Origin of the sequence: Streptomyces xanthochromogenes (assembly GCF_014650455.1) — a bacterium.
Classification (GTDB): domain Bacteria; phylum Actinomycetota; class Actinomycetes; order Streptomycetales; family Streptomycetaceae; genus Streptomyces; species Streptomyces xanthochromogenes.
This window is the reverse complement of sequence record NZ_BMUZ01000010.1, coordinates 1-114,177: the sequence shown is the minus strand read 5'-3', so window position 1 is coordinate 114,177 and position 114,177 is coordinate 1. Positions and strand designations below refer to the sequence as shown.

104 protein-coding genes, 3 tRNA genes and 1 pseudogene (1 of these 108 only partly in view) are annotated in these 114,177 nt (G+C 71.2%); 54 read left to right on the top strand and 54 right to left on the bottom strand.

All coding sequences use genetic code 11. The features are described from left to right. From gyrB to IE267_RS25305, 4 genes are all read left to right on the top strand, one after another. Positions 1-1,888, top strand: partial view of a DNA topoisomerase (ATP-hydrolyzing) subunit B gene (gene gyrB, locus IE267_RS25320; RefSeq protein WP_167158469.1) — the 3' portion only. 176 nt of this gene lie to the left of the window's left edge; 1,888 of the gene's 2,064 nt are visible here — the last part of the coding sequence; its start codon lies off the left edge, out of view; the stop codon is at positions 1,886-1,888. Between the two features lie 44 nt (positions 1,889-1,932). After that, positions 1,933-4,548, top strand: a complete 2,616-nt coding sequence (gene gyrA / locus IE267_RS25315) for a DNA gyrase subunit A (protein WP_161246373.1) — start codon at positions 1,933-1,935, stop codon at positions 4,546-4,548. 87 nt (positions 4,549-4,635) lie between these two features. Beyond that, entirely contained in the window at positions 4,636-5,187 is a 552-nt protein-coding gene (locus tag IE267_RS25310; RefSeq protein ID WP_229861410.1) for a DUF3566 domain-containing protein, read from the top strand. Between the two features lie 97 nt (positions 5,188-5,284). Further along, positions 5,285-5,361: transfer RNA gene (locus tag IE267_RS25305), tRNA-Ile, on the top strand. Between the two features lie 55 nt (positions 5,362-5,416). Here the strand turns inward: IE267_RS25305 and IE267_RS25300 are convergent. The 5 genes from IE267_RS25300 to IE267_RS25275 all read right to left on the bottom strand — a co-directional run bounded on the left by IE267_RS25300 (position 5,417) and on the right by IE267_RS25275 (position 9,058). Next, positions 5,417-6,571: a tyrosine-type recombinase/integrase gene (locus IE267_RS25300; protein ID WP_189764820.1), complete on the bottom strand. Its 1,155-nt coding sequence runs from the start codon at positions 6,569-6,571 to the stop codon at positions 5,417-5,419. Beyond that, positions 6,571-6,756 carry a helix-turn-helix domain-containing protein gene (locus IE267_RS25295; RefSeq protein ID WP_189764819.1) on the bottom strand — a complete coding sequence of 62 codons (186 nt, stop codon included), beginning with the start codon at positions 6,754-6,756 and terminating at the stop codon, positions 6,571-6,573. Before IE267_RS25295 ends, IE267_RS25300 begins: the two co-directional genes overlap by 1 nt. After that, positions 6,753-8,150, bottom strand: a complete 1,398-nt coding sequence (repSA, locus tag IE267_RS25290; RefSeq protein ID WP_373304593.1) for a replication initiator protein RepSA — start codon at positions 8,148-8,150, stop codon at positions 6,753-6,755. The genes IE267_RS25295 and repSA overlap by 4 nt, the downstream gene beginning before the upstream one ends. A gap of 26 nt (positions 8,151-8,176) precedes the next feature. Further along, a complete protein-coding gene (locus IE267_RS25285) occupies positions 8,177-8,389 on the bottom strand; it encodes a hypothetical protein (protein WP_100575607.1) in 213 nt (70 codons plus the stop codon). A 429-nt stretch (positions 8,390-8,818) separates the two neighbouring features. Further along, entirely contained in the window at positions 8,819-9,058 is a 240-nt protein-coding gene (locus IE267_RS25275; protein WP_189764817.1) for a hypothetical protein, read from the bottom strand. A gap of 183 nt (positions 9,059-9,241) precedes the next feature. Between IE267_RS25275 and IE267_RS25270 the strand changes: the two genes are divergently transcribed. The 3 genes from IE267_RS25270 (at position 9,242) to IE267_RS25260 (ending at position 11,759) form a co-directional block, all read left to right on the top strand. Beyond that, the gene (locus IE267_RS25270) at positions 9,242-10,108 is read left to right on the top strand and encodes a GntR family transcriptional regulator (protein ID WP_100575605.1); all 867 of its coding nucleotides are present in this window, start codon (positions 9,242-9,244) and stop codon (positions 10,106-10,108) included. Beyond that, entirely contained in the window at positions 10,098-10,796 is a 699-nt protein-coding gene (locus tag IE267_RS25265) for an HAD family hydrolase (protein WP_189764816.1), read from the top strand. The genes IE267_RS25270 and IE267_RS25265 overlap by 11 nt, the downstream gene beginning before the upstream one ends. A 507-nt stretch (positions 10,797-11,303) precedes the next feature. Further along, positions 11,304-11,759 (top strand): hypothetical protein, encoded by a 456-nt coding sequence (locus tag IE267_RS25260; protein ID WP_189764815.1) that lies wholly within the window; start codon positions 11,304-11,306, stop codon positions 11,757-11,759. A gap of 682 nt (positions 11,760-12,441) precedes the next feature. On the opposite strand, the gene IE267_RS25255 is transcribed toward IE267_RS25260, so the two are convergent. Then, a complete protein-coding gene (locus IE267_RS25255; RefSeq protein WP_189764814.1) occupies positions 12,442-12,807 on the bottom strand; it encodes a DUF6344 domain-containing protein in 366 nt (121 codons plus the stop codon). Between the two features lie 222 nt (positions 12,808-13,029). Between IE267_RS25255 and IE267_RS39735 the strand changes: the two genes are divergently transcribed. Together IE267_RS39735 and IE267_RS25245 are read left to right on the top strand one after the other, a co-directional pair. Continuing rightward, complete coding sequence (locus tag IE267_RS39735; RefSeq protein WP_003958712.1) at positions 13,030-13,164, top strand: DLW-39 family protein; 135 nt, start codon at positions 13,030-13,032, stop codon at positions 13,162-13,164. Between the two features lie 137 nt (positions 13,165-13,301). Next, positions 13,302-14,615 (top strand): hypothetical protein, encoded by a 1,314-nt coding sequence (locus IE267_RS25245; protein WP_189764813.1) that lies wholly within the window; start codon positions 13,302-13,304, stop codon positions 14,613-14,615. 42 nt (positions 14,616-14,657) lie between these two features. Here IE267_RS25245 and IE267_RS25240 read toward each other — a convergent pair whose 3' ends face one another. Continuing rightward, the gene (locus IE267_RS25240; protein WP_189764812.1) at positions 14,658-16,034 is read right to left on the bottom strand and encodes a serine/threonine-protein kinase; all 1,377 of its coding nucleotides are present in this window, start codon (positions 16,032-16,034) and stop codon (positions 14,658-14,660) included. 31 nt (positions 16,035-16,065) lie between these two features. Continuing rightward, the gene (locus IE267_RS25235) at positions 16,066-16,614 is read right to left on the bottom strand and encodes a helix-turn-helix domain-containing protein (protein WP_161246378.1); all 549 of its coding nucleotides are present in this window, start codon (positions 16,612-16,614) and stop codon (positions 16,066-16,068) included. Positions 16,615-16,766: 152 nt separating this feature from the next. Between IE267_RS25235 and IE267_RS25230 the strand changes: the two genes are divergently transcribed. Beyond that, positions 16,767-16,839, top strand: a tRNA-Ala gene (locus IE267_RS25230). Between the two features lie 262 nt (positions 16,840-17,101). Here IE267_RS25230 and IE267_RS25225 read toward each other — a convergent pair. Then, the gene (locus tag IE267_RS25225) at positions 17,102-17,812 is read right to left on the bottom strand and encodes a DUF5324 family protein (RefSeq protein ID WP_373300234.1); all 711 of its coding nucleotides are present in this window, start codon (positions 17,810-17,812) and stop codon (positions 17,102-17,104) included. Between the two features lie 309 nt (positions 17,813-18,121). Between IE267_RS25225 and IE267_RS25220 the strand changes: the two genes are divergently transcribed. Together IE267_RS25220 and IE267_RS25215 are read left to right on the top strand one after the other, a co-directional pair. After that, on the top strand, positions 18,122-18,655 hold the full coding sequence (locus tag IE267_RS25220) for a peptidylprolyl isomerase (protein WP_161246382.1): 534 nt from the start codon (positions 18,122-18,124) through the stop codon (positions 18,653-18,655). Positions 18,656-18,740: 85 nt separating this feature from the next. Further along, positions 18,741-19,628 carry a rhomboid family intramembrane serine protease gene (locus IE267_RS25215; protein WP_167158475.1) on the top strand — a complete coding sequence of 296 codons (888 nt, stop codon included), beginning with the start codon at positions 18,741-18,743 and terminating at the stop codon, positions 19,626-19,628. Between the two features lie 341 nt (positions 19,629-19,969). Here the strand turns inward: IE267_RS25215 and crgA are convergent, their stop codons facing one another. Next, positions 19,970-20,224 carry a cell division protein CrgA gene (gene crgA, locus IE267_RS25210; RefSeq protein ID WP_100575579.1) on the bottom strand — a complete coding sequence of 85 codons (255 nt, stop codon included), beginning with the start codon at positions 20,222-20,224 and terminating at the stop codon, positions 19,970-19,972. Between the two features lie 137 nt (positions 20,225-20,361). On the opposite strand from crgA, the gene IE267_RS25205 reads away from it, so the two are divergent. The 6 genes from IE267_RS25205 (at position 20,362) to IE267_RS25180 (ending at position 24,677) form a co-directional block, all read left to right on the top strand. After that, positions 20,362-21,141 carry a DUF881 domain-containing protein gene (locus IE267_RS25205; protein ID WP_189764811.1) on the top strand — a complete coding sequence of 260 codons (780 nt, stop codon included), beginning with the start codon at positions 20,362-20,364 and terminating at the stop codon, positions 21,139-21,141. A 24-nt stretch (positions 21,142-21,165) separates the two neighbouring features. Continuing rightward, positions 21,166-21,852 (top strand): class E sortase, encoded by a 687-nt coding sequence (locus IE267_RS25200; protein WP_189764810.1) that lies wholly within the window; start codon positions 21,166-21,168, stop codon positions 21,850-21,852. Positions 21,853-21,920: 68 nt separating this feature from the next. Further along, positions 21,921-22,100 carry a hypothetical protein gene (locus IE267_RS25195; RefSeq protein ID WP_100575577.1) on the top strand — a complete coding sequence of 60 codons (180 nt, stop codon included), beginning with the start codon at positions 21,921-21,923 and terminating at the stop codon, positions 22,098-22,100. Then, a complete protein-coding gene (locus IE267_RS25190; protein WP_167158477.1) occupies positions 22,097-22,735 on the top strand; it encodes an aminodeoxychorismate/anthranilate synthase component II in 639 nt (212 codons plus the stop codon). Before IE267_RS25195 ends, IE267_RS25190 begins: the two co-directional genes overlap by 4 nt. Beyond that, complete coding sequence (locus IE267_RS25185; protein ID WP_189764809.1) at positions 22,666-23,913, top strand: class E sortase; 1,248 nt, start codon at positions 22,666-22,668, stop codon at positions 23,911-23,913. The genes IE267_RS25190 and IE267_RS25185 overlap by 70 nt, the downstream gene beginning before the upstream one ends. A 26-nt stretch (positions 23,914-23,939) precedes the next feature. Beyond that, a complete protein-coding gene (locus IE267_RS25180) occupies positions 23,940-24,677 on the top strand; it encodes a class E sortase (RefSeq protein ID WP_229861408.1) in 738 nt (245 codons plus the stop codon). A 90-nt stretch (positions 24,678-24,767) separates the two neighbouring features. On the opposite strand, the gene pknB is transcribed toward IE267_RS25180, so the two are convergent. The 6 genes from pknB to IE267_RS25150 all read right to left on the bottom strand — a co-directional run bounded on the left by pknB (position 24,768) and on the right by IE267_RS25150 (position 32,906). Beyond that, the gene (gene pknB / locus IE267_RS25175; RefSeq protein ID WP_189764808.1) at positions 24,768-26,798 is read right to left on the bottom strand and encodes a Stk1 family PASTA domain-containing Ser/Thr kinase; all 2,031 of its coding nucleotides are present in this window, start codon (positions 26,796-26,798) and stop codon (positions 24,768-24,770) included. 187 nt (positions 26,799-26,985) lie between these two features. After that, the gene (locus IE267_RS25170; protein ID WP_161253750.1) at positions 26,986-28,449 is read right to left on the bottom strand and encodes a penicillin-binding transpeptidase domain-containing protein; all 1,464 of its coding nucleotides are present in this window, start codon (positions 28,447-28,449) and stop codon (positions 26,986-26,988) included. After that, positions 28,446-29,861: an FtsW/RodA/SpoVE family cell cycle protein gene (locus IE267_RS25165; RefSeq protein WP_189764807.1), complete on the bottom strand. Its 1,416-nt coding sequence runs from the start codon at positions 29,859-29,861 to the stop codon at positions 28,446-28,448. The genes IE267_RS25170 and IE267_RS25165 overlap by 4 nt, the downstream gene beginning before the upstream one ends. A gap of 26 nt (positions 29,862-29,887) precedes the next feature. Beyond that, positions 29,888-31,366: a Stp1/IreP family PP2C-type Ser/Thr phosphatase gene (locus tag IE267_RS25160; RefSeq protein WP_167158485.1), complete on the bottom strand. Its 1,479-nt coding sequence runs from the start codon at positions 31,364-31,366 to the stop codon at positions 29,888-29,890. 129 nt (positions 31,367-31,495) lie between these two features. After that, positions 31,496-32,032 carry an FHA domain-containing protein FhaB/FipA gene (locus IE267_RS25155; RefSeq protein WP_161248201.1) on the bottom strand — a complete coding sequence of 179 codons (537 nt, stop codon included), beginning with the start codon at positions 32,030-32,032 and terminating at the stop codon, positions 31,496-31,498. Between the two features lie 10 nt (positions 32,033-32,042). Beyond that, positions 32,043-32,906, bottom strand: a complete 864-nt coding sequence (locus IE267_RS25150; protein ID WP_167158487.1) for an FHA domain-containing protein — start codon at positions 32,904-32,906, stop codon at positions 32,043-32,045. A 377-nt stretch (positions 32,907-33,283) separates the two neighbouring features. Here IE267_RS25150 and IE267_RS25145 point away from each other — a divergent pair. The 6 genes from IE267_RS25145 (at position 33,284) to IE267_RS25120 (ending at position 39,150) form a co-directional block, all read left to right on the top strand. Further along, positions 33,284-33,366: transfer RNA gene (locus IE267_RS25145), tRNA-Leu, on the top strand. Positions 33,367-33,549: 183 nt separating this feature from the next. Beyond that, a complete protein-coding gene (locus tag IE267_RS25140) occupies positions 33,550-35,244 on the top strand; it encodes a sensor histidine kinase (RefSeq protein WP_229861407.1) in 1,695 nt (564 codons plus the stop codon). 63 nt (positions 35,245-35,307) lie between these two features. Beyond that, the gene (locus IE267_RS25135) at positions 35,308-35,973 is read left to right on the top strand and encodes a response regulator transcription factor (RefSeq protein WP_189764806.1); all 666 of its coding nucleotides are present in this window, start codon (positions 35,308-35,310) and stop codon (positions 35,971-35,973) included. A gap of 329 nt (positions 35,974-36,302) precedes the next feature. After that, positions 36,303-37,769: a DUF2252 domain-containing protein gene (locus IE267_RS25130; protein WP_189764805.1), complete on the top strand. Its 1,467-nt coding sequence runs from the start codon at positions 36,303-36,305 to the stop codon at positions 37,767-37,769. 116 nt (positions 37,770-37,885) lie between these two features. Beyond that, positions 37,886-38,761, top strand: a complete 876-nt coding sequence (locus IE267_RS25125; protein WP_373304592.1) for a hypothetical protein — start codon at positions 37,886-37,888, stop codon at positions 38,759-38,761. Positions 38,762-38,805: 44 nt separating this feature from the next. Continuing rightward, entirely contained in the window at positions 38,806-39,150 is a 345-nt protein-coding gene (locus tag IE267_RS25120) for a rhodanese-like domain-containing protein (RefSeq protein ID WP_161253007.1), read from the top strand. Positions 39,151-39,175: 25 nt separating this feature from the next. On the opposite strand, the gene IE267_RS25115 is transcribed toward IE267_RS25120, so the two are convergent. The 6 genes from IE267_RS25115 to paaA all read right to left on the bottom strand — a co-directional run bounded on the left by IE267_RS25115 (position 39,176) and on the right by paaA (position 44,328). Next, complete coding sequence (locus tag IE267_RS25115) at positions 39,176-40,318, bottom strand: acyl-CoA dehydrogenase family protein (RefSeq protein WP_189764804.1); 1,143 nt, start codon at positions 40,316-40,318, stop codon at positions 39,176-39,178. Positions 40,319-40,710: 392 nt separating this feature from the next. Beyond that, complete coding sequence (locus tag IE267_RS25110) at positions 40,711-41,763, bottom strand: 2Fe-2S iron-sulfur cluster-binding protein (protein ID WP_189764803.1); 1,053 nt, start codon at positions 41,761-41,763, stop codon at positions 40,711-40,713. Beyond that, positions 41,764-42,267, bottom strand: coding sequence for a 1,2-phenylacetyl-CoA epoxidase subunit PaaD (paaD, locus tag IE267_RS25105; protein ID WP_229861406.1), 504 nt, complete (start codon positions 42,265-42,267; stop codon positions 41,764-41,766). Further along, positions 42,261-42,980 carry a 1,2-phenylacetyl-CoA epoxidase subunit PaaC gene (gene paaC, locus IE267_RS25100; protein WP_167158497.1) on the bottom strand — a complete coding sequence of 240 codons (720 nt, stop codon included), beginning with the start codon at positions 42,978-42,980 and terminating at the stop codon, positions 42,261-42,263. The genes paaD and paaC overlap by 7 nt, the downstream gene beginning before the upstream one ends. After that, positions 42,977-43,264, bottom strand: coding sequence for a 1,2-phenylacetyl-CoA epoxidase subunit PaaB (gene paaB / locus IE267_RS25095; RefSeq protein ID WP_120722474.1), 288 nt, complete (start codon positions 43,262-43,264; stop codon positions 42,977-42,979). Before paaB ends, paaC begins: the two co-directional genes overlap by 4 nt. Further along, complete coding sequence (gene paaA / locus IE267_RS25090; RefSeq protein WP_229861405.1) at positions 43,261-44,328, bottom strand: 1,2-phenylacetyl-CoA epoxidase subunit PaaA; 1,068 nt, start codon at positions 44,326-44,328, stop codon at positions 43,261-43,263. Before paaA ends, paaB begins: the two co-directional genes overlap by 4 nt. A gap of 135 nt (positions 44,329-44,463) precedes the next feature. Here paaA and IE267_RS25085 point away from each other — a divergent pair, with 135 nt between their 5' ends. From IE267_RS25085 to IE267_RS25075, 3 genes are read left to right on the top strand one after another with little or no spacing between them, the layout of a single operon-like run. Continuing rightward, entirely contained in the window at positions 44,464-45,693 is a 1,230-nt protein-coding gene (locus tag IE267_RS25085; RefSeq protein ID WP_308428841.1) for a DUF5819 family protein, read from the top strand. Next, the gene (locus IE267_RS25080) at positions 45,690-46,973 is read left to right on the top strand and encodes an HTTM domain-containing protein (protein ID WP_189764802.1); all 1,284 of its coding nucleotides are present in this window, start codon (positions 45,690-45,692) and stop codon (positions 46,971-46,973) included. The genes IE267_RS25085 and IE267_RS25080 overlap by 4 nt, the downstream gene beginning before the upstream one ends. Next, on the top strand, positions 46,970-47,656 hold the full coding sequence (locus IE267_RS25075; RefSeq protein WP_167158501.1) for a TrmH family RNA methyltransferase: 687 nt from the start codon (positions 46,970-46,972) through the stop codon (positions 47,654-47,656). Before IE267_RS25080 ends, IE267_RS25075 begins: the two co-directional genes overlap by 4 nt. A 27-nt stretch (positions 47,657-47,683) precedes the next feature. On the opposite strand, the gene paaN is transcribed toward IE267_RS25075, so the two are convergent. Next, on the bottom strand, positions 47,684-49,348 hold the full coding sequence (paaN, locus tag IE267_RS25070; protein WP_189764801.1) for a phenylacetic acid degradation protein PaaN: 1,665 nt from the start codon (positions 49,346-49,348) through the stop codon (positions 47,684-47,686). A gap of 197 nt (positions 49,349-49,545) precedes the next feature. Between paaN and IE267_RS25065 the strand changes: the two genes are divergently transcribed. The 3 genes from IE267_RS25065 to IE267_RS25055 are packed head-to-tail and all read left to right on the top strand — an operon-like array spanning position 49,546 to position 52,533. Then, positions 49,546-51,090 (top strand): 3-hydroxyacyl-CoA dehydrogenase, encoded by a 1,545-nt coding sequence (locus tag IE267_RS25065; protein ID WP_189764800.1) that lies wholly within the window; start codon positions 49,546-49,548, stop codon positions 51,088-51,090. Continuing rightward, positions 51,087-51,680, top strand: a complete 594-nt coding sequence (locus IE267_RS25060) for a TetR/AcrR family transcriptional regulator (RefSeq protein WP_161252981.1) — start codon at positions 51,087-51,089, stop codon at positions 51,678-51,680. The genes IE267_RS25065 and IE267_RS25060 overlap by 4 nt, the downstream gene beginning before the upstream one ends. Before the next feature lie 49 nt (positions 51,681-51,729). Further along, complete coding sequence (locus IE267_RS25055) at positions 51,730-52,533, top strand: alpha/beta hydrolase family protein (RefSeq protein WP_189764799.1); 804 nt, start codon at positions 51,730-51,732, stop codon at positions 52,531-52,533. Positions 52,534-52,614: 81 nt separating this feature from the next. Here the strand turns inward: IE267_RS25055 and IE267_RS25050 are convergent, their stop codons facing one another. Beyond that, a complete protein-coding gene (locus IE267_RS25050) occupies positions 52,615-53,103 on the bottom strand; it encodes an Lrp/AsnC family transcriptional regulator (protein ID WP_161252975.1) in 489 nt (162 codons plus the stop codon). A gap of 179 nt (positions 53,104-53,282) precedes the next feature. Here IE267_RS25050 and pdhA (IE267_RS25045) point away from each other — a divergent pair, with 179 nt between their 5' ends. The 7 genes from pdhA (IE267_RS25045) (at position 53,283) to IE267_RS25015 (ending at position 61,221) form a co-directional block, all read left to right on the top strand. Beyond that, on the top strand, positions 53,283-54,407 hold the full coding sequence (gene pdhA / locus IE267_RS25045) for a pyruvate dehydrogenase (acetyl-transferring) E1 component subunit alpha (RefSeq protein WP_167158509.1): 1,125 nt from the start codon (positions 53,283-53,285) through the stop codon (positions 54,405-54,407). Beyond that, the gene (locus tag IE267_RS25040; protein WP_167158511.1) at positions 54,407-55,414 is read left to right on the top strand and encodes an alpha-ketoacid dehydrogenase subunit beta; all 1,008 of its coding nucleotides are present in this window, start codon (positions 54,407-54,409) and stop codon (positions 55,412-55,414) included. The genes pdhA (IE267_RS25045) and IE267_RS25040 overlap by 1 nt, the downstream gene beginning before the upstream one ends. Next, positions 55,414-56,727: a dihydrolipoamide acetyltransferase family protein gene (locus IE267_RS25035; RefSeq protein WP_189764798.1), complete on the top strand. Its 1,314-nt coding sequence runs from the start codon at positions 55,414-55,416 to the stop codon at positions 56,725-56,727. Before IE267_RS25040 ends, IE267_RS25035 begins: the two co-directional genes overlap by 1 nt. Positions 56,728-56,796: 69 nt before the next feature. Further along, positions 56,797-57,675 carry an NTP transferase domain-containing protein gene (locus IE267_RS25030; protein ID WP_189764797.1) on the top strand — a complete coding sequence of 293 codons (879 nt, stop codon included), beginning with the start codon at positions 56,797-56,799 and terminating at the stop codon, positions 57,673-57,675. Next, positions 57,672-59,036 (top strand): molybdopterin molybdotransferase MoeA, encoded by a 1,365-nt coding sequence (locus IE267_RS25025; RefSeq protein ID WP_189764796.1) that lies wholly within the window; start codon positions 57,672-57,674, stop codon positions 59,034-59,036. The genes IE267_RS25030 and IE267_RS25025 overlap by 4 nt, the downstream gene beginning before the upstream one ends. Positions 59,037-59,153: 117 nt before the next feature. Further along, positions 59,154-60,233, top strand: coding sequence for a potassium channel family protein (locus IE267_RS25020; protein WP_229861404.1), 1,080 nt, complete (start codon positions 59,154-59,156; stop codon positions 60,231-60,233). A gap of 10 nt (positions 60,234-60,243) precedes the next feature. Then, positions 60,244-61,221, top strand: a complete 978-nt coding sequence (locus IE267_RS25015; RefSeq protein WP_167158519.1) for an NAD(P)H-quinone oxidoreductase — start codon at positions 60,244-60,246, stop codon at positions 61,219-61,221. Positions 61,222-61,296: 75 nt separating this feature from the next. Here IE267_RS25015 and IE267_RS25010 read toward each other — a convergent pair whose 3' ends face one another. The 3 genes from IE267_RS25010 to IE267_RS25000 all read right to left on the bottom strand — a co-directional run bounded on the left by IE267_RS25010 (position 61,297) and on the right by IE267_RS25000 (position 64,360). After that, entirely contained in the window at positions 61,297-61,836 is a 540-nt protein-coding gene (locus tag IE267_RS25010) for a bacterial proteasome activator family protein (RefSeq protein WP_161256862.1), read from the bottom strand. Positions 61,837-61,973: 137 nt separating this feature from the next. Then, positions 61,974-62,573 (bottom strand): hypothetical protein, encoded by a 600-nt coding sequence (locus IE267_RS25005; RefSeq protein WP_189764795.1) that lies wholly within the window; start codon positions 62,571-62,573, stop codon positions 61,974-61,976. A 185-nt stretch (positions 62,574-62,758) separates the two neighbouring features. Beyond that, positions 62,759-64,360 carry a protein kinase domain-containing protein gene (locus tag IE267_RS25000; RefSeq protein WP_161256857.1) on the bottom strand — a complete coding sequence of 534 codons (1,602 nt, stop codon included), beginning with the start codon at positions 64,358-64,360 and terminating at the stop codon, positions 62,759-62,761. A gap of 323 nt (positions 64,361-64,683) precedes the next feature. Between IE267_RS25000 and IE267_RS24995 the strand changes: the two genes are divergently transcribed. After that, a complete protein-coding gene (locus IE267_RS24995; RefSeq protein WP_189764794.1) occupies positions 64,684-66,396 on the top strand; it encodes a protein kinase domain-containing protein in 1,713 nt (570 codons plus the stop codon). Between the two features lie 14 nt (positions 66,397-66,410). On the opposite strand, the gene IE267_RS24990 is transcribed toward IE267_RS24995, so the two are convergent. The 3 genes from IE267_RS24990 to IE267_RS24980 form a co-directional block, all read right to left on the bottom strand. Then, positions 66,411-67,424, bottom strand: coding sequence for a phosphotransferase (locus IE267_RS24990; protein ID WP_167158529.1), 1,014 nt, complete (start codon positions 67,422-67,424; stop codon positions 66,411-66,413). Between the two features lie 15 nt (positions 67,425-67,439). Next, complete coding sequence (locus IE267_RS24985) at positions 67,440-67,856, bottom strand: pyridoxamine 5'-phosphate oxidase family protein (RefSeq protein WP_167158531.1); 417 nt, start codon at positions 67,854-67,856, stop codon at positions 67,440-67,442. A 107-nt stretch (positions 67,857-67,963) separates the two neighbouring features. Then, positions 67,964-68,626, bottom strand: a complete 663-nt coding sequence (locus IE267_RS24980) for a response regulator (RefSeq protein ID WP_100575501.1) — start codon at positions 68,624-68,626, stop codon at positions 67,964-67,966. Between the two features lie 385 nt (positions 68,627-69,011). On the opposite strand from IE267_RS24980, the gene pdhA (IE267_RS24975) reads away from it, so the two are divergent. The 6 genes from pdhA (IE267_RS24975) to IE267_RS24950 all read left to right on the top strand — a co-directional run bounded on the left by pdhA (IE267_RS24975) (position 69,012) and on the right by IE267_RS24950 (position 75,335). Further along, positions 69,012-70,166: a pyruvate dehydrogenase (acetyl-transferring) E1 component subunit alpha gene (gene pdhA, locus IE267_RS24975; RefSeq protein ID WP_167158533.1), complete on the top strand. Its 1,155-nt coding sequence runs from the start codon at positions 69,012-69,014 to the stop codon at positions 70,164-70,166. A 2-nt stretch (positions 70,167-70,168) separates the two neighbouring features. Continuing rightward, complete coding sequence (locus IE267_RS24970) at positions 70,169-71,149, top strand: alpha-ketoacid dehydrogenase subunit beta (protein ID WP_189764793.1); 981 nt, start codon at positions 70,169-70,171, stop codon at positions 71,147-71,149. Positions 71,150-71,159: 10 nt separating this feature from the next. Beyond that, on the top strand, positions 71,160-72,578 hold the full coding sequence (locus tag IE267_RS24965; RefSeq protein WP_189764792.1) for a dihydrolipoamide acetyltransferase family protein: 1,419 nt from the start codon (positions 71,160-71,162) through the stop codon (positions 72,576-72,578). A gap of 171 nt (positions 72,579-72,749) precedes the next feature. After that, positions 72,750-73,220 carry a hypothetical protein gene (locus IE267_RS24960; RefSeq protein ID WP_167158539.1) on the top strand — a complete coding sequence of 157 codons (471 nt, stop codon included), beginning with the start codon at positions 72,750-72,752 and terminating at the stop codon, positions 73,218-73,220. A 157-nt stretch (positions 73,221-73,377) separates the two neighbouring features. After that, positions 73,378-74,040, top strand: coding sequence for a GntR family transcriptional regulator (locus IE267_RS24955; RefSeq protein ID WP_167158542.1), 663 nt, complete (start codon positions 73,378-73,380; stop codon positions 74,038-74,040). Continuing rightward, positions 74,037-75,335: an MFS transporter gene (locus IE267_RS24950; protein WP_189764791.1), complete on the top strand. Its 1,299-nt coding sequence runs from the start codon at positions 74,037-74,039 to the stop codon at positions 75,333-75,335. The genes IE267_RS24955 and IE267_RS24950 overlap by 4 nt, the downstream gene beginning before the upstream one ends. Before the next feature lie 25 nt (positions 75,336-75,360). Here IE267_RS24950 and IE267_RS24945 read toward each other — a convergent pair whose 3' ends face one another. Beyond that, entirely contained in the window at positions 75,361-76,185 is an 825-nt protein-coding gene (locus IE267_RS24945; protein ID WP_167158546.1) for a maleylpyruvate isomerase family mycothiol-dependent enzyme, read from the bottom strand. A gap of 165 nt (positions 76,186-76,350) precedes the next feature. Here IE267_RS24945 and IE267_RS24940 point away from each other — a divergent pair, with 165 nt between their 5' ends. Continuing rightward, positions 76,351-77,169 (top strand): carbon-nitrogen family hydrolase, encoded by an 819-nt coding sequence (locus IE267_RS24940; RefSeq protein WP_167158548.1) that lies wholly within the window; start codon positions 76,351-76,353, stop codon positions 77,167-77,169. Between the two features lie 485 nt (positions 77,170-77,654). Here the strand turns inward: IE267_RS24940 and IE267_RS24935 are convergent, their stop codons facing one another. Next, positions 77,655-78,149 carry an LURP-one-related/scramblase family protein gene (locus IE267_RS24935; protein ID WP_167158550.1) on the bottom strand — a complete coding sequence of 165 codons (495 nt, stop codon included), beginning with the start codon at positions 78,147-78,149 and terminating at the stop codon, positions 77,655-77,657. 76 nt (positions 78,150-78,225) lie between these two features. Between IE267_RS24935 and IE267_RS24930 the strand changes: the two genes are divergently transcribed. Next, entirely contained in the window at positions 78,226-80,046 is a 1,821-nt protein-coding gene (locus IE267_RS24930) for an NHL domain-containing thioredoxin family protein (RefSeq protein ID WP_189764790.1), read from the top strand. Between the two features lie 49 nt (positions 80,047-80,095). Here IE267_RS24930 and IE267_RS24925 read toward each other — a convergent pair whose 3' ends face one another. The 7 genes from IE267_RS24925 to IE267_RS24895 all read right to left on the bottom strand — a co-directional run bounded on the left by IE267_RS24925 (position 80,096) and on the right by IE267_RS24895 (position 88,565). Continuing rightward, the gene (locus IE267_RS24925) at positions 80,096-80,905 is read right to left on the bottom strand and encodes a DUF4232 domain-containing protein (RefSeq protein WP_229861403.1); all 810 of its coding nucleotides are present in this window, start codon (positions 80,903-80,905) and stop codon (positions 80,096-80,098) included. A 165-nt stretch (positions 80,906-81,070) separates the two neighbouring features. Further along, a complete protein-coding gene (locus IE267_RS24920) occupies positions 81,071-83,755 on the bottom strand; it encodes an AfsR/SARP family transcriptional regulator (protein WP_189764788.1) in 2,685 nt (894 codons plus the stop codon). A gap of 162 nt (positions 83,756-83,917) precedes the next feature. After that, positions 83,918-84,133 carry a DUF6458 family protein gene (locus tag IE267_RS24915; RefSeq protein WP_189764787.1) on the bottom strand — a complete coding sequence of 72 codons (216 nt, stop codon included), beginning with the start codon at positions 84,131-84,133 and terminating at the stop codon, positions 83,918-83,920. Positions 84,134-84,251: 118 nt separating this feature from the next. Next, positions 84,252-85,547: a M18 family aminopeptidase gene (locus IE267_RS24910; protein ID WP_167158556.1), complete on the bottom strand. Its 1,296-nt coding sequence runs from the start codon at positions 85,545-85,547 to the stop codon at positions 84,252-84,254. A 184-nt stretch (positions 85,548-85,731) separates the two neighbouring features. Continuing rightward, positions 85,732-86,157 (bottom strand): SRPBCC family protein, encoded by a 426-nt coding sequence (locus IE267_RS24905; protein ID WP_189764786.1) that lies wholly within the window; start codon positions 86,155-86,157, stop codon positions 85,732-85,734. A gap of 244 nt (positions 86,158-86,401) precedes the next feature. Then, the gene (locus IE267_RS24900; protein ID WP_189764785.1) at positions 86,402-88,231 is read right to left on the bottom strand and encodes an acyl-CoA dehydrogenase; all 1,830 of its coding nucleotides are present in this window, start codon (positions 88,229-88,231) and stop codon (positions 86,402-86,404) included. A gap of 115 nt (positions 88,232-88,346) precedes the next feature. Continuing rightward, positions 88,347-88,565: a hypothetical protein gene (locus IE267_RS24895; RefSeq protein ID WP_167158558.1), complete on the bottom strand. Its 219-nt coding sequence runs from the start codon at positions 88,563-88,565 to the stop codon at positions 88,347-88,349. Between the two features lie 117 nt (positions 88,566-88,682). Between IE267_RS24895 and IE267_RS24890 the strand changes: the two genes are divergently transcribed. From IE267_RS24890 to IE267_RS24870, 5 genes and pseudogenes are all read left to right on the top strand, one after another. Further along, positions 88,683-89,534 (top strand): helix-turn-helix domain-containing protein, encoded by an 852-nt coding sequence (locus IE267_RS24890; RefSeq protein ID WP_189764784.1) that lies wholly within the window; start codon positions 88,683-88,685, stop codon positions 89,532-89,534. Beyond that, positions 89,515-89,730, top strand: a complete 216-nt coding sequence (locus IE267_RS24885; protein ID WP_189764783.1) for a DUF397 domain-containing protein — start codon at positions 89,515-89,517, stop codon at positions 89,728-89,730. The genes IE267_RS24890 and IE267_RS24885 overlap by 20 nt, the downstream gene beginning before the upstream one ends. Positions 89,731-89,773: 43 nt before the next feature. Next, the gene (locus tag IE267_RS24880; protein WP_100575483.1) at positions 89,774-90,235 is read left to right on the top strand and encodes an SseB family protein; all 462 of its coding nucleotides are present in this window, start codon (positions 89,774-89,776) and stop codon (positions 90,233-90,235) included. A gap of 166 nt (positions 90,236-90,401) precedes the next feature. Beyond that, a pseudogene (locus IE267_RS24875) lies at positions 90,402-91,200 on the top strand (pirin family protein). Between the two features lie 513 nt (positions 91,201-91,713). After that, positions 91,714-92,811, top strand: coding sequence for an AI-2E family transporter (locus tag IE267_RS24870; RefSeq protein WP_189764782.1), 1,098 nt, complete (start codon positions 91,714-91,716; stop codon positions 92,809-92,811). Here the strand turns inward: IE267_RS24870 and IE267_RS24865 are convergent. After that, the gene (locus tag IE267_RS24865; protein WP_161250635.1) at positions 92,748-94,931 is read right to left on the bottom strand and encodes an ATP-binding SpoIIE family protein phosphatase; all 2,184 of its coding nucleotides are present in this window, start codon (positions 94,929-94,931) and stop codon (positions 92,748-92,750) included. The genes IE267_RS24870 and IE267_RS24865 overlap by 64 nt on opposite strands. A gap of 211 nt (positions 94,932-95,142) precedes the next feature. On the opposite strand from IE267_RS24865, the gene aspS reads away from it, so the two are divergent. Beyond that, positions 95,143-96,909, top strand: coding sequence for an aspartate--tRNA ligase (gene aspS / locus IE267_RS24860; protein ID WP_189764781.1), 1,767 nt, complete (start codon positions 95,143-95,145; stop codon positions 96,907-96,909). 177 nt (positions 96,910-97,086) lie between these two features. Here aspS and IE267_RS24855 read toward each other — a convergent pair whose 3' ends face one another. The 8 genes from IE267_RS24855 to IE267_RS24820 are packed head-to-tail and all read right to left on the bottom strand — an operon-like array spanning position 97,087 to position 104,990. Then, positions 97,087-98,355 carry a zinc ribbon domain-containing protein gene (locus tag IE267_RS24855; protein WP_189764780.1) on the bottom strand — a complete coding sequence of 423 codons (1,269 nt, stop codon included), beginning with the start codon at positions 98,353-98,355 and terminating at the stop codon, positions 97,087-97,089. 6 nt (positions 98,356-98,361) lie between these two features. Then, a complete protein-coding gene (locus tag IE267_RS24850) occupies positions 98,362-98,931 on the bottom strand; it encodes a phage tail protein (RefSeq protein WP_161244248.1) in 570 nt (189 codons plus the stop codon). Then, complete coding sequence (locus tag IE267_RS24845) at positions 98,928-100,874, bottom strand: putative baseplate assembly protein (RefSeq protein WP_161244249.1); 1,947 nt, start codon at positions 100,872-100,874, stop codon at positions 98,928-98,930. The genes IE267_RS24850 and IE267_RS24845 overlap by 4 nt, the downstream gene beginning before the upstream one ends. Beyond that, positions 100,874-101,314, bottom strand: a complete 441-nt coding sequence (locus tag IE267_RS24840) for a GPW/gp25 family protein (RefSeq protein WP_100575471.1) — start codon at positions 101,312-101,314, stop codon at positions 100,874-100,876. The genes IE267_RS24845 and IE267_RS24840 overlap by 1 nt, the downstream gene beginning before the upstream one ends. 10 nt (positions 101,315-101,324) lie before the next feature. Further along, a complete protein-coding gene (locus IE267_RS24835; protein ID WP_189764779.1) occupies positions 101,325-103,250 on the bottom strand; it encodes a VgrG-related protein in 1,926 nt (641 codons plus the stop codon). After that, positions 103,247-103,969 (bottom strand): CIS tube protein, encoded by a 723-nt coding sequence (locus IE267_RS24830; protein ID WP_161244251.1) that lies wholly within the window; start codon positions 103,967-103,969, stop codon positions 103,247-103,249. Before IE267_RS24830 ends, IE267_RS24835 begins: the two co-directional genes overlap by 4 nt. Positions 103,970-103,971: 2 nt before the next feature. After that, positions 103,972-104,409: a phage tail protein gene (locus IE267_RS24825; protein ID WP_100575468.1), complete on the bottom strand. Its 438-nt coding sequence runs from the start codon at positions 104,407-104,409 to the stop codon at positions 103,972-103,974. Positions 104,410-104,456: 47 nt separating this feature from the next. Then, positions 104,457-104,990, bottom strand: a complete 534-nt coding sequence (locus IE267_RS24820) for a hypothetical protein (RefSeq protein WP_167158570.1) — start codon at positions 104,988-104,990, stop codon at positions 104,457-104,459. 37 nt (positions 104,991-105,027) lie between these two features. On the opposite strand from IE267_RS24820, the gene IE267_RS24815 reads away from it, so the two are divergent. Continuing rightward, positions 105,028-105,498, top strand: a complete 471-nt coding sequence (locus tag IE267_RS24815) for a hypothetical protein (protein WP_189764778.1) — start codon at positions 105,028-105,030, stop codon at positions 105,496-105,498. 2,618 nt (positions 105,499-108,116) lie between these two features. On the opposite strand, the gene IE267_RS24810 is transcribed toward IE267_RS24815, so the two are convergent. The 6 genes from IE267_RS24810 to IE267_RS24785 form a co-directional block, all read right to left on the bottom strand. Next, a complete protein-coding gene (locus IE267_RS24810; RefSeq protein WP_162952566.1) occupies positions 108,117-108,275 on the bottom strand; it encodes a DUF6760 family protein in 159 nt (52 codons plus the stop codon). Further along, on the bottom strand, positions 108,272-108,718 hold the full coding sequence (locus IE267_RS24805) for a hypothetical protein (RefSeq protein ID WP_189764777.1): 447 nt from the start codon (positions 108,716-108,718) through the stop codon (positions 108,272-108,274). Before IE267_RS24805 ends, IE267_RS24810 begins: the two co-directional genes overlap by 4 nt. Next, the gene (locus IE267_RS24800) at positions 108,718-109,161 is read right to left on the bottom strand and encodes a phage tail protein (RefSeq protein WP_100575464.1); all 444 of its coding nucleotides are present in this window, start codon (positions 109,159-109,161) and stop codon (positions 108,718-108,720) included. The genes IE267_RS24805 and IE267_RS24800 overlap by 1 nt, the downstream gene beginning before the upstream one ends. Positions 109,162-109,219: 58 nt before the next feature. After that, a complete protein-coding gene (locus IE267_RS24795; protein WP_161250713.1) occupies positions 109,220-110,815 on the bottom strand; it encodes a phage tail sheath family protein in 1,596 nt (531 codons plus the stop codon). Positions 110,816-111,170: 355 nt separating this feature from the next. Continuing rightward, positions 111,171-111,326: a hypothetical protein gene (locus tag IE267_RS24790; protein ID WP_161250711.1), complete on the bottom strand. Its 156-nt coding sequence runs from the start codon at positions 111,324-111,326 to the stop codon at positions 111,171-111,173. A 173-nt stretch (positions 111,327-111,499) separates the two neighbouring features. Beyond that, entirely contained in the window at positions 111,500-112,948 is a 1,449-nt protein-coding gene (locus IE267_RS24785) for a hypothetical protein (protein ID WP_189764776.1), read from the bottom strand. A 291-nt stretch (positions 112,949-113,239) separates the two neighbouring features. On the opposite strand from IE267_RS24785, the gene IE267_RS24780 reads away from it, so the two are divergent. Further along, on the top strand, positions 113,240-114,177 hold a 938-nt coding region (locus IE267_RS24780; RefSeq protein ID WP_229861402.1), incomplete at its 3' end, for an AfsR/SARP family transcriptional regulator.

The following is a 114,177-nucleotide window of genomic DNA, read 5'->3' as shown; positions in this document are numbered from 1 at the left end:
CGGTGAGCGTGGTCTTCATCACCTCGTGTACGAGGTGGTCGACAACTCCGTCGACGAGGCTCTGGCCGGACACGCGGACACGATCGACGTCACCATCCTCGCGGACGGCGGCGTACGAGTGATCGACAACGGCCGTGGCATTCCCGTGGGCATCATCCCCTCCGAGGGGAAGCCCGCCGTCGAGGTCGTCCTCACCGTCCTGCACGCGGGCGGCAAGTTCGGCGGCGGCGGTTACGCCGTCTCCGGCGGTCTGCACGGTGTCGGTGTGTCCGTCGTGAACGCACTGTCCTCGAAGGTCGCGGTCGACGTCAGGACCGAGGGCTACCGCTGGACCCAGGACTACAAGCTCGGCGTCCCGACGGCTCCCCTGGCCCGCAACGAGGCCGTCGAGGACACGGGCACGTCGGTCACCTTCTGGGCCGACGGCGACATCTTCGAGACGACCGAGTACTCCTTCGAGACGCTGTCGCGGCGCTTCCAGGAGATGGCCTTCCTCAACAAGGGCCTGACCCTGACGCTCACCGACGAGCGCGAGTCGGCCAAGGCGGTCTCGGGCGCGGACTCCGCGGAGGAGGGCGAGGAGCAGCAGCCCCTCACGGTGACGTACTACTACGAGGGCGGCATCGTCGACTTCGTGAAGTACCTCAACTCGCGCAAGGGCGAGCTGATCCACCCGACCGTGATCGACATCGAGGCCGAGGACAAGGAGCGCCTCCTCTCGGCCGAGATCGCGATGCAGTGGAACTCTCAGTACAGCGAGGGCGTTTACTCCTTTGCGAACACCATCCACACGCATGAGGGGGGTACGCATGAGGAGGGATTCCGCGCCGCGCTCACGGGCCTGGTCAACCGGTACGCCCGGGACAAGAAGCTGCTGCGCGAGAAGGACGACAACCTCTCGGGCGAGGATATCCGCGAGGGTCTGACGGCGATCATCTCCGTCAAGCTGGGCGAGCCGCAGTTCGAGGGCCAGACCAAGACCAAGCTGGGCAACACCGAGGCGAAGACGTTCGTCCAGAAGGTGGTGCACGAGCACCTCACCGACTGGTTCGACCGCAACCCCGTCGAGGCCGCGGACATCATCCGCAAGTCGATCCAGGCGCAGACGGCCCGCGTCGCCGCCCGCAAGGCGCGTGACCTGACGCGTCGCAAGGGGCTGCTGGAGTCGGCGTCACTGCCCGGCAAGCTCTCGGACTGCCAGTCCAACGACCCCACCAAGTGCGAGATCTTCATCGTCGAGGGTGACTCCGCCGGTGGTTCGGCGAAGTCCGGCCGCAACCCGATGTACCAGGCGATCCTGCCCATCCGAGGCAAGATCCTGAACGTCGAGAAGGCGCGGATCGACAAGATCCTGCAGAACACCGAGGTCCAGGCCCTGATCTCGGCGTTCGGTACCGGGGTCCACGAGGACTTCGACATCGAGAAGCTCCGCTATCACAAGATCATCCTGATGGCGGACGCCGACGTCGACGGCCAGCACATCAACACCCTGCTGCTGACCTTCCTGTTCCGCTTCATGCGGCCGCTGGTCGAGGCCGGGCACGTGTACCTGTCGCGTCCCCCGCTGTACAAGATCAAGTGGGGCCGGGACGACTTCGAGTACGCGTACTCGGACCGTGAGCGCGATGCGCTCGTGGAGCTCGGCAAGCAGAACGGCAAGCGGATCCGCGAGGACTCGATCCAGCGCTTCAAGGGTCTTGGCGAGATGAACGCCGAGGAGCTGCGCATCACGACCATGGACGTCGAGCACCGCGTGCTCGGCCAGGTCACCCTGGACGACGCGGCCCAGGCCGACGACCTGTTCTCGGTGCTGATGGGTGAGGACGTCGAAGCCCGGCGCTCCTTCATCCAGCGCAACGCGCGGGACGTCCGCTTCCTCGACATCTGACTCGGTCTGTCGCTGACCGCTTCGAAAGGACTTGAGAACCAGCAATGGCCGACGAGAACACTCCTACGCCCACTGAAGCCGCGGCGGCCGAGGCCGCCGCGGAGGAAGCCCTCGCCCTGCGCATCGAGCCCGTCGGGCTCGAGACGGAGATGCAGCGCTCCTACCTCGACTACGCGATGTCCGTCATCGTCTCGCGTGCGCTGCCGGACGTACGGGACGGCCTGAAGCCCGTCCACCGCCGCGTCCTGTACGCCATGTACGACGGCGGGTACCGGCCCGAGAAGGGCTTCTACAAGTGTGCCCGCGTCGTCGGTGACGTCATGGGTACCTACCACCCGCACGGCGACTCCTCGATCTACGACGCCCTCGTGCGCCTCGCCCAGCACTGGTCGATGCGCATGCCGCTGGTGGACTCCAACGGCAACTTCGGTTCCCCGGGCAACGACCCGGCCGCCGCCATGCGGTACACCGAGTGCAAGCTGATGCCGCTGGCCATGGAGATGGTCCGGGACATCGACGAGGAGACCGTCGACTTCACGGACAACTACGACGGCCGCAACCAGGAGCCGACGGTCCTGCCGGCGCGCTTCCCGAACCTCCTGGTCAACGGCTCGGCCGGCATCGCGGTCGGCATGGCGACCAACATCCCGCCGCACAACCTGCGCGAGGTCGCCGAAGGCGCCCAGTGGTACCTGGCGAACCCGGAGGCCTCGCACGAGGAGCTCCTGGACGCGCTGATGGAGCGCATCAAGGGCCCCGACTTCCCCACCGGCGCGCTGGTCGTGGGCCGCAAGGGGATCGAGGAGGCCTACCGCACCGGGCGCGGCTCCATCACGATGCGCGCGGTCGTCGCGGTCGAGGAGATCCAGAACCGCCAGTGCCTGGTGGTCACGGAGCTGCCCTACCAGACCAACCCGGACAACCTCGCGCAGAAGATCGCCGACCTGGTCAAGGACGGCAAGGTCGGCGGCATCGCGGACGTCCGCGACGAGACCTCCTCGCGCACCGGCCAGCGCCTGGTCATCGTCCTGAAGCGGGACGCGGTCGCCAAGGTCGTCCTGAACAACCTGTACAAGCACACCGATCTGCAGACCAACTTCGGCGCCAACATGCTGGCGCTGGTCGACGGCGTGCCGCGCACGCTCTCGATCGACGCGTTCATCCGCCACTGGGTGACGCACCAGATCGAGGTCATCGTCCGGCGTACCAAGTTCCGGCTGCGCAAGGCCGAGGAGCGGGCCCACATCCTGCGCGGCCTGCTCAAGGCGCTGGACGCGATCGACGAGGTCATCGCGCTCATCCGGCGCAGTGACACGGTCGACGTGGCGCGCGAGGGCCTGATGGGCCTGCTGTCCATCGACGAGATCCAGGCCAACGCCATCCTCGAGATGCAGCTGCGCCGGCTCGCCGCCCTGGAGCGCCAGAAGATCGTCGCCGAGCACGACGAGCTCCAGGCGAAGATCAACGAGTACAACGCGATCCTCGCCTCGCCCGAGAAGCAGCGCGGGATCGTCAGCGACGAACTGGCCGCGATCGTCGACAAGTTCGGCGACGACCGCCGCTCGGCCCTGGTGCCGTTCGACGGCGACATGTCCATCGAGGACCTGATCGCCGAAGAGGACATCGTCGTCACCATCACCAACGGCGGCTACGTCAAGCGGACCAAGACCGAGGACTACCGCTCGCAGAAGCGCGGCGGCAAGGGCGTGCGGGGCACCAAGCTGAAGCAGGACGACATCGTCGACCACTTCTTCGTCTCCACCACGCACCACTGGCTGCTGTTCTTCACCAACAAGGGCCGGGTCTACCGGGCCAAGGCGTACGAGCTGCCGGACGCCGGCCGTGACGCGCGCGGCCAGCACGTCGCGAACCTGCTGGCCTTCCAGCCGGACGAGAAGATCGCCCAGATCCTCGCGATCCGCGACTACGACGCGGCGCCCTATCTGATCCTGGCCACGAAGGCCGGCCTGGTGAAGAAGACGTCGCTCAAGGACTACGACTCGCCCCGTTCGGGTGGTGTCATCGCCATCAATCTGCGGGAGACCGCGGACGGCGGGGATGACGAACTGATCGGCGCGGAGCTGGTGTCGGCGGACGACGATCTGCTCCTCGTCAGCAAGAAGGCGCAGTCCATCCGCTTCACGGCGACCGACGACGCGCTGCGCCCCATGGGGCGCGCCACGTCCGGCGTCAAGGGCATGAGTTTCCGTGAGGGAGACGAACTGCTCTCGATGAATGTCGTCCGGCCCGGTACGTTCGTCTTCACCGCAACCGATGGCGGGTACGCGAAGCGCACCCCCGTCGACGAGTACCGCGTCCAGGGTCGCGGCGGCCTCGGCATCAAGGCCGCCAAGATCGTGGAGGACCGCGGCTCGCTGGTCGGCGCGCTGGTGGTCGAGGAAACGGACGAAATCCTCGCCATCACTCTCGGCGGCGGTGTGATTCGTACGCGAGTCAACGAGGTCAGGGAGACGGGCCGTGACACCATGGGCGTCCAACTGATCAACCTGGGCAAGCGCGATGCCGTGGTCGGCATCGCCCGTAACGCCGAGGCGGGCAGCGAGGCCGTAGAGGTCGACGGGGCCGACGACGCCGAGGGCGCTACTGCCGAGGCTGCTGCCGAGGGCGTCCAGCCTTCGGCCGGGGAGCACGAGGAGTAAAGCGTGAGTGGAGCCACGGGCGCCGGAGCGGCCGCTTCCGGAGCGAACGGTGCCCGTGGCCCTGCCGCGGACTCCCAGGGGGTAACGGTGACGGAAACCCGGGGCCCACAGGGCCGCGCGGAGTATGAGAGCGGGGCCCTGCCCGGCGAGCGCGAGAAGCCGGCGCACGGCGGTCAGCAGCCCTACCACCCGCCGCAGGCCTACCCGGCGCCGCAGCGCGGCGCCGAGGGCGTGCGCCGACCGCGCACCGGGGCACGTACGGCGCCCCGTACGCGCAAGGCACGGCTGCGGGTGGCCAAGGCCGACCCGTGGTCGGTGATGAAGGTCAGCTTCCTGCTGTCCATCGCGCTCGGTATCTGCACGGTCATCGCGGCGGCGGTGCTGTGGATGGTCATGGACGCCATGGGCGTGTTCTCCACGGTCGGCGGCACGATCAGCGAGGCCACCGGCTCGAACGAGTCCAACGGCTTCGACCTCCAGTCGTTCCTGTCGCTGCCGCGGGTGCTGCTCTTCACCTCGGTCATCGCGGTGATCGACGTGGTGCTCGCCACGGCGCTCGCGACGCTGGGGGCGTTCATCTACAACCTCTCGGCGGGCTTTGTGGGCGGTGTCGAGCTCACGCTCGCCGAGGACGAGTAGCCGCAGTTCACGGCCGCTCGGGTATCGATTTTGGGACTGGCCGTCCCGTGCGCTAATCTTCAGAGGTCGGCGCGCGGGACATCCCGCAAAGCGCGGCGGGGCTATAGCTCAGTTGGTTAGAGCGCATCCCTGATAAGGATGAGGCCACAGGTTCAAATCCTGTTAGCCCCACCAGTACAAAGACCCCCAACCGATCATGGTTGGGGGTCTTTGACATCTCCGGCTGACATCAGCCGATGAGTGGATCTTCCAGCAGCTCGGCCAGCAGATCCGTAGCCTCGCGCTGATCACTGCCCACCACATGGGTGTACACGTCCATGGTCATGCTGATCTGACTGTGCCGAAGGATCGTCTGGGCGACCTTGGGATGCACCTTCAGGAACGCCAGCAGCGTCCCGCACGTATGCCGAGCCAGCCGAACCGTGATGGTGCGGACGCCGGCCCGCTTGATGAGGGCAGCGAAGGAGCGGGAGAAGCCGCGGGGCTCGATCGGGCCGCCATGCCGTTCCGAGAAGATCAGATCAGCCCCGGGGCCCTGCTCCCAGTGCTCACCCGCGATCTTCCGTTCCAGGTCTTGCAGGTACCGGCGCTCTTCGAGGGCCCGCGCGCACAGCTCGGGAAGGGGCAGCACGGCCTGAGACGACTCGGTCTTGAGGTCCTTCAGAACGAGCTGCCCGCGCTCGCGTTGCACCTGCTTAACCGGCGTGAACTGGCGGCCCTCAAAGTCGATGTCCTGCCAGCGCAGCCCCAGGACCTCACTTCGGCGCAGCCCGAGAACGAGCACCAGGACGCAAGCCGCGTAGAGCCGGTGAGCCCGGACCGAGTGCAGGAAGCTGACCGCTTCCCGGGCGTTCCACGGCTTGGCATCACCCTTGCTGACCTTCGGCATGTCGACCAGGAGCGCGACGTTGCGGGTCAGGATCTCCTCTTTGATCGCTCGGTTGAGAGCGTTCCGCAGGACCCGCAGCACCTCGAACCGCGTTGCAGCCGGAACCTGATCACTCTTCAGAGCTGCCATGAGCGAGCGGACCTGAGCAGCGGTGAGCTTGGGCAACGGCTTCTTGCCCAAGTGCGGCACCACGTACAGCCGAACCTTCGACTCGTACTTGGCGTACGTGTTGAACTCCAGGTTCTCCCGCACAATGTGCTCAAGCCAGTAGCTCAGCCACTCCCCGAGCGTCCACGCGCGCGAGGGCACCGGAACGCCGTTGCGCTCTTGGTCCTGGAGCTTGCCCAGCTTCTCGGCGGTCTCGTCGTACGTCTTGCCGTAGACGTACTTCCGGACCCGATGGCCCTCTGTGTTGGTGACGTACGCGGCCCCCTGGTACCGGCCGTCCGCACGCTTAGTGATGGTGCCCCCGCCGTTGGGGCGACGCTTCGCCATCAGGCCGCCTCCTCGAACTCAAGCCGCGAAGCGACGTAGGCCCGGTAGCCATCCAGCGAGATACGGCGGCTGCTACCGACCTTGATCGACGGAAGCCGCTTTGTGCGGATCAAGTTATAGACAGCCGTCCGGCCGACCTTGAGCTTGCCCATCACGTCGGGCACGGTCAGGAAGTCGTCACTCATGCCCCCACCTCCCTGTCGTCGATGTCGGGCAGGTCTGCGAGTGCTTCGCGTGCGGTGTCGCGGTTGGCCTGGAGCTCCCGGGCGATGGATGCGGCGAGCCAGGATTCGCCGGGGGTGTGGCCTTGTCCGGCGTAGGTCCAGTGGGCGAGCGTCAGCGTGGAGCACTCCGCGTCGTCGAGATCTTCGGGAAGCCCGCGCTCACGGCGTTCCTGCCGGGCCCGGTAGTCGGCCCGGACCTGACGCCGTTCGGTCAGCGTCGAGGAGTAGGCCCGGGATTTGGTCATGAAGTGGCCCCGGAAGCCGAGCATGTGAGCCCAGCGCGCCAACATCCGCTCCGGGTAGGCGTCATCGAGGAGCCAGCAGGCTTCGATCAACCGGCGGGTATGGGCGGGCAGCCGCAGCTTGTCGAGTTCGCAGAACTCCCCGATCCGCCGGTCCACCGTCTCGGTAGCCTCAGCGGCTTTCGTGGCGTACTTCGCGACGTATGACGCCACGGCCTGATCCGTCAGCTCGACGCCGGCCAACCCGCCGATCGCCTGGACATCGACTTGCGAGCCCCAGCGCAGAACCCGGGCGGCGAAGTCGCCTTTAGCCTCGACCGGCACGGCGACCCGAGCGGCAGCGGCCTTGATGGCAGCGTCCAGGAGCGCGATGGTCGCCCAGGCCGGGGGCGGGGAGTCGGGCCCGTCGGGTCCGTCGAGGCGCACCACGGCGTGGAAGTGCACGGCCCCGCGCTTCTGGAACTCTGCGACCTTGCCGAAGGAGATCCTGCAGGCCTCTTTGAGAGCGGTCTGGGTCAGGCCCACGCGGGCGGCGACTTCACGGCGCAGGTAGATGGTGAAGCGGCGCCACAGGTCCCCGGCGTGGTTGTTCCACAGCACCGCCCCCGCGTAGTCGTACCGCTCCGGGTGAAGGGCCGTACCCAACGCCGGATCATCATCGGGGTGTTGGGCACCGCAGCGGCAGCGGCCGGTGTCGGGCCGGTTGTGGACCGGACCGAACGAAGGCGCGGTCAGGGTCGCGAACACGCCGGGGTGGTAACGGATCTCGCCGGGGATACCCATGCGGGAGTCGCCGGTGATCCCGGCCCGGATCAGGTGATAGACATCCCCCGCGTAGGTCCAGGCGCAGGAGGGGCAGCGCGAGGCACGGCGGTTACCGCACGCGATGCGGAGCGTGCCGCCGGGCTCGTCCGCAGTGGAGTACGAGTACAGGACGTCCCCGCTGGCACGGTCTCGGGTTACGGTCTGGCCCTGGAGGCGAATCGGGTGCGAGCAGCCGCCGGTACGCCGGACTTGTTCCTGCCAGCGGTCGAAGCCGGGCGAGTTCGCGACGCGCAGGAGATCGGCGAGGGTGATCGGGTCGGTGCCCATCGAGGCCGCGACACCGGCCACGGCCTCAGGGGCGACGGGGAAGACCGTCACGCGTCGTCCTCCCTCGGGTAGTCGTGTCCGAGGGGCGGGTACTGGCCGCGAAGCTTGGCCCAGTCCTCCGCGTAGATCGCGTCATCCACCACGGTGAAGAACTCGGTGTGCGGCCGGACATCGTGCCGGTCCAGGTACGTGGCGATCGCGCGGGTGCGGTCTTCGTCGGCGGCTTCGGCCGCGTGCAGGGGGTCCTCGAAGTAGCTCACGCGGCCACCGCCGTCAGGGCCCGCAGGCGGTCGATGTGTGCTGCCAGCCGCTCAGCGGCACGAGTGCAGAGCGGCGGGGTGTCGCCGAGCGTGAACTCTTGCAGGCCTGAACCGGCGCACCACTCGCAGAAGATCGACGGAGTGTCCTCTCCGCCCCATCCGGAGCCAGCGCAGAAGTCGCAGTCACCCCACGGGAGGGACATCAGCAGGTGCAGGCAGTCATCCGGGTCGGCGCAGGTCCATTCGCCACACGACGGACAACCGCGCGACGAGCGGACCACAATCCGCTCCCGCTTGGCGGAAGGTAAGCCGACGACCGACACGGGTACGGCAGAGGCAGGCATGATGGAGGCTCCCCTTCAAGGGGTAGAGGGGGCGGCGTGTCTGCTTGGCGGTAGGAACGCCGCCCCCGGCTGGACTGAGATCAGGTCAGCGGCTGTGCCGCTCGGCGTTGTGGATCTCGGCGAACGCTTCCGCGTCCTTCCTGCGGGGCAGGCCCTCGAGGCTGTAGCCGTCCGCATCGCAACGCGTCTCGTACTTCCCGCTCGGGTTGTGCCAGTCACGCCGAGGCGTCCAACTCCGCACGTCAGACGACGTGGTCTTCTCGTCGTTCTTCACAGCGCGGGCCGGTCCACCCGACTCACCAGAACTCTTCGACCTGCCGAACATGCGATCTCCCTTGAGGTAGAGGGGCGGCGCGTCTGCTTGGCGGTAGGAACGCCGTCCCGGGACAGATGACAACTTGGCTAGCCTGGTTGGTCACATCTCTAAAGTAAGGAACCTGGCTAGCCATGTCAACAGCCTGACCGACTTGGCTAGCTATCCGCTCGTTCCATCGAATATCCTCAAGCCATGACCTTCGTTCCCGAGCCCTTGGACCCAGACGACGAGCGCCCGCCCTTCGAGCAGGTAGCGAGCAACTTGGGCGCGGCAATTCGGACAAGGAGGCTCGGGCCTGGGGAGAAAATCCCCTCGCATAAGGAACTGACCGAGCTGTACGGCTTCGCGCGGGCGACCATCCAACGCGCGCTACGGGACCTTGAAGATGAAGGCCTCGTCGTGTCCCGCAAGGGCAGCGGGGTCTACGTACGCAACCGGACCGAACGGCCGGCGGGACTGCGCCCGTACGTTGAGCAGGCCTTCTCGAAGAGTGCCGTCACCATTGACTTCGCCGGGTTCTCCAGCGAGACGCTGCACGGTGCCCTGCAAGAACCGCTCGACAAGATCCGTGTCGGCAGGCTGACTCCATCGAGCATCACCATGCGGATACTCGTTCCGGACATGGCCGTACCGCAGGCTGCACCGGTCCGACTGAAGGATGGCGCGGATGACAAGCGGCTGCGCGACCGGATGCACGACATCATGGTCGGCTACACGCGGAGCATTCGGGACGCCATCGCTGAGCTTGGTCACCTCGGATTGGTGACCGAGACGAGAGTCGACGTGCGCGTCCACAGCGGCACGCAGTTCTTCAAGCTCTACATCATCAACAACGAGGATGCCTTCTTCGGGTACTACCCGATCAAGGCGAACAAGGTTGTCGCTCAGGGCGAGACGATCGAGATCTACGACCTGGTCGGCAAAGACACGACGCTCTTCCATCACTCCATCAATGACGGAGAGTCCTCCGGTGGAGCCCAGCAGGTACAGCAGGCTCGAATGTGGTTCGACAGCGTCTGGGACACCATCGGAAGGGACTTCGATCTCGATGCGCACTGATGCGCTGGCTGGGACCTTGGCCGAGGCCCGAGCTGTCCTCTTGGATTTCGATGGCCCTGTCTGCGACGTGTTCGCGGGGTTGCCTGCCTCGAAGGTAGCAAGAGAGCTGGCTCAGCTCGTAGGTACCAGGGACGAAGGGCTCGGAGCCAAGGCAGCCGCCACGGACGATCCGATCGAGGTGCTGCGCATCGTGCATGAGGCGGACTCGGCCCTCGGGCAGGAAGTCGAACGAGCGCTTACGGCTGCCGAGGTACGAGCGGTGGCTCTGGCTGGCAAGCCAACTTCCGGGTCGGTCGACATGCTTGCAGCGACGCGTGAGGTAGGAAAGCCCGTCGCGGTGGTGAGTAACAACTCTGCCGAGTGTGTGCGGGAGTTCCTGGCATTGCACGAGCTGAGTGATTACGTGATGGACATCGTGGGGCGACCGACCGAGCAGCCACACTTGATGAAGCCGAACCCGCACCCTTTGATCCAGGCGGCCGAGCTGTTGCACGTTGACGTGACAGCCTGCACGCTCATCGGTGATTCCGTCACTGACATCCAGGCTGCCCATGCTGCTGGCGCCACTGTCATCGGCTACGCCAACAAGCTCCACAAAGCTGAAGCCTTCGCTGAACTGAGGGCAAACGCGATCACGGACGACATGCGCTCCATCTCAGACGCGCTGCTCGCCGACCAGAGCTACTAGCACTCCTTCTCTCTGGAGCCTGATCCGTTACAGGTTTCTCTACCTCATCAAGGGCCCGCGCACGGCGCGGGCTGGCCCCTTGGACCGGCCCCCACACGCCTTCGGCGCAGGGGCCGGTCCCTGGGGCCGCAAGCAAGTTCCGGCCCTGAGTAGAGCCCCCGGGGGCAAGCCACCGGTCCAGGCGATGCCTCCGGCGGGGGATCGGCCGACTCCGGGATGGAGGGGGCGCCGTTGCCGAGTGCCGGCCGAGTGTGGCGTGCGTGGTGGGCTCCCATCCCGTCCGCCATCGACCCAGGCAGAGCCGAGCAGACGCGGCCCAGGGCGTCAAGGTCGTTCGTACAGCGGCGCGCTCCACCTTGACGCCCTGAACCACGCCCGCTCCACGGAGTGTGGGTCGACGGCAGACGGGATGGGAGCTGGGGAAGGTTGTGGGCTGAGCAAAAGGCCATCACAGCCCGGCTTAAGGGGCGAGACTGTACAGATGCGCCGGTAGGTAGAGAGGCCGATATGCCCACAGCAACTTTTCGCGTCGGCGGTACCGAGATCCTCCATGAAGACCGCAGACGCTCGCTTGCAAATCTCGCCGATGATCTTCAGGCCCTAAGCATCGAATGCCACCTCGACTACCGGCCGCCTGATCCAGGGAAGCGGGGAGTCACCTGGTACGAGGTACTGGGTATCTACCTGGGTACCAAGGCGCTCGAAGGTTTGACTGGGTATGCGGTCAACGCGCTCGCGGAGCAGACCCTAGGCAGAGTGATCAGCTGGGCTAAAGATCGGCTGCGGAGGCATGAGACCAACCGACCTCAGTCGATCACCATCTATGGGCCAGACAATCAGCGAGTGCTCACAGTGCTGATCCGCAGCCCTGAACAGATCGAGATCACTGATCACACCTCAGCGCCGAATGATGGGGGTAGCCATCCGCAGCACGCCGACGGTGGATGGACCCCTCCGGAATGATGGCTGTCAAGTAGGCCTCAATCCATGACATCAGCGCCTGACACCAACAGCACCGAACGACGACGGACCAAGGCGTGTCCACACCGCCGTTCTGACACGTTCCGGGCGCTGCGGTCCAGCCGCACTAGGCGTAAATGATCGACCTGATAAGGATGAGGCCACAGGTTCAAATCCTGTTAGCCCCACAGTGACGAAGACCCCCGAGGCGAAAGCCCGGGGGTCTTCGGCGTCTCCGGTGATGTGGGCCGTCCCCGGTGGGGTGCGTGCGTGACTTGCGAGGTGCGGGGTGCGCTCGGGAGCGGCGGGTGCGGGGCGTGGCTGAGGGGCCGACCGGCCGACTCCGGGGAGCCCGGCTCCCGGCTTCGGGGCCACGGCTCCTGGACGGTCGGGCTCGGGGGTGCCCAGTCCTCCGGGCTCCGGGGGTGCCCAGTCCTCCGGGCTCCGGGGGTGCCCAGTCCTCCGGGCTCCGGGGTGCCCGGTCCTCCGGGCTCCTGGAAGGCAGGGCTCCGGGGTGATCGGACCTCCGGGTTCCTGGAAGGCGGGGCTCCGGGGTGCCCGGACCTCCGGGCTTCCCGGGCTCCACCGGGGCCAGGGAAAACTGTGCGAGGCGTCCCGGGACGCCGAAGAGCCCGGCAACTCGGGGGAGTTGCCGGGCTCGCAGCTCGGGCAGAGCGGGAGTGGGTCAGGGGGAATGGGCCTCGGCCGGGTCCTGTGTCGGGTCCTCGGCCGCGCCGTCGGCGCCGGTCGCCTGGTCGTCCGCGTCCCGTACGTCGGCGCGGTGCCGGGAGGAGGGCGAGGAGCCGTGGGCCTCGGCGCGGATGCGCTGCTTCATCGTGGGCGGCAGGGCCGACGCGGCGGGAAGGGCCCATTGCACGCTCGGCGCAACGGAGGTGGCCGGTTCGCTGCGGTTGTACGTCGTGTCGTGCTGCGGTACGGAAGCCGTGGGCGCGGCGGCCGTGGCCTGGCCGGCCAGGCCGAGCGCGGCGAGGAGGGCGACGAGCGCGCCGATGAGTGCGGTCCACCAGGTCGTGATCTTGCTCGTAGCCATGACTTCCTCGCTTCTTCCGTAAGCAGTACGTGCTGTTGGGTTGCCCGAATTGCGTTGTATCCGATGATGTGCGGGAGGGTCGGGCGAAGCGAGGAGCGACGCACCGTATCGGCGGATCTTCCGATGAACTACACACGGATGGAGCATCACCGATTGATATCGATCGGTGTGTATAGTCGGGCGGCAGAGGTCCCTTACGTCAAGGAAAGACGAGGTCGCGCGGTGAAGAAGCTCCTCCTGGTCGCACTGGCCGCCATCGGCGGGCTCCTCGTGTACCGCCAGATCCAGGCGGATCGCGCCGAGCAGGATCTGTGGACGGAGGCGACCGACTCCGTGCCCGCAGGTTCGGGTGTGTGAGACCGAAAGACCCGGTTGCGAAGCCCCGGCCACTGAGGTGGCCGGGGCTTCGTGCTGTCCCGGGGGCGGCCCCGGGCGCCGGTGAGTTCACGTGAGCGAATAGTTGACTTGCGAGGGCAAAGGTGGGGCGGGGCGAAGTGAGGACGAGGCACGGCAGGGTTGGGACGACGGCACGAAGGATCGGGGCGGCGGCCGCCGCGCTGGGCGCGCTCCTGGCGACACCGGGTCCCGCGCAGGCGGCCGGACCGACCCCCTCGTACCGGTTTCCCGAGGGCGTACGGGACGTGGCGGGGGGTGCGCGCAACACCGAGGGACCCGTTCTGCGCGCCGACACCGCCTATAGATCGGTCATCAAGCCCGGTGGCAAGCTCTATTTTCAGCTGGTTCTGGACGGGGTGAAGGATGCCTACGCGTCAGTGGTGGCCCTGCCCGGTCCGACCGGCGCGAAGCTCGCCTACGGTGACTCCGTCAAGGTGTCCATCCAGGACGCGGACGGCGACGACTGCGACTCCCAGCGGCGTTCGATCGGTTCCGCGCAGTATCCGCACCCCATCGCCGCGTCCGCCTACCGTGCCCTGCGCAAGAGCCTGTCGACCTGTCAGGAACCGGGCACCTACTACATGGTGGTCGAGCGCGAGGGCGACGCGGCCTCCACGCCCGCCGACTGGGCACTGGACCTGCGCTACACGACCGAGTCCGTCCGCAGCGGAACCGGGCCGAGCAGTGCCCCCTCCGGCTGGCCCTCCGCGTCGCCCGCCCCGCCCACCGACACCCCGCGCCAGGTCCACGGCGGCACCGGCTTCCACGACGCGGCCGAGCTGTCCCAAGGACAGTGGCGGGATTCCATCCGGCCGGGCGAGACCCTCTTCTTCCAGGTGCCGCTCGAATGGGGCCAGCAGCTCTTCGCCGCCGGAGCCCTGGGGAGCCTCGCCTCGGCCAAGGACGGCTACGTCGGCACCGCGCTCTCCCTGCAGCTCTACAACCCCGTCCTCGGCCCGGTCACCGGGGCATCGGCACCGTACGACGGACGGCAGAAGCAGGCCGCGCTCGAACCGCTCGCGCCGGTCGCCTACGAGAACCGGTACGCGCCCGCGGACGACACCTCGGCGATGCGCGTCAACGGCGCCTACTACCTGGCGGTGTCGCTGAGCCCCGACGTCGGGCGGACCTTCGGGAACGGGCCGTACGACCTGACGCTGCGTCTGACGGTGGCGGGAGCCGCACAGTCCGGGCCGGTGTACGCGGGGCCGGCGCCCGACTTCGGCGCGGGCGGAGCGGCGTCGGGCGGCTCCTCGGCGCACGCGAACACGATGAAGCTCGTCGCCGCCCTCGGCATCGGTACGGGAACGGTTCTGGTGGCCGGGCTCGGGGTGTGGACACTGGTGGCCCGCAGGCGCGTGGCCGCCGCCGGGCGCGGGCCCCAGGGCTTTGGGCCGCCCGGCGCCTGGTAGTCGGGCGTCCAGGTCCGGGGCGGGCGGTCGATCTTCGGGCCGTCAGGTCCGGGTCAGCGCCCAGATGCCGACGGCGAAGCACATCAGCGCGACCAGGAGCACCGGGACCGCTACCTTCGCGGGCGGGCCAGGCCGGGGCGCCGACGCAGACGACGCTGCGGGGGCGGCCGGCGCGGATGCCACGAACGGGTTTGCCTGGAAGGGAACTTGAGGCTGCGCGGCCGCATTGGGGTAGTGCGCGGTGTACGGGGCCGTCGCCGGGGTGGGAGGCGTCTGCTCGTACCGCGGCGGCAGGTGAGCGGGGACCGCCGGTGCCTGCGTGGGCGGCGTGGGCGGCTGTTGCGGGACCGGAGGGAAGGCGACACCGCGGCCCGAGCCGTCGGCGGTGGCGGGGCCGAAGCCGGTGGGCGCCCGGCCCGATGGCCACTGGGCCGCGCCCTCCCAGGCGAAGGCCGATGCCTCGTCAGCAGGAGCAGGAGCAGGAGCAGGAGCAGGGTCCGGGGCATCGGCAGTCGTCGGTGCCGGGGCCGGTTCCGGCTGCTCCGGGCCGTGTTCGGCGAAGCCGGGGGGCAGCGGGCCGATCTGGTCGAAGACCTCGACGGGCTCCTCGTCCGGGTCCGGCTCGGGCAGCAGCTCCACCGCCGAGGCCAGCGCCTTGCGCGCCCCCGTGGCCGTACGGAACCGGTTCTGGGGGTTGGGCTGGAGAAGCCCCGCGAGGACCTGCCAGAGGGGCTCGGGGGTGCCTTGCGGCGCGCTCGGGGTGCCGTGGGCCGCGAAGTACTCGACGAGGGCGCGCGCATCCGGCTTGCTGCCCTCCAGGAGGTACAGCGCGACGAGGCCGACGGCGAACAGATCGGCGGGGAAGTCGGGTTCGGCGCCCATCATCTGCTCGGGCGCGAAGTAACCGGGGGTCCCCACCACGTAGTTGGTCTCGGTGAGGCGCGGCTCGTCCTTGCGCAGGGATATGCCGAAGTCCGAGAGGCGCAGATGGGGGCGCCCGCTTCCGGTGGCCTCCATCAGGATGTTGGCCGGTTTGATGTCCCGGTGGACGACGCCCTCGGCGTGGACCGCGGCGAGGCCGGCGAGCAGCTGGTCGAGCAGGGTGCAGACGAACCTGGGTGGCAACGGGCCGTAGTCGCCGATGAGATGGGCCAGCGAGCCGCCGCTGACCAGGTCCATGGTGAACAGGACCTTGTCGTCGTCGGCGGCCCAGCTGGCGGGTGCGAGGACGTGCGGGTGGTCGATCCTGACGGCCTGCTCGCGGACGAACCGCAGCAGGGTGTGGGCGTCGCTCTGCTGCAGCACCTTCGCGGCTACGTAGCGGCGTCTGCGCCGGTCCCAGGCGCGCCACACCGCTCCGGCCCCGCCCCGGCCGACCGGGTCGACCAGCTCGTACCGACCGGCGAAGACCTCGCCCACCCGATGCCCCCCAGGATCGATCGGCCCGTTGTCAGCTCTGGTGCGACTCGTAGTGCGAGACCGCCTCCGCGGTCCGCCCGGCGCCGTACACCCGGAGGAACTCTGCCAGTTCGGGGTGGGCGGGGGCGAGGGTGTCGGCGGCGTCGATGATGTCACCCGCGGCCGCTACGGAACGCAGCAGCGACTGGATCTCGCGCACCACGCGGCGCACGGTCGGCGCACCCGAACTGGACGTCGTCTGGCCGGTGTTGGTCAGCACCGAGCCTCCTTGCGACTTCTTGATCTCTTCCATGCGGTCGGTGGCCTCCACGGCGCTCACGCTGCCGTCGGCGACCTGTCCCGCCAGATCCTGCAGGGCCTGGACGCGTTGCACCACGGCCGGATTGCCGATCTTGGCGCGCTGTCCGCTCATCAGCTGCGACAGCATGGGCGCCGAGAGCCCGAGAACAGCGGCGAGCCGGGCCTGGTTGAGCCCGAGGTCGTCTATCAGCCGGCGGAAGAGCGCACCCAGCGGCTCCCCGTACCAGCTCCGCTGAAGCTCTCTGGCTCTGGCGGTCGCTTCCTGCTGTGCTGCGTCCATTGCGCGTCTCCCCATCGCTTCCCCATTGAGGCCGCTTCACGGGTGCGAACCTCGACGAGCATCTTACGGAGAGTGGTCGTTCACCGGGAGTCCCAATCCTTTTGGGAGATCCCCCTCTCCACCCGGTACTCTGTTCCCGCAACACCTCATCCGGGGCCTTAGCTCAGTTGGTAGAGCGCTGCCTTTGCAAGGCAGATGTCAGGAGTTCGAATCTCCTAGGCTCCACAACATCAGACCCCTCTGACCTGCGTAAACAGGGTCAGGGGGGTCTTTTTCGTCTCCGTCCGCGTGGCCGGCCGGGCGCCCGGTGCCGGGGCTCGGGCGCCCGGCGCGGGCCGGGCCCCTGCGGTGGCGGCGGCCGTGGCACGAGCCGGGCTCCCCCGGCACCGCGCCGTGGATCGGCCCGGCGGACGCCGAACGGCCGCCGAACAGCCGGATGCCCGGCGGCCCTTGGGGGGCCGCCGGGCATCCGGCCGCGGTCGTGGAGTCAGTGCCGCTTCTCGTCTCCGTCCGCGGCCTCCGCCTCCGCTTCGGCCTGCTTGGCCTGGACCTCGGGGTCGAGGGCCTCGGCGCTGCCGTCCACCGAGCTGAGCGGGGGACGGTCGACGACCTCCGTCGCCTCGGGGGGCTCGACCAGCCAGTCCGGGTTGGCCTGCTTGTCCCACCACCGCCACGCGGCGAACGCTCCGCCGGCGACGACGCCGAGGATCAGGAAGCCCTTGCCCGCGCGGGCGGCCTTGGCCCGGCGCCGGTGCTTGCGCGCCAGCTTCTCGATCTCCTTGGTCGTCACCTGACCGCGCAGCGCCGCGAGCGCCGCGGCGGAGCGCGCCATGGCCTCCTCGCGCAGCGGCTGGGCGGCCGCGACCGCCTGTTCCACGCGCGGGGCGGCGTAGTCGGCGGCCTGGCGGGCAGCCCGGCGCGAATGCCTGGCCGCCTGGTGGGCCACCTCGTCGACCTTCGGCGGGACGCGCGGCGCCACACGGACGTCGTACTGGTGCCGGGCCTGGCTGCGGGCCTGGGCGGCCGCCTTGGACACCTTCGGGGCCACGCGTACGCGTGCCTCCTGGGCGTAGTGCTGGGCATACTGTGCGGCCTGCTGCTTGGCCGAGTCGGCGTAGGGCGCCACCACTTCCGCGGCGTGCAGCACGCTCTCCTTCGCCGTTCCGGTTGCGGCGCGCACGCTCTCCATGCGGGTCACGTGATCCTCCTCCTTGGTGGCGGTTCGGTATGTCGCCTTTCCACCCATCTCGAAATCATGCCTGTTCTGCGAGTACCCGGCATGTGCGGAAAGGCATCCGGGTGGGCGTCGCATCTTTGAAGCAATTGGGGGGAGCGGTGCGGGGCGCACCGCCGAGGGGGGAGCTCGCGGACGACAATGCCACGGTGGGGGGGCAGTACGGGAGCGTTCGGCGGGTATCTGTCGGTAACCGGGCGGTTTCCCTCCGGCGCCGCGGTCCGTGCGAGGATCGGGGGGACGTCAGTACAGACCTTTGAGGAAAGGCAGACCGTGGCCGAGCAGCTTTACGCCACCCTGAAGACCAATCAGGGCGACATCGAGATTCGGCTCCTGCCGAACCACGCACCCAAGACCGTCAAGAACTTCGTCGAACTCGCCCAGGGCGAGCGCGAGTGGGTGAACCCGGCGACCGGCCAGAAGACCACGGACCGGCTGTACGACGGCACGGTCTTCCACCGCGTCATCGAGGGCTTCATGATCCAGGGCGGCGACCCCCTGGGCAACGGCACCGGCGGCCCGGGCTACGAGTTCGGCGACGAGTTCCACCCCGACCTGGCCTTCACCAAGCCGTACCTGCTGGCCATGGCCAACGCCGGCCCGGGCACCAACGGCTCGCAGTTCTTCATCACCGTGTCGCCCACGGCATGGCTGACCGGCAAGCACACCATCTTCGGCGAGGTGTCGACCGACGCCGGCCGCAAGGTCGTGGACGCCATCGTCGCCACCGACACCAACCCGCGCACCGACCGTCCGGTCAAGGACGTGGTCATCGAGTCGGTCGTCGTGGAGAAGCGCGAAGGCTGATCCCCGGCTCCGCAGGGAACCTTTCCGCCCCGCTCGTCCGTATGACGAGCGGGGCGGAGCTGCTGCACGAGGACGAGGGAGCCCGATGAACGAGGACCACCAGGATCAGGCGCGGCAGGCCGGCCCGCCCAGCTGCTACCGCCATCCCGGGGTGCCGACGGCCATCAGCTGCACCCGCTGCGAGCGCCCGATCTGCCCGGACTGCATGGTCAGCGCCTCGGTCGGCTTCCAGTGTCCCGACTGCGTACGCGCCGGCTCCGGCACCGGCCACGCCCCGACGGCCAACCAGCCGCGGACGGTGGCGGGCGGGGTCCTGGCGACGGGCGACCCGCACCTGTTGACCAAGCTGCTCATCGGGATCAACATCGCGCTGTTCCTGGTCCAGCAGGTGGTCGGGAACCGGTTCACCTCCGACTTCTTCCTGCTGGGCCAGTGGCCCGGACACGTCCCGGGTGCGCAGGGCGTCGCCGAGGGGCAGTGGTACCGCCTTCTGACGTCGATGTTCCTGCACCAGGGCTATGCCCACATCGGCTTCAACATGCTCAGCCTCTGGTGGATCGGCGGCCCGCTGGAGGCCGCGCTCGGCCGCGCCCGCTACCTGGCGCTGTACGTGGTGTCGGGCCTCGCCGGCAGCGCGCTGACCTATCTGGTGGCCGCTCCCGACCAGCCCTCGCTCGGCGCCTCCGGCGCGATCTTCGGCCTGTTCGGCGCCATGGCGGTGCTGATGCGGCGGATGAAGTACGACATGCGGCCGGTCATCGGCCTGCTCGTGGTCAACCTGATCTTCACGTTCGCCTGGGCGGGCATCGCCTGGCAGGCGCACGTGGGCGGCCTGGTCGCGGGCGTCCTGCTCGGCATCGGCATGGTCCACGCCCCGGCCGAGCGGCGCTCCCTGGTGCAGTGGGGCAGCTGTGCGCTGGTGCTCGCCGTCTCGGTGGCACTCGTGCTGGTCCGTACGGCACAGCTCACCTGACACAGCGGTCCGGCCACAGCACTCCAACGCAGCGGCCCGATCACACCGGTCCGACCACAGCGGGTGTGAGCTTTCCCCAGAGTTGTCCACAGAGGGTGGCCGGACTTGTGCACCGGGTGGGGGACGACCGTGCCCCTCGCCCCTGACCTGGTGCTTTCCAGGCGGGGCAAGGGGCACATGAGCTGTGGGAGCCGGTGGAACCAGTCACACCGGCGTCAACATCCCGGAAGTTATCCACAGATGGTCTGAGTTATCCACTCCCCGTGGATAGCGCTGTGGATAACTAGGGGCAGAGCTTGCATCCGCCCCCGGTTTCCGCTCCGATCAGAGGGGTCGGAGGGCTACTTCCACTGCGTGGAGACGCCGAAGCCGCCCGCGATGAAGCCGAAGCCGACGACGATGTTCCAGTTTCCGAGCGCCTTGAGCGGCATATCGCCCTCGGTCACATAAAAGAGGACGATCCAGGCCAGCCCGATGAGGAAGAACGCCAGCATCACTGGGGCAACCCAGCCACGACTGCCCAGTTTGATGGCGGTCGCCTGCTTGGCGGGCGGCGGCGTGAAATCGGCCTTCTTGCGGATACGTGACTTCGGCACGAGGAACTCTCCTGTCGATGCGCTGCGTGACCGCGCAGGGAACTGTGGCGGCGCCGGGGGACGGAACTGCGGGGGAATCCTCCCCCAAGCGTCCGTTAGCGTAGTGCTTCCGTGGCGCCGAAGGAGATAAGGGTACGTTGAGCAATTCTGCCGACTCCCCCGACGGGGTCCCCGAGCAGCCCCGGCGACGCCTGCGCGGCCGTCCCGTACGCCTCTTGTCCGCCGCCGTGTTCGCTCTGGCCGGACTCATCTTCGTCACGAGTTTCAACACCGCCAAGGGCACCAACATCCGCACCGACGCCTCGCTCCTGAAGCTGTCGGACCTCATCAAGCAGCGCGACCACAAGAACAAGGAACTCGGCGACGCCGCCGCGGCCCTGCGCGGCGACGTGGACGCGCTCGCTCAGCGCGACGACGGCTCCACGAAGGCCCAGGACCAGCTCCTCAACGGTCTCAAGGACGCCTCGGGCACCGCGCCGGTCTCCGGCAAGGGCCTGACCGTCACGCTCAACGACGCCCCGCCCAACGCCACCGCCGCTCCCGGCTACCCCCCGCCGCAGGCCAACGACCTCGTCATCCACCAGCAGGACCTCCAGGCGGTGGTCAACGCGCTGTGGCAGGGCGGCGCCCAGGGCATCCAGGTCATGGACCAGCGCCTGATCTCCACCAGCGCGGTGCGCTGCGTCGGCAACACCCTGATCCTCCAGGGCCGCGTCTACTCGCCCCCGTACAAGATCACGGCCGTGGGGGACACGGGGAAGCTGCGCGGGGCGCTCGGCGCCTCCAAGGCGATCCAGAACTACCAGCTGTACGTGAAGGCCTACGGGCTCGGCTGGAAAGTCGACGAGCACAGGACGATGACTCTCGCCGCCTACTCGGGCACAGTGGATCTCCACTACGCGAAGCCGGTGAAGTAGCGGCGCGGGAGGGGGCCACCGCCGATGTCCGTGCGCATCCTCGTCAGGTCCTTCAGCGAACTGTGCCTCACCGTCGGCACCCTGATCGTCCTGTTCGTGGTGTACCTCCTGTACTGGACCGGCGTGAAGGCCGACAGCGCCGCGAGCGACCAGATATCGGGCCTTCAGCAGCAGTGGGCCCAGAGCCCCGCGCCCCGCCCGCCGGCCGCGCCCCGGCAGCCCCCCGTACCGGCCGCGTACACCGAGGGCCGCTCCTTCGCCGTCATGTACGTTCCCCGGCTCGGCAAGGACTGGCACAAGCCGGTCCTCGAAGGCACCGCCGTCAAGGACCTCCAGAAGGGCCTCGGCCACTACGACGGCACGACCCGGCTCGGGCAGCCGGGCAACTTCTCGGTCGCCGGCCACCGGCGCACCTACGGCGACCCCTTCAAGGACTTTCCCGAACTGCGCCCCGGCGACGCGGTGGTGCTGCGCGACGACACGACCTGGTACACCTACCGCCTCGACACCCGGCCCTTCCGGACCGTGCCCAGCGACGTCGGCGTCATCGACCCCGTCCCCGCCGAGTCCCCGTTCCGCTCCCCGGGCCGCTATCTGACGCTCACCACCTGCGACCCGGAGTGGGGCAGCAGCCACCGTCTGATCGTCTGGGGCCACCTCGACTCCACGCAGCCCGTGGCACAGGGCAGACCCACAGCTTTGGACGGCTGACCCCACACCGCAGCCCGGCCCCTTAGTCTGGTGCCGTAACGATCGTCGGAAGGGACAGCGGGGACAGCATGTACGGCTGGATCTGGCGGCATCTGCCGGGCAACGCGTGGCTGCGGGCGTTCATCTCGCTCGCGATGGTGCTCGTGATCGTCTACGTGCTTTTCCAGTACGTCTTCCCGTGGGCGGAGCCGCTGCTCCCGTTCAACGACGTGACGGTGGACCAGGGGATGGGGACGGCAGTCCGGTGAGTGCGCGCATTCTCGTAGTCGACAACTACGACAGCTTTGTCTTCAACCTGGTCCAGTACCTGTACCAGCTCGGCGCCGAGTGCGAGGTCGTCCGCAACGACGAGGTCTCCCTCAAGCACGCCCAGGACGGCTTCGACGGCGTCCTGCTCTCCCCCGGCCCCGGCTCGCCCGAACAGGCCGGTGTCTGCGTCGACATGGTGCGCCACTGCGCCGCCACCGGCGTTCCCGTGTTCGGCGTCTGTCTCGGCATGCAGTCGATGATGGTCGCGTACGGCGGCGTCGTGGGCCGGGCCCCCGAACTGCTGCACGGCAAGACGTCTCCGGTGCTGCACCAGGGCGCCGGCGTCTTCGCCGGGCTTCCCTCGCCGTTCACCGCGACCCGCTACCACTCGCTGGCGGCGGAGCCGGCCACCCTGCCGGGTGAGCTGGAGGTCACCGCGCGGACCGAGGACGGCATCATCATGGGTCTGCGCCACCGCGAACTGCCCGTCGAGGGCGTCCAGTTCCACCCCGAGTCGGTGCTGACCGAGCACGGCCACCGGATGCTGGCCAACTGGCTGGTCCGATGCGGGGACGCGGGGGCCGTCGGGCGCTCGGCGGGGCTCGCGCCGGTGGTGGGCAAGGCCGCGGCGTGACTTCGGTGCGCCCGGAGCACGAGTACGACCCGCTGACGGACCCGCTGCCGCAGGGCGGCCACGAGTCTCCCTGGTTCCGTTCCGACAACCCGCCGCCCGAGGCATCAGCCCCCGTACAAGAGCCCGTATCCGGGCCCGCGTACGCGCCCGTTCCGGAGCCGGCGCCCGAGCCCGTGGCGGCGCCCCAGGAGTGGTACGGGCCGGGGCCCGCGGCCCCTCAGCTGGACTGGTACGCCGCGCGGCAGCCGATGCCCGAGCCGGTATCTCCCGCTACGGCGGAGATACCGATCTCCGAACCGATAGCCGTCCCCGAACCGGTGGCCGACTCGCCTGCCGCGGCGGCCTCCGCGGTTCCGCCGGCCACCGGCGGCCGGGCCGAGCGGCGCAAGGCCGCCAAGGGCAAGGGCCGCTCGGCAGCCGCCCCCGTTCCCGCCCCGGCCTCCGACACCGCGCCGGACGGCCGACGGCTCACCCGGGCCGAGGCGCGCCGCGCGGCCAAGGCACGCAAGGACAGCGCGGCGGTGATCGCCAGCCGGGTCCTGGGCGAAGCCTTCATCACCCTCGGCGTGGTGATGCTCCTGTTCGTGACGTACCAGCTGTGGTGGACGAACGTCCGGGCCCACCAGGAAGCCGGCAGCGCCGCCAAGAAGATCGCGCAGGACTGGGCGGACGGCCGCAAGCCCGGAACGTTCGCGCCGGGTCAGGGCTTCGCCATCATGCACATCCCCAAGCTGGACATCGTCGCCCCCGTCGCGCAGGGCACCAGCAAGGCCAAGGTGCTCGACAAGGGCATGATCGGCCACTACGACGAGGGCGGCCTCAAGACGGCGATGCCGTCCGACCCCACCGGCAACTTCGCCGTCGCGGCCCACCGCAACACCCACGGCGAGCCGTTCCGCTACATCAACCGCCTGAAGGCGGGCGACAAGGTCGTCGTCGAGACGCAGGACGCGTACTACACCTACGAGATCACCAGCGAGCTGCCGCAGACCCCGCCGTCCAACGTGTCGGTGCTCAAGCCGATCCCGGTCGGCTCCGGATTCACCAAGCCCGGCCGCTATCTGACGCTGACGACGTGCACGCCGGAATTCACGAGTACCTACCGTCTGATCGTGTGGGGCAAGATGGTCGACGACCGACCGCGCAGCAAGGGCAAGCCCGACGCGCTCGTGGGATGACCGAACGGACAGCAGGGGCGGGTGCGGTGGCGACAGGAACCGACCACGAGGAGCGGACCGGTACGTCCGGACCGGCTCCGGCCCGGCGTGGCCACGGCAGGATCGCGGCCGCCATCAGCGTCTTCGGTGAACTCCTCATCACAGCGGGCCTGTTGCTCGCCCTGTTCGTCGTCTACTCGCTGTGGTGGACCAACGTCATGGCCGACCGCGAGGCCTCCAAGCAGGGCGACACCGTGCGCCGCGACTGGGCGGCTGCCACGGGCCCCGGCGCGCTCGACACCAAGGGCGGCATCGGCTTCCTGCACGTTCCGGCGATGAAGAACGGCGAGGTGCTCGTCGAGAAGGGCACCGACACGGACGTCCTCAACCACGGTGTGGCCGGGTACTACACGGACCCGGTGCGGGCGACGCTTCCCGGTGCGGACAAGGACGGCAACTTCACGCTCGCCGCCCACCGGGACGGCCACGGCGCCAAGTTCCACAACATCGACAAGGTGAAGACGGGCGATCCCGTCGTCTTCGAGACCAAGGACACCTGGTACGTCTACAAGGTGTTCGCCGAGCTGCCCGAGACGTCGAAGTACAACGTCGACGTGCTGCAGCCGGTCCCGAAGGAGTCGGGTGCCAAGAAGCCGGGCCGGTACATCACCCTGACGACCTGCACCCCGGTCTACACCTCGAAGTACCGCTACATCGTGTGGGGCGAGCTGGTGCGCACCGAGAAGGTCGACGCCAAGCGCACCCCGCCGGCCGAACTGCGCTAGCCGTCCCGGCCGCCTCCGCGGCTGTCCGCACAGCACTGAGCCCCGGCACCCTGTGCGGGTCCGGGGCTCAGTGCTGTGTGCTGCGGTCGGCTAGCCCCAGGGCCAGCTGGGCCCGCCGCCGTTGTCGCCGCCGTCGTTCCCGCCGTTCCCGCCGTTCCCGCCGACAGTGGTCAGCGTGACCGGCTGATTCGGGTCGGCCATGGTGCCCGGGCCGGGCGTGACGTTGGCGACGCGCGCCTTGTCGTCGTTCGAACTGCCGGGCGCGAACTGGATGTTGCTGAAGCCGGCCTCGTTCAGTGCCTGCGTGGCCTTCTTCACCGTCATCGCGATCAGGTTCGCCGGGATCTGCGCCTGGCCCGGGGGCGTCGGGGTCGTCTGCGGGCCCTTGGAGACCTTCAGGACGACCTGGACGTCCTTGGCCTGGCTCGTGTTGCCGCTCGGGCTCATCGAGACGACCTGGTTCTGCGGGTCGTTGGAGTCGACTTCCTGGCGGGACACGTTGTTGAAGCCGACGCTGTTGAGCTGCTGGAGCGCGGAGTTGTAGTCCTTGCCCTTCACGTCCGGCAGGTTGATGGTCTGCTTCTTGGCGATCGTGAGCGTGACCGTCGAGTTCTTCTCGGCCTGCGAACCGCCCGCCGGGTCCTGCTTGTCGACCGTGCCCGGAGTCGAGCTGGACTCGACCTCCTTGGTCTTCACCTGGAAGCCCTTGGTCGTGAGCAGCTGGGTGGCGCTGTCCTTGTCCTTCTGCGTGACGTCCGGGACCTCGATCTTCGGGGCGCCCGTGGACACGGTGACCGTGACGGTCTCGCCCTTCTTCATCGTGCCGTTCGCCGGAGACTGCGTGCAGATGTTGCCCTTGGGCTGGTCGGGGCACGGCTCGTTCTTGGACACGGACATCTTCACGCCGGCGTTCGTCGCCAGCTTCTCCGCGTCGCCCTGGCTGTTGCCCACGAGGGTGGGCACGCTGATCGAGCTGCTGTCGGCGCTGTTGTCGAAGACGGACTTGCCGATCAGGATCGCCCCGACCAGCACCAGGACGCCCGCCAGGATCAGCAGGATCGTCGAGGTGTGCGACTTCTTCTGACGGCGCCGGTCGGGGCGGTCGTCGTAGCCGTAGCCGCCGTCGTCCGCGTTGACCGGCGGCAGCATCGACGTCTGGCCGCCACCCGAGTCGGCCTGGCGCAGGGCCGTGGTCGGCTGGTCGTTGCCGTAGCCGCTGTTGTAGCCGTCGTACCCGTTGCCGTAGCCGACCGCGCCGAGGGCGGCGGTCGCGGCGACCGGCTGCCCGTCGAGGTAGGCCTCGATGTCGGCGCGCATCTCGTCGGCCGACTGGTAGCGGTAGTCGGGGTCCTTGACCAGTGCCTTGAGGACGATGGCGTCCATCTCGGGCGTGATCTCGGCGTCGAAGTTGGACGGGGCCTGCGGCTCCTCGCGTACGTGCTGATAGGCCACCGCGACCGGCGAGTCCCCGACGAAGGGGGGCCGGACGGTGAGCAGCTCGTACAGCAGGCAGCCCGTGGAGTAGAGGTCGCTTCGTGCGTCGACCTGCTCGCCCTTGGCCTGCTCCGGGGAGAGGTACTGGGCGGTGCCGATCACGGCCGCGGTCTGCGTCATCGTCATGCCGGAGTCGCCCATGGCGCGGGCGATGCCGAAGTCCATGACCTTGACCTGGCCGGTGCGCGTCAGCATGACGTTCGCCGGCTTGATGTCGCGGTGGACGATTCCGTTGCGGTGCGAGTACTCGAGGGCCTGGAGGATGCCGATGGTCATTTCCAGGGTCCGCTCGGGCAGCAGCTTGCGCCCGGAGTGCAGCAGCTCACGCAGGGTCGAACCGTCGACGTACTCCATCACGATGTACGGGATGGAGACGTTGTCGACGTAGTCCTCGCCGGTGTCGTAGACAGCGACGATCGCCGGGTGGTTGAGCGAGGCGGCCGACTGGGCCTCACGGCGGAACCGGGCCTGGAAGGACGGGTCGCGGGCGAGGTCGGCCCGCAGCGTCTTCACGGCGACGGTGCGGCCGAGCCGGGTGTCGTGCGCGAGGTAGACCTCGGCCATGCCACCACGGCCGAGCACCTGGCCCAGCTCGTACCGGCCGCCGAGGCGACGCGGCTCTTCCATAGCTAATCCAGCCCTCTCCGTCTGTCCCGACCGTACCCATGGGTGGTCCGGCGGTGTGCTGTTCGCGCATACGCTACCGGGCACCGCAAGTCGATCAGCTCGCGGCCGCCACCTGATACCGGACCGGTACAGGGCACGTGTGATGTTTCACGTGAAACGGACGGTGTTTCACGTGAAACAGCCCGGGTCACTTCTTGCTGTCGAGCACCGCCTTCATGACGTTCTTGGCGATGGGGGCAGCGAGCTTGCCACCCGCGATGTCGTCACGGGTCGTGTCGGAGCCTTCGATCACCACGGCGACCGCGACCGGGGAACCGTCACCGGACTTCGCGTAGGAGATGAACCAGGCGTACGGGTTGTCCTTGTTGTCCACACCGTGCTGCGCGGTACCGGTCTTGCCGCCGACGGTCACGCCGTCGATCTGCCCCGCCTTGCCGGTGCCGTCGGTGACCACGAACTCCATCATCTTCTGGAGCTTCTGCGCGGTGGCGGCCGACATGGGCTGGCTCATCTGCTCCGGCTGCGTCTTGGAGAGCACGTCCACGTTCGGCGCCTGGAGCTGGTCGACCATGTACGGCTTCATCAGCTTGCCGTCGTTGGCGACGGCGGCGGCGACCATGGCCATCTGGAGCGGGGTGGCGCGGTTGGAGGCCTGTCCGATGCCCGCCATGGCGTTCTGCGGGCGGTTGTCCTTCGGGAAGACGCTGGCGTCCGTGCGGACCGGGTTGAAGATCTGCTTGTTGAAGCCGAACTTCTCGGCCTCGGCCTTCATCTTGTCGTTGCCCAGGTCGGCGCTGATCTTGCCGAAGACGGTGTTGCAGGAGTACTGGAGCGCCACCTTCAGCGTGGCGTTCTCGCAGGGGATGTTGCCTTCGTTGTTCAGCGGCTGGTGGGCGGTGTCCGGCAGGATGTACGGCACGGGCGACCGCGTCGGGTCGTCGATGCCGGAGTACAGCCCGTTCTCCAGGGCCGCGGCGGCGGTGACCACCTTGAAGGTGGAGCCCGGCGGGTACGTCTGGCGCAGCGCCCGGTTCAGCATGGGCTCGTTCTTGTCGTCGAGCAGCGTCTTGTAGGCCTTGCTGTCCTTGCTGCTGCTGCCCGCGAACTGTCCCGGGTCGTACGAGGGGGTCGAGGCCAGCGCGAGGATGGCGCCGGTCTGCGGGTTGATCGCGGCGACCGCGCCCTTCTTGTCGCCGAGGCCCTGGAACGCGGCCTTCTGGGCGGCGCTGTTCAGGGTGGTGACGACGTTGCCGCCCTGCTTCTTCTCGCCGGTGAACATCGAGAGCGTCCGGTCGAAGAAGAGCCGGTTGTCGGTGCCGGACAGGATGCCGTCCTCGATCTTCTCCAGCTGCGAGGCGTCGAAGACCTGCGAGGCGTATCCGGTGACCGGCGACCACATGGGTCCGTCCTTCCAGACCCGCTTGTACTTGAAGTCGGTGCCGGACGTCTCCGTCGAGCCGGTGATCGTCTGGCCGTCGGCCGTGATGATGTTGCCGCGCTCATGGGCGAAGCGCTCGATCTGGACGCGGCGGTTGTGCTCGTTCGCGTTCAGTTCGTCGGCCCGGACGTACTGCAGCCAGTTGTCGCGGATCATCAGCGACAGGATGAGCAGACCGCAGAAGATCGCGATCCGGCGCAGGGGCTTGTTCACGGTCGGACCACCTGGGTCATCTCGGCGTCGGAGGACGGGGCGGGGGCCGGGGCGGGCCGGCGCGCGGTGTCGCTGATCCGGATCAGGATGCCGATCAGCGCCCAGTTGGCGATGACGGAGGAACCACCCTGGGCGAGGAACGGCATCGTCATACCGGTCAGCGGGATGAGGCCCATCACACCGCCGGCGACGACGAAGACCTGGAGGGCGAAGGCGCCGGAGAGGCCGATCGCGAGGAGCTTGCCGAACGGGTCGCGGGCGGCGAGCGCGGTGCGCACACCGCGCTCCACGATGAGGCCGTACAGGAGCAGCAGCGCCATCATTCCGGCCAGGCCCAGCTCCTCGCCGACGGTGGAGAGGATGAAGTCGGCGTTGGCGGCGAAGCCGATGAGGTCGGAGTTGCCCTGGCCGAGCCCGGCGCCGAGCGTGCCGCCGGAGCCGAACGACATGATCGCGTCGCCGATCTGCTGGCAGGCGCCGTCCGTCTTGTAGCAGGCGAAGGGGTCCATCCAGGCCTTCACACGCTGCTGCACGTGCGACTCGAAGGTGGCCACGCCGACCGCGCCGACCGCCGACATCAGCAGACCGAAGACGATCCAGCTGGTGCGCTCGGTGGCGACGTACAGCATGACGACGAACAGGCCGAAGAAGAGCAGCGAGGTGCCGAGGTCGGTCTCGAAGACCAGGATCAGGATCGACAGCGCCCAGATGACCAGGATCGGCCCGAGGTCACGGCCACGCGGCAGGTAGAGCCCCATGAAGCGCCGGCTGGCCAGCGCGAGCGCGTCGCGCTTCACCATCAGGTAGCCGGAGAAGAAGATCGCGATGATGATCTTCGCGAACTCGCCGGGCTGGATGGTGCCGAGGCCGGGGATCGAGATCCAGATCTTGGCGCCGTTGACGGCGGGGAAGAACATCGGCAGGACCAGCAGGAACAGCGCCACCGCCATCGAGATGTACGTGTAGCGCTGGAGGATGCGGTGGTCCTTCAGGAGCAGCAGTACGGCGATGAACAGCGCCACACCGATCGCCGTGTACAGCAGCTGGTGCGGGGCGTCCGGGGAGAACTTGCCCCACGCGCTCTTGGCGCGCTGGATCAGCCGCGGCGACTGGTCCAGGCGCCAGATCAGCACCAGGCCGAGCCCGTTGAGCAGCGTCGCGATCGGCAGCAGCAGCGGGTCGGCGTACCGGGCGAACTTGCGCACCACCAAGTGCGCCACACCCGCCATCAGGCCGAGGCCGAGACCGTATCCGAGCATGCCGGAAGGGAGCTTGCCGGTCATGGCAAGCCCCACATTGGCGTACGCGAACACCGGGATGGCCACCGCGAAGATCAGCAGGGCCAGCTCGGTGTTGCGGCGGCTCGGTGCTTCGATCGCGCCGATGGTGGTCGTGTTGGTGACAACGCTCATGGTGTGGAAAGGCCCCCTACGGCTGCCTACTGCTTACCGCACTGCGAGACCAGCTTCTGCTCGTCCTCCGAGAGGCTGGGGCCGGGTGTGGGAGATGCGGTGGTCGCGGTCTTGTTGGACGGGGCGCCGGTGGCGCCCGTGGTGGGCTTCGCGGGAGTGTTGCCCTCGGCGGCCCGGCGCTCCTCCTCCTTCTTGCAGGCGGACGCCTGCGTCGCGAACTCCTTGATCTTGGCCTGCGCCTTGTCGAGGCTGCTCGCGGCGATCGTCGAGTCGATCTGGTTGCGCTGGTACTGCGGGAGGTACTTGAGTTCGATCTCGGGGTGATCGGTCTCCACCTTGGAGAGCTTCACCCAGGCGAGGTCCTGGCTGATGCCCCGGTAGAGGGCCACATGCGGATTGCCGTCGTTGTTGGTGCCGACGAAGTACTGCGTCTGCGTCCACCGGTAGCCGCCGTACAGGCCGCCGCCGACGACCGCCAGGGCCAGCACGATGTACAGCGACCTGCGGATCCAGCGGCCCTTGCCGCGTCGGCGCGGCTTGACGAAGTCCTCGTCGGTGTACGAGCCGAAGGCGCCCTCGGGCGGGTTGCCGTAGCCGCTGTCCTCTCCGCTGCCGGGCGGGCCGAAGCCGCCCTGCGGCGCGGGTGCGGGTCGGCCGAGCCCCGAGGCGCGGCCGGCCGGGGTCTGCATGGCGCCGCCGTCGTTCAGCTGCAGCTGGTTCTCGGCGACCGCGCCGACGATGACCGGCGTGTCGTTGAGCTGTCCCGCCAGGGTGTCCCCGGCGTCGACGTCCAGCACATCGGCGATGATCACCGTGATGTTGTCGGGGCCGCCACCGCGCAGCGCGAGCTGGATCAGCTCCTGCACCGTCTCCTGCGGGCCCTGGTAGCTGGCGAGGGTCTCCTCCATCGTCTGGTGGGAGACCACCCCCGACAGGCCGTCGGAACAGATCAAGTACCGGTCGCCGGCCCGCACTTCACGGATCGACAGATCGGGCTCGACATGGTCGCCGCTGCCCAGCGCGCGCATCAGGAGCGAGCGCTGCGGGTGGGTGGTGGCCTCTTCCTCGGTGATGCGGCCCTCGTCGACCAGCCGCTGGACCCACGTGTGGTCCTGGGTGATCTGGGTGAGGACGCCGTCGCGCAGCAGATAGGCGCGCGAATCGCCGACGTGCACGAGGCCAAGGCGCTGGCCCGTCCACAGCAGAGCGGTGAGCGTGGTGCCCATCCCCTCCAGCTGGGGGTCCTCCTCGACCATCATGCGCAGCTGGTCGTTGGCCCGCTGCACGGCGGTGCCGAGCGAGGTCAAGATGTCGGAGCCGGGTACGTCGTCGTCGAGCGTGACCAGCGTGGAGATCACCTCGGAGGAGGCGACCTCGCCGGCGGCCTGGCCGCCCATGCCGTCGGCGATGGCGAGGAGACGGGGACCGGCGTAACCGGAGTCCTCGTTCCCCTCGCGGATCATGCCTTTGTGCGATCCGGCGGCGAAGCGCAGGGAGAGACTCATGCGCACCTCGCCTGTCGGCTCGGGGTACGGCCGGTCATGTCGAGCCACACTGCCCACCCTCCGGTCGGGAGCCCGTCCCGGTCCCTGAAGACCGCCGCGGCTCGCTCGCTCCGCTCGCTCATTGTCGTACTACTTCCGCAGCTCGATGACGGTCTTGCCGATGCGGATCGGCGCGCCCAGCGGAATCGGGGTCGGGGTGGTGAGCCGGGTCCGGTCCAGATAGGTGCCGTTGGTGGACCCGAGGTCCTCGACGATCCAATTGCCGTCCCGGTCCGGGTAGATCCTGGCATGGCGGCTCGACGCGTAGTCGTCGTCCAGGACGATCGTCGAATCGTGCGCCCGGCCCAGCGTGACGGTCTGCCCCTGGAGCGCGACCGTGGTCCCGGTCAGGGTGCCCTCGGAGACCACCAGCTTGGTCGGGGCGCCACGGCGCTGCCGCCCGCCCCCGCCCTGCTGCTGGCCGCGCTGCGGCGGCGGCGCGGCGGCCGCTGCGGCCTGCCGCCCGGTCTGCTGCTGCCGGTTGGCGTCATTGCCCCGGCGCGAACCGCGCTGGGTGACGCGCGTTCCGAACAGATCACTGCGAATGACCTGAACGGCCACGATGACGAACAGCCACAGTACGGCGAGGAAACCCAACCGCATGACCGTGAGGGTCAGCTCTGACATTGCCCCCGCTTCACCCTTCGGCTTGCCGGTAAACGATGGTGGTGCTGCCCACGACGATCCGCGAGCCGTCGCGGAGCGTAGCGCGGGTGGTGTGCTGCCCGTCCACCACGATGCCGTTGGTGGACCCGAGATCCTGGATCGTCGGGGGCGTTCCGGTCCGGATCTCACAGTGCCGGCGCGAGACGCCGGGATCGTCGATCCTCACGTCCGCATCGGTGCTGCGGCCAAGGACCAGAGTCGGGCGGGAGATCTGGTGGCGGGTGCCATTGATCTCGATCCAGCGCCGCACCTGGCCCTGCCCGCCCGGCATCGGCCCCGGAGCCGCCGGGCGGCGGTCGGCGGGCGAAGCGGAGGGGCGGCCCGGGGGCGGCGCCGACGGCATGGGCGGGGCGGACGCGGCCGGCGGGTAGCCGTAGCCACCACGGCCGCCCTGCGGCGCCGCGGGGGCGGGCCGCTGCGGGGCACCCGGGCCTGCGCCCTGGTGGCCCTGCTGGTCGGTGCTGGACGCGAGTGTGCGGCTGCGCACCCGGTACAGACCGGTGTCGAGGTCCTCGGCCTTCTCCAGGTGCACCTTGATCGGGCCCATGAAGGTGTAGCGCTGCTGCTTCGCGTAGTCGCGCACCAGGCCGGACAGCTCGTCGCCGAGCTGGCCCGAGTACGGGCTGAGCCGCTCGAAGTCCGGAGCGCTCAGCTCGACGATGAAGTCATTGGGGACGACCGTGCGGTCCCGGTTCCAGATCGACGCGTTGTTGTCGCACTCGCGCTGGAGCGCGCCGGCGATCTCGACGGGCTGGACCTCGGACTTGAAGACCTTCGCGAAGGTGCCGTTGACCAGGCCTTCGAGACGCTGCTCGAAACGCTTCATGACTCCCATGGGGCACCTCCTCCGTCGTTGTCGTCCTGGCCTTGCTGCCGGTTCTGCTCTGAGTCGCTCTCTTGGTACTGCTTACTGATCGTATCCACGCGTCGGGAAATCGGCTGGTTCCCCTTCTGTGCCCAGTGGACGAGTGTCACCTCTCACACGCACCCTTCGTACGGATCGTAGAGGCGGCTTCCCGACAGTGTCCCGCACCTCGGGTGCACTCAGGAGGAGCGGGTAACGATGCCGGGGGTTCCCTCGCACCGATCTGCTCCTCCCCATCAGGGTGGCCGCAAACAACGGATGTGAATCCACCCTGTCCAGCGTGCTAATCTTCTCGACGTCGCCAGGCAATCGCACCGAAAAGTGAGAGAGCCCAGCACACCACTCTTGCGCGAGTGGCGGAACGGCAGACGCGCTGGCTTCAGGTGCCAGTGTCCTTCGGGACGTGGGGGTTCAAATCCCCCCTCGCGCACAAGTCGGAAGCCCCGCAGATCCCCGGATCTGCGGGGCTTCCGTCGTATGTCCACACCGTGCGCCTACCCCCTCCTCGCCGTCTGTGTCATTTGTCGCGCCCCCGGGACGGGCGACTTTTGTCGCGGCGGGGCGCGACGAAAGAGAGCCGTCTTCGCGGGGGTGCGCTGCCTAGGGTGCGGGCGTGAACGTGTCATCGAGGGCCCGGACCGGATGGCGTCTGCTGAAGGGGCCCGAGCCCTGGACGCGGCGCAGGATCGCCGGCGAGGCCGCACTCGCGCTCGCTCTGGCCCTCATGGCCGGTGCGGTCGGGCTGTTCGGCGGGAACCCCCTGCGCATCACGGCCGTGGCGATCGCCGTCGTCGTCCTGTCCCTGCTGCGCCGCTCGCTGCCCGTCGGGGTGCTGCTCGCCGCCGCCGCACTGTCCGTGCCGGCCTCCGAGGCCACCCCGCTCCTCCTGGTCGCGGCCTGGTCGGCGGGGCGCCGCATCATCGGTGCCGGACGGGCACTCGTCGCCTTCAGCGCAGCCTTCGTCATCTACGCGGTACTCGGACTCATCACGCTGTGGCCCATCCCACAGCTGTTCCTCGTCGCCGTCTTCAGCACCCTGTTCTTCCTGGCGGTCGCCGTCGTCCCCGGCCTCACCAGTCGGTACTGGTCGCAGCGGCGCACCCTGCTGCGCGCCATGCAGGAACACAACGCCCAACTCCTGCGTGAGCGGGCCATGGTCGCGGGACAGGCCCGGCTCCGCGAGCGCCAGCGCATCGCCCAGGACATGCACGACAGCCTCGGCCACCAGCTCGCGCTCATCTCCGTGCACACCGGCGCCCTGGAGGTGGACCCCGAACTCACCGGCCGCCAGCGCGAGGCCGTGGGCGTGCTGCGGCAGGCCTCGGTCGCCGCCATGCACGAATTGCGCGAGGTCGTCGGCATCCTGCGCGACGGCGTCGAAGCCCCCGTCGGCCCGGACGGCGCCCGGCCCGCCCCTCGCGGGACGGCCGGCATCGAGGCCCTGGTGACGGCCGCACGGGCCGCGGGGAACGACGTGGCCCTGCGCGGCAGCGGCGAGCCGCGGCCGCTGGCGGCAGCCGCCGACCACGCCGCGTACAGGATCGTCCAGGAGGCCCTGACCAACGCCTACAAGCACGCGCCGGGCGCCCCCATCACGGTGGAGCTGCGCTACGAACCGGACTCCTTCGTCGTCGAGGTCGTCAACGGCATCGTCGACCGCGCGGCCGCCGATCAGGCCGGCGAAGTCGTCAGCGGAGGACAGGGCCTGACCGGGCTGCACGAGCGGGCCCGGCTCGTCGGCGGCATGGTGCACACCGGACCCACCGACGACGGCGGCTTCCGGGTGGCGGGCGTACTGCCCTACGGGACGGCCGAGGCCGCGACGTTCGTCGATGCCCCCGACGACTTCCGCCAGCAGTCACCCGCCCTGCCCCTGGGCGACGGTGGTCCGGTCGTGGACTGGAACATCGCGGAGAAGGAGCTGGGCATGAGCGGCAGGAGCAGGGGCGGCGGCGTCGCGCTGGGGTGCGGGATCGCCGTGGGGGCGGTGGTGCTGCTCGCGGTCGCGGTCGGTGTCGGCCTGTTCTTCCTGATCGGATCGGCGGACAAGGGCATGATCGATCCGTCTGCGTACGACAGGATCAAGGTCGGCACGTCCGAGGCGGAGGTCCGCAAGGAGCTGCCGAGCGGTGACACCGTGCTGGTCTCCGGCCTCGCCGGAAAGGGGCCCGCCGAGCCGGAGGGCGCCCAGTGCCTGGTCCTGATGTCCTCCGAGACCGGTGACAACGTGAACACCGAGCCGGTGTTCCGGTTCTGCTTCAAGGACGGCAAGCTGATCGAGAAGAAGTCGTACGACGTAGCGCGCTAGCGGTGGCGCCGGGCCCCGCCTCGCCCCGGGGCGAGGCGGCCTACCGGACAGGACCAGAACGGGATGGGTGTGACAGGACCTCGCATCAGGGTCGTGATCGCCGACGACGAGCCCCTCATCCGGGCCGGGATTCGCATGATCCTCACCTCGGACGCGGCGATCGAGGTCGTCGCGGAGGCCACCAACGGCCGCGAAGCCGTCGAACTCGCCCGCTCCCACGGCGTGGACGTGGTGCTGCTCGACATCCAGATGCCCGAGATGGACGGGCTGAGCGCCCTGGCCGAGCTGCGCCGGACCGTACCGGCGGCACGCGTGATCATCCTCACGACGTTCGGGGAGCGCGAGAACGTCCTGCGCGCCCTGGAACACGGGGGCGCGGGTTTCCTCCTGAAGGACACCGCGCCTGCCGAACTGATCCGGGCGGTACGGGCCGCCGCGGCCGGGGACGCCTACCTCTCGCCCGGGGCGACCCGGCACGTGGTGGACCAGCTCGCCACGGGCCGGGCGGCGGCCCGTGCCGAGGAGGCGAGGCGCCGCGTCGGTGTGCTGTCCGAGCGCGAGCTGGAGGTGCTGGCCCTGCTGGGCGAGGGGCTCTCGAACGCGGACGCGGGCAGGCGGATCCACATGAGCGAGGCCACGGTGAAGACGTACGTCAGCCGGATTCTGTCGAAGCTGGACTGCGAGAACCGGGTCCAGGCGGCGCTGCTCGCACGCGACGCGGGGCTGTAGGGCAGTCCTCCTGGTCCTCCCGTCCTCCCGTCCTCCCGTCCTCCCGTCCTCCCGTCCTCCCGTCCTCCCGTCCTCCCGGCGGTCCGGGGCGTTGCGTTGTTTCACGTGAAACAACGGTCGGCCCGAGGAGCCCGCGAGAGTTATCCACAGGGGGAGACGGCCTCCGGCCAGCGCCTGTACCGTCAGGGGCAGTTGAGTTCTTGATGTTGGTCGCTCTCGATGTCGATCGAGGGCGTGGCGAGGGACGTCCCGCGAGACGCCGAGGCGGCGTTGGGCGAGACGTCGTCCCAGGCACTGGGCGTTGTACGAGACGGGGGAGGCGGCGCGCCATGGGCGAGGTCGAGGCGACGATTCCGGCACGGCGGAGCGGGGCGGACGAGGTCCGGGTACGCATCCCGCATGTCCCCGGGTTCGCCCACCACCGGCATGCGGCCGGGGCGGGAGATCGCCGGGAGCAGGGGTCACCGAAGGCCGAGGGCAAGGCGCTGCGGGAACGCTTCCCGCGCTCCTCGCACGATTCGCTGTTGCTCTCCGCCGACCGGCCGGACGCGGTCCGAGCGGTGGAGGAGTCCAACGCGGGCCGGGTGCCCGAGCTCACCCCGATACGCGTGGGCCGCATGGCTGCCGGCCCCTTCGCGTTCCTGCGCGGCTCCGCCGGACTGATGGCGCACGACCTGGTCGGGACGCCAGTCACCGGCGTCGGCGCACAGATCTGCGGCGACGCCCACGCGGCCAACTTCGGCCTGTACGGCGACGCGCGCGGCAGCCTCGTCATCGACCTGAACGACTTCGACGAGACCGTGACCGGCCCCTGGGAGTGGGACGTGAAACGGCTCGCCGCGTCGCTGGTGCTGGCCGGGCGGGAGGCCGGCGCCGATGAACACACCTGTCGGGCAGCAGCGTTCGACGCGGTGGGCGCCTATCGCCGCACCATGCGCCTGCTGGCGAAACTGCCGGTCCTCGACGCCTGGAACGCGATAGCCGACGAGGAACTCGTCTCCCATGCGGACGCCCACGATCTGCTCGGCACGCTGGAGCGCGTCTCCGGGAAGGCCCGCAACAACACGAGCGCACGCTTCGCCGCCAAGGCGACGCAGCAGGTGGAGGACGGCAGCCGGCGGTTCGTCGACGCGCTTCCGGTGCTGCGCCGCGTGACCGACGCCGAGGCGGCGGCGGTCACCGCATCGCTCGAGCAGTATCTGCACACCCTGTCCGATGACCGGGTGCCGCTCCTCGCCCGGTACGCGATCCACGACGTGGCCTTCCGGGTGGTCGGTACCGGGAGCGTCGGGACGCGGTCGTACGTGGTGCTGCTCCTCGACCACCGGGGCGAGCCGCTGGTGCTCCAGGTCAAGGAAGCCAGGCCCTCGGCGCTGCTGCCGCACCTGGCGAAGGCCGGCTTCAAGACGCCCGAGCCGGACCACGAGGGCCGTCGCGTGGTGCTCGGCCAGAAGCGGATGCAGGTGGTCAGCGACATCCTGCTCGGCTGGACGACGCTGAACGAACTGCCGTACCAAGTCCGGCAGTTCAGAAATCGCAAGGGCAGCGTGGACCCTGCCGCCCTCGCCCCCGGCCAGCTCGACGACTACGGCCGCATGACCGGCGCGCTCCTGGCCCGTGCCCATGCGCACAGTGCCGACCCGCGCCTCATAGCCGGCTACTGCGGCAAGAACGAAGAGCTGGACGAGGCGGTGGCCGCCTTTGCGGTGACCTACGCCGACCGCACCGAGGCCGACCACGCGACTCTGGCCGCCGCGATCCGCGAGGGCCGCGTCGCGGCGGAGCTCGGGGTCTGAGGGCCGACCTCTTGGGGTCGTGCCGTACCCGCATCCTGGGGGGATGCGGCAGAGCCGGCTGACGGTCCTCGAAGGCCTCAGCAGAGCCGAGGGCGAGGGGGAGGGCTCCGGCCCTCATCCGCCGCCCGTACGCTGGAGCGGTGACGGACGAAGGTGTTGGCGGTACGACTGCCCGGAACGATGAGGAACCGCAGGCCGGCTCGCCGGATGCGGGGGGCGAGCGGGCCGAGGCGCGGCTTGAGCGGGCGGTGCGGGCGGCCGAGCAGGCTCTGATCGAGTTCGAGATCGCAGTGGAGACCTTCCGGGTCGAGGTGGAGAACTTCTCCCGGCTGCACCACCAGAAGCTCGGCCCGATGTACGCCCGGCTCGATGAGCTGGACGCGCAGATCGCCGAGGCCAGAGCCGTACAGAGCGGTGACCCGGAGGATCTGCGGCGGGCGCAGGAGGCACGGGCGGCGGTCATGCCTATGCCCGGAGTCGACGAGCTCTTCCACGACTGGATGGACTCCGACGGGCTCTCCCCCGAGGCTGCCTCGATGCTCACCGATCAGCCGGTACGCCCGCCCAAGCGGGTCCGGCCGAGCGAGGAGGTGCGCCGGCTGTACCGGGAACTGGCCCGCAAGGCGCACCCGGACCTGGCCCAGGAGGAGAAGGAACGCGAGCGCCGGGACGAGTTCATCGCCCGGGTCAACGCCGCCTACGGGCGGGGCGACGAGGCGCTGCTGCGCGAGCTGGCCGAGGAGTGGGAGGCCGGCCCGGCGCCGGAGGAGGTGCGGCCCAGCGAGAGCGAGGAGCTGTACGCCCGGCTGGAGTGGCTGAGCCGGCGCAAGGAGCTGCTCGCACTGCTGGCCCGGGAGCTTGAGGACAGCGCGATCGGGTCGATGCTGCGGATGGCGCCCGACGACCCGGACCGGCTCCTTGAGGAGATCGCCGAGCAGCTGCTGACCGAGGTGGCCGGTCGGGAGGCTGAGCTCGCGAAGCTGGTGCAGTAGCGTTCGGGGGACCTGCCGGGTTCGTACGAGAGAAGGCATGACCCATGAATTTCGCCCAGTTGCCCTCGGTGGATGTCGCCGAGGTGCCGGCCGACGCCCTGGTGCTCGACGTCCGTGAGGACGACGAGTGGGCGGCGGGGCACGCCGAGGGCGCGCTGCACGTGCCGATGAGCGACTTCGTGGCGCGCTTCGGTGAGGTGACCGAAGCGGTGGCGGACGGGCGCCGGGCCTATGTGATGTGCCGGGTCGGCGGCCGGTCGGCCCAGGTCACCCAGTATCTGGTCCAGCAAGGCATCGACGCCGTGAACGTCGACGGCGGCATGCAGGTGTGGGAGGCCGCGGGCCGCAAGGTCGTCGACGACCAGGGCGCGCCGGGCACGGTCGTCTGACCCCGTCGGCCGCGGCCCACGTGGCCTAGGCGGGCTGTCCGAGGGGGTGGGCCGCGAGGAGGTCGCCGAGGGCCTCCTCGTGGGCCGCGGCCGGGCCGAGCGAGAGCTCCAGCTGTTTGGCCCAGGCGTGGTAGCGGTGCAGTGCGTAGTCCGTGTCGGCGCCGAACCCGCCGTGCAGGTGCTGGGCGGTCTGTACGACGCGGCGCACCCCCTCGGAGGCCCAGATCTTGGCGACCGCGACATCACCGGTGACGGGCAGCGCGCCTTGGGCGCCGCTGCTGATGCGCCAGGCCGCCTGCCACAGCGTCGCCTCCATGGCGCGCAGATCGATGTAGCGGTCGGCCGCCTGGACGGCGACGGCCTGGAACGTGGCCACCGGATGCCCGAACTGCTCGCGCTTTCCCGTGTATTGACCGGTCATGGCGAGCACGGCTTCGCCGAGCCCCAGGGCCAGGGCGCAGGTTCCCGTCGCGAGCAGGTTGCGCAGCCATTCCCAGGCGCCGTCCGCGGTGAGGACCGCGCCCGCGTCGACCTGTACCGCTTCGAGGTGCAGATCGGCGAACCGTTCGCCGCTGGTGGATATCTGCTCGGCCAGGGCGACGCCCTGGTGGGTGCGGGGGACCAGCGCCAGTACGGTGTGGCCGTCGATGGTGTGGGCGGGTACCGCGATGCGGTCGCAGGTCTGGGCCCAGGGCACGCCGGTCTGGGCGCCGTCGAGCAGCCAGTGCTCGCCGTCCCGGCGGGCGGTGACGGCGAGTTCGGCGCCGTCGTGGCCGGTGCGGCCGTTGGCGGCGACGGTCAGGGCGAGCTCGCCCCGGCCGACGGCGGGCAGCAGCTCGCGGCCCAACTCGGCCTGTCCGTACCGTTGTACGGTCAGGGCGACCGCGCTGGTCTCCAGGAGCGGCAGCCGGGCGAGGACCCTGGCCGATTCGCGCAGCACCAAACACAGGGCGATCGGGTCGAGACCGGCTCCGCCGTACTCGGCATCCAGAACCAGGCTCAACAGGTCGGACGCGGCGAGCTTGGCCCAGAGCGGGCGGTCGAAGTCCTCGGCGACGGCGCCCGCGGTGAGCGCGGGGCTGGGTACCGCGTCGGGTGCGACGCCGGAGAAGACCGCCTTGGCCGCCTCTACGGCAGCCTGCTGCTCCTCGGTGAAGGTGAAGTCCACGGCCTAGTCCTCCCGCACGCACCGGTTCCGTCCGGACACCGGGAGCGCGGCGAAGTGAACTGGGCGCTGCCCGACCGGATCTGACGGTTCGTCAAGATAGAACAGGTTCTACAGGATGGGAATGGGCACGCCCCGACGGCGGCCCCGCCCCGTGACCCCAGCCGCCTACGGCCGGCGGCTCCGCTCCTTGACCCCAGCCGCCTCCGGCCAACGGCTCCGCCCCCTGACCGCGGGCGCCTACGGCCGGCGGCCCGGCTCCCTGACCGCGGGCGCCTACGGCCGGCGGCCCGGCTCCCTGACCGCGGGCGCCTCCGGCCAACGGCTCCGGCTCTCTCGGTCCCGGCCGCGCGGCTCATCCCCCAGGGCCGGCCTTTCGTGGCTCGGCCGCACCCTCACCGGTCGAAGTCCAGCTCCACCTCCCCCGTCGCGGGGTGCGACTGGCAGGCCAGGACATAGCCCGCTTCGGTCTCCTCGGGCTCCAGCGCGAAGTTCCGTTCCATCCGTACCTCGCCCTTCACCAGGAAGGCCCGGCACGTCCCGCACACGCCCCCCTTGCAGGCGTACGGCGCGTCGGCGCGGGCGCGCAGCACCGTCTCCAGGAGGGACTCGCCCTCCCGTACCGGCCAGTTGCCCGAGCGGCCGTCCAGGGTCGCGGTGAGCGTGGCGTGCGAGGGCGCGGCGGCCGCGGCGGCGGGTGCCGGCGCCGCGTCCACATGGAAGATCTCCTGGTGGATGCGGCCCCGGTCGACGCCGAGCCCGCGCAGCGCCCGCTCGGCGCCCTGCACCAGACCGAAGGGCCCGCACAGGAACCAGCCGTCGATGTCCGCCACGGGGAGCAGCGCGGGCAGCAGCGCGCCGAGCCGTTCGCGGTCGAGCCGGCCCGAGGGCAGGCCCGACTGCTGGTCCTCCCGGGACAGCACCGTGACCAGCTGGAACCGCTCGGGGTAGCGGTCCTTCAGGTCGGCCGTCTCCTCCAGGAACATCGTCGAGGCGGCACTGCGGTCGCTGCGTATCAGGCAGAACCGCGCCTCCGGTTCACGGGCGAGCAGGGTCGCCGCGATGGACAGGACCGGGGTGATGCCGCTGCCGCCGACGATCGCCGCGAAGTGCCCGGCGCGCGGGGACAGCACGAAGCGGCCCATCGGCTCCATGACGTCGACGGTGTCGCCGACGACCAGCTCCTTGAAGGCATACGTGGAGAAGGCGCCGCCCTCCACCAGGCGGATGCCGACCCGCAGCACCGGCTCCCCCGGCGCCTCAACGGCGGGCGCGCAGATCGAGTACGTACGGCGGATCTCCTCGCCCCGCACGCTGCGGCGCAGGGCGAGATGCTGGCCGGGCAGGTGCCGGTAGGCCTCGCGGAGCTCGGGCGGGACGGCGAAGGTGACGGCCACCGCGTCGTCGGTGAGCCGCTCGACGTCGCTGACCCGGAGCGGATGGAACATCTACAACTCCTTGAAGTGGTCGAACGGTTCACGGCACGACACGCAGCGGCGCAGCGCCTTGCACGCGGTCGAGGAGAAGCGGCTGAGCAGCTCCGTGTCGGTGGACCCGCAGTGCGGGCAGCGGACCGACAGGGTGAGCGCCACCGGGCCGTCGATGCTGTGCGGACGCGGCGGAGCTATGCCGAACTCGGCGAGCTTGCGCCGTCCCTCCGCGCTGATGTCGTCCGTCGACCAGGCGGGAGACAGCACCCGCACGACCGATACGTGCTCCATGCCGTGGTCGTGCAGCACGCGCTCGATGTCCGAGGACATCGCCTCGACGGCGGGGCAGCCGGTGTACGTGGGGGTGAGCTCGACGCGCACCCGGCCCGGGCCCTCGACGTGGACGGCGCGCAGCACGCCCAGCTCTTCGAGGCTCAGCACCGGCAGCTCCGGGTCGGGGACGGAGCCGGCGAGGCGCCGCAGCTCGGTCTCCAGGGGCGTGGGGGCGGTGGCGGTCACCACGACGCCCCCGGGTGGCTGCGGTGCAGGTGCTGCATTTCGGCGAGCATCCGCCCGAACGGCTCGGTGTGCAGCCCCTGCCGGCCGGCTCCCGCCGCCCATGCGCCGGTGCGGGGGCCTTCCGGGACGGTCAGGGTGGCCCGGCCCAGGACCGAGGTCACCGAGGCCGTCCAACGCGCCTCCAGCCCGGCCCAGTCGAGGTCCACACCGGGCACCGGCTGGAACATCTCGCCGGTGAAGCGCCACAGCGCCTCGCAGGCACGCTGCATCCGGCCGTGGCTCTCCTCGGTGCCGTCACCGAGCCGCAGCGTCCACTGCTCGGCGTGGTCGCGGTGGTAGTCGACCTCCTTGACGGCCTTGGCCGCCACGGGCGCGAACTCGCCGTCGCCCGAAGCGAGTTCGCCGTACATCAGGTCCTGGTACGTCGAGAAGTACAGCTGGCGGGCGATGGTGTGGGCGAAGTCGCCGTTGGGCTGCTCGACGAGCTGCAGGTTGCGGAAGGCCCGCTCCTCGCGGAGGTAGGCCAGCTCGTCCTCGTCGCCGACCTGGGAGAGCAGCAGCCGGGCCTGGCCGAGCAGGTCGAGGGCGATGTTCGCCAGGGCGACCTCCTCTTCGAGGACGGGGGCGTGACCGGCCCACTCACCGAGCCGGTGCGACAGCACCAGGGCGTCGTCGCCGAGGGCGAGGGCGGCCTGCGCCGGGACGGTGGCGGTCACAGGTGCTTCACCCCTTCCGGGATCTCGTAGAACGTGGGGTGGCGGTACGGCTTGTCGGCGGCCGGGTCGAAGAAGGAGTCCTTCTCGTCGGGCGAGGACGCGCTGATCGCGCTCGACGGCACGACCCAGATCGAGATGCCCTCCGACCTGCGGGTGTACAGGTCGCGGGCGTTGCGCAGGGCCATCTCGGCGTCCGGCGCGTGCAGGCTTCCCGCGTGGGTGTGGGACAGCCCGCGGCGCGAGCGCACGAACACCTCCCAGAGCGGCCAGTCGTGCGTGCTCATGCCGTTGCCTCTCCGTTCGCGTGCGCCTGCCGGGCGGGCTGCGCGTGATGGGTCTCCTGCGTGGGGTGCGCCTGCTGGGCCTCGTGCGCGTCCCGCGCCCGCCGCGTCTGCTGCTTCGTGGCGTACGCGGCGGCCGCGTCCCGTACCCAGGCGCCTTCCTCGTGGGCCCGGCGCCGCTGGGTGAGCCGCTGCTCGTTGCAGGGGCCGTTGCCCTTGAGGACCTCCCAGAACTCCGTCCAGTCGATCGCGCCGAAGTCGTGGTGGCCGCGCTCCTCGTTCCAGCGCAGGTCGGGGTCGGGCAGGGAGAGCCCGAGGCCCTCGGCCTGGCCGACCGCTATGTCCACGAAGCGCTGGCGCAGTTCGTCGTTGGAGTGGCGCTTGATCTTCCAGGTCATCGACTGCGCCGAGTGCGCCGACTCGTCGTCGGGCGGGCCGAACATCATCAGGGAGGGCCACCACCAGCGGTCCACCGCGTCCTGCGCCATGGCGTGCTGCTCCGGCGTCCCCTTGGACAGGGCGAGCAGCAGCTCGTACCCCTGCCGCTGGTGGAAGGACTCCTCCTTGCAGATGCGGACCATCGCCCGTGCGTACGGCCCGTAGGAGCAGCGGCACAGGGGGACCTGGTTGGTGATCGCCGCGCCGTCCACCAGCCAGCCGATGGCGCCCACGTCGGCCCAGGTCAGGGTGGGGTAGTTGAAGATCGACGAGTACTTCTGGCGGCCCGAGTGCAGCTTGTCGAGGAGCTCGTCGCGGCCCGTGCCGAGCGTCTCGGCCGCGCTGTAGAGGTAGAGGCCGTGGCCCGCCTCGTCCTGGACCTTGGCCATCAGGATCGCCTTGCGGCGCAGGGACGGGGCGCGGGTGATCCAGTTCGCCTCCGGCTGCATGCCGATGATCTCGGAGTGGGCGTGCTGTGCCATCTGGCGGACCAGCGAGGAGCGGTACTCCTCGGGCATCCAGTCGCGTGGCTCGATCCGCTCGTCCGCGGCGACTGCCGCGTCGAACACCGCCTGGTACGACGCGTCCGTACCTGCGGCTGCCGTAGCTGTCGCGGTCACTCCGGTCATTCCGGCCCCCTGCCGAGCTGCTGTGCGGTTGTCCGCCGACCGACCGATCGTTCGGTCCAATGACTTCAATGGTGAGTCGACGGCCCGTAGGGTGTCAACCCTGTGGATAACTCAGCGGGTGCCGATCGGGGCGGGATGGATTCGTACAAGGACGGGACCGAAGCCGGCGGCAAGGCCGACGGAGCGGAATCCGGGCAGGTCAAGGCACTTGCGGCCGAGGCCGCCGACCCTGCGGGAGGCAGCGGCGGGGGTTCGGCCGAACGGGGTGCGGACACCGGAACGGAACCCGCTTCCGGCCCGGCGGAGGAAGCCGTTTTCGATTCGGCGACGGTCTCCGACCCGCATTCCGCCACGCGGGTGGCGCCCGATCAGCCTCCGAATTCCGCCACGGAGCCCGCCGACCCCGCCGACCCCGCCGAATCCGCCGAATCCGCCGAGCCCGCCGACCCCGTCGGGCCCACGAAGCCGGGCCGTGGCCGCGCGCCGTGGCCGCGGCTGGACGCGGGTGCGACCTCCGGACCGCAGTCGGCTGCGGCCACCGACGGCGTCCCCACCCCCGGCCCGGCCCGATCGGCCCCCACCCCCGACTCCGGCCCGGCCGACCCCGCGACCGAGACCGGCCCCGGCGAACGCCGCCCGGCCCGGCCCGAGGGCCCCGGCCCCGGCTCCGGCCCCGGCTCCGGCTCCGGCGGAGACGTTTCCTCGCGGGGGATCGCCGGCCTGCCCTTCCGCTTCCAAGTGGTGGCCGCCCTCGCGCTCGCGGTCATCGGCGTGGTCGCCTGCGTGCAGATAGGGATGGTCTTCCTGCACGTGGCGCCGCCCAACACGATCAGCAAGCAGTACGGCAAGGCCGTGGACGACTGGATCTACCCCGAGTTCGAGCAGAACTGGAAGCTCTTCGCGCCCAATCCGCTCCAGCAGAACATCGACGTCCAGGCGCGCGCCGAGATCAAGATGCCCGACGGAAGCGTCCGGACCACCGGCTGGACCGACTTCTCGGCACAGGACGGCGCCGCGATCCGGCACAACCCGCTGCCCAGCCACACCGAGCAGAACGAACTGCGCCGCGCCTGGGACTTCTTCGTGGGGTCGCACACCGACGACAACAAGGCCAACGGCCTGCGCGGCGAGCTGTCCGAGCAGTATCTGCGCCGCATCCTGGTGCTCCGGCTCGGCACGCACCGCGACGGCGGCACCGTCGACCGAGTCCAGGTCAGGTCCATGACCACCTCGGTCAAGAACCCCTCGTGGAGCGACGAGAAGAGCGACACGCGGCCGTCCTACCGGGAGGTGCCGTGGTGGACGGTGACCCCGGCCGATCTGCCTTCGGGCGCCGGTGACGCACGTACGGAGGCGAAGCGGTGAGTACGTACGACCACGACGGCCCGACCGGGACCGCCCCCGCTCCGGGCGCCGGCCCGTCCGCCGCACCGTACGCCCCCGTTCCAGCCCCGGCCCCCGCCCCGGACAGTGGCGAGACGCGGGCGGCGCGGGCCGTGCGGAGGGTGTCGGCCGCCGCCCTCGGCCCCTACCAGAGCGCCGTCGTCCGGATCGGCTTCTCCGCCACCTGGCTGTTCTTCCTGCTGCGCGAACTGCCCAACCGCCACCAGCTGTACGGCCCGGACGGGCCCTGGAGCTTCGGCCTCGGCAACCGTCTGGTGTCCGGCAACCACGCCTTCACCGCGCTGCTCTGGACCGACAGCACCTTCTGGTTCGAGCTCGTGTACGCGCTGGCCATCGTGTCGAGCGCGCTGCTGCTGGTCGGCTGGCGCACCCGCACGATGTCCGTCGTCTTCATGATCGGTGTGCTGTCGCTGCAGAATCGCTCCGTCTTCATGGGGGACGGCGGTGACAACGTCATCCACCTGATGGCCGTCTATCTGGTCTTCACGCGCTGCGCGCAGGTCTGGTCCCTCGACGCCCGGCGCCTCGCGCGCGGGGTCGCCCGCGACCGCGTCGGCCCGGTGCTGTGGGCGGTGTGCGGCCTCGGGCTGCTCGTCGCCACCTGGCGCACGTCCGGGTCCGGTGTCTTCGGCGGCGGCGAGTGGTGGCTGTGGGTCGTGTTCTGGGGCATGTGGGGCGTCCAGGGGCTGTGGTGGGCGGTGGTCCGCCACGCGGACGCCGACGCGCGGGCACTGCTCGACGTCCTCGCCAACCTCGTGCACAACGCGGCGATGGTCGTGATCATGGCGGAGGTCTGCCTGGTCTACGCGACGGCCGGTTGGTACAAGATCCAGGGCAGCCGCTGGCAGGACGGCACCGCGCTGTTCTACCCGCTGAAGCTGGACTACTTCTCGCCGTGGCCCGAGCTCTCCTCCCTCCTGGGCACGAGCGGGGTGATCGTGATGCTGCTCACCTATGGAACGGTCATGGTCCAAGTGGCGTTCCCGTTCACGCTGTTCAACCGCCGGGTCAAGAACGTGCTGCTCGTGGCGATGATGCTGGAGCACGCGGGGATCGCGGTCCTGCTGGGCCTGCCGTTCTTCTCGCTCGCGATGATCGCGGCCGACGCCGTGTTCCTGCCGACGTCCTTCCTGCGCAGGGTGGGCGCGTACGCGGGCCGGCTGCGGCCGGGCGCGCGCCTTCCCGAGCAGCGCCGGGAGCGGGCGGAGGAGCCCGAGCGGCCACGTACGCTCGTGGGGTGAGCAGCACCGAACAGCCGGCCCCGGCCGAGGGCGCCCCGGCCGGCGACCCCATCCAGTACGACGAGGGCTTCGGCCCGGCCGAGGTCGGGGTGGGCCCGCACCCGCGGCCCTGGCCCGAGGGCGAGCGCTACGACCCGGAGCTGCTCGCGCACGGCGACCGGCGCAATGTGGTCGACACCTACCGGTACTGGACGCGCGAGGCGATCGTCGCCGACCTCGACACCCGGCGGCACGACTTCCACGTGGCCGTGGAGAACTGGGGCCACGACTTCAACATCGGCTCCGTGGTGCGGACCGCGAACGCGTTCCTCGCCAAGGAGATCCACATCGTGGGGCGGCGCCGTTGGAACCGGCGCGGCGCCATGGTCACGGACCGCTACCAGCACGTACGCCACCACCCGGACACCGAGTCGCTCACCGCGTGGGCGCTCGCGGAGGGCGTGCCGATCATCGGCATCGACAACCTGCCCGGCGCGGTGCCGCTGGAGCGGACCGAGCTGCCGCGCCGGTGTGTGCTGCTCTTCGGCCAGGAGGGCCCCGGGCTCACCGAGGAAGCCCGTAAGCACGCCCAACTGGTCTGCTCCATCGCCCAGTTCGGCTCCACGCGCTCCATCAATGCGGGTGCCGCGGCCGCCATCGCGATGCACGCCTGGGTGCAGAGGCACGCCGTCGTCCCCGGCTGACGCGCCCCCGCTCCACCCCGGACCGGGTCAGGCCTGCCTGCGGACCTCCACCACCCGGAACCGGTTGGCCACGAACGCCCCGTCGCACAGGGCCGCGTTGGCCGCCGGGTTGCCGCCCGAGCCGTGGAAGTCGGAGAAGGCGGCCGTCTGGTTGACGTACACGCCGCCCGTCAGGTTCAGCGACAGCTGGGCCGACTCGTCCAGGCAGACGTCCTCCACCGCGCGCTCCACCTCCTCGGAGGTGGTGTACGCGCCGACCGTCATGGCGCCCTTGTCCCGGATCGTGCGGCGCAGCAACTCGACCGCGTCGGCCGTGGAGTCGACGGCGACGGCGAAGGAGACCGGGCCGAAGCACTCCGAGAGGTAGACGGCCTCGGCGTCCGGCTTCGCGCCGTCCAGCTTGACGATGACCGGGGTGCGCACCACCGCGTCCGGGAACTCGGGGTTCGCCACCTCCCTCGACGGCAGGGCGACTTCACCGAGGCCGGAGGCCGCCTCCAGACGGGACTTCACGTCCGGGTTGACCAGGGCGCCGAGCAGCGCGTTGGCCCGGGCGTCGTCGCCCAGCAGGCCGCCGACCGCGCCCGCGAGGTCGCCGACGACCTCGTCGAAGGTCTTCTTTCCCGCGTCGGTGGTGATGCCGTCGCGGGGGATCAGCAGGTTCTGCGGGGTGGTGCACATCTGGCCGCTGTAGAGGGACAGCGAGAAGGACAGGTTGGCGAGCATGCCCTTGTAGTCGTCGGTGGAGTCGATGACCACCGTGTTGACGCCGGCCTTCTCCGTGTAGACCTGCGCCTGGCGGGCGTTGGCCTCCAGCCAGTCGCCGAACGCCGAGGAGCCCGTGTAGTCGATGATCTTGATTTCGGGGCGCACCGCGAGGGTCTTGGCGATGCCCTCGCCGGGCCGCTCGGCCGCGAGCGCCACCAGGTTCGGATCGAAGCCCGCCTCGGCCAGGACCTCGCGCGCCACCTTCACCGTCAGCGCCAGCGGCAGCACCGCGCGCGGGTGCGGCTTGACCAGGACCGGGTTGCCGGTGGCCAGCGAGGCGAACAGGCCCGGGTAGCCGTTCCAGGTCGGGAAGGTGTTGCAGCCGATCAGCAGGGCGATGCCGCGCCCGGCCGCCGTGAACGTCTTGGCGAGCTCCAGGGGCTCGCGCTTGCCCTGGGGCTTGGACCAGGCGGCGCTGCCGGACGGCGTGCGCGTCTGCTCCTGGTAGGCGTACGCGACGGCCTCCAGGCCGCGGTCCTGGGCGTGCGGCCCGCCCGCCTGGAACGCCATCATGAAGGCCTGGCCGCTGGTGTGCATGACCGCGTGCGCGAACTCGTGCGTCCGGGCGCCGATGCGGGCCAGGATCTCGATACAGACCAGCGCCCGCGTCTCGGGCCCGGCGGCCCGCCAGGCGGCCATGCCGGCGCGCATCGCGGGCAGCAGGACGTCGAGGTCGGGGTGCGGGTACTGGACGCCCAACTCGATTCCGTAGGGCGAGACTTCGGCGCCCGTCCAGTCGTCGGTGCCCGGCTGGTCCAGGTCGAACCGGCGGTTCAGGAGGGCGTCGAAGGCCGCCTTGCCGTCCTCCGCGCCCGTCTCCCCGTAGGCCTTGGGGTGCTCCGGGTGCGGCGACCAGTACGCACGCGTGCGGATTGCCTCCAGGGCCCCGTCCAGGGTGGGCCTGTGCTTCTCGGTCAGCTGCATGGAGCAACTCCTCGTCGAGTCTTCGCGCTGGGCAGGGAGAGCCGGACACCGTTAGAGTAACCGAACGATCGGTCGGGACAAGAGGGCCCGGGGAAACCTGTGGACAACTACCGACCAAGCCCCCCGCGGCCCCTGTCCCGCGGTCCGGGAGGGGGCCCGCCGGGCCCGTGGGCAAGCCGTAGGGGAGGATCGCGTTCATGACCGAAACCGCCAGCGCCGCAGCGATCGCGCCGAGCCGTACCGTCGCCGTCGTCGGCACCGGAACCATGGGCCAGGGCATCGCCCAGGTCGCCCTCGTCGCCGGACACGCCGTACGGCTCTACGACGCCGTGCCGGGCCGGGCGCGCGAGGCCGCCGACGCGCTCGCCGGGCGCCTGGGCCGCCTGGTGGACAAGGGCCGTCTGGACGCCGCCGAGCGCGACGCGGCCCTGGCCCGGCTGCATCCGGCCGCCGGGCTCGCCGAGCTGGCGGACGCGGCGCTCGTCGTCGAGGCGGTCCTCGAACAACTCCCGGTCAAACAGGAGCTGTTCGCTGCCCTGGAGGACGTGGTCGGCGCGGACTGCCTGCTCGCCACCAACACCTCCTCGCTCTCGGTGACCGCGATCGCCGGGAAGCTGCGGCACCCGGGCCGCTTCGTCGGCCTGCACTTCTTCAACCCGGCCCCGCTGCTCCCGCTGGTCGAGGTCGTCAGCGGCTTCGCCACCGACGAGACCGCGGCGACCCGGGCGTACGAGACGGCGAAGGCCTGGGGCAAGACCCCGGTTCGCTGCACCGACACCCCCGGCTTCATCGTCAACCGCATCGCCCGGCCCTTCTACGCGGAGGCCTTCGCGATCCACGAGGAGCGCGGCGCCGACCCGGCCACCATCGACGCGGTGCTGCGCGAGTGCGGCGGATTCCGCATGGGGCCCTTCGAGCTCACCGACCTCATCGGGCAGGACGTCAACGAGGCGGTGACGCGCTCGGTATGGGAGTCCTTCTTCCAGAGCCCCAAGTTCACGCCGTCCCTGGCCCAGCGCCGCCTCGTCGAATCCGGGCTGCACGGGCGCAAGAGCGGGCGCGGCTGGTACGCCTACGGCGCGCCCGGCGTGCCCTCCCAAGAGGCGGCGCGGCCCGCCCCGAACACCGCGCCGCCCGCCGAGGCGCCCGGGGCCGTCACCGTGGTCGGTGACCTCGGCCCGGCCCGCGATCTCGTGGCGATGATGGGCGAGGCCGGCATCGCGGTGAAGACCGTCAACGAGGGCGGTCCCTACATCGAGCTTCCGGGGGATGGACAGCTCGTCCCCGCCGACGGCAAGACGTCCGTCGAGTTCGCCGACGTCGTCTACTTCGACCTGGCCCTCGACTACCGGGGCGCCACCCGCATCGCGCTCTCCGCCGCCGAGGACACCTCCGAGCGGGCCGTCAGCGAGGCCGTCGGCCTGTTCCAGAAGCTCGGCAAGGAGGTCAGCGTCATCGGGGACGTGCCGGGCATGATCGTCGCCCGCACCGTCGCGATGCTCGTCGACTTCGCGGCCGACGCCGTCGCCAAGGGCGTCGCATCGCCCGAGGACATCGACACCGCGATGCGGCTCGGTGTCAACTACCCGCTGGGGCCCGTCGAATGGAACCGGCGCCTGGGTCAGGACTGGGCGTACGACCTGCTCTCGGCCCTGCACGAGCGCTGCCCCACCGGCCGCTACGCCCCCTCGCTCGCGCTCTACCGGCAGGCGTACGCGGGCGACGAGGAGACGGGTTCATGACCACCCCCAAGCGCGACACCTATACGCCCGAGACGCTGCTCACGGTCGCGGTGCGGATCTTCAACGAGCGTGGTTACGACGGCACTTCGATGGAGCACCTGTCCAAGGCGGCCGGGATCTCCAAGTCGTCCATCTATCATCACGTGGCCGGCAAGGAGGAGCTCCTCCACCGCGCCGTGAGTCGCGCCATCGAAGGGCTCTTCGGCGTCCTGGACGAGCCGGGCGCCGTGCGCGGGCGGTCGATCGAGCGGGTCGAGTACGTCACCCGACGTACGGTCGAGGTCCTGATGGCCGAACTTCCCTACGTCACCCTGCTGTTGCGCGTCCGCGGGAACACCAAGACGGAGCGCTGGGCGATGGAGCGCCGCCGGGAGTTCGACCAGCGCGTCGCCGATCTGCTCAAGGCGGCCGTCGCGGACGGTGACCTCCGCTCCGACCTGGACATTCGCCTGGCGACCAGGCTGCTCTTCGGCATGGTCAACTCGCTGGTCGAGTGGTACCGGCCGCAGCGCGAGGGGGAGGCGGACGGGGACCAGGTGGCCGACACCGTCGTGCGGATGGCCTTCGAGGGGTTGCGGACCGGCCATTGAGTCCCGGTGCCGTTGACTGAGGCACCGAAGCGGATCAACATCCACGGTCATGGCTGCCTTGCGAACTCCTGCGTCCCTCGTGTCCGGCTGCGTCACGGTGCTGCTCGTGGGCCTGACGCTCGCCGGGTGCGGCGGCGGGGGCGGCAAGGACGACGCGGGGCCCCGGTCCCAGGACACGCGGGCCGCCGTCAAGAAGGCCGAGGCGTCTCCCGACGCGCCGGCCAAGGGCGACGACTTCGGCTGTCTGACGCCCGCGCAGGCCGCGGCCGGCTCCATCGTCTTCAAGAGCGCGACCGGGGCGCCGGTGGGCGGCTTCCTGACCGGCAGCGGCAATACCGGGATCGTGCTCGCCCACCAGTCGGACGGAAACGTCTGCCAGTGGAAGGACAAGGCCGTCGAACTCGGCAGGACCGGCTTCCGGGTCCTCGCCGTCAACAGCACGACCGTCGACGAGGCCGCCGAGATCGAGGGCGCGGCGGCCACCCTGCGCGCCGAGGGCGCCTGGAAACTGCTCCTCATGGGCGCGTCCAAGGGTGGCACCGCCACGCTGCGGGCGGCCGCCCGCATGACGCTGAAGCCGGACGCGGTGGTCGCCCTGTCCGCCCCGGAGAAGTACGGCTCCACGGACGCGCTCGACGCCGTCACGGGCCTCGGTGTGCCGGTCCTCTACATGGCGGGCGACCAGGACGGCGGCTTCACCGCCGCGGCCCGTGAGCTGAGCGCCGCCAGCGCGAAGGCACCGGAGAACCGGCTCGTCCAGGTCAAGGGCTCGGCCGCGCACGGAGTGGCCCTCCTGGCCACCCCGGCCAACTGGGACACCGTCGTCGCCTTCCTGAGGAAGTACTGCACGTGAAGCACCGCGCGCGAAGTACTGCACGTGAAGCACCGCACGTGAAGCACCGCACGTGAGCCGTACTACTGAGCCGGGCAGGCCCTACGCCGGGTCCAGGTCGGTCTCCTCGAACACCAGCAGCGTGCGGGTCGACAGCACTTCGGGGATGGACTGGATCCGGGTCAGGACCAGCTCGCGCAGCGCCCTGTTGTCCGGGGTGTGGACCAGGAGCAGCACATCGAAGTCCCCGCTCACCAGGGCGATGTGGGCGGCCCCCGGCAGCTCCTTGAGCTGTTCGCGCACGGTCCGCCAGGAGTTCTGCACGATCTTGAGCGTGATGTACGCGGCCGCGCCCTGGCCCGCCCGCTCGTGGTCGACGCGGGCCGTGAACCCCTGGATCACGCTGTCCTCGACGAGCCGGTTGATGCGGGCGTAGGCGTTGGCCCGCGAGACGTGCACCCGCTCGGCCACGGAGCGTATCGAGGCCCGGCCGTCCGTCTGCAGGATGCGCAGGATGTCGTGGTCGATCTGGTCCAGCGGCCGGGGCGGCACCGGCCGGTTCTCGCCGGTGGCCATTTGTTCAGCTGCCATGTCCCCCCGCCTTCCTGTTGTGGACGACCTGTTCCCATCCCAGGCTGTGGAGAACCGTTTGTCCACAGGCTGGAGGTGCCTGTAGCCAAAATGCGTCCACGACCGAACAATCGGTAGGTGAGGGGCGTCACAGTCGCGCCTCGCCCTGGATGTCCGCTCCGACAAGGAGGTGCATTGGCATGACGGTCCAAGAGCTCCCCGGTGCCGCCGCATACCGGCCGACCCCTCCCCCCGCCTGGAGGCCCCGCACCGACCCCACGCCGCTCCTCCCGGACCCCGAGCCTTTCCGGGTCCTCGGCACCGGAGCCGAGCTCGACCGCGCGCTGATGCTGAAGCTGTACGCCGAGCTGGTCCGCGGCCGCCGCTTCAACGCGCAGGCGACCGCCCTCACCAAGCAGGGACGCCTCGCCGTATACCCCTCGTCGACCGGCCAGGAGGCCTGCGAGGTCGCCGCCGCGCTGGCCCTGGAGGAGCGCGACTGGCTGTTCCCGAGCTACCGCGACACCCTGGCCGCCGTCGCCCGCGGCCTCGACCCCGTGCAGGCCCTGACGCTGCTGCGCGGCGACTGGCACACCGGCTACGACCCGCGTGAGCACCGCATAGCGCCGCTGTGCACCCCGCTCGCCACCCAGCTTCCGCACGCCGTGGGTCTGGCCCACGCGGCACGCCTCAAGGGCGACGACGTGGTGGCGCTCGCCCTGGTGGGCGACGGCGGCACCAGCGAGGGCGACTTCCACGAGGCGCTGAACTTCGCGGCCGTCTGGCAGGCCCCGGTGGTCTTCCTGGTCCAGAACAACGGCTTCGCGATCTCCGTGCCGCTCGCCAAGCAGACCGCGGCCCCCTCCCTCGCCCACAAGGCCGTCGGCTACGGAATGCCGGGCCGCCTGGTGGACGGCAACGACGCACCGGCCGTGCACCAGGTGCTGTCCGAGGCCGTCGGCCGGGCCCGGCGCGGCGGCGGCCCCACCCTCGTCGAGGCCGTCACGTACCGCATGGAGGCGCACACCAACGCCGACGACGCGACGCGCTACCGGGGCTCCGCCGAGGTCGACGCCTGGCGCGAGCACGACCCGATCCGCCTCCTGGAGGGCGAGCTGACCGCCCGCGGCCTGATCGACGAGGACGGCATACGCGCCGCCGCCGAGGCCGCCGAGACCATGGCCGCGGCCCTGCGCGAGCAGATGAACGCCGAGCCGACCCTGAACCCCATGGACCTGTTCGCCGAGGTCTACACCGCACAGAGCGGCCAACTGCGCGAGCAGGCGGACCAGTTGCGTGCCGAGCTGGAAGCCGAGGCCCGGTGATGTCCACCGCCACCGACAAGAAGCCCGCCACCATGGCGCAGGCCCTGCAACGCGCGATGCGCGACGCCATGGCCGAGGACCCGACCGTCCACGTCCTCGGAGAGGACGTCGGCACCCTGGGCGGTGTCTTCCGGGTCACGGACGGGCTCGCCAAGGAGTTCGGCGAGGACCGCTGCACCGACACCCCGCTCGCCGAGGCCGGCATCCTGGGCACGGCCGTCGGCATGGCGATGTACGGGCTGCGGCCGGTCGTCGAGATGCAGTTCGACGCCTTCGCCTATCCGGCGTTCGAGCAGCTCATCAGCCACGTCGCCAAGATGCGCAACCGCACCCGCGGCGCCATGGCGATGCCCATCGTGGTGCGCGTGCCCTACGGCGGCGGCATCGGCGGAGTCGAGCACCACAGCGACTCCAGCGAGGCCTACTACATGGCCACGCCCGGCCTGAAGGTCGTCACGCCGGCCACCGTGGAGGACGCGTACGGCCTGCTCAGGGAGGCCATCGCCTGCGACGACCCGGTCGTCTTCCTGGAGCCCAAGCGGCTGTACTGGTCGAAGTCCGACTGGTCGCCCGAGGACCCCGCGCCGGTCGAGCCGATCGGCAAGGCCGTCGTGCGGCGGGCTGGGAGCAGTGCCACGCTCCTCACCTACGGCCCGTCCGTGCCGGTGTGCATGGAGGCGGCCGAGGCGGCCCGCGAGGAGGGCTGGGACCTCGAAGTCGTCGATCTGCGCTCCCTGGTGCCGTTCGACGACGAGACGGTGTGCGCCTCGGTGCGCCGCACCGGACGAGCCGTGGTCGTCCACGAGTCGGCCGGGTTCGGCGGGCCCGGCGGAGAGATAGCCGCCCGGGTCACCGAGCGCTGCTTCCACCATCTGGAGGCGCCGGTGCTGCGGGTCGCCGGCTTCGACATCCCCTATCCGCCGCCGATGCTGGAGAAGCACCATCTTCCGGGCGTGGACCGGGTGTTGGACGCCGTGGCGCGGCTGCAGTGGGAGACGGAGCGCTGATGCCGAAGGTCCTGGAGTTCAAGCTGCCCGACCTCGGCGAGGGACTCACCGAGGCGGAGATCGTGCGCTGGCTCGTCGAGGTCGGCGAGGTCGTGGCCGTGGACCAGCCGGTCGTCGAGGTGGAGACGGCCAAGGCGATGGTCGAGGTGCCCTGCCCCTATGGTGGCGTCGTCACCGCGCGGTTCGGCGACGAGGGCAGTGAACTGCCCGTCGGTGCACCCCTGTTGACGGTCGCCGTCGGCCCGCCGCAGGAGCGTGCCGAGGCCGAGGACGCCGAATCCTCCGAGTACTCGGGCAACGTCCTGGTCGGTTACGGGACCGCCGCTGCCACCACCCGACGCCGCTCGCGGGTACGCCCGGCCGCCCCGGTGGCCACGCCCCAGGCGGCCCCGGTCGCGGTGCGGCCCGCAGGACCGGTGCCGGTCATTTCGCCACTGGTGCGCAGGCTGGCCCGCGAACACGGGCTCGACCTGCGGGAGTTGCGGGGCACCGGGCCCGAGGGGCTGATCCTGCGGGCCGACGTCGAATCCGCCGTGCAGGCTCCGGGCCGGGCTCCCGCGCCCTCCGCATCCGCATCCGTCGACGCGCCCGCATCCCGACCCGTCGCACCCGCCGCGGCTCCGGCCGGTGAGCGCGTCCCGCTGAAGGGCATCCGGGGCGCGGTCGCCGACAAGCTCAGCCGCAGCCGCACCGAAATCCCCGACGCCACCTGCTGGGTGGACGCGGACGCCACGGAGCTGATGGCGGCCCGTGCCGCGATGAACGGCGCGGGCGGCCCCAAGGTGTCCGTCCTCGCGCTGCTCGCCCGGATCTGCACCGCGGCCCTCGCCCGTCATCCCGAGCTCAACTCGACGGTGGACACGGCGGCCCGCGAGATCGTGCGACTGCCCGAGGTCCACCTGGGCTTCGCGGCGCAGACCGAACGCGGCCTGGTCGTCCCGGTCGTCCGCGACGCCCACCGCCGCAACGTCGACTCGCTCGGCGCCGAGCTCGCCCGGCTCACCGAGGCGGCCCGTACCGGCTCGCTGACCCCGGCCGAGCTGACCGGAGGCACCTTCACCCTCAACAACTACGGGGTGTTCGGCGTCGACGGCTCCACGCCGATCATCAACCACCCCGAGGCGGCGATGCTGGGCGTGGGGCGCATCATCCCCAAGCCCTGGGTGTACGAGGGCGAGCTGGCCGTGCGGCAGGTGGTCCAGCTCTCGCTCACCTTCGACCACCGGGTGTGCGACGGCGGCACCGCGGGCGGCTTCCTGAGGTACGTCGCGGACTGCGTGGAGCACCCGGCCGTCCTGCTGCGCACGCTGTGACGAACGTCCCCGCGAACTCGGGACGTTCGCGGGGGCAGCCGTGATCGTCCGGCGGCCCATACTCGGGAGATGACCGCGTATGACGCCGCAGCACCCGCGTATGACGCCGTAGTACTCGCCGGAGGCGCCGCCAAACGGCTGGGCGGCGCCGACAAACCGGGGCTCAGCGTGGGCGGACGGGCCCTGCTCGACCGGGTACTCACCGCGTGTGCCGGCGCCGCGACCACCGTGGTGGTCGGCGGCCGACGGCCCACCGCACGGCCCGTGGAGTGGACCCGGGAGGAACCGGCGGGCGGCGGACCGCTGGCCGCCCTGGACGCGGGGCTGCGGCACGCCTCGGCCGAGAGCGTGCTCGTGCTCTCGGCCGATCTGCCGTTCCTCGCCGCGCCGACCGTCGACGCCCTCCTGGGCGAACTGCGGCGCACCGGCGGCGACGGCGTGCTCTGCACCGACGCCGACGGCCGCGACCAGCCCCTGGTCGCCGTCTACCGCGCCGAACCCCTGCGCCGCGAACTCGCGCTGCTCGCCACCGAGCACGGCGCGCTGGCCGGGCTCCCGCTCCGGCTGCTCACCCGTGAACTCGTCCTCGCCCGTGTCGAGGCGGACCCCCTCGCCTCGTTCGACTGCGACACCTGGGAGGACCTCGCCGCCGCTCGGGCCCGGATCAGGGACCATGGGGACGTGCTGGACGAATGGATCACCGCAGTCAAGGACGAACTCGGCATCGAGCTGGACGTCGACACCCGCGTCCTGCTCGACCTGGCCAGGGACACCGCCCACGGCGTGGCCCGGCCCGCCGCCCCCCTCACCACCTTCCTGGTCGGCTACGCGGCCGCCCAGGCGGGCGGCTCGGGCAAGGACGTGGAGGACGCGGCGCGCAAGGCGGCCGCGCTCGCCCTGCGCTGGGCGGCCGAGGCAGCCGACGGCCCGAAGAACGACGCCGGATGACCGCCCGGAGCGCGGGGGCGGACGACGGATCGGACGAAGCCCTCGCCCTGCTGCGCGAAGCGCCGCCCGAAACCCCGGAACACGACACCCCGTCCACCGGCGGTGGCGCGCCCGCGCGCGAGCCCGAGCAGCCGGCCGCCCGCAAGGGCCCCCGCCACCGGGCCATGGCCTGGACCGACGCCCGTGCGGTGGCCTCCCGGGCCGGCCGAGCGGCCCCGGTCCGCTCCCACCGGGTGCCGCTGGAGTCGGCCCTGGGCGAGATCCTCACCGAACCGCTCACCGCGCTCACCGACCTGCCGTCCTTCGACACCTCCGCCATGGACGGCTGGGCCGTCGCCGGGCCCGGCCCCTGGAGGGTGCAGGACGGCGGTGTCCTCGCCGGACACGCCGCCGTCGGCACGCTCGCCGACGGCGAAGCGGTACGCATCGCCACCGGGGCCCGCATCCCCTCCGGTGCCACCGCGGTGATCCGCAGCGAACACGCGCGCAGCGACGAGGCCCGCACCCAGCTCCAGGCCGACCGTGCGGTGCTGCACGGCCAGGACATCCGCCCGCGCGGCCAGGAGTGCCGCTCGGGCGACGTCCTGCTGCCCGCCACCGCCCTGGTCACCCCGGCCGTGCTCGGCCTCGCCGCGGCCGCCGGATATGACGAGCTGAGCACGGTGCCAAGGCCCCGGGTCGAGATCCTGGTCCTCGGCGACGAGCTGCTCACCCGGGGACTTCCGCACGACGGACTGATCCGCGACGCGCTCGGCCCGATGCTCGGGTTCTGGCTGCGGGCGCTCGGCGCCGAAGTCATCGGGACCCGGCGCCTCAAGGACGACGAGGGGGCGCTGCTCGCGGCCGTCACCGGCTCCTCGGCCGACCTCGTGATCACCACGGGCGGCACCGCGTCCGGGCCCGTCGACCACGTCCACCCCGTGCTGCACAAGGCGGGAGCCGAGCTCCTCGTCGACGGGGTCGCCGTGCGGCCGGGACACCCCATGCTGCTCGCCCGGATCGAGGTGGCGAAGTACCTGGTGGGGCTGCCCGGCAACCCGCTCGCCGCGATCTCCGGGCTGCTCACCCTGGCCGAGCCGCTGCTGCGTGAACTCGCCCGGCGGGCAACGTCGATGACGTACACGGCGCCGCTGCGCAACGAGGTGCAGGGCCATCCGCACGACACCAGGCTCGTCCCGGTGGTGCACCGCGCGGAGCACGTGGTGCCGCTGCACTACAACGGCCCGGCGATGCTGCGGGGGGTCGCGACCGCGGATGGGCTCGCGGTCGTGCCGCCCGGCGGAGCGCGAGCCGGTGCGGAGGTCGAGATCCTCGACCTCCCGTGGACTCAGGCAGGCTCGGGCGGCGGGTGTTTCACGTGAAACACGGGGTCGCCCCCGCGTATGCCGTCCTCCCCAACTCCCGCTGTCATGAGGGTCGTTTCACGTGAAACACCACGCACCAAGCCCCAACTCGCCGATTGCTGAAGGGTGTTTCACGTGAAACTGCCCGGCCATGACGTCATGGCGCGCCAGGCGGGCGAGCATCTGATCACCCGGCGGGTGGCACTGCCCCGCCGGGTCGTCGACCGTCCGCTGCGCCAGGTCGCCAAGCGGATTCTGATGGCGCTCGCCGTGCTGGCGCTGACGACGTTCATCGTCTGGATCGACCGCGACGGCTATCACGACAACGCCAATGGCAAGGTCGATTTCCTCGACGCCGTCTACTACGCCACCGTCACGCTCTCCACGACGGGCTACGGCGACATCGTTCCTTACAGCGACAGCGCGCGGCTCACCAACATCCTGCTGATCACACCGCTGCGTGTGCTGTTCCTGATCATCCTCGTCGGAACCACTCTCGAAGTCCTCACCGAACGGACCCGTGAAGAGTGGCGGCTCAACCGCTGGAAGGCTCAATTGCGACAGCACACCGTCGTCGTCGGCTTCGGGACGAAGGGCCGCTCGGCCATCCAGACCCTGTGCGCGAGGGGTCTGAAGAAGGACCAGGTCGTCATCGTGGACCCGAGCGCCAAGGTGATCGAGACCGCCAACGCCGAAGGGTTCGTCGGCGTCATCGGCGACGCCACCCGCAGCGATGTTCTGCTGCGCGCCGAAGTGCAGAAGGCCGGCCGGGTCATCATCGCCACCCAGCGCGACGACACCGCGGTCCTGGTCACGCTGACGGCCCGCCAGCTCAACCGCGGCGCGAAGATCGTCGCCGCTGTGCGCGAGGAGGAGAACGCTCCGCTGTTGCGCCAGTCCGGCGCGGACGCCGTCATCACCAGCGCCAGCGCCGCCGGCCGGCTCCTCGGCCTCTCGGTGCTCAGCCCGAGCGCCGGAGCCGTGATGGAGGACCTGATCCAGCAGGGCAGCGGGCTCGACATGGTGGAGCGGCCCGTGAAGAAGAGCGAGGTCGGGCGCGGCGTGCGGGAGACCGAGGACCTGGTGGTGAGCGTGCTGCGCGGCCACCGGCTGCTGGCGTACGACGACGCCAAGGCGAGCCCGCTCCAGCTGACCGACCGGCTCATCACGATCGTACGAGCCGGCGGTACGGCGGTGGAGAGTCGGCCGGAGTAGCGTCGGCCGCATGTATGCGATCACGATTCCTGAGCCGGGCGGTCCCGAGGCGCTGGTCTGGGCCGAGGTGCCCGATCCCGTACCGGGCGAGGGCGAGGTCCTCGTCGAGGTGGCCGCCGCCGCCGTCAACCGTGCCGATGTGCTCCAGCGGCAGGGCTTCTACAACCCGCCGTCCGGTGCCTCCCCCTATCCGGGCCTGGAGTGCTCCGGGCGGATCGCCGCGCTCGGGCCCGGGGTGTCCGGGTGGAGCGTCGGCGACGAGGTGTGCGCGCTCCTGAGCGGCGGCGGCTACGCCCAGAAGGTGGCCGTCCCGGCCGGACAGCTGCTGCCCGTCCCCGCGGGTGTGGACCTGGCCTCGGCAGCGGCGCTGCCCGAGGTCGTCTGCACCGTCTGGTCCAACGTGTTCATGGTGTCCCACCTGCGGCCCGGCGAGACGCTCCTGGTGCACGGCGGGGCCAGCGGGATCGGCACCATGGCGATCCAGCTCGGCAAGGCGGTCGGCGCCAAGGTCGCGGTCACCGCGGGCGGCCCGGACAAGCTGGCGCGCTGCGCCGAACTCGGCGCGGACATCCTCATCGACTACCGCGAACAGGACTTCGTGGACGAGGTGTTGAAGGCCACGGACGGTATCGGGGCCGATGTCATCCTCGACATCATGGGTGCGAAGTACCTGGAGCGGAACGTCCGTGCCCTGGCGGTCAACGGGCGCCTCGCCATCATCGGCCTGCAGGGCGGCGCCAAGGGCGAGCTGAACCTGGGCGCGCTGCTCACCAAGCGGGCCGCGGTCACCGCGACCTCACTGCGCGGGCGCCCCGCGGCGGAGAAGGCAGCGATCGTGGCGGCTGTGCGCGAGCACGTGTGGCCGTTGATCTCGGACGGCCGGGTGCGCCCCGTGGTGGACCGGACACTGCCGCTCGCGGACGCGGCCGAGGGCCACCGAGTGCTCGAAGCCTCCAGCCACGTCGGCAAGGTCCTGCTCACGGCCTGACGGCTCGTACGGACGCGGAGAGGCGGCGCCGGGATGGCGCCCCCTCTCCTATGTCGTACGGTCCGGCGTGCCTGCCTACAGGTACGGGCCCGAGCGGGCGCCCGCGTGCGGGCCGTCCTCGTCGTCGTCCTCGTGCACGCTGCCGGGCGGCAGCGCGCGGCGCATCTGCTCCAACTGGGCACGGGCCGCCATCTGCTGGGCGAACAGGGCCGTCTGGATGCCGTGGAAGAGACCTTCGAGCCAGCCCACCAACTGGGCCTGCGCGATGCGGAGTTCGGCCTCGGAGGGAATCGCCTCCTCGGTGAACGGCAGTGAGAGCCGCTCCAGCTCCTCGACCAGTTCCGGCGCCAGACCGTCTTCGAGCTCCTTCACCGAAGAGGCATGGATGTCCTTCAGGCGAACGCGGCTCGCCTCGTCGAGAGGAGCCGCGCGGACTTCCTCAAGAAGCTGCTTGATCATGCTGCCGATACGCATGACCTTCGCGGGCTGTTCGACCATTTCCGTCACCGGGACCTCGCGGGACTCGTCGTCTCCACCGCCGATGGCCATACCGTCCTGGCCTACGACCAGGATGTGGGGGCTGTCCGGCGACTTATCGTTCCTCGGCATCTCCATGCCGCCCATTCTCTCGCACACGTGCCTCACATCACGTTGTGCCCCCGGGAAGGGGTGATCCACCGCCTGACGGGCGACGATTACCGCCGAACAGACGATGTTTCACGTGAAACGACAACCACGCGTCTGCGCCCTGTTCACGGCCTCCGGAGCCGCAGCGCCAGAAATCCGAGCCCCAGGCCGGTCAGGGTCAGCCCCGCGCCCAGCGAGAGGACGTGGGCGCGCAGGTCGGAGCTGCGGGGCAGCGCCTGCGGCTGGTGATGACGGTGGCGGGGCGAGGGCAGAACCCCGTCCGCGGTGGAGGCGGGCGTCGGCGTCGGCGTCGCAGGCTCGGGTGGCTGAACCTGCGCGGGCGGCGGTTGGTTACCCGGGTCCTGAGCCGGAGCCACCTCGTCGGGAACTACGGAGTCACCGGTCACCGCGTCGAAGGCGTACGGGTCCAGGCCCTGCTGCGGCTCCACGCGGCCCGGCCGTCTGCGGCCCTCGCCCGCCTGACTGCCCGCGAGGTGCTGTTCCTCGGAGACGGCCTGCGGCGTGGGGTCCGTCCGCGGTGCGGCGGGGTCGGTCCGAAGCGAGGGGTCCGTCCGCGCCGACGGGTGTGCCGCGCCGGAGGGAGCCGCGTTCGAGGGTGGGCCGGGTGACGGGCTGCCGACGGCGACCGCGTACGGCAGGGGCGTCAGGAGCAGCGCTCCCGTCAGTGAAACGGCCGCGGTCAGCGACCGGATCCCTGGAGCCATTCGAGGGCCCCCTCCCGTACGGACGTGAAACGCCTGGGTGACCGAATCAGCGTCACACGGGGGGAGTTGTCCGGCATCCCGGGAGCCGCCCGGCCTGCGCCGAACGGGCCGGGCCGTCACCCCCGGACCACGCGTGAAGGCCCGGCACCAGGGTGCCGGGCCTTCACGGAACGAGCTGGGCGCGCCTACTGGGAGGGCGGATTGCCCGACGAGATCTGCAGCGTGAACTGCGCTTCCTTCTTGTCCACGTCCACACCGGCCGCCGGGAACTGGGTGACGACCACGTCCTGGCCCCACTGGCCGTTGTCGATCGTCTCGGTGTTGACCTTCCAGCCCGCGGCCTGGATGCAGGACTTCGCCGACAGGATGTCCTTGTACGTGAAGTCGGGTGCCTGCACCTTGCCCGGGTCCACCGTGGAGGTCTGCGGCGAGGTGCACTTGTCGGGGTCCATCTTGCGGTCGCGCTCGGGGCCTTTGTGGCCGGCCACCGCGGAACCGCTGGCCTTGGCGTCGCCGCCGGTGCCGCCGCTGTCGCCCTTGTTGTTGAGCGTCAGCGCCGTGATCAGGCCGCCGATCGCGAGCAGGGCCACCGCGATCGCGCCCACGATCACCGGGGTGTTCCGCTTCGCACCGCCCGAGCCGGCCGCGGGCGCCTGCGTCGGGGACATCGAGTACGGCGGCGGCGTCTGGGCGGCCATCTGGGGGTGCTGCTGCGGATAGCCGTACGAGGGCTGCGGGGCCGGCGCCGGGGTGGGCGGACCGTAGGGGCCCGGCTGGTACGGCGTCTGCACACTGCCCTGGAGGCCGGGCGCGGCCTGCGAATCGAGCGGCGGGAAGACCGTCGCGCCGACACCCGTGCCGCTGACCGGCGGGGCGCCGCCGGTGATCACCGGGGCCGCGCCCGTCTGGCCCGCGGACGCGATCCGGTGGATCTCGTCGTACATGGCCTGGGCGCTGGGGAAGCGCTCGTTCGGGTTCTTCTTGAGGGCGCGGGCGACCAGTGCGTCCACCGCCGGGGTGATCGACCGGTTGACGGAGGACGGCGCGACCGGCTCCTCCTGGACGTGTGCGTACGCGATCGCCAGCGGCGAGTCGGCGTCGAAGGGGATGCGGCCGGTCAGGAGCTGGAAGAGCATGATGCCGACCGAGTACAGGTCGGAGCGGGCGTCCACGCCGCGGCCGAGCGCCTGCTCGGGCGACAGGTACTGGGGGGTGCCGACGACCATGCCGGTCTGCGTCATGGACGTGACGCCGGACTGCATCGCGCGGGCGATGCCGAAGTCCATCACCTTGACGACGCCGCGCTTGGTCATCATCACGTTGCCCGGCTTGATGTCCCGGTGGACCAGGCCCATCTCGTGGCTGGCCTCCAGGGCGGCCAGCACGTCGGCGGTCACCTTGAGGGCCTTGTCGGCGGGCATCGCGCCGTACTGCTGGATGTCGCGGTGCAGCGTCGAACCGAGCGGCTCGCCCTCCACGTACTCCATGACGATGTACGGCATCAGGGCCCCACCGAGCTCGTCCTCGCCGGTGTCGAAGACGGAGACGATGTTGGTGTGCTGCAGCTTGGCGACGGCCTGGGCCTCGCGGCGGAACCGCTCGCGGAACGACTGTTCCCGGCCGAGTTCGGTGTGCAGGGTCTTGATGGCGACCTGGCGGTCGAGGGCGGCGTCGTACGCGAGGTACACCGATGCCATGCCGCCCTCGCCGAGGAGGTCGCGCAGCTGGTAGCGCCCGCCCGCGATGGAACCGCCCGCATAGCGGCCGTGTGCGCCGTCCTGGCTCATGACTGTGCTTCCCCCTTGGCCCGGCGGCCAGTGCTGATCCTCGATTTTTCAGGCCAAGTCTGCCCGAGGGGTCGGACACGTCAAGCCGCGTGCCCGTTCCGTGACCGTACGCGCTGGAAGAGTCTCGCAAGCGTTACAGGACCAGCATGGAAAACGTACGGGATTTGCATGGGTACACACGGAACCGATTGGATGGCCGGTCCATCCCGGACCGGCGCCCCGCGCGAACGCTGTAGCGTGCACTACTGCACAACCAGGTGATGAGCACGACGGAAGACCGTAAAGAAGACCGCTGACGCGGCCAGATACGACGGCGAGGACTGATGGCACCCGAACCCGACGGAAACGGCGCCGGGATGGCCGATGCGCAGGACCACGAGTCGTGGGTCGGCGGACTCGTCGGCGACGGCCGCTACCGCCTCACGCACCGCCTCGGGCGCGGTGGCATGGCGGAGGTGTTCGCCGCCGAGGACGTGCGTCTGGGCCGTACCGTCGCCGTGAAGCTGCTGCGCGCCGATCTGGCCGAGGACCCGGTGTCCAAGGCGCGCTTCACGCGTGAGGCACAGTCGGTGGCCGGGCTCAACCACCACGCGGTGGTGGCCGTGTACGACTCCGGTGAGGACTTCGTGGGCGGCCAGACCGTCCCGTACATCGTGATGGAGCTGGTCGAGGGCCGCACCATCCGCGACCTCCTGGTGGATGCGGACGCCCCGCCGCCGGAGCAGGCGCTGATCATCGTCTCCGGTGTCCTGGAGGCGCTCGCCTACTCGCACCAGCACGGGATCGTGCACCGTGACATCAAGCCCGCCAACGTGATCATCACGGACACGGGCGCGGTCAAGGTGATGGACTTCGGCATCGCGCGGGCGCTGCACGGCGCCCAGTCGACGATGACTCAGACCGGCATGGTCATGGGCACCCCGCAGTACCTCTCGCCGGAGCAGGCGCTCGGCAAGGCCGTCGACCATCGCTCGGACCTGTACGCCACGGGCTGTCTGCTGTACGAACTCCTCGCGCTGCGGCCCCCGTTCATCGGTGAGACGCCGCTGAGCGTGGTCTACCAGCACGTGCAGGACATGCCGGTGCCGCCGTCACAGGTGGCGCACGTGGCGCCGCCGGAACTCGACGGCCTCGTCATGCGCTCGCTCGCCAAGGACCCGGACGACCGTTTCCAGTCCGCCGAGGAGATGCGCGGCCTGGTCCAGTACGGGCTGCAGATGCTCCAGGCCCAGGGCGGCCACACCGGCACCTGGAACACCGGTCCGGTCGAGCTGATGCACGAGGGCGCGCACACTCCCGCGATGGGCAGCCCCGGCGCGACGGCGGCCATGGGCCACCCGATGCACGGGGAGACCTCGCAGTTCGGCGGCCCGATCCTGCCGCCGATGAACCCGAACGACGGCGGCTACGACGGCTACGACCACGGCAGCGGCAAGCAGGGCGGCGGCGGCCGGGGCGGCAAGATGGTGCTGTTCGTGGTGCTGGCGATCGTCGCGATCGCGGTGGGCGTGGCCTTCGCGCTGAACGCCACGAAGAGCTCGGGCGGAAGCTCCGGGGGCAGCGGGGACACGACCTCGAACTCCCCGAAGACCTCGCCGTCGGTGTCCCCGTCGGACACGCCGTCCACGCAGGACACCCCGGGCACCAGCCAGGGCCAGACCTACGGCAGCAGCTCGAACGGCAACGGCGAGTCGCCCTCGCGGCACCGTTCGCGCTCCGCCTCGCCGACGCCGAGCAAGTCGCAGTCCTCGCACTCGCCGGGTACCAGCCAGGGCACGACGTCCTCCGGTACGGACCAGGGCACGGACACCGAGGGCACGACCTCGGGGAACGAGGGGACGACCTCCGGGAACAGCGGCACCTCCAGCGGCAACACGGGGACGTCGGCCGGGAACACCGGGACCACCGAGGGAACGAACTCCGGGAACACCGGCACCTCCAGCGGCAACACGGGGACGTCGGCCGGGAACACCGGCACGAGCGCCGGGAACACCGGGACCTCGGCCGGGCCCGGGGGCACCAAGCCGAGCCCCTGACCGACAGACCCGCCTCACCCCGCGAAGGCCTCGCACACCGCCTCGTACTCGCGGGTCCACCAGACCGCAAGGGCCGACGCCGCTGGAAACAGCGGGTCGGCCCTTCGGTCGTGCAGCTGGTAGCGCCAGCGCAGGATCCAGAAGTCGTTGAGCCGCTCCCACCACACCCGGTGCACGGCGGCCGCCAGTTCCTCGGCGTCTGCGCCGGCGGCCCGGCGGTAGGCGCGGGCGTAGGCGCGTACCTTCGCCAGTTCCAGCTCGCCCGAGGGGCGGACGAAGAAGATCACGGCGGCGCGGACCGCCTCCTCGGCGCGCGGCTGGACGCCGAGCCGATCCCAGTCGACGATCGCGGCGGGCTCGGCCGAGCGGCCCTCGCCGCGGTACAGCAGGTTCAGCGGATGGAAGTCGCCGTGCACCCAGGCACCGGTCGCGGGCGCCGCCGGGCGCCGGTGGGCGTGCACGCCGAGCAGTAAGCGGCGCTCCAGGAGCCGGTGCTCGGCGAGCTCGTCGAACGCGTCCCGGGGCCGGTGCCTGCGGGCCCGTGCCACCAGGTCGTCGATGAGATCGAGGGTGTCGGCCGGGTCGGCGCTGAGGTGCTCCGCCTTCGGCACGTCCGGCTCCATGACCTGGGCCAGGCAGGTGTGCACGAGCCCGAGCAGCGCGCCGAGCCTGCGGGACTCCACGGCGCAGAGCTGGGCCCCGTCGCGGTGGCGGCCGTGCACCCAGGGGTGCAGGGCGTAGCAGTGGCCGCCGATCACGGCGACGGTGTCGCCGTCGGCGTCCGGGACGGGCGGCGCCACGGGCACGCCCAGGGCCTGGAGGCGTTCGGTGGCGCGGTGCTGGCGGGCGATGGCCTCGTGGTCGCCGTCCAGATGGTGCTTGAGGAAGTAGTCGCCGCGGGTGGTGGCGAGCCGGTAGCCGCGGTTCAGCAGGCCCTGGGCGACTCGTTCGCAGGAGAGGGGCTCACCGGGGGTCTCGTAGCGGCGCAGGAGCTCGCCCACGGGTGGAGTTGCAGATGAGCGCGGCACTCGTCAGATGTTAGATCACGCAACGTGTTTGAGTCGGCGCTCTGTGGAGTAGTCCAGCGAATGGACGGTCACGAACTGGGGTTCGATCCGCATGTACACGGCGTCGAAGGGCTCCCCGTCCACCTCGCGCGGATCGGTGCCGAACAGCTTCAACTGCGCGGCGGTCGGCTCGAAGGGCTCCGCGGTCCCGGTGAACTGCACCGACCACACGTGCTGCTCGCCCGTGCTGAGGTTGTCGGCGCCGTACGCGACCACGCTGCCCAGGCAGGCGTGGTGGTAGCCGAGCCCCGCGTGCAGGCGCAGCAGCACGCAGCCGTCGACCACGATGTGCCGGGCCGGGGCCACGAACGGCAGGGCTCGCATGCTGGTCGCCACGCGGCCGTACGGAACACGGCCGAGCAGCTCGATGGCACGGGCTTCCTCGGAGGACATGCCCCCCACCTTCGCGCCCGGCATCCATCGTCCGAAAGAGCCCGGCGCCCCACGCGTGCGGGCCGTAGGTCCCTAATACGCGGGGCTCGGGCCCGTTCGGAGTGCGGTCAGTGGTTCTTCTCGGCCTGGATGCGGGCCACGTACGCGGCGGCCTGGGAGCGGCGCTCCATGCCGAGCTTGGAGAGCAGCGAGGAGACGTAGTTCTTGATCGTCTTCTCCGCGAGGTGCAGGCGCTCGCCGATGACGCGGTTGGTCAGGCCCTCGCCGATGAGGTCGAGGATCTTGCGCTCCTGCTCGGTGAGGTTGGCCAGGCGGTCGTCGCCCTTGCTCTTGCCGCCGTCGCGCAGCCGCTCCAGGACCCGGGCGGTGGCCACCGGGTCGAGCAGCGACTTGCCGGCCGCCACGTCACGGACCGCGGTCAGGAGTTCGCTGCCGCGGATGGCCTTGAGGACGTATCCGGAGGCACCGGCCATGATCGCGTCGAAGAGGGCCTCGTCGTCCGCGAACGAGGTGAGCATCAGGCACTTGATGTCCTCGTTCTGCGAACGGATCTCGCGGCAGACCTCGACGCCGCTCCCGTCCGGGAGGCGTACGTCGAGCACGGCGACGTCGGGGCGGGTGGCGGGGATCCTGACCAGGGCGTCCGCCGCGGTGCCGGCCTCGCCCACCACTTCGATGTCGTCCTCAACGGACAGCATTTCGTGGACGCCGCGACGGACCACCTCGTGGTCGTCCAGCAGGAATACGGTGATTTTGCCTGTTTCGCGCACGGAATCAGTCTCACACATTCATCCGAAGGACGCCGGAAGGTGCCATAAGAGACCCCTTCCCGAACCCGCGCGGCCGGGATAACGTGCCGTTGTTCCGGCGGCCTGCAAGGCTGTGACCAGCGGCTGTTCCCCACTTTCTCGATTTACTTGGAAATCCAAGCAAAATCGCAGGTCAAGTGGGGTTTCGCAGTAATGCGCAGCACTGGGTAACGTGCTTTTGTCAGGGCGCTCGCCGGGGCACCTGTCACGCCTGATCCCCGGCCGAGCGCGCACACCCCGTGCACTTGAGACGGACAGGCGAGCCTCCCCCAAGCTCTGGTCGAGCCGGGGGGACCCCCAGGCTCACCGGCGAACCCGGGAGCCGGACAGACGGAGGAGCACGCACGTGACCGTGGAGAGCACTGCCGCGCGCAAACCGCGACGCAGCAGCAAGCGCACTGCCGGGGCCGGCGCAAGGAAGACGGCCGCCGAGCCCGAGCTCGTACAGCTGCTGACGCCCGAGGGCGAGCGGGTCGAGCACCCTGACTACGACGTCGACCTGAGCCCGGAGGAACTGCGCGGCCTCTACCGCGACATGGTCCTGACCCGGCGCTTCGACGCCGAGGCCACCGCCCTGCAGCGGCAGGGCGAACTGGGCCTGTGGGCCTCGCTGCTCGGTCAGGAGGCCGCACAGATCGGCTCCGGGCGTGCGCTGCGGGACGACGACTACGTCTTCCCGACCTACCGCGAGCACGGCGTCGCCTGGTGCCGTGGCGTCGACCCGACGAACCTGCTCGGAATGTTCCGTGGCGTCAACCACGGTGGCTGGGACCCCAACACCAACAATTTCCATCTGTACACGATCGTCATCGGCTCCCAGACGCTGCACGCGACCGGGTACGCGATGGGCATCGCCAAGGACGGCGCGGACAGCGCGGTCGTCGCCTACTTCGGCGACGGCGCCTCCAGCCAGGGCGACGTGGCGGAGGCCTTCACCTTCTCCGCCGTCTACAACGCCCCCGTCGTGTTCTTCTGTCAGAACAACCAGTGGGCCATCTCCGAGCCCACCGAGAAGCAGATGCGGGTGCCGCTCTACCAGCGCGCCCAGGGCTTCGGCTTCCCCGGCGTCCGGGTCGACGGCAATGACGTGCTGGCCTGTCTGGCCGTGACGCGGTCCGCCCTGGAGCGGGCGCGCCGGGGTGAAGGACCCACCCTGGTCGAGGCGTTCACCTACCGGATGGGTGCGCACACCACCTCCGACGACCCGACGAAGTACCGGGCCGACGAGGAGCGCGAGGCCTGGGAGGCCAAGGACCCGATCCTGCGCCTGCGCAGCTACCTGGAGAAGGCCGGGCACGCGGACGCCGCGTTCTTCGAGGAGCTGGAGACCGAGTCGGAGACGCTGGGCAAGCGGGTGCGCGAGGCCGTGCGTGCCATGCCCGACCCCGAGCCGATGGCGATCTTCGAGAACATCTACGCCGACGGCCACGCGCTGGTCGACGAGGAGCGCGCCCAGTTCGCCGCCTACCAGGCGTCGTTCTCGGACGGGGAGGGCAACTAGCCATGGCCGTACAGAAGTTGCCGATCGCCAAGGCGATCAACGAGTCGCTGCGCAAGGCGATGGAGACCGACCCCAAGGTCCTGATCATGGGCGAGGACGTCGGCAAGCTCGGCGGTGTCTTCCGGGTCACCGACGGCCTGTTCAAGGACTTCGGCGAGGACCGGGTCATCGACACCCCGCTCGCCGAGTCCGGCATCGTCGGCACCGCGATCGGCCTGGCCCTGCGCGGCTACCGGCCCGTCGTGGAGATCCAGTTCGACGGATTCGTCTTCCCCGCCTACGACCAGATCGTCACCCAGCTCGCGAAGATGCACGCCCGCGCGCTCGGCAAGATCAAGCTCCCGGTCGTCGTGCGCATCCCGTACGGCGGCGGCATCGGCGCGGTCGAGCACCACAGCGAGTCGCCCGAGGCGCTGTTCGCGCACGTGGCCGGCCTGAAGGTGGTCAGCCCGTCCAACGCGTCCGACGCGTACTGGATGATGCAGCAGGCCATCCAGTCCGACGACCCCGTCATTTTCTTCGAACCCAAGCGCCGCTACTGGGACAAGGGCGAGGTCGACACCGAATCCATCCCGGGCCCGCTGCACAAGGCCCGTACGGTGCGCGAGGGTTCGGACCTGACGCTCGTGGCGTACGGGCCGATGGTGAAGGTGTGTCTGGAAGCCGCGGCCGCGGCGCAGGAGGAGGGCAAGTCGATCGAGGTCGTGGACCTGCGCTCGATGTCGCCCATCGACTTCGACGCCGTCCAGGCCTCGGTCGAGCGCACCCGCAGGCTGGTCGTCGTGCACGAGGCGCCGGTCTTCTACGGTGCCGGCGCGGAGATCGCCGCCCGGATCACCGAGCGCTGCTTCTACCACCTGGAGGCCCCGGTGCTCAGGGTCGGCGGCTATCACGCCCCCTACCCGCCGGCCCGCCTGGAGGAGGAGTACCTGCCGGGCCTTGACCGGGTGCTCGACGCCGTCGACCGCTCGCTGGCGTACTGAGGGAATGGTCGTGACGACAATGACTGAGAACGCAGCCCGCTACCGCGAGTTCAAGATGCCGGACGTCGGCGAGGGGCTCACCGAGGCGGAGATCCTCAAGTGGTACGTCCAGCCCGGCGACACCGTCACCGACGGCCAGGTGGTGTGTGAGGTCGAGACCGCCAAGGCGGCCGTCGAACTGCCCATCCCCTACGACGGCGTGGTGCAGAAGCTGAACTTCGACGAGGGCGTGACGGTGGACGTGGGTACGTCCATCATCACCATCGACGTGGCCCCCGGCAGCGGGGACGCCCCGCCCGCCGAGGCCGCCGAAGCAACCGCACCGGCTGCCGTCACCGCGCCCGCCGGGTCCGCCGAGTCCGCCGAGGACGAAGCGCCCAAGGGCCGTCAGCCCGTCCTCGTCGGCTACGGCGTCTCCGAGGCCTCGACCAAGCGGCGCCCCCGCAAGGGCGGTGCGCAGGTCCCCGAGCAGGCTCCGGCGCAGGCGCTGAGAGCCGTGCAGACCGAGCTGAACGGGCAGGTGCCCGCTCCGGCGCGGCCGCTCGCCAAGCCCCCGGTCCGCAAGCTCGCCAAGGACCTCGGCATCGACCTCGCCACCGTGGTGCCCACCGGCCCCGACGGCATCGTCACCCGTGAGGACGTCCACGCGGCGGTGGCTCCGGTCGCCGAGGACGCCCCTGTTTCACGTGAAACAACGGCCGCTCCGGCGGCTCCCGTTCAGAGTGACGCCCGCGAGACGCGCATCCCCGTCAAGGGCGTGCGCAAGGCGACCGCGCAGGCCATGATCGGTTCGGCCTTCACGGCACCGCACGTCACGGAGTTCGTGACGGTCGATGTGACGCGGACGATGAAGCTGGTCGAGGAGCTCAAGTCCGACAAGGACATGGCGGGTCTGCGGGTCAACCCGCTGCTCCTGATCGCCAAGGCGCTGCTCGTGGCGATCAAGCGCAACCCGGACGTCAACGCCTCGTGGGACGAGGCGAACCAGGAGATCGTGCTCAAGCACTATGTGAACCTGGGCATCGCGGCGGCGACCCCGCGCGGTCTGATCGTGCCGAACATCAAGGACGCCCACGACAAGACGTTGCCCCAACTGGCACAGTCCCTGGGCGAGTTGGTGTCGACGGCACGCGAGGGCAAGACGTCGCCCGCGGCGATGTCGGGCGGCACGGTGACCATCACCAACGTCGGCGTGTTCGGCGTGGACACCGGCACTCCGATCCTGAACCCGGGCGAGTCCGCGATCCTCGCGGTCGGCGCGATCAAGCTCCAGCCCTGGGTCCACAAGGGCAAGGTCAAGCCGCGCCAGGTCACCACGCTCGCGCTCTCCTTCGACCACCGCCTGGTCGACGGCGAGCTCGGCTCGAAGGTCCTCGCCGATGTGGCGGCGGTCCTGGAACAGCCGAAGCGGCTCATCACCTGGGCCTGACGAGTCCCTGCCTCGGCCCCCGGCGCGTGTTCTCGCGCCGGGGGCCGAGGCATGCCCGGGGTCCCACCCCGGCCCGGGCGGAGGAGCAACCGGCGCACGGCCCCGGTGGACAGGGTCCCGGGCCGGGCCGACAGTGAAGGCAGGGGGCAGGCCGAACCGAGGGAGCAGCGCATGCGGATGTACGCCCGTGCCCCGCTCGGCGCCGCTCTCGCCGGGGTCGCCCTGGCCGGAGCCCTGCTCGACCCGGCCGCCGCACGCCCGTCCGCGGCTCCCGCGCCGTCCGTGGCCCCGGCCTTGCCGAGGCACCCGGCAGCCATGTCCCCCGCGCCCTCCGCGAAGGCCTGCACCGCCTCCCGCGACGTCTCCATCGGTGCCGGTGTCACCGCGCGGCTCACCCTCGGCCCGTCCGGCCCCGCGGTCACCTTCGAGGACGGCCCGGGCCGTCCGATCCCGGGCCTCGGCGGGCTCGACCGCAAGCACCCCGCGCTGCCCGCATCCGCCGGCATCAGCGCCGAGATCCTCACGCCGTACGGGCCCGCACCCCGGCTGCGGACCAAGGTCGAGGGCGGCCCGCAGGCCCCCTACCAGGTAGCGGACTTCCCCGGACTTCCCAAGAACTGCGCGAAGGCTGCCGCCAGATAGACCCGCTCCCGGCCCCGGCCCCGGCTGCCGTGCGCAGCCCGGCCATCGCCATGGGCGGTCCGTGCGGTGGGCCCGTGCGGTGGGCCCGTGCGGTGGGCTCGTCCCGCGATCCGGACGGCGCTTTCTGATGCACCCCTGTTGTATCTATCCTGTGCGCATGCCTTCCGCCCCGGCCCCCGCCACCAAGCAGCCGCCCGCCGCCGACCGCGTATACATGCACGTCAAGCAGGCTGTGCTCGACCGTCATTACGAGGGCGGCACGCTGCTCACCGAGGGCGAACTCGCCGAGGCGGTCGGGGTGTCGCGGACGCCGGTGCGCGAGGCGCTGCTCAAGCTCGAAGTGGAAGGGCTGATCAAGCTCTATCCGAAGAAGGGCGCGCTCGTGCTCGCGGTCTCCGCGCAGGAGACCGCCGACGTCGTCGAAACCCGGCTGCTCGTCGAGGAGTTCGCGGTACGCCGGGCCGTACCGGCGCCCGACCGGCTGATCTCCCGCCTGGAGGACCTCCTCACCGAACAGAAGGCGCACGCCGCGGCCGGGGACCTGGCCGCCGTCGCCGTCAGCGACCGCTGTTTCCACGCCGAGATCGTGCGCAGCGCCGGCAACGAGATCCTGGCCCGGCTCTACGACCAGATGCGGGACCGCCAGCTGCGCATGGGCGTCGCCGTCATGCACGCCCAGCCGGACCGCATCGCGAAGAACATCGCCGAACACGAGGAGATGCTGGAGGCGATCAGGGCCGGCGACGGCGAGCGCGCCGCGCACTGTGTGCGCCAGCACCTCAGCTGGGTCAAGATCCTGGTCAGGGGGGACGACCGATGAGTTCTGCCGCACTGCCCGCACCACGGCCGCTGGGCGGGCGCCGGGCCGCGTTCGTGTGGGGCATAGGCGTCGGCGTCTACTTCGTCGCCGTCATCTTCCGCACCTCGCTCGGCGTCGCCGGCCTGGACGCCGCCGAGCGCTTCCACGTCAACGCCTCGGCCCTGTCCACCTTCTCCATACTCCAGCTGCTCGTGTACGCGGGGATGCAGATACCCGTCGGCCTCATGGTCGACCGGCTCGGCACCAAGAAGGTCCTGGTCCTCGGGACCGTCCTGTTCACCGTCGGACAGCTCGGCTTCGCCCTGTCGCCCTCGTACGCCACCGCGCTCGGTTCCCGGGCGCTGCTCGGCTGCGGTGACGCGATGACGTTCATCAGCGTGCTGCGGCTCGGCTCGCGCTGGTTCCCCGCCAAGCACGGCCCGATGATCGGGCAGGTCGCCGCGCTGTTCGGGATGGCCGGCAACCTGGTGTCGACCATCGTCATCGCCCGCTCCCTGCACGGCATCGGCTGGACCCAGACCTTCGCGGGCAGCTCGCTGGCCGGCGTGCTGGTCCTGGTCCTGGTGCTGCTCTTCCTGCGCGATCACCCCGAGGGGCACGAGCCGCCGCCCGCGCACCACGCGGGGGCCGCGTTCGTCCGCCGTCAGATCGCCGAGTCGTGGCGCGAGCCCGGCACCCGGCTCGGGATGTGGGTGCACTTCACGACCCAGTTCCCCGCGATGGTGTTCCTGCTGCTGTGGGGGATGCCGTTCCTCGTCGAGGCGCAGGGACTCGACCGGGGCACGGCCGGTGAACTGCTGACCCTGGTGGTGCTCTCCAACATGGTCGTGGGCCTGGTGTACGGCCAGCTCATCGCCCGCCACCATGCGGCCCGGCTCCCGTTGGCGCTCGGCACCGTAGGAGCCACCGCGCTCATGTGGGCCGCCACCATCGCCTATCCCGGTGCGCACGCGCCGATGTGGCTGCTCGTCACACTCTGCGTGGTCCTCGGGGCGTGCGGCCCCGCCTCGATGATCGGCTTCGACTTCTCCCGCCCGGCCAACCCGCCGGAGCGCCAGGGCACCGCGTCCGGCATCACCAACATGGGCGGTTTCATCGCCTCGATGACGACGCTGTTCGCGGTGGGCGTGCTGCTCGACGCGACCGGGGACAACTACCGGATCGCGTTCTCGTCGGTGTTCTTCCTGGAGGCCCTCGGCCTCGCCCAGATCCTGCGGCTGCGGGCGCGGGCGCAGCGCCGCGAGCGGGACCACCTGGTGGCCAGCAGGGTGGAAGCGGTGCACGTACCGGTGTAGCGCGGGCCGCCCCGGCCCATCGGCGCTACGGAGTGACCGCGAACTCCCGCAGGATCGCGTCGGCCAGCGCCTGGTCGCCCTCCGCCTTGACGCGGTCGGCGACGGCGTGCGGGCGGACCCGGCCGCAGGCGAGCCGCACGAAGGTCTCCCAGTCCATGACGAGGGTGACCAGCGGGCCGAGCGAGGGCGCGCCGTCCACCGTGCCGTGCCCGTCCGCGTCGACCCGTACCGTCCGCAGGAACTCCACCGGTCCGTGGACGTCGAAGACGACCGCGGAGCTGGGCGGCGCGCCCGCGTCCTTCGCGACGATCTTGGGCAGGGCCTGAAGCAGGACGTCACGGGCCACATACGCCCCCGGCGAGTCCAGGTTGCCCGGCTTGTTGAGGGCCCAGCGCAGGTCCTGCTCGTGCACCCACACATCGAACGCCCGCATCCGCAGCGCGAGTTCCAGCGTCTGCTCGGCGCCGAGGGGGGCGCGGACCTTGGTGTCGGGGTCGCGGTTCTCGTTGCGCAGCTGACGCGCCCGGCGGATGATCGTGTACTCCAGCTCGGAGGTCATCTCCGGCGCCGTATGGTGCCGGCGCACATCGACCTGCATCTCCATGTAGCGAGCGAGCTCGGTCTGTACGTGGAAGATGTCCCGCGGCAGGGTGTGGATCGGCCTCGGGTCGCCCAGCTGCTCGCACTCCATGCCGATGATGTGCGACACGATGTCCCGCACCGACCAGTTGGGGCACGGAGTCGCCCGGTTCCACTCGCCCTCGACGAGCGGCATCACCAGCTCGGATATCGCCTCGATGGAGTGGGTCCAGGCATCGGCGTAGGTCTGAAGGCTGGGATGGACGGTCACGGGACCCCTCGGCGGTTCTTTTGTACGCGGGCTGGACTGCGGGACTGCGTGGGAGGCTTGGTCGCTAAGTTACGCTGCCGGGCAGCACCCCGGCAGTGCTTTGGTGTGACGATCGTAGGCTGTTTCCCATAGTGCTGACGGCTCGAAGGACAGGACGGTGGTACCGTGCGCGCCTCGCTCATCCAGATCGACGTAAACCCGGACGAGTCCATCAATTCCCGCCGCCGACGCGTGGGTTCGCTGGTCCGCGAGCAGCGCGGCAGCGATCTGGTCGTGCTCCCCGAGCTGTGGACGGTGGGGGCGTTCGCGTACGACCTCTTCGCGGACGAGGCCGAGACGCTCGACGGGACGCGCGAGGGGACGCTCGACGGGACCACCGCGCGGGAGATGTCCGAGGCGGCCCGGGAGGCCGGGGTCTGGCTGCACGCCGGGTCCGTGCCGGAGCGGGGCGCGGACGGGGTGCTGTACAACACCTCTCTCGTCTTCTCGCCCGACGGTGAACTCGCGCACAGCTACCGGAAGATCCACCGGTTCGGCTTCGACAAGGGCGAGGCGGTGCTGATGGGTGCGGGGTCACAGCTCGTCACCGCCGCGCTGCCCGAGCTCACGCTCGGCCTGGCGACCTGCTACGACCTGCGCTTCCCCGAGCTGTTCCGGGGCCTGGTCGACGCGGGCGCGCAGGCCTTCGTGATCCCGGCCGGCTGGCCCGAGCGGCGCCGCGCGCACTGGACGCTGCTCGCCCGGGCGCGGGCGGTGGAGAACCAGGCGTACGTGCTGGCCTGCGGTACGGGGGGTACGCATGCGGGGGTCGAGCAGGCGGGGCACAGCATCGCCGTCGACCCCTGGGGCGAGGTGCTCGCCGAAGCGGGGCCGGGGGAGGAGATCCTGACCGTGGATCTCGACCCGGCTCGGGTCGCCGAGACCCGGGAGGTCTTCCCGGCCCTCAAGGACAGGGTCCTCGGCCTGGAAGCGCCCAAGCGGTAGCTCCGCGGGGGTGCGGGTCCCCGGCGCGGGTCCCGGGGTACGGGTCCCGGGTGCGGTCCCGTGGCGGCCCTTCGCGCAGTTCCCCGCGCCCCTCAACCCGTTTTCGTCTGCGGGCCGTGGCGGCCGTTCGCGCAGTTCCCCGCGCCCCTGAAACCCGTTTTCGTCCGGCCGTTGTGCGTGGCTGGTCGCGCAGTTCCCCGCGCCCCCAAAAACCCGTTTTCGGCTGCGGACCGTCGCGGCCGTTCGCGCAGTTCCCCGCGCCCCTTGATCCGTTTTCGTCCGGCCGCCGTGGGTGGCTGGTCGCGCAGTTCCCCGCGCCCCCAAAAACCCGTTTTCGGCTGCGGACCGTGGGTGGCTGGTCGCGCAGTTCCTCGCGCCCCTGAAGGATTCGGCGCCGGGCCGCATCGGGCATGTCAGCCCGTCCGGCGTTTGAGGACGAGCGCCGTTCAGGCGCGAACGGGGGTCTGGGGGCGGAGCCCCCGGGGTCAGTCGTCGTCGCGTTCCTTTTCGTCCATGCGGATCACGCAGATCACCACCGCCAGCAGCAGGGCCGCGTCCGCGTCCTCCCGTACCACGTTCACCGCGTACGTCTCGCGGACCCGGAACCACTTGCGCGAGACGTGGGCCAGCAGTTCGCCGTCGTACTCGATGGTGAACTCGCGGTCCAGGATCTTGCCCGTGACGTCGAGCTCCGTGCCCTCGACCAGGCGGACCCGGTAGTGGTTGCGCAGCAGCGAGAGGCGTTTGCGGCGGACCGTCGCGAGCGCCTGGTCGTCGCGCTCGATGGTCATCGCGTCCCGCAGGCTGAACATCTTCTCCCGCAGCGTGATCAGGACCCGGCCCGCCGGGTCCTTCAGCTCCAGGGTGTCGCGCAGCCGCAGCGCCTTGCCGTCGGCGAGGAACGCCTGGCGGCCGTCCTCGGTCTCGATCCAGTAGTCGTCGCCGATGGCGAAGATCTTGTCCCGCACGAGGTATTTCATGGCTACCCTCTGCCCGCCCCGGGGCCCCGCCGAACGGCGACACAGGGTGTTCATACGGGGATGGCAAGCTTGAAGCATGAACGACGCAGCCCCGGCGCCCACCCCCGCGCCCGCCCCCCGCCGTGCCCGAGTCCGTGCCCCCGAGCTGATCGGCAGGGGCGGCTGGCTGAACACCGGAGGCAAGGAGCTGAACCTCGCCGAGCTGCGCGGGCGGATCGTCATCCTCGACTTCTGGACGTTCTGCTGCATCAACTGCCTCCACGTCCTCGACGAGCTGCGCGAGCTGGAGGAGAAGCACCGGGACACCGTCGTGATCGTCGGCGTGCACTCGCCGAAGTTCGTGCACGAGGCCGAGCACCAGGCCGTGGTCGACGCCGTCGAGCGGTACGGCGTGGAGCACCCGGTGCTCGACGATCCCGAGCTCGCCACCTGGAAGCAGTACGCGGTGCGCGCCTGGCCCACGCTCGTGGTGATCGACCCCGAGGGGTACGTCGTCGCCCAGCACGCCGGTGAAGGGCATGCGCACGCCATTGAGCGGCTCGTCGAGGAGCTGGAGGCCGAGCACGGCGCCAAGGGCACGCTGCGGCGCGGCGACGGCCCCTACGTGCCGCCGGAGCCCGTCGCCACCGACCTGCGCTTCCCCGGCAAGGCGATCGCGCTGCCCGGCGGGAACCTCCTGGTGTCCGACACCACCCGCCACCAGCTGGTCGAGCTCGGCCCGGACGGCGAGGGCGTGGTGCGCAGGATCGGCGGGGACGGGCAGTTCAAGGAGCCGCAGGGCCTCGCGCTGCTCCCGGACGGCAAGGTCGTCGTCGCCGACACCGTCCACCACGCGCTGCGCACGTTCGACCCGGTCAGCGGGGAGATCGAGCTGCTCGCCGGTACCGGCAGGCAGTGGTGGCAGGGGCAGCCCACCTCCGGGCCCGCCCTTGAGGTCGACCTCTCCTCGCCGTGGGACGTCGCCTGGTGGCGGGGCAAGGTGTGGATCGCCATGGCCGGGGTGCACCAGCTGTGGACGTACGACCCGGAGACGAGGACCGTCGAGGTCGCGGCCGGCACCACGAACGAGGGGCTCGTGGACGGGCCGGGCGACGAGGCCTGGTTCGCGCAGCCGTCCGGGCTCGCGGCCACCGAGGACCGGCTCTGGGTCGCCGACTCGGAGACCTCGGCGCTGCGCTACGTCGACCCCGAGGGCGCGGTGCACACCGCCGTCGGCACCGGGCTCTTCGACTTCGGGCACCGCGACGGGGAGGCCGCCCAGGCGCTGCTCCAGCACCCGCTGGGTGTCACCGCGCTGCCGGACGGCTCGGTCGCCGTGTCCGACACGTACAACCACGCGCTGCGCCGCTACGATCCGGCGACTGGTCAAGTCACCACGCTGGCAACGGACTTGAGGGAGCCCAGCGACGCGGTGCTGGTCGGGGACGACATCGTCGTCGTCGAGTCGGCGCGGCACCGCCTGACCCGGCTCCGGCTGCCCGACGAGGCGGTACGGGTCGAGTCGGTGGCGCACCGGACCCAGCGCTCGGCGACCGAAGTGACCCCGGGCAGGCTCCAGTTGGACGTGGTGTTCCAGGCGCCGGCCGGCCAGAAGCTGGACACCCGCTACGGCCCGTCCACGCGGTTGCTGGTCTCCGCGACGCCGCCCGAGCTGCTGCTCACGGGCGAGGGCACGGGCACCGACCTCGCGCGCGAGCTCGCCCTGAACCCCGAGGTCGCCGAGGGCGTGCTGCACGTGTCGGCGATGGCGGCGTCCTGCGACGACGATCCGGAGAACGAATACCCCGCCTGCCACATGCACCAGCAGGACTGGGGCGTGCCCGTACGGCTCGTCGTGGGCGGCGCGAGCAGGCTGCCGCTGGTGCTGGCGGGCATGGACCCGGCCGAGGCCTCCTAGCCGTCGCAGGACCGGGCGCAGGGGCCGGGCCCGAGCGCGGCCTCCCGGCCTAGCCGAAGCCCGGCTTGAACGGGCCGGTCCGCGGGGCCGGCCCGCACAGCGCGAGGGCGGCCGGGCGGCCGTGCCCGTCCAGGACCGGCACCGTGATCGCGGCGTCGGAGCCGGGCAGCGTCACCCGCACCGCCGTGCCGGTGGCCGGGCAGCCGCGGCGGGCGGAGTAGTGCACGCGGGCCACCCCGTTCGCGCCGGGGTGCAGCGCGAAGGGCTTCGCGAACGGCTGGGCCGGGGTGGAGACGAGCGGGGCACCCCGCCCGCTGCCGTCCAGGACGGTCAGTGTGGGGGTGCCGTGCAGCACACAGGTGTGTCCTGAGGTGTTGCGGGCCACCAGGACCGCGTCCGCTCCGGCCCGTGCGTCTCCGGTCCGTGCGTCGGGGCCGTGCCGCGGTCCGGCCCTGCCGGCCGGGTCGACGACGCGGAAGGCGAAGGACAGCGCGGTGGGCGAGCAGAAGATCCGGGCGTCCTCACCCCCGTCGTCGACCGGGCCGGTGTGCGTGCCCGGACCCGGGGCCCCCGGCGTCGGACTCGCCGAGGCCGAGCCCGACGGGCTCACGGCACCGGCACCGGCACCGGTACCGGGCGAGGCGCTCTGCCCGGGCGCGCCCGTCCCCGATGCGGAGCCGGACGGAATCGGCCGCTCCCGCGGGGTCGCGGCCCCCGGCGCCGACGAACCGTGCGCCACCGACTTCACGGAGGTGGCGGGAGCGGCGGCGGGCACGCGGTCCGTGCAGCCCGTCAGGGCGCCGAGCAGTACGACGGCGACCAGGCCGCCGACGGCCGTACTCCCCCTGCCCCCGCGCATCGCGCCCCGTTCCCTGTGCATGGTTCCCGTGCGGGCTGTCCCCCGCTGCCGCATCAGCCTGGCGCCCGCCCCTATCGCCCGGCTAACGCGCCGCCCGCGGGCGCGCCGCACGAGCCGGTCGTCTCCCGCATCCGACGGCATCCCGCGGGTCCCGACCGCGTGAGCTTACGCGGGCGCGATCCTGGCCAGTTGGGCGCGGGCCGCCGCGGCCCCCTCCTCGTAACCGTGGTCGTCGGCCTCGTGGGCCGCGTGTGCGAGTTCGCGGCGGGCGTCCTCCGTGCGGCCGAGGCCGGCCAGCGCCTCGCCGTAGCTGGTGCGCAGCAGGACCCGGCGCGGGATGGCCTCCGGCGACGGGCCGAGGCCGAGACCGAGGGAGGCGTGCTCCAGGGCCTGTTGGTGGTCGCCCGCGTCCAGGAAGTGGCGGGCCAGATGCTGGTGGGCGAGCATCTCGGTGGAGCGGTCGCGAGCCCGGCCGGCCAACGCCAGTGCCTGGCCGAGCAGTTCACCGGCCCTGGCGGCCTCGCCGTACTGGGCCAGGATGAGGGCGAGGTTCATGCGGGCGATGGCCTCGCTGGTGACGGCGCCCGCCCGGCGGGCCAGGTCGGGTGCCTTCTCCAGGTGCGCGAGCGCCTCGTCGTAGCGGCCCTCCTCGTGCAGCACCCAGCCGAGCAGGGCGCGGGTGCGGGACTGGGCGTCCAGCTCCTGCTCCAACTCGGCCGATATCAGGGCCTGTTCGAGCAGCGGCACCCAGCCGTCCCGGACCCGCCACAGGATGAGCGGCCACTGCAGCAGCACGAGGCGCCAGGCCCGGTCGTGCATTCCGGCGGTGACGGCGGCGGCCACCGCCCCGCGCAGGGTGGCCCGTTCGGCCTCGTACCAGGCGAGCGCGGCCTGGCGGTCCTCGAACTCGCGCACCGCCGCGGGCCGCCGGGACCTGGGCGGCGGCACGAAGCAGGGCTGGCTGCCGGGCTCGGCGGTGGCGGTGGCGACCAGGCCGGTGTGCAGGTAGTGGTCCAGGAGGCGGGTGAGCCCGTCCGGGTCGGCCTCGGGGGCGAGCGCGCGGGCGTAGAGGCGTACGAGGTCGTGCAGGGCGTAGGAGTCGGGGCGGGTGCGCGGGTCGGGGCCGTGCGGGCCGGACTCGACGACGAGGTGGGCGGCGGCGAGCCGTTCCAGGGCGGCGGCGGCCTGGTCGGGGGTGCACCCGGCCAGGGCGGCGGCCGTGTAGCGGTCGAGCTCGGAGCCGGTGTGCAGGCCGAGCGAGCGGAACATCCGCCTGGCCTGTTCGGGCAGTTGCTGCACGGTCAGGCGCAGGGCGGCGGCGACACCGGTGTCCTCGACCCTGAGCAGCCCCAACCGGCGCTGTTCGTCGGCGAGTTCACCGGCGAGCGCGGCCAGCGTCCACTGGGGACGGGCGGCGAGGCGGGCGGCGGTGACGCGCAGGGCGAGCGGGAGGCCGTCGCAGAGCGCGGCGAGCCGGGCGGCCGCCTCGGGTTCGGCGGCGACCCGGTCCTCGCCGAGCACCGCGCCGAGCAGGGCGGTGCAGTCGTCGGCGGGCAGTTCGTCGAGGCGGACCGGGCGGGCGGCGTCGGAGGCGACGAGGCCGCCGAGCCGGTCGCGACTGGTGACCAGGGTGACGCAGTGGTCGCCGCCCGGCAGCAGTGGGCGGACCTGCTCGGAGTCGCGGGCGTTGTCGAGCACGACCAGCATCCGGTGGTCGGCGGTCAGCGAGCGGTACAGGGCGCCCATCCCGGCCTCGGTCTCCGGTATGCGCTGGACGGGCACGCCGAGGGCGAGCAGGAACTCCCGCAGGACGACGGTGACTTGGCGGGCCGGGGTGTCGCTGTAGCCGCACAGGTCGACGAAGAGGCGGCCGTCGGGGAAGTCGCCCCGGCGTTCGTGCGCCCAGTGCACGGCGAGCGCGGTCTTGCCGACGCCGGCGCCGCCGGTGACCACCGCGACCGCGCCGTACTGGCCGTCCGCGGCCGCCCCGAGCGCGTCGAGCTCGTCCTGCCGGCCGGTGAAGCCGCGCGGTCTGCGGGGCAGCAACTCAGGTACGCAGATGGCTGGTTCGGGCTGCTCTGCGGCCGGCTCCACCGGGGTCACGGGGGTGCCGGTGCGCAGGATCGTGGCGTACGCGTCGGAGAGCGCGGGGCCCGGGTCGACGCCGAGTTCGTCGGCGAGCAGGCGACGGGTGCGGTGGAACCATTCGAGGGCGTCGGACTGGCGCCCCGAGCGGCTCAGGGCCAGCATCAGCGCGGCCGAGAGGGGCTCGCGCAAGGGGTGGGCGACGGCCTCGGTGCGCAGGACGGCGGCGGCCCGGCCGTGCTCGCCGAGCTCCCCGTACGCCTCGGCGAGCGCCTCCACGGAGGCGAGCCTGAGCTCTTCGAGGGTGTGGGCGGCGGCCTGCAGGGGCGGGCTGGTCACGGTGCCGGTGAGGGCCGGGCCCTGCCACAGGGCGAGCGCCTCGCGCAGCATCAGGACCGCGTCGCCCGGGCCGCGCTGGGCGCGGGCGAGCGAGACGAGTTCCTCGAAGCGGTGGGCGTCGATGAGGGTCTCGGGGAGCCGCAGGACGTACGCCGGTCCCTGGGTCGCCAGCTCGATCCCGTACGCCTCGGCGCCGTGCTCGGCGAGCAGGGCGCGCAGCCGTGAGACATGGCCCTGCAGGACGGTACGGGAGTGCAGCGGAGGCTCTTCGTCCCACAGGGCCTCGGTGAGGCGCTCCACCGGGACGGCCGTGTTGGGCTGGAGCAGCAGCATGGCCAGCAGACTGCGGCGTTTGGCGGGGCCGAGCGGGAGGAACGCGCCGTCCTCCGTCGCCACGGCCACCGTTCCCAGGACGCGGAACTCCACGGTGGCGACACCCCCTTGCTCCCCGTTCCCACCCGGACCTGGTCAGGGCCCGGACAGTCGAGGATACGCGGGGCGTGCGGGGGTCGCGCGAGGCGGCCCCCGCCGCACGGGGCGGGCCGAGGGCCGCACGGGGCGGCCCGGTGCGCGGGGTGGGGCCGGGGATCACATGAGGTGGTCGCGGTCCTCCTCGACGACGGTGGCCCCGGGCACCATGCGCCGCCTGCGCAGCACGCTGGTGAAGACGGCGACGCCGATGATGCCGACGGCCATGAGTATCAGGCCGACGACGTGGACGTTCACGCCGCTCGTGTGCCAGTCCGTCGCGAACGTGAGGATGGCCCCCACCGCGATGAGGATGATGCAGCCGCCCAAGCCCATGGAACTCGCCTCCGTGAAAGGTGGTGGACCGTCCGAGTACCCGGGCCCCGGACGGACAACCCCCATGGATGGCAAGCGAGTTCGGGCTGATGGGCCGTTTTCGGCCGGTTCGGCCGTTTCAGTCGGCGAGGAACGCGGTGAGGGCGTTGGCCAGCAGGAACGGGTCGTCGGCGCCGCACAGTTCGCGCGCACTGTGCATCGACAGGATGGCCACGCCGATGTCGACGGTCTGGATGCCGTGCCGGGCCGCGGTGATCGGGCCGATCGTCGTGCCGCAGGGCATCGCGTTGTTGGAGACGAAGGTCTGCCACGGCACCCCGGCCCGCTCGCAGGCGGCCGCGAAGACGGCGCGGCCGGCGCCGTCGGTGGCGTACCGGGCGTTCACGTTGACCTTGAGGATGGGGCCGCCGTTGGCGCGCGGATGGTGCGTGGGGTCGTGCCGCTCGGCGTAGTTGGGGTGGACGGCGTGGCCGGTGTCGGAGGACAGACAGACGGTCCCGGCGAAGGCACGGGCGCGGTCCTCGTAGGTGCCGCCGCGGGCGAACACCGAGCGCTCCATGACGTTGCCGAGGAGCGGGCCGTCGGCACCGGTGTCGGCCTGCGAGCCGTCCTCCTCGTGGTCGAAGGCGGCGAACACCGGGATGAAGGGGAGGTCGTCGGCGCCGGACACGGCGGCGAGGGCCGCGATCCCGGCGTGCACGGACAGCAGGTTGTCCATGCGCGGCCCGGCCACCAGCTCACGGTCGCGGCCCAGGTAGGCGGGTGCCTCGACGGAGTGCAGCATCAGGTCCCAGCCGGCCACCTCGCCCTCGGCGAGCCCGGCCTCCTGCTCAAGGAAGGAGATCAGGTCGCCTTCCCGCACGTCGTCGCCGAGGCCCCAGATCGGCTGGAGGTGGCGCTGGCGGTCGAGCTTGAGCCCGTCGGTGTTCACCGAGCGGTCCAGGTGCACGGCGAGCTGCGGCACGCGCAGGAGCGGCCGGTCCACGTTGACCAGGCGGTGGCTGCCGTCCTTGAGGGTGAGACGGCCCGCGATGCCGAGGTCGCGGTCGAGCCAGGTGTTGAGCAGCGTCCCGCCGTAGACCTCGACGGCGACCTGACGCCAGCCGTACGCGCCCGAGTCGGGCTGCGGCTTCACGCGCAGGTTCGGGGAGTCGGTGTGGGCGCCGACGATCCGGTACGGGGTGTGGGGCTCGGCGCCCTCGGGCACGAACCAGGCCACGATGGCACCGCCGCGCAGCACGTACTTCCCGCCGTGCGTGCCGTCCCAGGCGTCCGTCTCCTGCACCTGCCGGAACCCGGCCTTCTCCAGGCGAGCGGCTGCGTTGGCCACGGCGTGGTACTGCGACGGGCTCGCCGCGAGGAAGGTCATCAGGTCGTCGGTGTGGCCGCGGTCGAAGCGGGGCGGTGTGCTCATGCCGCCACCCTAGCGGCGGGCCGCCCCCGCCCCGGGGCCCCGAGCGTCTTGCCCCGTTTGGCCCCGGCTGGTCTGCCCTCCCGCCCCTGCGACGGGGTCCGAACGGCCCGGGCCCGGGGCTCCGACCCGGACGCCGTTCGCGCGGGTCGGAGCCGGAGCGGCAGGCCCGTCCGGACGTGAACCGTCAGGATGCCGCGGCCGTCTCGGCGAGCTTCTGGAATTCGCCGAGGTCGTAGTTGGCGAGTGCCGAGTCGAGGTTGGTGAGCGCGCCGAGGTGCTCGATGAACCCCTTCGGGTCGTACTCGATCTGCAGGGTCACCCGGCTCGTCGTATCGGTCAGGCGATGGAAGGTGACGACACCGGCGTGATCGACCCCGTCCACGGTGTGCCAGGCGATGCGGTCCTCCGGAACCACCTCGGTGAGCTCGGCCACGAAGTTCTTGTCGGCACCCGGGATCTCCAGCTGCCAGGCGAAACGCTGCCCGTCCAGCCGGTCGACGCGGCGCACGTGACTCAGGAACTTCGGCCACCGGGTCACATCGCTCCAGAGCGCCCAGGAGACGGAGACGGGCGCGTTGACATCGACGGTTTCCACGAGGGATGCGGACACGATTCGCCTTTCGTTCGTCGGCTCCAGCCCCGGCAGCCCGGAGGTCCGGCAGCCCGGAAGTTCTGGGTGCCGTGTACCCCCGTTGAGCCCGGGGGACCGCTCCGACGACCGAACTTTCCGCCGGCCTGCGACGGGCTCGACGGGTGAGGGCCGGGGCCCGGCCGGGGGACAGCGCAGAGAGGCCCGGTGACGGCGAAAAGGGGCCCGGGGTCCGACCACCCCGAGCCCCTCCCTCGACGGAGGCCTAGAAGGCCGCCTCGTCCAGGTCCATCAGGGAGTTGTCCACCGTCTCGGCCAGCGAGCGGGCCGTACCGACGCCCGGCAGCACGTTCGCCGCGAAGAACTTCGCAGCCGCGATCTTGCCGGTGTAGAAGGGGACGTCCTTCGCGGAGGCCGAGGACAGCTTCTCGGCGGCGACGGCCGCACCCTTGAGGAGCAGGTAGCCGACCACCACGTCACCCGAGGCCATCAGCAGACGGGTCGTGTTGAGACCCACCTTGTAGATGTTCTTGACGTCCTCGCCCGTCGCCGTCAGGTCGGTGATCATCGTGCCGACGATCGCCTCCAGGTCGACGGCCGCCTTGGCGAGCGAGTCGAGCGCGCCGCCCAGCTCCGCGTTGCCGTTCTGCTCGGCGAGGAACTTCTTGATCTCCTCGGAGAGCGTGTTCAGGGCCGCACCCTGGTCCCGGACGATCTTCCGGAAGAAGAAGTCCTGGCCCTGGATGGCCGTCGTGCCCTCGTACAGCGTGTCGATCTTGGCGTCACGGATGTACTGCTCGATCGGGTACTCCTGGAGGTACCCGGAGCCGCCGAAGGTCTGGAGCGACTCGGACGACAGCTTCTCGTACGACTTCTCCGAGCCGTAGCCCTTCACGATCGGCAGCAGCAGGTCGTTGAGGCCGACGAGCGCCTTGGCGTCCTCGCCCGCCGCCTCCTTCACCTGGATCGCGTCCTGGATGGAGGCGGTGTAGAGGACGAGCGAGCGCATGCCCTCCGCGTACGCCTTCTGCGTCATCAACGAGCGTCGCACGTCCGGGTGGTGAGTGATCGTCACCTTCGGCGCGGTCTTGTCCATGAACTGCGAGAGGTCGCTGCCCTGGACGCGCTCCTTGGCGTACTCAAGGGCGTTGAGGTAACCCGTCGACAGGGTCGCGATCGCCTTCGTGCCGACCATCATGCGGGCGAACTCGATGATCATGAACATCTGGCGGATGCCGTCGTGCTTGTCACCGATCAGCCAGCCCTTGGCGGGGTGCTGGTCGCCGAACGTCATCTCGCACGTGTTGGACGCCTTCAGGCCCATCTTGTGCTCGACGTTCGTCGCGTACACGCCGTTGCGCTCGCCCAGCTCGCCGGTCTCCCAGTCGAAGTGGAACTTCGGCACGAGGAAGAGGGACAGGCCCTTGGTGCCGGGGCCGTGGCCCTCGGGGCGGGCGAGGACGTAGTGGAGGATGTTCTCCTCCATGTCGTGCTCACCGGACGTGATGAAGCGCTTCACGCCCTCGATGTGCCAGGAGCCGTCGTCCTGCTGCACGGCCTTGGTGCGGCCGGCGCCGACGTCCGAGCCGGCGTCCGGCTCGGTGAGGACCATGGTCGAGCCCCAGCGCTTGTCGACCGCGAGCTCGGCGATCTTCTTCTGCTGCTCGTTGCCCTCGGCGAAGAGGATGCCGGCGAAGGCCGGGCCCGAGGAGTACATCCAGATCGCGGGGTTCGAACCGAGCAGCAGCTCGGCGTACGCCCAGATCAGGGAGCGCGGCGAGACGGTGCCGCCGATCTCCTCGGGCAGGCCCAGGCGCCAGTACTCGGAGTCCATGAACGCCTTGTAGGAGCTCTTGAAGGACTCCGGGACCGGAGCGGTGTTCGTGGCGGGGTCGAAGACCGGCGGGTTGCGGTCCGCGTCCGCGAAGGAATCGGCCAGCTCGTTCTCGGCGAGACGGGCGATCTCCTCCAGGATCGACTTGGCGGTGTCGACGTCCATCTCCCCGAACGGGCCGGTGCCGTACAGCTTGTCGCGTCCGAGCACCTCGAAGAGGTTGAACTCGATGTCGCGGAGATTCGACTTGTAGTGCCCCATGGCGACGGCTCCGTAAGCAGGGTGTCGGTTACATCTACCAGCAAGTAGGTCAGTACCTCCGATGATGCTACCCACGGGTAATAACGCGCAACCTCTGGCCGAGAACTGTGACGTGTCAGGCAGGGGAACTCTGGTGGGCCGGGTGGCGCTCCAGTGCCGTGGTGAGCGCCCGCGCGGTCTCGGTGTTGCAGTTCCCGAGGATGACGAGCGGGGGCGTACCGAAGTCCCGCCCGAGGGAGGGCAGCGTGATGCCGTGCTCTGCGAGCGCGGCTCGCAGCTCCATGACGACGGCGTAGGTGTCGTCCCGGCGGGGCGGAAGGGGGGTCTTGCCCATGGGGTGCCTCCTGTGAGTGCGGTGTGTGACGAATCCCTCACAGAGTGACGCTGGGTGCCCTACCGTCGGAAGTGGTTCACATTGCGCCCGGCAACTGGCAAATGGCGGTGGTGAGTTGTGCCCCCTCGCAAGGACACGGACGCGTCGGCGAACGTGCCGTCCTTCTATGGTGCGGAGTTGCGCTACAAGCGCGAGGCAGCGGGCCTGACGCTTGAGCAACTGGCCGAGGGCAGCTTCCGCGGCGTGCCGTTCCTGAGCCAGATCGAGCGCGGCGAGCGCCGTATGCCCCTGGATCTGGCCAAGCATGTCGACGATCGCCTCGGCACGGACGGCTTTTTCCAACGCCGTTGTGAAGACGCCCGCCGGGCGAAGCAGTCCGGGCATGCGGAGTATTTCGCCGACGTCGCGGAGATGGAGCCGGTAGCGGAGACCATCGAGGAGTGGGCACCCGCAGTCGTTCCCGGGCTGCTCCAAACGAAGGCATACGCATCGAAGGTCATCCGGACAGGGCGGCCTTGGTTGCAGGCTGGCACGGTCGACAAACAGCTGCGCGTCCGCATGGAACGCAATGCGCTGTGGAAGCGCGAGAATCCACCGGCGTTCTGGGCGATCTTGCACGAGTCCCTGATCAGCAGGCCTCTACTGCCGCCAGAGGAGATGGCTGAGCAGCTGGACTGCATCAGCGATGTCGTCACGTCTGCGCGGGGCATTTTGCAGGTTCTGCCGGAAACGACGTCGGCGCACCCCCTCATGATGGGCATGGTCAAGCTCATGACCTTTCCGGACGCGCCCGCGCTGGCGTACACCGAAGGTGTCCACAGCGGCCAACTCATCGACTATCCAGCCCTCGTGAAGGACTACCGCAGGTCCTACGATCTGCTGAGGGCCGCCGCCTTGCCGCCGGAGGTGTCCCTCTCTCTTCTCCGAGATGCGGCAGAGGACTACCGAAATGGCAAGCAACGGCTTTGACTTGAGTGCGGCCCGCTGGCGCAAGAGCTCGTACAGCAACGCCAGTGGCGGTGACTGCGTCGAGGTCGCCGACAACCTCCCCGGGGTCGTCCCCGTACGGGACTCCAAGGCGCCGAACGGCCCCGCACTGATCATCGCGGCCAGCGCCTGGGCACCCTTCGTCGAGGCGGTGAAGGGCACGGGCCTCCGCGGCTGAGACCCGCTGTCCGCCAGGACCCCGCGTCGGTAGTCTTGGGCGCATGTACGGCTACGACCAGAACCCGGGCGCGCAGCAGCAGTACGCCCCGCCGCAGCAGCAGATGCAGGGCGGTTACGGGGAGCAGCCGCTGTACCCGGAGCCGTCGCCGCCCTCGCTCGCCGACGCGGTGCGGGCCTTCACCACGGGCTCGCTCTCGGCCGAGGACTTCCAGCAGATCTTCGCGGGGGCCCGGGTGTACTGCCCGCGCGGTGACAACCCCGGGTTCCTGGCGCTGCACAACACGCAGCAGCCGGTGATCCCGATGTTCACCTCGTTGAAGGAACTGCGCCGGTACGCGGGCAAGGAGTCCAAGTACTTCGTCATCACCGGCGCCGAGGTGATCGACCTCCTTCCGACCGGGTACGGCTTCGTGCTCGACATGGAGGGCGACCACCGGATGGTCTTCGACGCGAAGGCCGTGGAGCAGATGGTCGACTTCGCGATGCGGCGGATGTACGGATAGCCGGACCGGCTGAGCAGTGGGTTCTTCGGGCCCGTACCCCTTGGGGTGCGGGCCCGAAGTGCGTCCGGGGCGGGGCCGGAAGGGGGTCGGGAATGGGCGTGCCTTGCAAGCTGTTCACCATTCAACTACTTTGAACGTAGAGCATCCCCGCAAGGAGGGCCGTCCCATGCCTGCTGTGACCGTCGAAAACCCGTTGACCCTGCCGCGCGTGACCGCGCCGGAGGGTGCTGCGGCCCGTCCCGTCCTTGCCGTGACCACTGCTCCGCAGGGGCACGTACATCATCGACGGAATCTTCGACCACCAGGACTCCAACGGTGGTGGTGGCACGATCACCAACGGTGACACCCAGTGGATGACGGCCGGAGCCGGTCTGCTCCACATCGAGGCGCCGCCGGAGCAGCTCGTCATGTCGGGCGGGCTCTTCCACGGCCTCCAGCTGTGGGTGAACCTGCCGGCCCGGGACAAGATGATGGCCCCGCGCTACCAGGACATCCGCAGCGGTTCCGTCCAGCTGCTGACCTCGCCGGACGGTGGCGCTCTGATGCGGGTCATCGCGGGCTCGCTGGACGGGCACGACGGCCCCGGGATCACGCACACCCCGATCACGATGGTGCACGCCACGCTGCGGCCGGGTGCGTCCGTCACGCTGCCGTGGCGGGAGGACTTCAACGGCCTCGCGTACGTGCTGGCCGGGCGCGGCTCGGTCGGTGCGGAGCGGCGGCCCGTGCACATGGGGCAGACCGCGGTGTTCGGCGAGGGCGGTTCGCTGACCGTCCGCGCGGACGAGAAGCAGGACTCCAACGCGCCCGACCTGGAGGTCGTGCTGCTCGGCGGGCAGCCCATCCGGGAGCCGATGGCGCACTACGGGCCGTTCGTCATGAACACGCGGGCGGAGCTTGAGCAGGCCTTCGAGGACTTCCAGAAGGGCCGCCTCGGCTCGATCCCGGCCGTCCACGGCATGTAACCCCGGGCCCCCTGGGGCTCCGCCCAGCCCCGGGGGGTTTGCCCACCCTCCCGCCCGTGCGGCGGGTTGGATGGGTTCCGGCCCCTGGGGCTGCGCCCCAGACCCCGGCGGGGGCTCTGCCCCCTGCACCCCCGTTCGCGCCTGAACGGCGCTCGTCCTCAATCGCCGGACGGGCTGTAGGTGCCCCAGTACCGGTACTACCAGGGGCGCGGGGAACTGCGCGAAAAGCGCCCACGGTGCAGGGCCAACGTCGGGTTTTGGGGGCGCGAGGAACTGCGCGAGCAGCGGGCACGGTCCGCGCCCGACGGCGGGTTTTTAGGGGCGCGGGGAACTGCGCGAGCAACCACCCACGGTGCGAGGACGTAAACGGGTTTCGGGGGCGCGGGGAACTGCGCGAGCAGCCCGCACGGCGCGAGGGCGAAAGCGGGTTGGGGGTAGCGGTAGCTGACGGTGCGTCACCCGGGCGGCCCCGCACCTGAGGCGCGGCCCCCCGGGCCGTGGTCGGCTGGCGGGATGGAGACGTCCCGGCCGCATCTGCTGCCCGAAGCCGCCCGCCGCACGGCCGCCTGGTGCGTCGTCGTGCTGCTCGTCAGCGGCGTCGTCGCCGTCGCCGTATGGCTGTGCATCATCTTCAAGACCGCCGTCACCCCCGTCCTGCTGGCCCTGCTCGGCACCGCGCTGCTCGGACCCGTGCACCGGTGGCTGATCCGGATCGGGGTGAAGCGGTCCATCGCCGCCGCGCTGACCTGCGTCGCGCTCGTCGCGGTGGTCGGGGGCGCCGGATACGTCGTCGTCACCGCGCTCCTGGACACCGGGGACCAGATCGTCGCCTCGCTCAAACAGGCCGGACAGTGGGTCGCCGACCATTTCGGGGTGGCCGGCGGGGACGGTGTCACCAACCTCGCCGACAATGCCAAGCAGTTGCTGGCCAAGTTCGGCGCGGGCGCCGCGAGCGGGGTGCTCGAAGGGCTCAGCCTGATCGGCTCGTTGCTCGCCACCAGCGTGCTCGCGCTCCTGCTGACCTTCTTCTTCCTCAAGGACTCCGACCGGGCGGTGGGCCTCGCCCACACCCTGGCCCCGCGCGGTGCGGGGGACGTCGTCGAGGCCATGGCGCGCCGGGCCTTCGAGGCGGTCGAGGGGTTCATGCGGGGCACCACGTTCATCGCGTTCATCGATGCCGTCTGCATCACCGTCGGCCTGCTGATCCTGCGCGTCCCCGGCGCCCTCGGGCTGGGCGCGCTGGTCTTCATCGGGGCGTACATCCCCTACCTGGGCGCCTTCGTGTCCGGCGCCGTCGCCGTACTCGTCGCGCTGGCCGACCGCGGATTCGGCACCGCGCTGTGGACGCTGGGGATCGTGCTCGCCGTGCAGCAGCTCGAAGGGCACATCCTCCAGCCCGTCATCCAGAGCCGGACCGTCCAGATGCACCCCGCGATGATCATGATCGCGCTGACGGCGGGCGCGAGCGTGGCGGGCCTGGTCGGGATGCTCCTGTCCGTCCCGGTCGCGGCGGCCGCGTTCGCCGTGGTGGGGGAACTGCGCGACCGCTACTCCGCCGACCCCGGTGACGCCGGCCCCGCATCGGACGCCCCCTCCGCCCCCGTCTCGTAGAGCTCGAACCAGATCGACTTGCCGTCGCCGCGGGGGTCCACGCCCCACGCGTCCGCCAGCATTTCCATCAGGATCAGGCCGCGCCCGCTGGAGGCCATTTCGCCGGGGCGGCGGCGGTGGGGGAGTTCGTCGCTGGCGTCGGCCACCTCGACGCGCAGGCGGCGGGTGCCGAGGGGGCCCCTCGCCTCGGCCACCAGGAGGGCGTCGCCGTCGGTGTGGACCAGGACGTTGGTGATCATCTCGGAGATCATCAGGACCGCCGAGTCGACCTGCTCCTCGTCCGCCCAGTCGTGCAGCAGCTCGCGCAGCTGGCGGCGGGCGCTCGCGATCTGCTCCGGCTCGGCCTGCGCGACGGTCAGGGCGGTGCGGCGGACCGGGGCCGGGGAGGCGGGACCGGTCCGGCCGGTGACGGCGTTGCGGCGCAGGAGCAGCAGCGCGATGTCGTCCTCGCGGCGGTCCACCAGCGGACCGATGGTGTGGTGCGAGGAGGGCCCGTGCACGGCCTGGACCAGTTCGTCGGCGAGCTGCTCCAGGCTGTCCCCGGTGTGCTTCTCCAGGACCGGGCGCAGCCGCGTCCAGCCGCTGGCCATGTCGTGGCCGCCGGTCTCGATCAGACCGTCCGTGCAGATCATGATCGTCTCGGCCGGGTCGAGGACGAGCCGGGTCGTCGGGTAGTCGGAGTCCGCCTCGATGCCGAGCGGCAGGCCGCCCGCCGTGGAGCGGATCAGGGCGGTGCCGTCGGCGGTGCGGATCACCGGGTCGGGATGGCCGGCCCGGGCGATGTCGAGGGTGCCGGTGGCCGGGTCGACCTCGATGTACAGGCAGGTCGCGAAGCGGGGCGCGTAGTCCTCGTAGCCGTCGCCGTAGGGGTCGGGCACCCCGTACGACTCGGTGATCCCGTACAGGAAGCGGGAGGCGCGGGAGAGGACCGCGTCGGGGCTGTGGCCCTCGCTCGCGTACGCCCGCAGCGCGATCCGCAGCTGGCCCATCAGGCCGGCCGCCCGCACGTCATGGCCCTGTACGTCACCGATGACCAGGGCGAACCTGCCGCCGTCGCCGTCCGTGCGGGAGCCGCCGCCGGGCAGCGGGATCATGTCGTACCAGTCGCCGCCGACCTGGAGGCCGCCGCCGGTCGGCACATAGCGGGCGGCGACCGTCATGCCGGGGATCTCGGGGCCCAGCGTCGGCATCATCGCGCGCTGGAGGCCGAGGGAGAGCTCGCGCTCGCTCTCCGCCTCGCCCGCCCTGGCCAGCGCCTGCGCCAGCATGCGGGCCACCGTGGTGAGGACCGAGCGCTCGTCGGGGGTGAAGGCGACGGGGTGCTTGAACGCGGCCATCCACGCGCCGATCGTGCGCCCGGCGACGATCAGCGGGACGAACGCCCAGGAGTGGCGGTCGAAGCGCTGGGCCAGCGGCCAGGTGGCGGGGAAGCGGCGCCGGTACTCCTGCGGGGACGGCAGGTAGATCGCCCGCCCGTTGCGCACGACGTCGGCGGCCGGGTAGTCCATGTCGAGCGCCATGTCCGTGAACGGGCCGTCGTCCCCGGGGTTGTGCCCGTGGTGCCCGATGATCGTCAGCCGCTCGCCGGCCACCCCGAACACGGCGAGGCCGTCCGGCGAGAACCCCGGCATGGACAGGGACGCGGCGACCCGGAGCACCTCGGAGGTGGAGCGGGCCTCGGCGAGCGCGCGGCCCGCGTCGAGCAGGAAGGCCTCGCGCGAGCGCCGCCAGTCGCCGGTGATCGAGGGGTGGGCGGCGGTGGTGCCGGGCTGGGGTTCGGCGACCTCCTGGATGGTGCCGATCAGCAGGTAGTCCCCGCCCCTGATGATGGGCTTGGAGCGGCTGCGTACCGTGCGCAGCACGTGGCCGTGCTCGTCCATGATCCGCAGTCGGACCTCGGCGAGGGTGCCCTCGGCGACGGCGAGGTTCACGATGCCGTCGACCTCGTTCCAGTCGACCGGGTGGAACCGGGAGCGTACGGCGGACTCCGTCAGGGTGGCCGGTGTGGCGGGCAGCCCGAGGAGCCGGGCGGCCTCTGCGTCGAGGGTGACCGTCCCGGAGCCGTTGTCCCAGCGCCACAGGCCGGTCGCGATCGCGGCCAGGACGTCCTCTGTGCGCATTGCCCCTATTTAAGAAGATCCGGGGGCTCATCGCCACCGAGAGCAGGTCGTGAGCAGGTCGTGAGCAGGTCGTGAGCGGGCCGCGAGCGGGGCGGGTACCGGATCGCGAGGGGGCCACGCACCGGGCGGTAACCTGGACTGGTTGATTCCCGCCTGTCTCGCGAAGAATCTCGCGAAGAGTCGCGCCGTCGCGCGAAGAATTGGATGAACGATGCACCGGTACCGGTCCCACACCTGCGGCGAGCTCCGCGCCTCCGACGTCGGCAGCGACGTCCGGCTGAGCGGCTGGCTGCACAATCGCCGAGACCTGGGCGGCATTCTCTTCATCGACCTGCGGGACCACTACGGCATCACGCAGCTGGTCGCCCGGCCCGGCACGGCCGGCGCGGAGGCCCTGGACAAGCTGTCCAAGGAGACCGTCGTACGCGTCGACGGCAAGGTCGTCTCGCGCGGCGCCGAGAACGTGAACGGCGAGCTGGCGACCGGCGAGATCGAGATCGAGGTCGGCGAGGTCGAGGTGCTCGGCACCGCGAACCCGCTGCCGTTCACGATCAACGCCGAGGACGGCGTCAACGAGGAGCGGCGTCTTGAGTACCGCTTCCTGGACCTGCGCCGCGAGCGCATGCACCGCAACATCATGCTGCGCAGCGCCGTGATCGCCGCGATCCGCTCGAAGATGGTCGCGCTCGGCTTCAACGAGATGGCCACCCCGATCCTGACGGCGACCTCGCCCGAGGGTGCGCGTGACTTCGTGGTGCCGTCCCGCCTGAACCCGGGCAAGTTCTACGCCCTGCCGCAGGCCCCGCAGCAGTTCAAGCAGCTCCTGATGATCTCCGGCTTCGACCGGTACTTCCAGATCGCGCCCTGCTTCCGCGACGAGGACGCCCGCGCGGACCGCTCGCCCGGCGAGTTCTACCAGCTCGACGTCGAGATGAGCTTCGTCGAGCAGGAGGACGTCTTCCAGCCCATCGAGAAGCTCATGACCGAGCTCTTCGAGGAGTTCGGCAACGGCCGCCACGTCACCTCCCCCTTCCCGCGCATCCCGTTCCGCGAGTCGATGCTGAAGTACGGCAACGACAAGCCGGACCTGCGCGCCAAGCTCGAACTCGCCGACATCACCGACGTGTTCGAGGGCTCGGAGTTCAAGGCGTTCGCCGGCAAGCACGTGCGCGCCCTGCCGGTGCCGGACGGGGCCGGGCAGTCCCGCAAGTTCTTCGACGGGCTCGGCGAGTACGCCGTCTCGCTCGGCGCGCAGGGCCTGGCCTGGGTGCGGGTCGGCGAGGACGGTTCGCTGTCCGGCCCGATCGCGAAGTTCCTCACGGACGAGAACGTCAAGGTGCTCACCGAGCGCCTCGGCCTGGTCCCCGGGCACGCGGTGTTCTTCGGCGCGGGCGAGTTCGACGAGGTCTCCAAGATCATGTCGGGCGTGCGCGTCGAGGCCGCGAAGCGGGCCGGGCACTTCGAGGAGGGCGTGTTCCGGTTCTGCTGGATCGTCGACTTCCCGATGTACGAGAAGGACGAGGAGACCGGCAAGATCGACTTCTCGCACAACCCGTTCTCCATGCCCCAGGGCGGCCTCGCCGACCTGGAGGAGAAGGACCCGCTCGACATCCTGGCCTGGCAGTACGACATCGTCTGCAACGGCATCGAGCTGTCCTCCGGCGCGATCCGCAACCACGAGCCCGAGCTGATGCTCAAGGCGTTCGAGATCGCGGGCTACGACCGCGAGACGGTCGAGGCCGAGTTCGCGGGCATGCTGCGCGCCTTCCGCCTCGGCGCCCCGCCGCACGGTGGCATCGCCCCGGGCGTCGACCGCATCGTGATGCTCCTCGCGGACGAGCCGAACATCCGGGAGACCATCGCGTTCCCGCTGAACGGCAACGCGCAGGACCTGATGATGGGCGCCCCGACGGAGCTGGACGAGTCGCGCCTGCGCGAGCTGAACATCGCCCTGCGCAAGCCGGTGGCCGACAAGTAGGCAGCGGTACAAGGGGAGTTGATCCCCTTCGCAACCCCCTGGGCTTCGGCCCGGGGGGTTGTTTCGTACGTCCCGTCCCGTCCCGCCCCGACGCGATGACCGTCCCGGCCTTCCGCCGGGCAGGCGAAAGCCCCCTCCCCCGGCGGGGAAGGGGGCTCAACGGCGCCGTGCGGAAGGTCAGTTGTTGTTCTTCGAGCGGGCGAAGAATTCCAGTTCGGCTATCGCCACCTGCTTGTCCTTCGCCGCGCCGAAGGCCGAGCGGAGGATCAGGCGGACCGAGGCGGCGTCGCGGACGCGGACGTTGATCTGCTGGACTCCGCCGTCGTTGATCGAGCGGTGCGACAGGTGCTGCTTGCCGCTCGTGTCGGTGACGATCAGGTCGAACTCCTGGGGGCGGGCCTGTTCCGACTGCTGGCCCGTGCGCTTGGAGGTGCCCGGGGTGATCAGGAGCGCCAGGAGGTCGGTCGGCTGGCCGAACGTCGCCTCCAGGTAGGTGCCCTCCGCGTCACCCGCGTAGCCGGTGCCCCACCAGGTGTTGGAGTAGCTGTCGCCGGCCAGTTCCGCGCCGTGCTTGGGGTCCGAGTGGGACGCCTTCCACTCCGTGGGGTGGACGGCCACGCGCTTGGCGAAGTGGTCCTGCACCGCCCGCGCCGCCGGCGGGCCGCCGAAGATGCCGCCCACGACGAGACCCACAACGGCCATCGCGACCAGGGCCCTTGCTATCCAGCGCTTGCGGTTGCGGTGCAGCGCGGGGCGCTGGCCGGCGTACGGGCCGGAGGAGTGGTCCTGGCGGCGCGGCGTGAGCGGCGTCGCGCAGCTGCGGCAGAAGTTGCGGTGCTGGTGGTTGGCGGTGCCGCAGGCCGGGCACGGCTCGCCGGTCTCCTCGACGGGTCCGGCGGCGCGCACCCGGGGGCGGGCCGCCTCGGGGCGGCCGGGGAGCACGGTGCCGGGGGTCTCGGGCGTCGGGGCGGGCGCGGAGGCCTCCGCCACGGGGACGAGCAGGGCCCGGGCGGCGTCGGACGCCGAGGTGGCCCGCGTCTCGGGCACCGGGGTGGTGTCCTGCGCGCCCCGGTTGTCCCGGGCGGCGTCCGGCACCGCCGGGGTCGGGACGGTCATCGCGTCCGGCCGGGCGGGCGGGGTCGCCGGTTCCGCGGGGCGGGGCGTGCCGGGTACGAACACCGGGGTGCCGGTCGGCGGCGTCGGGGCGTCCGGGGCGATGCTCCGCCGGGCGGTCTCCGGGGACGGTGCTGCGGCGGGCGGCGCCGAAGCCGGTGCCGAAGCGGGTGGCGTCGCCGCGGGCGGGGTGGTGTCCGCGGCCGGCGGGGAAGCCGGGGCCGCCGGCGCCGTCCAGCGGAGGAACGCCCCGCAGGAGTCGCAGAACGACTGCCCGGTGGCGCGGGCCGGGGTGCCGCAGTCGGGGCAGGGGACCATGGCCGGGGTGGACATGTGAGGTCAGTTCCCTTCGGGGGTGAGGGTCTTGCGAGCGGATACCTCGGCCGTGAAAGGGAGGTGCGCGGGACGGGCCGCCGCCACCACCGCCTCAAGGCGGTGGGGGTCGACGGCGGACGGGTCGGAGACCCTGAGAGTCACCCGGAGGGACGGCTTGGCGTCGCCGGGGAACGGGCCGAGCGGCCGGGCGGACCAGGTCGCGCCGCCGCTCTCGCTGATCTCGGGGCGTACCCCGAAGGCGAGTTCCACGGCTCGTGCCAGACCCTGGGCGGTGCCCCGCACGCGGTGCAGGGAGACCGCCGTCGCCACCGCGTGCCGGCGGATCTCCAGCGGCTCGGTGCCGTCCAGCTCCGTGCCGACCCAGCCCGTCAGCCAGTCCACGAAGTCCTCCGGCGCGATCGCCGGATCGAAGTACGCCTCCAGGCAGTCCAGGACGTTGAACAGCGGGGCGAGCACCACGTCCAGGCCCTCGACGAAACGCTGGGCGAAGTCGTCGTCGGCGTACACCGCGGGGAGCTGGCCGCCCAGCGGGTGCGAGGAGGCGAGACCGTCGACGGAACCGCGCGCGCTCATCGGGCCTCGATGACGCGGACGCGGTGGTCGAAGGGGAACAGCAGGGCGGAGGGGGACAGCTCGATGCGGTCGGTGGCGTCGCCGCGGCGGCCGGTCAGCGGGTCGGCCGGGTGCAACAGCACCTCGTCGACCAGCTCCACGCCCGGCACCCGCTGGAGCGCCGCGAAGATCTCGCCCGCCCGGAGCGGACGCCCGAAGGGCCAGCCCGTGCCGTGGGCGCCGCCGGTCAGCGGGTCCAGGTAGGAGTACAGCGCGTTGAGGGCCTCGTCGCGCACGTGGTCGGCCTTGGCCGCGCGGAACGAGTGCAGGGTCGCCACCACCGTGACGCCCTGGTAGAACGGCGGGCCCACCGCGAGCCGGGTGCCGAGCGGGCGGCGGTCGTCGAGGAAGCTCGTCACGCGCCCCAACAGCTCGTCGCCGGGCACCAGTTGCTCGAAGCGCAGCCGTCCGCCCCGGTCGGGCACGGCCTGGGGGACGACCAGGACGCGTACCGCGTTGTCGCCCGAGTCGTCCACGTCCGCCGCCAGGCACGCGATGCGGGCGGTCTCGGGGGCGGCCCTGCGGGCCAGCTCCTCGTAGTCGCGGGCGGTCACCGCGCGCTCCTGGGCGCGCAGCGCGATCGGCGCCCGCGTCTTGGCCTCCTCGACGGTCTCGCCGTCGACCCCGCCGCGCGCCGCCTCCCGGTTCTCCACCCGGGAGATGTACGGGATGGAGCTGCGAAGGACCTGGATCGCACCCCGGGCCACATTGCCGGAGCGGCCGCCGCCGGTGCCGTACTGGGAGGCGCGGATGGCCGCGCCCTTGATCGGTACGGCGCCGAACTGACGTACCGAGCCGTCCGGTTGGCGCACCGAGGGACCGAAGGCGAGCTCGCCGGTCGCCGCGTCCAGGGTGAAGTGGCGGTCGAAGGGGGACGAGGACGCGAAGTCGCCCACCATCTCCCACTCCTCCCAGCCCTCGCCCGCCGAGATCTCCAGGCGTACGCCGCCGACGACCGGCGCGTGCGCCAGCATCAGGCGCTGGCCGGGGACGCCCTCGGAGTCGCCGAGGGACTCGTCGCGCACCGACTCGGCGTGCGAGACGCGGGTGGTGCCGCCGATGGTGAAGGCGGAGGCGCCGCGCACGGTCGGCGAGACGCTGTAGAACGGCTGGCCGGGGGCGGCCTCCACGACGCGGCAGCGCAGCCAGCCCGCGTCCAGGCCGCCCATCCGGGACACGGTGTGCGCGGGCGGCATGTGCAGGATGACCTCGCCGGGGCGGTTGAGACCGCCGGTGCTGTCCTCGGCGACCTCGCACTCGGCCCAGCCGTCGGCCGTCCACGCCTCCCACACCAGCGGAGGCTGGCGCGGGTCGACGCCGACACCGTCGACGCGGCTCTCCAGGCGCAGCGCCGCCGTGCAGTTCGGCAGGGCCGCCGACAGGCCGAAGAGCAGGACGTCGCCGGGGAGCGGGCCGGAGCTGAACACCGAGACGTCGTTGCCGCCGAGCACGTCCTGCGAGCAGTTCTCGGGCGCGGAGCCCGCGGGCTGGCGCAGCACCTGGTCCAACTGGCAGGGCACGATCGTCAGATCGTCGTCGGTCGCGAAGACCACCGCCTCCTCGGTCTCGGTGCGGCCGGTGGTGACCTCGGTGCCCCGGGGCAGCACGACCGGCTCCGACTGCGGCGCCGACAGCCAGAACGTCACCGAGGCCTTGGCGGCCGACGGCGGGAACAGCGTCACGCCGAGCAGGTCGAGGAAGGCGAGCTGGTTCTTCTCCGGGACCCGGTTGAGCCGGTACACCAGCTGGTCCGCCATGTGCGCGACGGCCTCGATCAGGGTGACACCCGGGTCGGAGACGTTGTGGTCGCTCCACTCGGGGCAGCGCTGCTGGACGTAGCGCTTGGCGTCGTCGACGAACTGCTGGAAGCGGCGGTCGTCGAGGTGGGGTGCGGGCAGGGCCATCAGTTTCGTTCGCTTTCGCCGGGCGTCGGGCCTGGCTGGTCGCCGCCCTCGGAGGGAATCACGTAGAAGGGGAAGACGAGGCTGCGCGGATTGTTGGTGCCACGCACCGAGTAGCGCACGTCGATGTGGAGCACGGTCGGCTCGTCGGGTGCCGGGGTCACCGTGACGTCCTCGACCTCGATCCTGGGCTCCCAGCGGTCGAGCGAGGTGCGCACCTCGTAGCGGATGCGCCCGGCGGTGGCGTCGTTGACGGGCGCGAACACCAAGTCGTGGACCGCGCAGCCGAATTCGGGACGCATGGGACGTTCGCCCGGCGCGGTGGCGAGCACCAGGCGCATGGACTCCTCGATCTCGCGGTCGCGCCGGGCCAGGGCGATGCCGCCGCCCGGCTCGGTGCGCATCGGGAAGGCCCAGCCGGCCCCGACGAAGTGTTCGCTCATCTCAACTCTCCTAGACGATCGGCATGCCGTTGACCAGCGGGGCTGCCGACTGGATCGAGAAGGCGGGCGAATTGACGAGGATGGTCGCCGAGTCGATGGTGAGGTTGGCGATCGCGTTCAGGGTCGTCGCGCCGACCGAGTTCAGCGCCAGCAGGCCGCCCGCGCCGAGGGAGGCCTCGCCGCCCGCCTTCAGGTCCAGGGCGAGGCCCGCCTTCACGTTGATGGCCATGCCCGCGTCGATCTCGATGGCGCCGCCCGCCTTCAGGCTCAGGTTGCCGCCGGCCTTCAGGGACAGGTTGCCGCCCGCCTCGATGTCGACGCTGCGCATGCCCTTGATCTCGACGCTGCCGTCGCTGTTGATCGTCAGGGCGGTGCGGGCCTCGTTCAGCTGGATGTGCAGCCTGCCCTTGCCGGTGCGCAGCCGGATGCCGCTGGACATGCGGGCCGCCCCGCCGCTTTCGAGCAGCTCGACGGTGTGCCCGCTGCGGGCCGTCAGGGAACGCCAGTTGATCTGGCCGCTCGTCGGGTCGACGGCCGGGTAGTTGTCGGGCTCGCGGGTGGGCTTGTCGATGCCGTTGTAGAGACCGGCGATGACGTACGGGTGCTCAAGGGAGCCCCGGTCGAAGGCGCACAGCACCTCGTCGTTGACCTCGGGAAGCAGCAGCCCGCCGCCGTCCCGGCCGCCGAACTGGGCCACCCGGCACCAGTCGCTCTCGTACGTCGCCGACAGCCACGGGAAGCGCAGCCTGACCCGGCCCATGCGCCGCGGGTCCTTGGTGTTGGTGACCAGGGCGACCGCGACACCCGGCATCTGCGGTGCCTGGTCGGTGCCGCCCGAGGCGAGCCCGTACAGCGAACGGAACTGGCGGCCCGAGACGTTCAGCCAGGTCGTGTACTTCTCGCCGGACGCGAAGACGTGGCGCACGCCGGTCGCGGTGTACTTGCCCTCGAAGGGGAAGCCCGCGCCCTTCACGGCGATGGGGGTGCCCGGCTTGAGCTGGGGGTTGCCGGTGACGGCGACCTCCAGCTCGGCGAACGCGCCCGTCACGTCGTCGGCCAGGGCGCGCGCGGCGTGCGTGACCTCGGACAGGGTGGTGTGCGGGACCTGGGTGGCGGTGAGCTCGGCGGGGCCGAACGGCAGCGTCACCTGGCCCGGGGTCATGTCGGCGGCGATGTCCTTGCTGGTGACCGCCGGGGAGGGCGCGTTGAGCTGCTGACGGGTCCGCATGTCCCAGCCGCGCACGTTCACCTTCCGCACCTGCCCGGCCGCCGTCATCGAGGCCCGGCTGTGCAGGGTGTTCGCCCCGAAGTCGAGGACGTACGGGCTCTGCGCGGCCGCCGTGGTGTCGGAGGGGGCGCCGGACGCGGGGGCGAGGCCCGCGAAGTTGAACTTGCCCTTGTTGTCGAAGGACAGGCGTACGTCGTTCTCGGCGGCGAGCCGGGACAGGAAGTCCCAGTCGGTGATGTTGGGCTGGGTCGCGAGGTCGTACACCGTCGACGTGGACTCGATCTTGCCGATGGAGAGGCTGTTCAGACCGGCGACGCGGCGCGCGATGTCGGAGGCCGTCATGTTCGGGTAGCCCTCGACCCGGCGGTTGCGCAGCAGCCGGTGGCCGGGGTCGTAGCCGCGCACGACCAGGGTGCGGCCGGCGCCGGGCTCGGCGTCGACCTCCATCGCGGTGACCTCGCCGGTCAGCATCGGGTCGCCCCGCCTGCCGTCGGTGAACGGGCTCAGGATCGCCTTGGCCCCGATCTTCAGCATCGGGAACTTGGTGGTGAGCTGGCTGTCCTTGTCGCTGAAGGTCAGCTGGAAGGCGGCCGGCACGTTGACCGAGGAGTCCACCCAGCCCTCGATGAGGCGCAGCGCCAGCGGATCGGGCAGCACGGTGCCGTTCAGCTGGACGTGCAGGACGGTGGTGAAGGTCTTCTCGGTCACGCGATGTCCTCCGAGGAAGCGGGCAGCAGCAGTTCGGTGCCGGGCCGCAGCCGCATCGGGTCGTCGATCTCATTGGCCTCGGCGATGACCCGCCACTGGGTGGCGTCGCCGTACTCGCGCCAGGCGAGCGAGGCCAGCGTGTCCCCGGCCACCGTGCGGTGCACCCGGCGTGCGGAGAGGGCGCCGGAAGTGGGGTTCTGGCGCTTGGTCTCGCTGGACACCTCGGTCAGCGACAGGGTGCACGTGGCGCGCAACGGCATGCCGTTGGGGCTGAACAGGGTGTAGTTGGCGTTGACGCTGGTGACGTACGCGACGAACTGGACCGTCGAGAACGAACCCCAGCTGAACTCCACCCACGGCGGCGAGGGCGCCTTCGCGCTGATGCTCTGCGAGGTCACCTCGCAGCAGGACAGGAGCAACTCCACCTGGTTCTGCACGGTGTTGGAGCTGGGCGTGCCCGAGGCGTCGAGGAACACCTCCAGCTGGAGCGAGGCCGGCATCGCGCCGGTGAACTTCGGCGGCGCGCCCCGGCTGTAGGAGACGGCGGGCGTGGTGATCCAGTTGGCGGACCGTCCCAGCTGCACCTGCGACGGGTTGAACTGGAACTTCACCTCGCCGATCCGGCCGCCCATCGAACCGCCCAGATCGGTGGGCGGCTGGTGGATGGCGAGGGTGGCGCGGGACAGGCCCGCCGACTTTCCTCCGGTGGGAGCGGCCATGCTCACGCACCTCCCGCGTCGGTGAATCCGTGGTGGGCGATCTCCAGGGTCTCGGTGGCCACGCTCGGGCTCGCCGGGTCCAGGCTCGGGCCCGTCCAGCGCACCGGCAGGACCTCGACCAGGCCCCACTGCGCGACGATCGAACCGTCCGCGCGCAGCGCCGCGATCTGCGCGGTGGGCCGGGTGATGCCGGTGGCGAGCGAGGAGATCCAGGACGCCACCTTCGAGGTGTCGGCGGTCAGCGGGCGGGTCAGCCGGATCGTGGAGAAGGTGACCCGGGTGGGCAGTTGCCACACGAACCCGTTGTTGCCGCCCTCCTGGCGCTGTTCCACCTCGACCTCCGACGCGAGACCGTCGCACCCGTTGAACAGGCCGAGGTTCTGGCCGTCGATGGTCAGCTTGAAGAAGACGGTGGAGCCGGGGTCAAGGGTGGAGGGCATGGGGTGGTCTTCCGTCGGTGGGAGTGGTTACGGGCGGTGGGGGCCGGTCAGCGGTCGCGCAGCCGCCCGATCCGTTCGCGGTCCCCGCGCAGTTCGGCGCGGAGCAGCCGGGAGAGCGGGGCGACCAGTCTGCGGGCCAGGGCGTCGATGTCGGGCGAGTGCTGCTCGGTGTCCGCGGCATGCGGGGCGCTCGCGGTGGCGTGCGCGGCCGGTGCCGTCCGCTGCACGGAGGGCGGATCGGCCTGCCGCTGTACGGGGGCGGAGTACGCGGGCTTCGGCGCGGGCGCCGGGGCCGGAGGTGCGGGCGGAGCACTCCGGCGTACGGGAACGACGGGCACCGGGGCCGGCTCGGCGACGGCCCGCTGCACGGTGGGCTGCGGGATGCCGGGCCGCGGCGCGGGACTCCGCAGCGGCACGACGGGCCGGCTGTCGCCGGAGGCGGGCGCGTGCTTGAGCGGGGCGGGCAGCGCGGCCGAACTCCCTCCCGCACCAGCGGTGTTGGGCAGGCCGGGCAGGCTCGGCGCGCTCTGGTGCCGGGTGGTGAGCGGGCGGGCGGAGGCGAGCGGGGGCCCGGAGGTCACCGCGCGCTGCAAGGGAGCCGGTCCGGGAAGGCGTACCTTGCGGAGCGGCTCGGCGGGCGCGACCGGGGCCGGCGGGGACGCCGGTGCGGACGCGCTGGAACGCTGGACGGCAGGGGCGTTCGCGGGTGCCGGAGCCGGTGCCGCTGCCGAGATCGGTGCCGGTGTCGTTGCGGGCGGGGCGAAGGGCGACGGGGCCGGGGCCCGCGGGGACGCAGGCGCGGGGGCCGGGGTGATCGGCGCCCCGATGAGCGGCCGCCGGCGACCGGCTTCCGGACCCGCCGGACTCTGCGTCCGGCTGACCCGACGCACCATGGGCTTGCGCTGCACGGGGGGCGCGGCCTCGACCGGCGCGGGGGCGGGAGCCGTGGCGGGGGTGGCTGCGGGTGCGGGTTCCGCCGGCGGCGCGGCAGGACGGCGCACCACGCCGACGGGGTCGAGCTGGTACGAGGGCACCACCGCGCGCGGAGCCGAGGTGAGCGACCGCCCGCCGGGAGCGGACGCCCGCTGAACGGGCATGGGCAGCACGGGAGTTGCTCCGGGAGCGGCGGCACGCCGTACAGGAGCGGCAGTCGGCGCCGGGCGCTGAGCGGCCCGCTGCGGGGTCGTGGAGGGCGCGGCGGGACCGGCGTTGCCCGCCGACTGTGCGGCCGGGCTTGATGAGGGTGCGGCCGGACCGGCGTTGCCCGACGGCGTCGTCGGGGGTGCGACCGGACCGGACTGGCTCGACGGCCCCGTGGCGGCACGCTGTACCGAAGGAGCGGCCCCGGCCCCACCGAGGGGCGCCGCCGCCGAGCGGGGACCCGTCGGGCGCGACCCGGGCCCAGCGACCCCCTGTGTGACCCCGGACGCCCCCTGCCCGGAACCGCCCAACGGGCTGCCCTGACCGCCGGCCGATGCGGCAACCGGCATATGGACAGGTGGAGTTGACCCCACCGTCGGCCGCGTCACCGGAGCGCGCGGCGGCTCCACCGTCCCGGCCGAATTGGTCCTGGCCGCATCCGTCCTGGCCGCATCCGTACCGGCCGAATCCCTACCGGCCCGCTGAACGACGGCAGGCGCATCGGCGGTCCGGGGAGCCGGTGCCGAGGCGCTCTGCCCGGACGGCGTGGTGCCGGGGCGCGGGGCGGAGTGGGAACCGGCGGGGTTGCCGCCCGCGGGGTTGGCGGGCGCGCTGGGCGGCACCACGGCGGACCGCTGGATCGGCGGGCCGATGGGGCTCGCCGGAACGGGCTTGTCCGCGCGGGCGGGCCGGGCCGGAGGCGGGGTCGGCGGCGTGGCCCGCTGGACCGGGGCCGCCTGGGTCGGGGCGGCGGTGTGGGGCCTGGCCCCCTCACCGCGTACCGGCATCGCCTCGGGCCCGGCCGGGGTCGGCGGCACGGGCCGCTGCACGGCGGGGGCGGGGTTGCTGCTGGAGCCGGTCGGAGCGGGTGCCGGGGCCGCCTGGGGGGCGGAAGGGGCGGTCGGCTCGCCGGGGCCGGCAGTTGAGGGCTTGGCGGGAGGCGTGGCCGTCCGCTGCACGACGGGAATGCCGGTCGCCCCCGGGGAGCGGGTCTCGTCGCGCCCGCTCTTCTGTACGGGAAGGGCCGTGTCGCCCTGCGCGGCGTCGGGCCGGGCGGGTGACACGGGGGGCGCCGGTGCCTGGGCTCGCTGAACAGAGGGTGCCGACGGCGTCGACGGTGTCGAGGGGGCCGGGCCGGTCGGCTGCGCGGGCTTGGCGGCAGGCTCGACTCGCCGCTGCACGCCGTCCGTTGAGCCGGAGGCGGAATGGCCGGCCGAGGCGCGCCCTGCTGCGTCGGAACGCGGGGCAGCCGGGGCCGGGTTCGGGGTGGCGGGGGTGTCCGTGGCCCTTCGTGGCGTCTGAACTGGGCGCTGTGCAGGCGTAGTTGGGCGCGGCGAGGCCGCCGACGGTGTCGCGGAGGGACCGCTCGCCGAGGTGCTCGGCGGGGCGGCCGCCCGCTGGACGGTCGGGGCGGCCGGGGCCGTCGGCGCGGGGGTGTTCGCGGCGCCGGGCGAGGGCTTGACCGGCATGGGCTGGGCCGACGAGGACTGGTCGGACGAAGGCTGCGCCGCTCGCTGCACGACGGGCCCCGGACCAGGGGCGGCCGGGGTGGCCGGAGCCGAGGGCCCGAAGTTGCTCGCGGGACGTGAGGCGGGCGCAACGGGCTTCTGCGTGGCGCCGGTTGAAGGCACCGAAGTCGAGGAAGTGGTCGGCGTGGAGGAACCCGGCGTCGTACCGGCGCTCCCTTGCGCGGCAGGCGGAGGCGTCGCCGCGCGCTGTACGGCGGGAGCCGGGGTGGGCGCCGGGGCGGCCGAAGGCGCGGCGGACCGCTGCACAGCCGGAGCCGGAGCCGAACCGCCGGAGGCGGGAGCCGAACCGCCGGGCGCGGCAGCCGAACGGCCAGGGGCCGGGGCGGAACCACCCGGGGTGGGCCCCGGCCCACCGCGGGCCGGAGCGGAAGGAGCGAGCCCCCGGGCCGAAGGCCCGGAGGTGGGGGCCGAAGCACCGGAAGCAGGAGCCGACGCGCCGGGCGCCGGGGCGGAGCCACCCGCCGCCGAGGCCGAACTCGGCCCGGACGTGCGGGAGTTGGCCGCCGCAGCAGCACCCTGCGTCGAGGAAGCGGCCCGAGCCGAAGGAGTGGCCGGGGGCGAAGAAGTGGCCGGGGCCGAAGAAGTGACCGACCGTTGGACCGCAGGTCCACCGAACGGCGCCGAAACGGACTCACCGGCACCGGCACCGGCACCCGTACCCCCGCCCGGCGCCTCCCGCACCGCCACCGGCAGGCGGAGCACCGGCAGGGGGTGGGGCGACGGGCTCCCCGCGACCGGGGTCAGGGCATTGTGGAGGACGCCGTGCGGGGCTGTCGGCGAGACCGCGTGGGTCAGCGGACGGACGACCGAGAGGTCCTGGTGCGCGGCGAGCGTCGAGCCGAAGCCCGACTCGGCCGTGAGGCGGGGGGCCGCCAGGGCACGCTGCATCACGGGCGCGGCGGCCCAGCCGCCGTCCCCCTGGGCGGGGGACGGCGACGGGACGACCGGGGACACGACGTCCGTGGCCGCCCCGGCCGTCACGGCCGCCTCGGCCTCCGACGGCCGGTTACGCCGGCGCTTGAACAGGGCCATACCCCGTCACCGCTCCCCTTCGCCTTGTTCCACCAGTGCCGCCACCCGCCGTACGTACGCCCGCCGGTCCGCATGCTCCAGGTCGAGGATGGAGTCCATGTCCCAGTGGAAGTGGTAGGCGAGGTACGCGGTCTCCTCCTCGATCCGGTCGGCCGCGTACGTCACGATTCCCCCAGGCGGCTCCCGGCCAGCTCGACCTCGAAGGACTGCTCGCAGTGCGGGCAGGCCACCGCGGCGCGGGTGTGGCCCTCGGCGTTGATCTGCCGGTAGAAGTCCTGGAGGAAGGCCAGGTCGGAGGCGAACATGCTCTCCACCGTGCCGTCGTGGACGTCCCCGAGCGTGCCGAGCCGGGTGATGACCCGGCCGAGCAGGACCACCGACAGATACGCCGGGTTCTCGCGGACCCGTACGTCTCGCAGCGGGACCAGCTCGTCGCGGGCCGTGGCGAGCCGCATCGCGCCGCGCCGGTGCACGGTGCCCGACTCGTCGACGTAACCGCGCGGCAGCTCGAACTCGAACTCGGTGCGCAGGGTCTCCCGCGCGCCGGACGCGGCCGGGATGGTGTCCACCCCGGGCGCGCCGGCCGTTCCAGGACCTTCGCGGCGCATTACTCGATGACCAGCTCTTCGAAGGTGATGGTGACCTGCTCGGTCATGGCCGAGGCGTCGCCCGCCTTGACCGCGCTGACCTCGACCTTGGTGCACCAGGCGTTGCGCAGGTTGTAGCGCTTCACCGGGTTGTCCTGGTAGTCCATCATGATGATCGAGGCGTTCTTGCGGGCCGAGCCCATGTTGCCGTCGATGGACTGCTTGATCCACTCGGAGAACGTGGCGGACTGCGTGGCACCGCGGGTCACCGTGCACTCGCCGGCCTTCTTGACGCCGGGGAGCTTCTTGATGATCGGCTTGCCATCGGCCGAGACCTGCTGGTACTCGATGACGTCCTGCTCCATCGAGAGGCTGCTGACCTCCTGCAGGTACTCGACCATGACACCGTCGATCTGCAGGCCGAAGTTGTGGGTAGTGAGCGCATCACCAGGCTGAAGCGACATGCTGGTTTACTCCTGTTCGTGCGAAAAAGGCTGTGGGACAAGCGAGTTGGGGTGTGACTTACTCCTCCAGCTCGCCGCCACCGCCCGAGAACTGGGCGAGTCGGAACACCACGAACTCGGCGGGCTTGACGGGCGCGATGCCGATCTCGCACACCACGCGGCCGAGGTCGACCGACTCCGGCGGGTTGGTCTCCTGGTCGCACTTCACGTAGAAGGCGTCCTCGGGGCGCTGGCCGAAGAGGGCGCCGTTGCGCCACTCGTTGACCAGGAACGCGGAGATGTTGCGGCGGATGCGGGCCCACAGCGCCTGGTCGTTCGGCTCGAACACCACCCACTGGGTGCCGATGAGGATCGACTCTTCGAGGTAGTTGAAGTAGCGGCGCACGTTCAGGTAGCGCCAGGCCGGGTCGGAGGCGAGGGTGCGGGCGCCCCAGACGCGGATGCCGCGGCCCGGGAACGCGCGGATGCAGTTGACGCCGACCGGGTTCAGGAGGTCCTGCTCACCGCGGGTGATCTGGAGCTCCAGGTCGACCGCGCCGCGCACGATCTCGTTCGCGGGAGCCTTGTGCACGCCGCGCTCGGAGTCGTTGCGGGCCCAGATGCCGGACATGTGACCCGACGGCGGGACGACCTTGGTCTGGCCGCTGGAGGGGTCGAAGACCTTGATCCAGGGGTAGTAGAGGGCGGCGTAGCGCGAGTCGTAACCGGCCACGTCCATGCGCCACTTGCGGATGTCGCGGGCGTTGAGCCCGGGCGGCGGGTCGAGGACGGCCATGCGGTCGCCCATCAGCTCGCAGTGCGAGACCAGGCCGAGCTGGACGGCCTTGACCTGCTCCAGGTCGATCAGACCCTGCTGGTAGGCGGACATCAGGTCCGGCACCGAGACCATGTTGATCTCGTCGTAGGCCTCCAGGCCGCCGAAGCCGGTGCGGTCGGCGGAGTCGCCGATGAACTGGCCGGACTCGATCCGGGCGACCGTGCCGCTGCTGACCGGGGCGGGCGCGGCGGCGGGGGCCGGCGGGGCCAGGGTGACGGCCTGCGCGTCCGGCTTGGCCAGCTGGCCACCGGCCACGGCCTCCTCGACGGTGATCGTCTTGGAGCGCTGCTTGACCTGCGTGACCACGTAGTTGCGGGCCGACTTCTTCGCGCTGACGTCGAAGTTCTCGACGACGGTCTCGCCGTCCTTGACGACCAGCTTGAAGCGGTCGCCGTTGCCCTCGCCCTCGGCGTCCTGCACCTCGACGGTCAGCGCGCCGTTGTTGGCGGTGCCGGCCGTGATCGCGGAGACCTTGAAGGTGCCGAGCGCCACGGCCTCACCGGCGGTGATCGCCTGCGGGGCGGCGGAGGTGGCCGAGGCCTGCGGGGCGGCGGCCTTGCCGGCGCCGTCATCGGTGCCGCCGACGCGGACCACGTAGGCGGCCGTACCGCCGTTGTTGAAGAAGCCGTAGACGGAGTGCGCCAGGTAGTACCCGTCCGTGAACTCGCCGAACTCGGCGACGTACTGGGACCAGTTGGTCACCAGCGTCGGCTCGTTGAGCGGCCCCACGGGCGCGAGGCCGACGAAGGCGGCCACCGAGGTGCCGACCCCTTCGATGGGGCGGGATCCGCTGGCGACTTCCTCGACGTAGACGCCGGGGGACAGGTAGTTGGGCACGGGAAGCTGCTCCTTGATGCTGGGTGTACGGAGGGTGGGCTAGCGCCCAGAAGCTGAGGGGCCCACGGCGCGGAGCGGACGGCTCGCTCCGAATCCGAGCTGCATGCGGTTCTCCCGCCCCCCGAAACGCTGCCACCGGCCAATTACCGGACCAGCCTCGCGTAGCGCGGGCGGCGCCGGGAGGGAAGAAGGTGCGTGGGCGAGGGCAGCACAAGCTGCCCTTCCGGTCATCGGCGCGGGTTCGTCCGGCCGGATCGGGTACGGCGGACGCCGGACCCGGGTCCGGCGCCGCGTGGCGCAAAACCCCGGAAGGGGCGGGTGGGCCCCCTGGTGGCATACCCCGGAAGGGGGCGGGTCAGCCCTCGTCCTCGTCGTCGCTCCCCATCGCCGGACCCGACGGCGAGCAGAGCCGCCCGGTGCTCAGCCGGTTCGCCTCGCGGACCTTCTCCAACAGCTCCTCCCTCCGTCGCCGGTCCTCCGCCGCCTGCTCTTCCGCACTGCTGTCACTCATGGCGCGTACCCCCTAGGCACGTGTGCCGGCTCCGTCCACGCCGCCCCAGCCTGTGATCGTGCAGTCGCTGTCCGTACGTCCGTACCCCAGCAGCGTGCTCCCCCGGTGCCGCCCCTGGCCAGGGGGCAGGGCGCCTCAACTCCCTCGCTGCGATCCCCTGTTGCGTCCCGCCGCTACTGTCCGGCCGATTCCGGGCGGGCCACCCGTAGAGTCATGGGGTTGTTGAAGTACCCCGAGGCGGCCTGCTGTTCGTGGAAGCTCTCCCCGGCGCCGCCGCCGTAGACCCGGAAGAACCAGGAACGGCAGGTGTGGTCCTCGAAGTCCTGCTGGAGCTGGAGCCGTGGCATGCCCCGGTTCTTCTTGACCTCGGGGTCACGGACCAGCGCGGCGAGCACCTCGTCGAACTTGGCCTTGAACGCCTGCTGGTCGTCGCCCTCCAGAAGCGGCTTGAGCTGCGAGAACCAGCCGCTGCCGCTCTTGGCCCGCTTGAGCAGCACGTCGTACAGGCCGGTACGGGCCTTCTCGTCGAACTCGTTGCGGCTGTAGTTCTCCAGCGTGACCTGGCAACTGCCGTCCAGGGAACGGGCGACGACGGCCGCGAAGTGGTAGCCCCACACGTTCTCGCCGCGCTCGACGGCGGGTGACACCGAGTGGTCGCGGTTGTCGGCCGCCAGCATGCTGAAGATCGCGAAGCCTTCGCCGGGCCCGGGGGAGGCGTACTTGTTGATGCCGAGGCGCTCCTCGGTGGCGTCCCGGCCGCCGTCCCGGGTGGCCTCGCCGTAGCGTCTGCCGAGGTCGGCGCCCGGGGCCCCGCTGCCCTGGGCGGCGGCGAGCGCCCCGGCCGTGTCCAGCGTGCCCGCGGTGTCCCCGGCGACGGCGTCGGCAAGCCGGTTGGCCCGGTCGTCGCTGTCGGAGCCGGGCGTCAGCAGGAAGTTGCTGCCGTCGCCGAGAACCGCTTGGGCGCGCTTGGCGTGCTCGGAGCCGATCAGGCTGCACGCCACGGAGATGCAGGTGGAGCGCAACAGCGAGACGAACTGGCCCAGTTGGCCCTCGGTGGACTGCTCGCCGACGACGGTGGGCTGCACCCGCAGGAGGCGCAGACCGCCGACGCCGATGCTGCGGCCGCCGGTGGTCAGCTCGACCGTGCTGTTGACCGCGCGCAGCGAGGCATTGGCCGAATCCACCACTGCCTGCGTGGCGTAGAACTCCTTGGGCTCGTCCACCCCGTGCACCGCGAGCGTGCCGTCGTCCGCCACCCGCAGCGGGGCGTCGGCGGGGCCCACCTCGGCGAGTTGGTAGCGCAGCCGCTCCCGTATGTCGCGCGGCTCGCGGCCGTCACCGGCGCCCATGGCCCAGCGCGGCTCGGAACCCTGGGCGACGAAGTAGGGTCCTCGTTCGCCGGGTTGGGGCCGCGCGTCGTAGGACCCGCCGGGGTGGTCGGTGATCCGCTGGACGGGGGCGGGCTCCCGGGTGTGGGACGCGGCCGGTGCGAACAGCTGGGCCACCGCGGCGTTGCCGGCCGTGGAGTGCAGCGCGGCCAGTGCCGAGGCGGGGCCGCGCGCGGGGCGGCCCGGCGGGGCGGCGCGTCTCCGCTCGGCCTGCTGTTCCTGCTGGACCCGCACGGTGGTGCACTCCCCTCGCTCGTTGCCTCGCGATTGTTTGTGCCGTCCCTACGGAACGGGAGAGACGTCCGGACCGTCTTGGGGGCAGGGAGGGTGCCCTTTCGTCCGGTTACTCACGGGATACAGGGGCAGTTCAAGCCAACTCCTTGTGCGACACATGTGCTGATGCGGGCCCGTGGTAGGTCCTGGCGTAGCGTTTCGGTGACCGGACGAACAGAATCCGGGGGGCCGGAAGGGCAAACGTCGGGGGACGAAACGGCCGGGGCGAGTGAGAGGAAGAGGCGGCGGCGCGTGACGGAATCCGGCGGAACGGGCGAAGGCGGCATAACCGGCGGCGGGGCCGGCGGGCTGCGGTTCCGGATGCTCGGGCCCGTCGAGGGCGACTTCGACGGCCGGCCCCTGCGACTGGGTCCACCCCAGCAACGGGCTCTGCTCGCCGTGCTGTTGCTGCGCGGTGGCCGCCCGGTGTCCATGCCGGAACTCCTCGACGCGATCTGGGGCGAACGGCTGCCCCCGCGCGGGGTGGGCACCCTGCGCACCTACGTCTCGCGCCTGCGCACCCTCCTCGAACCGAACCGCCCCGCGCGCACCCCGGCCCGGCTCCTGGTGTCGGCCGACGACGGCTACGCGCTGCGGGTGCCCTCGGCCGCGCTCGACACCACCGTCTTCGAGACGCGGCTCGCCGAGGCCGCGCGGCTGCGGGGCGTGGGCGACGTCGCCGCGTCCCACGCCGAACTCTCCGGCGCGCTCGACCTGTGGGGCGGCAGCCCGCTCGCGGGGCTGCCCGGACCGCACGCCGAGCGCGAGCGCGACCGGCTCACCGAACTGTGGCTCTCCGCCCGCGAGGACCACTTCCACGGCGCCCTCGCGCTGGACCGCCATGCCGCCACGATCGCTTCTCTACGCGCGTTCGCCGCCGAACATCCCCTGCGCGAGCGCACCCAGGCCCTCCTGATGCTGGCCCTGCACCGGGCCGGCCGGCAGGCGGACGCCTTCGCGGTCTACGAGTCCACCCGCCGCACCCTGGCCGAGGACCTCGGCGTCCCCCCGGGCCCGGAACTGACCGCCCTGCACACCCGTCTGCTCACCCGGCAGGAGTCCCCCGCGCCGTCCGCCGCGGACGCCCGCGCCACCGCCCGCCCCGCGCCGGGCGCCCGCGCCGAGAGACGGCCCGCGTCCGCCCCGGCCGAGCGCGGCCGGCCCCTCGGGGAGGCGCGCGCCTGGCGGAC

Coding starts and splice junctions, on each gene's coding strand:
- IE267_RS25065 (WP_189764800.1), top strand. CDS start 49,546: ATGACCGAAACCGCCAGCGCCGCAGCGATCGCGCCGAGCCGTACCGTC.
- IE267_RS24825 (WP_100575468.1), bottom strand. CDS start 104,409: ATGCCCTCCACCCTTGACCCCGGCTCCACCGTCTTCTTCAAGCTGACC.
- IE267_RS25150 (WP_167158487.1), bottom strand. CDS start 32,906: ATGGGAGTCATGAAGCGTTTCGAGCAGCGTCTCGAAGGCCTGGTCAAC.
- IE267_RS25085 (WP_308428841.1), top strand. CDS start 44,464: ATGGATTCGTACAAGGACGGGACCGAAGCCGGCGGCAAGGCCGACGGA.
- IE267_RS24855 (WP_189764780.1), bottom strand. CDS start 98,355: ATGTCCACCCCGGCCATGGTCCCCTGCCCCGACTGCGGCACCCCGGCC.
- IE267_RS24880 (WP_100575483.1), top strand. CDS start 89,774: ATGTACGGCTACGACCAGAACCCGGGCGCGCAGCAGCAGTACGCCCCG.
- IE267_RS24895 (WP_167158558.1), bottom strand. CDS start 88,565: ATGGGCAAGACCCCCCTTCCGCCCCGCCGGGACGACACCTACGCCGTC.
- IE267_RS25025 (WP_189764796.1), top strand. CDS start 57,672: ATGACCGCCCGGAGCGCGGGGGCGGACGACGGATCGGACGAAGCCCTC.
- IE267_RS24970 (WP_189764793.1), top strand. CDS start 70,169: ATGGCCGTACAGAAGTTGCCGATCGCCAAGGCGATCAACGAGTCGCTG.
- IE267_RS25300 (WP_189764820.1), bottom strand. CDS start 6,571: ATGGCGAAGCGTCGCCCCAACGGCGGGGGCACCATCACTAAGCGTGCG.
- IE267_RS25120 (WP_161253007.1), top strand. CDS start 38,806: ATGAATTTCGCCCAGTTGCCCTCGGTGGATGTCGCCGAGGTGCCGGCC.
- IE267_RS25235 (WP_161246378.1), bottom strand. CDS start 16,614: ATGGACGCAGCACAGCAGGAAGCGACCGCCAGAGCCAGAGAGCTTCAG.
- IE267_RS25185 (WP_189764809.1), top strand. CDS start 22,666: ATGCGGGGACGCGGGGGCCGTCGGGCGCTCGGCGGGGCTCGCGCCGGT.
- IE267_RS24950 (WP_189764791.1), top strand. CDS start 74,037: ATGAGTTCTGCCGCACTGCCCGCACCACGGCCGCTGGGCGGGCGCCGG.
- IE267_RS24840 (WP_100575471.1), bottom strand. CDS start 101,314: ATGAGCGAACACTTCGTCGGGGCCGGCTGGGCCTTCCCGATGCGCACC.
- IE267_RS25005 (WP_189764795.1), bottom strand. CDS start 62,573: ATGGCTCCAGGGATCCGGTCGCTGACCGCGGCCGTTTCACTGACGGGA.
- IE267_RS25030 (WP_189764797.1), top strand. CDS start 56,797: ATGACCGCGTATGACGCCGCAGCACCCGCGTATGACGCCGTAGTACTC.
- paaB (WP_120722474.1), bottom strand. CDS start 43,264: ATGAGCACGCACGACTGGCCGCTCTGGGAGGTGTTCGTGCGCTCGCGC.
- IE267_RS25275 (WP_189764817.1), bottom strand. CDS start 9,058: ATGTTCGGCAGGTCGAAGAGTTCTGGTGAGTCGGGTGGACCGGCCCGC.
- IE267_RS24995 (WP_189764794.1), top strand. CDS start 64,684: ATGGCACCCGAACCCGACGGAAACGGCGCCGGGATGGCCGATGCGCAG.
- IE267_RS24800 (WP_100575464.1), bottom strand. CDS start 109,161: ATGTCGCTTCAGCCTGGTGATGCGCTCACTACCCACAACTTCGGCCTG.
- IE267_RS25260 (WP_189764815.1), top strand. CDS start 11,304: ATGCCCACAGCAACTTTTCGCGTCGGCGGTACCGAGATCCTCCATGAA.
- IE267_RS24885 (WP_189764783.1), top strand. CDS start 89,515: ATGGCAAGCAACGGCTTTGACTTGAGTGCGGCCCGCTGGCGCAAGAGC.
- IE267_RS24915 (WP_189764787.1), bottom strand. CDS start 84,133: ATGGGCTTGGGCGGCTGCATCATCCTCATCGCGGTGGGGGCCATCCTC.
- IE267_RS25000 (WP_161256857.1), bottom strand. CDS start 64,360: ATGAGCCAGGACGGCGCACACGGCCGCTATGCGGGCGGTTCCATCGCG.
- pknB (WP_189764808.1), bottom strand. CDS start 26,798: ATGGAAGAGCCGCGTCGCCTCGGCGGCCGGTACGAGCTGGGCCAGGTG.
- IE267_RS24910 (WP_167158556.1), bottom strand. CDS start 85,547: ATGAGCACACCGCCCCGCTTCGACCGCGGCCACACCGACGACCTGATG.
- IE267_RS24805 (WP_189764777.1), bottom strand. CDS start 108,718: ATGCGCCGCGAAGGTCCTGGAACGGCCGGCGCGCCCGGGGTGGACACC.
- IE267_RS25270 (WP_100575605.1), top strand. CDS start 9,242: ATGACCTTCGTTCCCGAGCCCTTGGACCCAGACGACGAGCGCCCGCCC.
- IE267_RS25130 (WP_189764805.1), top strand. CDS start 36,303: ATGGGCGAGGTCGAGGCGACGATTCCGGCACGGCGGAGCGGGGCGGAC.
- IE267_RS24845 (WP_161244249.1), bottom strand. CDS start 100,874: ATGGCCCTGCCCGCACCCCACCTCGACGACCGCCGCTTCCAGCAGTTC.
- IE267_RS24900 (WP_189764785.1), bottom strand. CDS start 88,231: ATGGGGCACTACAAGTCGAATCTCCGCGACATCGAGTTCAACCTCTTC.
- IE267_RS25035 (WP_189764798.1), top strand. CDS start 55,414: ATGCCGAAGGTCCTGGAGTTCAAGCTGCCCGACCTCGGCGAGGGACTC.
- IE267_RS25050 (WP_161252975.1), bottom strand. CDS start 53,103: ATGGCAGCTGAACAAATGGCCACCGGCGAGAACCGGCCGGTGCCGCCC.
- IE267_RS25295 (WP_189764819.1), bottom strand. CDS start 6,756: ATGAGTGACGACTTCCTGACCGTGCCCGACGTGATGGGCAAGCTCAAG.
- pdhA (WP_167158509.1), top strand. CDS start 53,283: ATGACGGTCCAAGAGCTCCCCGGTGCCGCCGCATACCGGCCGACCCCT.
- IE267_RS24930 (WP_189764790.1), top strand. CDS start 78,226: ATGAACGACGCAGCCCCGGCGCCCACCCCCGCGCCCGCCCCCCGCCGT.
- IE267_RS25215 (WP_167158475.1), top strand. CDS start 18,741: ATGAACGAGGACCACCAGGATCAGGCGCGGCAGGCCGGCCCGCCCAGC.
- IE267_RS25200 (WP_189764810.1), top strand. CDS start 21,166: ATGTCCGTGCGCATCCTCGTCAGGTCCTTCAGCGAACTGTGCCTCACC.
- IE267_RS24850 (WP_161244248.1), bottom strand. CDS start 98,931: ATGAGCGCGCGCGGTTCCGTCGACGGTCTCGCCTCCTCGCACCCGCTG.
- IE267_RS25015 (WP_167158519.1), top strand. CDS start 60,244: ATGTATGCGATCACGATTCCTGAGCCGGGCGGTCCCGAGGCGCTGGTC.
- IE267_RS24960 (WP_167158539.1), top strand. CDS start 72,750: ATGCGGATGTACGCCCGTGCCCCGCTCGGCGCCGCTCTCGCCGGGGTC.
- IE267_RS24925 (WP_229861403.1), bottom strand. CDS start 80,905: ATGCGCGGGGGCAGGGGGAGTACGGCCGTCGGCGGCCTGGTCGCCGTC.
- IE267_RS24985 (WP_167158531.1), bottom strand. CDS start 67,856: ATGTCCTCCGAGGAAGCCCGTGCCATCGAGCTGCTCGGCCGTGTTCCG.
- IE267_RS24955 (WP_167158542.1), top strand. CDS start 73,378: ATGCCTTCCGCCCCGGCCCCCGCCACCAAGCAGCCGCCCGCCGCCGAC.
- IE267_RS25155 (WP_161248201.1), bottom strand. CDS start 32,032: ATGTCAGAGCTGACCCTCACGGTCATGCGGTTGGGTTTCCTCGCCGTA.
- IE267_RS24790 (WP_161250711.1), bottom strand. CDS start 111,326: ATGAGTGACAGCAGTGCGGAAGAGCAGGCGGCGGAGGACCGGCGACGG.
- IE267_RS25255 (WP_189764814.1), bottom strand. CDS start 12,807: ATGGCTACGAGCAAGATCACGACCTGGTGGACCGCACTCATCGGCGCG.
- IE267_RS24935 (WP_167158550.1), bottom strand. CDS start 78,149: ATGAAATACCTCGTGCGGGACAAGATCTTCGCCATCGGCGACGACTAC.
- IE267_RS24830 (WP_161244251.1), bottom strand. CDS start 103,969: ATGGCCGCTCCCACCGGAGGAAAGTCGGCGGGCCTGTCCCGCGCCACC.
- IE267_RS25160 (WP_167158485.1), bottom strand. CDS start 31,366: ATGAGTCTCTCCCTGCGCTTCGCCGCCGGATCGCACAAAGGCATGATC.
- IE267_RS25265 (WP_189764816.1), top strand. CDS start 10,098: ATGCGCACTGATGCGCTGGCTGGGACCTTGGCCGAGGCCCGAGCTGTC.
- paaA (WP_229861405.1), bottom strand. CDS start 44,328: ATGACCGGAGTGACCGCGACAGCTACGGCAGCCGCAGGTACGGACGCG.
- IE267_RS25040 (WP_167158511.1), top strand. CDS start 54,407: ATGTCCACCGCCACCGACAAGAAGCCCGCCACCATGGCGCAGGCCCTG.
- IE267_RS24865 (WP_161250635.1), bottom strand. CDS start 94,931: ATGCGCACAGAGGACGTCCTGGCCGCGATCGCGACCGGCCTGTGGCGC.
- IE267_RS25060 (WP_161252981.1), top strand. CDS start 51,087: ATGACCACCCCCAAGCGCGACACCTATACGCCCGAGACGCTGCTCACG.
- IE267_RS25110 (WP_189764803.1), bottom strand. CDS start 41,763: ATGTTCCATCCGCTCCGGGTCAGCGACGTCGAGCGGCTCACCGACGAC.
- IE267_RS24870 (WP_189764782.1), top strand. CDS start 91,714: ATGGAGACGTCCCGGCCGCATCTGCTGCCCGAAGCCGCCCGCCGCACG.
- IE267_RS25165 (WP_189764807.1), bottom strand. CDS start 29,861: ATGAGCGTTGTCACCAACACGACCACCATCGGCGCGATCGAAGCACCG.
- IE267_RS25055 (WP_189764799.1), top strand. CDS start 51,730: ATGGCTGCCTTGCGAACTCCTGCGTCCCTCGTGTCCGGCTGCGTCACG.
- paaN (WP_189764801.1), bottom strand. CDS start 49,348: ATGCAGCTGACCGAGAAGCACAGGCCCACCCTGGACGGGGCCCTGGAG.
- IE267_RS25195 (WP_100575577.1), top strand. CDS start 21,921: ATGTACGGCTGGATCTGGCGGCATCTGCCGGGCAACGCGTGGCTGCGG.
- gyrA (WP_161246373.1), top strand. CDS start 1,933: ATGGCCGACGAGAACACTCCTACGCCCACTGAAGCCGCGGCGGCCGAG.
- aspS (WP_189764781.1), top strand. CDS start 95,143: ATGCACCGGTACCGGTCCCACACCTGCGGCGAGCTCCGCGCCTCCGAC.
- IE267_RS25010 (WP_161256862.1), bottom strand. CDS start 61,836: ATGGAGATGCCGAGGAACGATAAGTCGCCGGACAGCCCCCACATCCTG.
- IE267_RS25135 (WP_189764806.1), top strand. CDS start 35,308: ATGGGTGTGACAGGACCTCGCATCAGGGTCGTGATCGCCGACGACGAG.